This window comes from Streptomyces sp. NPDC050534 (assembly GCF_044457745.1).
Classification (GTDB): domain Bacteria; phylum Actinomycetota; class Actinomycetes; order Streptomycetales; family Streptomycetaceae; genus Streptomyces.
Genome location: NZ_JBITHF010000014.1, coordinates 1 through 112,542, shown reverse-complemented (window position 1 = coordinate 112,542; position 112,542 = coordinate 1). Strand labels below are relative to the sequence as shown.

General features: G+C 69.7%; 106 protein-coding genes and 5 pseudogenes (1 of these 111 only partly in view). 57 read left to right on the top strand and 54 right to left on the bottom strand.

The annotated features are described in order from the left end of the window. Positions 1-74, top strand: the end of a protein-coding gene (locus ACIBN2_RS37140) for an alpha/beta fold hydrolase (RefSeq protein ID WP_399141226.1). Its footprint begins 703 nt before the window's first position; the window shows 74 of its 777 coding nt (coding positions 704-777); the start codon falls outside the window, past its left edge; it ends in the stop codon at positions 72-74. 205 nt (positions 75-279) lie between these two features. Beyond that, complete coding sequence (locus ACIBN2_RS37135) at positions 280-1,041, top strand: PIG-L deacetylase family protein (RefSeq protein ID WP_399141224.1); 762 nt, start codon at positions 280-282, stop codon at positions 1,039-1,041. Positions 1,042-1,376: 335 nt separating this feature from the next. Here the strand turns inward: ACIBN2_RS37135 and ACIBN2_RS37130 are convergent, their stop codons facing one another. From ACIBN2_RS37130 to ACIBN2_RS37120, 3 genes are read right to left on the bottom strand one after another with little or no spacing between them, the layout of a single operon-like run. Next, positions 1,377-2,045 (bottom strand): NAD-dependent epimerase/dehydratase family protein, encoded by a 669-nt coding sequence (locus ACIBN2_RS37130; RefSeq protein ID WP_399141222.1) that lies wholly within the window; start codon positions 2,043-2,045, stop codon positions 1,377-1,379. After that, positions 2,045-2,461: an NAD-dependent epimerase/dehydratase family protein gene (locus ACIBN2_RS37125; protein WP_399141220.1), complete on the bottom strand. Its 417-nt coding sequence runs from the start codon at positions 2,459-2,461 to the stop codon at positions 2,045-2,047. Before ACIBN2_RS37125 ends, ACIBN2_RS37130 begins: the two co-directional genes overlap by 1 nt. Positions 2,462-2,466: 5 nt before the next feature. Further along, a complete protein-coding gene (locus ACIBN2_RS37120) occupies positions 2,467-2,928 on the bottom strand; it encodes a MerR family transcriptional regulator (RefSeq protein ID WP_399141218.1) in 462 nt (153 codons plus the stop codon). A 155-nt stretch (positions 2,929-3,083) separates the two neighbouring features. Here ACIBN2_RS37120 and ACIBN2_RS37115 point away from each other — a divergent pair, with 155 nt between their 5' ends. After that, positions 3,084-4,196 (top strand): Gfo/Idh/MocA family protein, encoded by a 1,113-nt coding sequence (locus ACIBN2_RS37115; RefSeq protein ID WP_399141216.1) that lies wholly within the window; start codon positions 3,084-3,086, stop codon positions 4,194-4,196. A 128-nt stretch (positions 4,197-4,324) separates the two neighbouring features. Here the strand turns inward: ACIBN2_RS37115 and ACIBN2_RS37110 are convergent, their stop codons facing one another. After that, the gene (locus tag ACIBN2_RS37110; protein ID WP_399141214.1) at positions 4,325-7,984 is read right to left on the bottom strand and encodes a LamG-like jellyroll fold domain-containing protein; all 3,660 of its coding nucleotides are present in this window, start codon (positions 7,982-7,984) and stop codon (positions 4,325-4,327) included. Positions 7,985-8,402: 418 nt separating this feature from the next. Between ACIBN2_RS37110 and ACIBN2_RS37105 the strand changes: the two genes are divergently transcribed. The 5 genes from ACIBN2_RS37105 to ACIBN2_RS37085 all read left to right on the top strand — a co-directional run bounded on the left by ACIBN2_RS37105 (position 8,403) and on the right by ACIBN2_RS37085 (position 14,582). Next, entirely contained in the window at positions 8,403-9,425 is a 1,023-nt protein-coding gene (locus ACIBN2_RS37105) for a LacI family DNA-binding transcriptional regulator (RefSeq protein ID WP_399141213.1), read from the top strand. Between the two features lie 227 nt (positions 9,426-9,652). After that, positions 9,653-10,900, top strand: a complete 1,248-nt coding sequence (locus ACIBN2_RS37100) for an extracellular solute-binding protein (protein WP_399141211.1) — start codon at positions 9,653-9,655, stop codon at positions 10,898-10,900. 10 nt (positions 10,901-10,910) lie between these two features. After that, entirely contained in the window at positions 10,911-11,894 is a 984-nt protein-coding gene (locus ACIBN2_RS37095) for a carbohydrate ABC transporter permease (RefSeq protein WP_399141209.1), read from the top strand. A 113-nt stretch (positions 11,895-12,007) separates the two neighbouring features. Beyond that, complete coding sequence (locus ACIBN2_RS37090) at positions 12,008-12,769, top strand: carbohydrate ABC transporter permease (RefSeq protein WP_399141208.1); 762 nt, start codon at positions 12,008-12,010, stop codon at positions 12,767-12,769. A gap of 76 nt (positions 12,770-12,845) precedes the next feature. Continuing rightward, positions 12,846-14,582 (top strand): amylo-alpha-1,6-glucosidase, encoded by a 1,737-nt coding sequence (locus ACIBN2_RS37085; RefSeq protein ID WP_399141206.1) that lies wholly within the window; start codon positions 12,846-12,848, stop codon positions 14,580-14,582. A gap of 72 nt (positions 14,583-14,654) precedes the next feature. Here the strand turns inward: ACIBN2_RS37085 and ACIBN2_RS37080 are convergent, their stop codons facing one another. The 4 genes from ACIBN2_RS37080 to ACIBN2_RS37065 are packed head-to-tail and all read right to left on the bottom strand — an operon-like array spanning position 14,655 to position 18,799. Beyond that, positions 14,655-15,476, bottom strand: a complete 822-nt coding sequence (locus tag ACIBN2_RS37080; RefSeq protein ID WP_399141205.1) for a carbohydrate ABC transporter permease — start codon at positions 15,474-15,476, stop codon at positions 14,655-14,657. Further along, positions 15,473-16,420 carry a carbohydrate ABC transporter permease gene (locus ACIBN2_RS37075; RefSeq protein ID WP_399141203.1) on the bottom strand — a complete coding sequence of 316 codons (948 nt, stop codon included), beginning with the start codon at positions 16,418-16,420 and terminating at the stop codon, positions 15,473-15,475. Before ACIBN2_RS37075 ends, ACIBN2_RS37080 begins: the two co-directional genes overlap by 4 nt. Before the next feature lie 8 nt (positions 16,421-16,428). Continuing rightward, positions 16,429-17,814, bottom strand: coding sequence for an extracellular solute-binding protein (locus ACIBN2_RS37070; protein WP_399141201.1), 1,386 nt, complete (start codon positions 17,812-17,814; stop codon positions 16,429-16,431). A gap of 37 nt (positions 17,815-17,851) precedes the next feature. Further along, positions 17,852-18,799 (bottom strand): carbohydrate kinase family protein, encoded by a 948-nt coding sequence (locus tag ACIBN2_RS37065; RefSeq protein WP_399141200.1) that lies wholly within the window; start codon positions 18,797-18,799, stop codon positions 17,852-17,854. A 144-nt stretch (positions 18,800-18,943) separates the two neighbouring features. Between ACIBN2_RS37065 and ACIBN2_RS37060 the strand changes: the two genes are divergently transcribed. From ACIBN2_RS37060 to ACIBN2_RS37050, 3 genes are all read left to right on the top strand, one after another. Continuing rightward, positions 18,944-19,729 carry a DeoR/GlpR family DNA-binding transcription regulator gene (locus ACIBN2_RS37060; RefSeq protein ID WP_399141198.1) on the top strand — a complete coding sequence of 262 codons (786 nt, stop codon included), beginning with the start codon at positions 18,944-18,946 and terminating at the stop codon, positions 19,727-19,729. Next, on the top strand, positions 19,726-21,084 hold the full coding sequence (locus ACIBN2_RS37055) for a 6-phospho-beta-glucosidase (protein WP_399141196.1): 1,359 nt from the start codon (positions 19,726-19,728) through the stop codon (positions 21,082-21,084). Before ACIBN2_RS37060 ends, ACIBN2_RS37055 begins: the two co-directional genes overlap by 4 nt. Positions 21,085-21,666: 582 nt before the next feature. Then, positions 21,667-22,584, top strand: coding sequence for an SCO1860 family LAETG-anchored protein (locus ACIBN2_RS37050; protein ID WP_399141194.1), 918 nt, complete (start codon positions 21,667-21,669; stop codon positions 22,582-22,584). Positions 22,585-23,520: 936 nt separating this feature from the next. On the opposite strand, the gene ACIBN2_RS37045 is transcribed toward ACIBN2_RS37050, so the two are convergent. From ACIBN2_RS37045 to ACIBN2_RS37030, 4 genes are all read right to left on the bottom strand, one after another. After that, on the bottom strand, positions 23,521-24,186 hold the full coding sequence (locus ACIBN2_RS37045) for a dihydrofolate reductase family protein (RefSeq protein ID WP_399141192.1): 666 nt from the start codon (positions 24,184-24,186) through the stop codon (positions 23,521-23,523). Beyond that, positions 24,186-24,722, bottom strand: a complete 537-nt coding sequence (locus ACIBN2_RS37040) for an SRPBCC family protein (protein ID WP_399141190.1) — start codon at positions 24,720-24,722, stop codon at positions 24,186-24,188. Before ACIBN2_RS37040 ends, ACIBN2_RS37045 begins: the two co-directional genes overlap by 1 nt. Then, positions 24,706-25,068: an ArsR/SmtB family transcription factor gene (locus ACIBN2_RS37035; RefSeq protein WP_399141188.1), complete on the bottom strand. Its 363-nt coding sequence runs from the start codon at positions 25,066-25,068 to the stop codon at positions 24,706-24,708. Before ACIBN2_RS37035 ends, ACIBN2_RS37040 begins: the two co-directional genes overlap by 17 nt. Positions 25,069-25,397: 329 nt before the next feature. Continuing rightward, a complete protein-coding gene (locus ACIBN2_RS37030; RefSeq protein WP_399141186.1) occupies positions 25,398-25,796 on the bottom strand; it encodes a hypothetical protein in 399 nt (132 codons plus the stop codon). 499 nt (positions 25,797-26,295) lie between these two features. Between ACIBN2_RS37030 and ACIBN2_RS37025 the strand changes: the two genes are divergently transcribed. Then, a complete protein-coding gene (locus ACIBN2_RS37025; protein ID WP_399141184.1) occupies positions 26,296-27,129 on the top strand; it encodes a PIG-L family deacetylase in 834 nt (277 codons plus the stop codon). Between the two features lie 311 nt (positions 27,130-27,440). Here ACIBN2_RS37025 and ACIBN2_RS37020 read toward each other — a convergent pair whose 3' ends face one another. The 4 genes from ACIBN2_RS37020 to ACIBN2_RS37005 form a co-directional block, all read right to left on the bottom strand. After that, positions 27,441-27,956: a VOC family protein gene (locus tag ACIBN2_RS37020; protein ID WP_399141182.1), complete on the bottom strand. Its 516-nt coding sequence runs from the start codon at positions 27,954-27,956 to the stop codon at positions 27,441-27,443. A gap of 224 nt (positions 27,957-28,180) precedes the next feature. Beyond that, a complete protein-coding gene (locus ACIBN2_RS37015; RefSeq protein WP_399141180.1) occupies positions 28,181-28,567 on the bottom strand; it encodes a fic family toxin-antitoxin system, toxin component in 387 nt (128 codons plus the stop codon). Then, the gene (locus ACIBN2_RS37010; RefSeq protein ID WP_399141178.1) at positions 28,564-28,860 is read right to left on the bottom strand and encodes a hypothetical protein; all 297 of its coding nucleotides are present in this window, start codon (positions 28,858-28,860) and stop codon (positions 28,564-28,566) included. Before ACIBN2_RS37010 ends, ACIBN2_RS37015 begins: the two co-directional genes overlap by 4 nt. 165 nt (positions 28,861-29,025) lie before the next feature. Then, a complete protein-coding gene (locus ACIBN2_RS37005; RefSeq protein ID WP_399141176.1) occupies positions 29,026-29,754 on the bottom strand; it encodes a FadR/GntR family transcriptional regulator in 729 nt (242 codons plus the stop codon). Positions 29,755-29,848: 94 nt separating this feature from the next. On the opposite strand from ACIBN2_RS37005, the gene ACIBN2_RS37000 reads away from it, so the two are divergent. Further along, positions 29,849-31,213 (top strand): MFS transporter, encoded by a 1,365-nt coding sequence (locus ACIBN2_RS37000; RefSeq protein ID WP_399141174.1) that lies wholly within the window; start codon positions 29,849-29,851, stop codon positions 31,211-31,213. A 242-nt stretch (positions 31,214-31,455) separates the two neighbouring features. Here ACIBN2_RS37000 and ACIBN2_RS36995 read toward each other — a convergent pair whose 3' ends face one another. From ACIBN2_RS36995 to ACIBN2_RS36985, 3 genes are all read right to left on the bottom strand, one after another. Next, positions 31,456-31,989, bottom strand: coding sequence for an HIT family protein (locus tag ACIBN2_RS36995; RefSeq protein WP_399141172.1), 534 nt, complete (start codon positions 31,987-31,989; stop codon positions 31,456-31,458). 258 nt (positions 31,990-32,247) lie between these two features. Then, positions 32,248-33,663 carry a C4-dicarboxylate transporter DctA gene (dctA, locus tag ACIBN2_RS36990; RefSeq protein WP_399141170.1) on the bottom strand — a complete coding sequence of 472 codons (1,416 nt, stop codon included), beginning with the start codon at positions 33,661-33,663 and terminating at the stop codon, positions 32,248-32,250. Beyond that, positions 33,660-34,778, bottom strand: a complete 1,119-nt coding sequence (locus tag ACIBN2_RS36985) for a PrpF domain-containing protein (RefSeq protein WP_399141168.1) — start codon at positions 34,776-34,778, stop codon at positions 33,660-33,662. Before ACIBN2_RS36985 ends, dctA begins: the two co-directional genes overlap by 4 nt. Positions 34,779-34,923: 145 nt before the next feature. Between ACIBN2_RS36985 and ACIBN2_RS36980 the strand changes: the two genes are divergently transcribed. Beyond that, a complete protein-coding gene (locus ACIBN2_RS36980) occupies positions 34,924-35,829 on the top strand; it encodes a LysR family transcriptional regulator (RefSeq protein WP_399141450.1) in 906 nt (301 codons plus the stop codon). A 57-nt stretch (positions 35,830-35,886) separates the two neighbouring features. On the opposite strand, the pseudogene ACIBN2_RS36975 reads toward ACIBN2_RS36980, so the two are convergent. Continuing rightward, positions 35,887-37,065: pseudogene (locus tag ACIBN2_RS36975) on the bottom strand (PP2C family protein-serine/threonine phosphatase). 1,175 nt (positions 37,066-38,240) lie between these two features. Between ACIBN2_RS36975 and ACIBN2_RS36970 the strand changes: the two are divergent. The 5 genes from ACIBN2_RS36970 (at position 38,241) to ACIBN2_RS36950 (ending at position 43,156) form a co-directional block, all read left to right on the top strand. Next, complete coding sequence (locus ACIBN2_RS36970; RefSeq protein ID WP_399141166.1) at positions 38,241-38,738, top strand: inorganic diphosphatase; 498 nt, start codon at positions 38,241-38,243, stop codon at positions 38,736-38,738. Continuing rightward, positions 38,735-39,505 (top strand): 2,3-diphosphoglycerate-dependent phosphoglycerate mutase, encoded by a 771-nt coding sequence (locus ACIBN2_RS36965; RefSeq protein WP_399141165.1) that lies wholly within the window; start codon positions 38,735-38,737, stop codon positions 39,503-39,505. The genes ACIBN2_RS36970 and ACIBN2_RS36965 overlap by 4 nt, the downstream gene beginning before the upstream one ends. Positions 39,506-39,526: 21 nt before the next feature. Further along, positions 39,527-40,798, top strand: a complete 1,272-nt coding sequence (gene eno / locus ACIBN2_RS36960) for a phosphopyruvate hydratase (RefSeq protein ID WP_399141163.1) — start codon at positions 39,527-39,529, stop codon at positions 40,796-40,798. Positions 40,799-40,919: 121 nt separating this feature from the next. Beyond that, positions 40,920-42,173, top strand: coding sequence for an AI-2E family transporter (locus ACIBN2_RS36955; RefSeq protein ID WP_399141162.1), 1,254 nt, complete (start codon positions 40,920-40,922; stop codon positions 42,171-42,173). A gap of 617 nt (positions 42,174-42,790) precedes the next feature. Then, positions 42,791-43,156 carry a DUF3459 domain-containing protein gene (locus ACIBN2_RS36950; RefSeq protein ID WP_399141160.1) on the top strand — a complete coding sequence of 122 codons (366 nt, stop codon included), beginning with the start codon at positions 42,791-42,793 and terminating at the stop codon, positions 43,154-43,156. Here the strand turns inward: ACIBN2_RS36950 and ACIBN2_RS36945 are convergent. Next, positions 43,131-43,838 carry a TetR family transcriptional regulator gene (locus tag ACIBN2_RS36945; RefSeq protein ID WP_399141158.1) on the bottom strand — a complete coding sequence of 236 codons (708 nt, stop codon included), beginning with the start codon at positions 43,836-43,838 and terminating at the stop codon, positions 43,131-43,133. The genes ACIBN2_RS36950 and ACIBN2_RS36945 overlap by 26 nt on opposite strands. 95 nt (positions 43,839-43,933) lie before the next feature. Between ACIBN2_RS36945 and ACIBN2_RS36940 the strand changes: the two genes are divergently transcribed. The 14 genes and pseudogenes from ACIBN2_RS36940 to ACIBN2_RS36875 all read left to right on the top strand — a co-directional run bounded on the left by ACIBN2_RS36940 (position 43,934) and on the right by ACIBN2_RS36875 (position 56,434). Beyond that, the gene (locus ACIBN2_RS36940; RefSeq protein WP_399141156.1) at positions 43,934-44,413 is read left to right on the top strand and encodes an SRPBCC domain-containing protein; all 480 of its coding nucleotides are present in this window, start codon (positions 43,934-43,936) and stop codon (positions 44,411-44,413) included. Between the two features lie 134 nt (positions 44,414-44,547). Next, positions 44,548-44,863 (top strand): annotated as a pseudogene (locus ACIBN2_RS36935) (transposase); the annotation flags it as partial. A gap of 199 nt (positions 44,864-45,062) precedes the next feature. Then, on the top strand, positions 45,063-45,401 hold the full coding sequence (locus tag ACIBN2_RS36930; protein ID WP_399141154.1) for an ArsR/SmtB family transcription factor: 339 nt from the start codon (positions 45,063-45,065) through the stop codon (positions 45,399-45,401). Further along, positions 45,401-47,125 carry a SulP family inorganic anion transporter gene (locus ACIBN2_RS36925; RefSeq protein WP_399141153.1) on the top strand — a complete coding sequence of 575 codons (1,725 nt, stop codon included), beginning with the start codon at positions 45,401-45,403 and terminating at the stop codon, positions 47,123-47,125. Before ACIBN2_RS36930 ends, ACIBN2_RS36925 begins: the two co-directional genes overlap by 1 nt. Beyond that, positions 47,122-47,316, top strand: coding sequence for a hypothetical protein (locus tag ACIBN2_RS36920; RefSeq protein WP_399141151.1), 195 nt, complete (start codon positions 47,122-47,124; stop codon positions 47,314-47,316). Before ACIBN2_RS36925 ends, ACIBN2_RS36920 begins: the two co-directional genes overlap by 4 nt. Before the next feature lie 2 nt (positions 47,317-47,318). Next, positions 47,319-47,744: an ATP-binding protein gene (locus ACIBN2_RS36915; RefSeq protein WP_399141149.1), complete on the top strand. Its 426-nt coding sequence runs from the start codon at positions 47,319-47,321 to the stop codon at positions 47,742-47,744. A 50-nt stretch (positions 47,745-47,794) separates the two neighbouring features. Further along, positions 47,795-48,208 carry an STAS domain-containing protein gene (locus ACIBN2_RS36910; RefSeq protein WP_399141147.1) on the top strand — a complete coding sequence of 138 codons (414 nt, stop codon included), beginning with the start codon at positions 47,795-47,797 and terminating at the stop codon, positions 48,206-48,208. Positions 48,209-48,660: 452 nt separating this feature from the next. Beyond that, complete coding sequence (locus ACIBN2_RS36905; RefSeq protein WP_399141146.1) at positions 48,661-49,011, top strand: ArsR/SmtB family transcription factor; 351 nt, start codon at positions 48,661-48,663, stop codon at positions 49,009-49,011. A gap of 189 nt (positions 49,012-49,200) precedes the next feature. After that, entirely contained in the window at positions 49,201-49,683 is a 483-nt protein-coding gene (locus tag ACIBN2_RS36900; RefSeq protein ID WP_399141144.1) for an NADH-quinone oxidoreductase subunit B family protein, read from the top strand. Then, positions 49,680-51,713: a proton-conducting transporter membrane subunit gene (locus ACIBN2_RS36895; RefSeq protein WP_399141142.1), complete on the top strand. Its 2,034-nt coding sequence runs from the start codon at positions 49,680-49,682 to the stop codon at positions 51,711-51,713. The genes ACIBN2_RS36900 and ACIBN2_RS36895 overlap by 4 nt, the downstream gene beginning before the upstream one ends. A 10-nt stretch (positions 51,714-51,723) precedes the next feature. Continuing rightward, complete coding sequence (locus ACIBN2_RS36890; RefSeq protein WP_399141140.1) at positions 51,724-52,680, top strand: respiratory chain complex I subunit 1 family protein; 957 nt, start codon at positions 51,724-51,726, stop codon at positions 52,678-52,680. Further along, complete coding sequence (locus ACIBN2_RS36885) at positions 52,677-53,357, top strand: hypothetical protein (RefSeq protein WP_399141138.1); 681 nt, start codon at positions 52,677-52,679, stop codon at positions 53,355-53,357. Before ACIBN2_RS36890 ends, ACIBN2_RS36885 begins: the two co-directional genes overlap by 4 nt. After that, positions 53,357-54,949 (top strand): proton-conducting transporter membrane subunit, encoded by a 1,593-nt coding sequence (locus ACIBN2_RS36880; RefSeq protein ID WP_399141137.1) that lies wholly within the window; start codon positions 53,357-53,359, stop codon positions 54,947-54,949. The genes ACIBN2_RS36885 and ACIBN2_RS36880 overlap by 1 nt, the downstream gene beginning before the upstream one ends. A gap of 3 nt (positions 54,950-54,952) precedes the next feature. Beyond that, on the top strand, positions 54,953-56,434 hold the full coding sequence (locus ACIBN2_RS36875; RefSeq protein WP_399141135.1) for an NADH-quinone oxidoreductase subunit C: 1,482 nt from the start codon (positions 54,953-54,955) through the stop codon (positions 56,432-56,434). A 216-nt stretch (positions 56,435-56,650) separates the two neighbouring features. On the opposite strand, the gene ACIBN2_RS36870 is transcribed toward ACIBN2_RS36875, so the two are convergent. The 5 genes from ACIBN2_RS36870 to ACIBN2_RS36850 form a co-directional block, all read right to left on the bottom strand. Beyond that, positions 56,651-57,082, bottom strand: coding sequence for a pyridoxamine 5'-phosphate oxidase family protein (locus tag ACIBN2_RS36870; protein ID WP_399141133.1), 432 nt, complete (start codon positions 57,080-57,082; stop codon positions 56,651-56,653). Then, positions 57,079-57,576 (bottom strand): hypothetical protein, encoded by a 498-nt coding sequence (locus tag ACIBN2_RS36865; RefSeq protein ID WP_399141131.1) that lies wholly within the window; start codon positions 57,574-57,576, stop codon positions 57,079-57,081. The genes ACIBN2_RS36870 and ACIBN2_RS36865 overlap by 4 nt, the downstream gene beginning before the upstream one ends. Positions 57,577-57,627: 51 nt before the next feature. Continuing rightward, entirely contained in the window at positions 57,628-57,753 is a 126-nt protein-coding gene (locus tag ACIBN2_RS36860) for a DUF6126 family protein (protein ID WP_399141448.1), read from the bottom strand. Between the two features lie 340 nt (positions 57,754-58,093). Further along, complete coding sequence (locus tag ACIBN2_RS36855) at positions 58,094-58,432, bottom strand: ArsR/SmtB family transcription factor (RefSeq protein ID WP_399141130.1); 339 nt, start codon at positions 58,430-58,432, stop codon at positions 58,094-58,096. Between the two features lie 5 nt (positions 58,433-58,437). Then, positions 58,438-58,620, bottom strand: a complete 183-nt coding sequence (locus ACIBN2_RS36850) for a hypothetical protein (protein ID WP_399141128.1) — start codon at positions 58,618-58,620, stop codon at positions 58,438-58,440. 190 nt (positions 58,621-58,810) lie between these two features. Between ACIBN2_RS36850 and ACIBN2_RS36845 the strand changes: the two genes are divergently transcribed. Then, the gene (locus tag ACIBN2_RS36845; RefSeq protein ID WP_399141126.1) at positions 58,811-61,603 is read left to right on the top strand and encodes an AAA family ATPase; all 2,793 of its coding nucleotides are present in this window, start codon (positions 58,811-58,813) and stop codon (positions 61,601-61,603) included. On the opposite strand, the gene ACIBN2_RS36840 is transcribed toward ACIBN2_RS36845, so the two are convergent. Next, positions 61,593-62,312, bottom strand: coding sequence for an SDR family oxidoreductase (locus ACIBN2_RS36840; RefSeq protein WP_399141125.1), 720 nt, complete (start codon positions 62,310-62,312; stop codon positions 61,593-61,595). The two genes, ACIBN2_RS36845 and ACIBN2_RS36840, sit on opposite strands and share 11 nt — an antisense overlap. Before the next feature lie 296 nt (positions 62,313-62,608). Here ACIBN2_RS36840 and ACIBN2_RS36835 point away from each other — a divergent pair, with 296 nt between their 5' ends. The 3 genes from ACIBN2_RS36835 (at position 62,609) to ACIBN2_RS36825 (ending at position 65,524) form a co-directional block, all read left to right on the top strand. Next, entirely contained in the window at positions 62,609-63,589 is a 981-nt protein-coding gene (locus ACIBN2_RS36835) for a DUF4331 family protein (RefSeq protein WP_399141124.1), read from the top strand. 21 nt (positions 63,590-63,610) lie between these two features. Next, positions 63,611-64,321: an SDR family NAD(P)-dependent oxidoreductase gene (locus tag ACIBN2_RS36830; RefSeq protein ID WP_399141122.1), complete on the top strand. Its 711-nt coding sequence runs from the start codon at positions 63,611-63,613 to the stop codon at positions 64,319-64,321. A 183-nt stretch (positions 64,322-64,504) separates the two neighbouring features. Beyond that, the gene (locus tag ACIBN2_RS36825) at positions 64,505-65,524 is read left to right on the top strand and encodes a GlxA family transcriptional regulator (protein ID WP_399141121.1); all 1,020 of its coding nucleotides are present in this window, start codon (positions 64,505-64,507) and stop codon (positions 65,522-65,524) included. Positions 65,525-65,650: 126 nt separating this feature from the next. Here ACIBN2_RS36825 and ACIBN2_RS36820 read toward each other — a convergent pair whose 3' ends face one another. Continuing rightward, positions 65,651-66,754: a TDT family transporter gene (locus ACIBN2_RS36820; RefSeq protein ID WP_399141119.1), complete on the bottom strand. Its 1,104-nt coding sequence runs from the start codon at positions 66,752-66,754 to the stop codon at positions 65,651-65,653. A gap of 217 nt (positions 66,755-66,971) precedes the next feature. On the opposite strand from ACIBN2_RS36820, the gene ACIBN2_RS36815 reads away from it, so the two are divergent. The 5 genes from ACIBN2_RS36815 to ACIBN2_RS36795 all read left to right on the top strand — a co-directional run bounded on the left by ACIBN2_RS36815 (position 66,972) and on the right by ACIBN2_RS36795 (position 71,233). Further along, a complete protein-coding gene (locus ACIBN2_RS36815; protein WP_399141118.1) occupies positions 66,972-67,667 on the top strand; it encodes a type 1 glutamine amidotransferase domain-containing protein in 696 nt (231 codons plus the stop codon). Positions 67,668-67,761: 94 nt separating this feature from the next. After that, positions 67,762-68,379 carry a VOC family protein gene (locus ACIBN2_RS36810; protein ID WP_399141117.1) on the top strand — a complete coding sequence of 206 codons (618 nt, stop codon included), beginning with the start codon at positions 67,762-67,764 and terminating at the stop codon, positions 68,377-68,379. Beyond that, positions 68,376-69,152, top strand: coding sequence for an SDR family NAD(P)-dependent oxidoreductase (locus ACIBN2_RS36805; protein ID WP_399141115.1), 777 nt, complete (start codon positions 68,376-68,378; stop codon positions 69,150-69,152). The genes ACIBN2_RS36810 and ACIBN2_RS36805 overlap by 4 nt, the downstream gene beginning before the upstream one ends. A gap of 67 nt (positions 69,153-69,219) precedes the next feature. Further along, positions 69,220-70,581, top strand: coding sequence for a dihydrolipoyl dehydrogenase family protein (locus ACIBN2_RS36800; protein ID WP_399141113.1), 1,362 nt, complete (start codon positions 69,220-69,222; stop codon positions 70,579-70,581). A gap of 61 nt (positions 70,582-70,642) precedes the next feature. After that, positions 70,643-71,233: a peroxiredoxin family protein gene (locus ACIBN2_RS36795; RefSeq protein ID WP_399141112.1), complete on the top strand. Its 591-nt coding sequence runs from the start codon at positions 70,643-70,645 to the stop codon at positions 71,231-71,233. Between the two features lie 6 nt (positions 71,234-71,239). Here the strand turns inward: ACIBN2_RS36795 and ACIBN2_RS36790 are convergent, their stop codons facing one another. Together ACIBN2_RS36790 and ACIBN2_RS36785 are read right to left on the bottom strand one after the other, a co-directional pair. Further along, positions 71,240-72,769, bottom strand: a complete 1,530-nt coding sequence (locus ACIBN2_RS36790) for a DUF488 family protein (protein ID WP_399141111.1) — start codon at positions 72,767-72,769, stop codon at positions 71,240-71,242. 105 nt (positions 72,770-72,874) lie between these two features. Beyond that, positions 72,875-75,640 carry a multifunctional oxoglutarate decarboxylase/oxoglutarate dehydrogenase thiamine pyrophosphate-binding subunit/dihydrolipoyllysine-residue succinyltransferase subunit gene (locus tag ACIBN2_RS36785; RefSeq protein ID WP_399141109.1) on the bottom strand — a complete coding sequence of 922 codons (2,766 nt, stop codon included), beginning with the start codon at positions 75,638-75,640 and terminating at the stop codon, positions 72,875-72,877. Positions 75,641-75,920: 280 nt separating this feature from the next. Between ACIBN2_RS36785 and ACIBN2_RS36780 the strand changes: the two genes are divergently transcribed. After that, on the top strand, positions 75,921-76,301 hold the full coding sequence (locus ACIBN2_RS36780; RefSeq protein WP_399141107.1) for a MarR family winged helix-turn-helix transcriptional regulator: 381 nt from the start codon (positions 75,921-75,923) through the stop codon (positions 76,299-76,301). Here the strand turns inward: ACIBN2_RS36780 and mug are convergent. Next, complete coding sequence (gene mug, locus ACIBN2_RS36775; protein ID WP_399141105.1) at positions 76,286-77,005, bottom strand: G/U mismatch-specific DNA glycosylase; 720 nt, start codon at positions 77,003-77,005, stop codon at positions 76,286-76,288. The genes ACIBN2_RS36780 and mug overlap by 16 nt on opposite strands. Continuing rightward, a complete protein-coding gene (locus ACIBN2_RS36770) occupies positions 76,909-79,617 on the bottom strand; it encodes a multifunctional oxoglutarate decarboxylase/oxoglutarate dehydrogenase thiamine pyrophosphate-binding subunit/dihydrolipoyllysine-residue succinyltransferase subunit (RefSeq protein WP_399141103.1) in 2,709 nt (902 codons plus the stop codon). Before ACIBN2_RS36770 ends, mug begins: the two co-directional genes overlap by 97 nt. Before the next feature lie 574 nt (positions 79,618-80,191). Here ACIBN2_RS36770 and ACIBN2_RS36765 point away from each other — a divergent pair. Then, complete coding sequence (locus ACIBN2_RS36765) at positions 80,192-81,220, top strand: helix-turn-helix domain-containing protein (RefSeq protein WP_399141101.1); 1,029 nt, start codon at positions 80,192-80,194, stop codon at positions 81,218-81,220. Between the two features lie 61 nt (positions 81,221-81,281). Here the strand turns inward: ACIBN2_RS36765 and ACIBN2_RS36760 are convergent, their stop codons facing one another. The 4 genes from ACIBN2_RS36760 to ACIBN2_RS36745 are packed head-to-tail and all read right to left on the bottom strand — an operon-like array spanning position 81,282 to position 84,288. Continuing rightward, entirely contained in the window at positions 81,282-82,031 is a 750-nt protein-coding gene (locus ACIBN2_RS36760; RefSeq protein ID WP_399141100.1) for a D-Ala-D-Ala carboxypeptidase family metallohydrolase, read from the bottom strand. A 32-nt stretch (positions 82,032-82,063) separates the two neighbouring features. Next, entirely contained in the window at positions 82,064-82,480 is a 417-nt protein-coding gene (locus ACIBN2_RS36755; protein ID WP_399141099.1) for a hypothetical protein, read from the bottom strand. A 40-nt stretch (positions 82,481-82,520) separates the two neighbouring features. Next, on the bottom strand, positions 82,521-82,916 hold the full coding sequence (locus ACIBN2_RS36750; RefSeq protein WP_399141097.1) for a hypothetical protein: 396 nt from the start codon (positions 82,914-82,916) through the stop codon (positions 82,521-82,523). Between the two features lie 25 nt (positions 82,917-82,941). Next, positions 82,942-84,288, bottom strand: a complete 1,347-nt coding sequence (locus tag ACIBN2_RS36745; RefSeq protein ID WP_399141095.1) for a GH25 family lysozyme — start codon at positions 84,286-84,288, stop codon at positions 82,942-82,944. Positions 84,289-84,547: 259 nt separating this feature from the next. Between ACIBN2_RS36745 and ACIBN2_RS36740 the strand changes: the two genes are divergently transcribed. Continuing rightward, positions 84,548-85,396, top strand: a complete 849-nt coding sequence (locus ACIBN2_RS36740) for an alpha/beta hydrolase (protein ID WP_399141093.1) — start codon at positions 84,548-84,550, stop codon at positions 85,394-85,396. A gap of 94 nt (positions 85,397-85,490) precedes the next feature. Here the strand turns inward: ACIBN2_RS36740 and ACIBN2_RS36735 are convergent, their stop codons facing one another. After that, positions 85,491-86,489 carry an ArsR/SmtB family transcription factor gene (locus ACIBN2_RS36735; RefSeq protein WP_399141091.1) on the bottom strand — a complete coding sequence of 333 codons (999 nt, stop codon included), beginning with the start codon at positions 86,487-86,489 and terminating at the stop codon, positions 85,491-85,493. A 134-nt stretch (positions 86,490-86,623) separates the two neighbouring features. Between ACIBN2_RS36735 and ACIBN2_RS36730 the strand changes: the two genes are divergently transcribed. Together ACIBN2_RS36730 and ACIBN2_RS36725 are read left to right on the top strand one after the other, a co-directional pair. Then, a complete protein-coding gene (locus ACIBN2_RS36730) occupies positions 86,624-87,571 on the top strand; it encodes a hypothetical protein (RefSeq protein WP_399141089.1) in 948 nt (315 codons plus the stop codon). Between the two features lie 346 nt (positions 87,572-87,917). Continuing rightward, positions 87,918-89,327, top strand: a complete 1,410-nt coding sequence (locus ACIBN2_RS36725) for an alpha/beta hydrolase (RefSeq protein ID WP_399141088.1) — start codon at positions 87,918-87,920, stop codon at positions 89,325-89,327. A gap of 134 nt (positions 89,328-89,461) precedes the next feature. Here the strand turns inward: ACIBN2_RS36725 and ACIBN2_RS36720 are convergent, their stop codons facing one another. Next, positions 89,462-90,142, bottom strand: a complete 681-nt coding sequence (locus ACIBN2_RS36720) for a class I SAM-dependent methyltransferase (protein WP_399141086.1) — start codon at positions 90,140-90,142, stop codon at positions 89,462-89,464. A 143-nt stretch (positions 90,143-90,285) separates the two neighbouring features. Between ACIBN2_RS36720 and ACIBN2_RS36715 the strand changes: the two genes are divergently transcribed. Further along, positions 90,286-91,050, top strand: a complete 765-nt coding sequence (locus ACIBN2_RS36715) for a class I SAM-dependent methyltransferase (RefSeq protein WP_399141085.1) — start codon at positions 90,286-90,288, stop codon at positions 91,048-91,050. 21 nt (positions 91,051-91,071) lie between these two features. Here the strand turns inward: ACIBN2_RS36715 and ACIBN2_RS36710 are convergent. Beyond that, positions 91,072-91,146 (bottom strand): annotated as a pseudogene (locus ACIBN2_RS36710) (LysR family transcriptional regulator); the annotation flags it as partial. A gap of 187 nt (positions 91,147-91,333) precedes the next feature. On the opposite strand from ACIBN2_RS36710, the gene ACIBN2_RS36705 reads away from it, so the two are divergent. Both ACIBN2_RS36705 and ACIBN2_RS36700 read left to right on the top strand, forming a co-directional pair. Beyond that, positions 91,334-91,894, top strand: a complete 561-nt coding sequence (locus tag ACIBN2_RS36705) for a DUF6817 domain-containing protein (protein WP_399141446.1) — start codon at positions 91,334-91,336, stop codon at positions 91,892-91,894. A gap of 244 nt (positions 91,895-92,138) precedes the next feature. Next, complete coding sequence (locus ACIBN2_RS36700; RefSeq protein ID WP_399141084.1) at positions 92,139-92,534, top strand: hypothetical protein; 396 nt, start codon at positions 92,139-92,141, stop codon at positions 92,532-92,534. A 332-nt stretch (positions 92,535-92,866) separates the two neighbouring features. On the opposite strand, the gene ACIBN2_RS36695 is transcribed toward ACIBN2_RS36700, so the two are convergent. Then, positions 92,867-94,108, bottom strand: a complete 1,242-nt coding sequence (locus tag ACIBN2_RS36695; protein WP_399141083.1) for an RNA-guided endonuclease InsQ/TnpB family protein — start codon at positions 94,106-94,108, stop codon at positions 92,867-92,869. A 104-nt stretch (positions 94,109-94,212) separates the two neighbouring features. Between ACIBN2_RS36695 and tnpA the strand changes: the two genes are divergently transcribed. Further along, positions 94,213-94,644, top strand: coding sequence for an IS200/IS605 family transposase (gene tnpA, locus ACIBN2_RS36690; protein ID WP_399141082.1), 432 nt, complete (start codon positions 94,213-94,215; stop codon positions 94,642-94,644). Positions 94,645-94,958: 314 nt separating this feature from the next. Then, the gene (locus ACIBN2_RS36685) at positions 94,959-95,189 is read left to right on the top strand and encodes a hypothetical protein (RefSeq protein ID WP_399141080.1); all 231 of its coding nucleotides are present in this window, start codon (positions 94,959-94,961) and stop codon (positions 95,187-95,189) included. Positions 95,190-95,710: 521 nt separating this feature from the next. On the opposite strand, the gene ACIBN2_RS36680 is transcribed toward ACIBN2_RS36685, so the two are convergent. Then, entirely contained in the window at positions 95,711-96,391 is a 681-nt protein-coding gene (locus ACIBN2_RS36680; protein ID WP_399141078.1) for a TetR/AcrR family transcriptional regulator, read from the bottom strand. 159 nt (positions 96,392-96,550) lie between these two features. Between ACIBN2_RS36680 and ACIBN2_RS36675 the strand changes: the two genes are divergently transcribed. After that, the gene (locus ACIBN2_RS36675; protein WP_399141076.1) at positions 96,551-97,903 is read left to right on the top strand and encodes a serine hydrolase domain-containing protein; all 1,353 of its coding nucleotides are present in this window, start codon (positions 96,551-96,553) and stop codon (positions 97,901-97,903) included. A 342-nt stretch (positions 97,904-98,245) separates the two neighbouring features. Beyond that, positions 98,246-98,401: a DUF6131 family protein gene (locus ACIBN2_RS36670; RefSeq protein ID WP_399141074.1), complete on the top strand. Its 156-nt coding sequence runs from the start codon at positions 98,246-98,248 to the stop codon at positions 98,399-98,401. Positions 98,402-98,602: 201 nt separating this feature from the next. Here the strand turns inward: ACIBN2_RS36670 and ACIBN2_RS36665 are convergent, their stop codons facing one another. The 9 genes from ACIBN2_RS36665 to ACIBN2_RS36625 form a co-directional block, all read right to left on the bottom strand. Next, positions 98,603-98,959: a carboxymuconolactone decarboxylase gene (locus ACIBN2_RS36665; RefSeq protein WP_399141073.1), complete on the bottom strand. Its 357-nt coding sequence runs from the start codon at positions 98,957-98,959 to the stop codon at positions 98,603-98,605. A 70-nt stretch (positions 98,960-99,029) separates the two neighbouring features. Continuing rightward, a complete protein-coding gene (locus ACIBN2_RS36660; RefSeq protein WP_399141071.1) occupies positions 99,030-99,377 on the bottom strand; it encodes a hypothetical protein in 348 nt (115 codons plus the stop codon). 127 nt (positions 99,378-99,504) lie between these two features. After that, positions 99,505-99,933: an SHOCT domain-containing protein gene (locus ACIBN2_RS36655; protein ID WP_399141069.1), complete on the bottom strand. Its 429-nt coding sequence runs from the start codon at positions 99,931-99,933 to the stop codon at positions 99,505-99,507. Positions 99,934-100,063: 130 nt separating this feature from the next. Continuing rightward, a complete protein-coding gene (locus ACIBN2_RS36650; RefSeq protein WP_399141067.1) occupies positions 100,064-100,765 on the bottom strand; it encodes an RBBP9/YdeN family alpha/beta hydrolase in 702 nt (233 codons plus the stop codon). After that, positions 100,762-102,045, bottom strand: coding sequence for an MFS transporter (locus ACIBN2_RS36645; protein WP_399141066.1), 1,284 nt, complete (start codon positions 102,043-102,045; stop codon positions 100,762-100,764). Before ACIBN2_RS36645 ends, ACIBN2_RS36650 begins: the two co-directional genes overlap by 4 nt. A 91-nt stretch (positions 102,046-102,136) precedes the next feature. Next, on the bottom strand, positions 102,137-103,042 hold the full coding sequence (locus tag ACIBN2_RS36640) for a TauD/TfdA dioxygenase family protein (RefSeq protein WP_399141064.1): 906 nt from the start codon (positions 103,040-103,042) through the stop codon (positions 102,137-102,139). 38 nt (positions 103,043-103,080) lie between these two features. Further along, positions 103,081-104,055 (bottom strand): quinone oxidoreductase family protein, encoded by a 975-nt coding sequence (locus tag ACIBN2_RS36635; RefSeq protein WP_399141062.1) that lies wholly within the window; start codon positions 104,053-104,055, stop codon positions 103,081-103,083. A 71-nt stretch (positions 104,056-104,126) separates the two neighbouring features. Continuing rightward, entirely contained in the window at positions 104,127-105,185 is a 1,059-nt protein-coding gene (locus ACIBN2_RS36630) for a 3-keto-5-aminohexanoate cleavage protein (protein ID WP_399141060.1), read from the bottom strand. Between the two features lie 309 nt (positions 105,186-105,494). Beyond that, positions 105,495-106,517 carry an AraC family transcriptional regulator gene (locus ACIBN2_RS36625; protein WP_399141059.1) on the bottom strand — a complete coding sequence of 341 codons (1,023 nt, stop codon included), beginning with the start codon at positions 106,515-106,517 and terminating at the stop codon, positions 105,495-105,497. A gap of 190 nt (positions 106,518-106,707) precedes the next feature. On the opposite strand from ACIBN2_RS36625, the gene ACIBN2_RS36620 reads away from it, so the two are divergent. Together ACIBN2_RS36620 and ACIBN2_RS36615 are read left to right on the top strand one after the other, a co-directional pair. Then, a complete protein-coding gene (locus ACIBN2_RS36620; protein ID WP_399141057.1) occupies positions 106,708-107,829 on the top strand; it encodes a TauD/TfdA family dioxygenase in 1,122 nt (373 codons plus the stop codon). After that, positions 107,826-109,337 (top strand): long-chain fatty acid--CoA ligase, encoded by a 1,512-nt coding sequence (locus ACIBN2_RS36615; RefSeq protein WP_399141055.1) that lies wholly within the window; start codon positions 107,826-107,828, stop codon positions 109,335-109,337. Before ACIBN2_RS36620 ends, ACIBN2_RS36615 begins: the two co-directional genes overlap by 4 nt. Here the strand turns inward: ACIBN2_RS36615 and ACIBN2_RS36610 are convergent. The 3 genes and pseudogenes from ACIBN2_RS36610 to ACIBN2_RS36600 all read right to left on the bottom strand — a co-directional run. Beyond that, positions 109,300-109,597, bottom strand: a pseudogene (locus tag ACIBN2_RS36610) (DoxX family protein); the annotation flags it as partial. The gene ACIBN2_RS36615 and the pseudogene ACIBN2_RS36610 sit on opposite strands and share 38 nt — an antisense overlap. A gap of 156 nt (positions 109,598-109,753) precedes the next feature. Continuing rightward, positions 109,754-110,398 carry a GAP family protein gene (locus tag ACIBN2_RS36605; RefSeq protein WP_399141054.1) on the bottom strand — a complete coding sequence of 215 codons (645 nt, stop codon included), beginning with the start codon at positions 110,396-110,398 and terminating at the stop codon, positions 109,754-109,756. A 122-nt stretch (positions 110,399-110,520) separates the two neighbouring features. Then, positions 110,521-111,114 (bottom strand): annotated as a pseudogene (locus tag ACIBN2_RS36600) (hypothetical protein); the annotation flags it as partial. A gap of 275 nt (positions 111,115-111,389) precedes the next feature. Here ACIBN2_RS36600 and ACIBN2_RS36595 point away from each other — a divergent pair. Then, complete coding sequence (locus ACIBN2_RS36595) at positions 111,390-111,656, top strand: hypothetical protein (RefSeq protein ID WP_399141052.1); 267 nt, start codon at positions 111,390-111,392, stop codon at positions 111,654-111,656. Positions 111,657-112,402: 746 nt separating this feature from the next. Here ACIBN2_RS36595 and ACIBN2_RS36590 read toward each other — a convergent pair. After that, positions 112,403-112,513: a hypothetical protein gene (locus tag ACIBN2_RS36590; protein ID WP_399141444.1), complete on the bottom strand. Its 111-nt coding sequence runs from the start codon at positions 112,511-112,513 to the stop codon at positions 112,403-112,405. Positions 112,514-112,542: the final 29 nt, after the last annotated feature.

Genomic DNA, 112,542 nt, shown 5'->3' with positions numbered 1-112,542 from the left:
CCGGTCACCTGATCCCGCTGGAAGCTCCGGCCGCCCTCGCCGACGCCATCACGGCCTTCGCACCAGCAGGCTGACCACAGGCACGACCTGAAGGACGGACCCTCCCCCGGATCAGCCGCCGACCGCCCTACTCCATGACAGCGGCAGGCCGAGGACCGGCCTCGGTAAACGGCCCGCACTTTCATCCGCTGTGTCCGGTAAGGCCTCTTGCGGCGGCCGGGGCTCATCGGCACCTGTGAAGGGCGGACGGCGGGCTCCGAACGCGGAAGGATGGTCGGCATGACATTGCCTGCGCTCCCCGAGGAGACCTTCCAGCGTGTGCTCTGCGTCGTCGCGCACCCCGACGACATGGAGTACGGCGCGTCCGCGGCCGTCGCTCGCTGGACCGCGCGCGGGATCGAGGTCGGTTATCTGCTGCTCACCCGCGGCGAGGCCGGCATGCCGAACCCTCCCGAGGAGACGGCACGCCTGCGCGTCGCCGAGCAGCAGGCCGCCTGCACCATCGTCGGCGTCAAGCACCTGACCGTCCTGGAACATCCGGACGGCGTGCTCGTCTACGGCCTCGACCTGCGCCGGGACATCTGCCGCGAGATCCGCCGGTTCAAGCCCGACGTCGTACTCGGCACCGGCTACGAGGTCGAAACGCCCTTCGGCTTCGACCAGGCCGACCACCGCGCGGCCGGGCTCGCGACACTCGACGCGGTGCGCGACGCGGGCAACCGATGGGTCTTCCCGGAGCAGGTCGACGACGAGGGCCTTCAACCGCACTCCGCGCGTTGGCTCATCGTCCCCGGACTCGCCGGCTCCGGCGCGACCCACGGCGTCGAGGTCACGGGTGAGCCGCTGCGCCGCGGCGTCGCCTCGTTGAAGGCGCACGCCGCGTATCTGGCCGCGCTCCCGGACCACCCCGCCCCCGAGGACTTCATTCCGAAGTTCGCCGCGATGAGCGGCAAGGCCATGGGCGTCGAGCACGCCGTCCTGTTCCGCGCCCACGACCTGCAGGCACCACCGGAGTTCGTCACCGAAGCCGAGAACGACTGACCCGCTGCCACCCGGTCGGACGTGCTCACGTTCGTACGTACTCACGTTCGGGCATGCTCACGTTCGGCCGGAGACGCGACCCGGGCGCGAGCGGTGAACCGACGGCCGCCGAGCTGCACCCGACGCTCGGACCGCCTGGATTCCCTGACGTGGCGTAGGTCAGGTAGGTGTGGCGCGGAACGCCGGTCCTGTGTCCGGTCTAGTCAGGGGTCGATCAGATCCTTCGGACGGGAGGCGGGGCCCAGCGGCCGTCCAGCGCTTCGAGTCGGGGTGCGTGCAGGCGCATCGTGATTCCCGGTGCTTGCCTTCCGGAGTCGCCGAGCGGTCCCCGCCACTCAGCCGCCGTAGGGCAGGGTGAGTCCCAGCCGGATCTCGGCGTCCGCGGTGGCCACGATCGTCTCGGCGACGTTCCGGGGCTCCCAGCTCAGGACCGAACGGGCCTTTTCATTGCTGATGACGGGAATCCTGCCCTGAAGGACCGCGGCGTCCCGCAGGGCGGGCTCGGTCTTCGCGGCCTCGCGTACCTGCTCGATCGTCAGTTCCGTGGAAGGGAGCAGCGCGGCCGCGGCGGGGAAGTGCTCGCGCAGGATCTCTGCCATGCCGAAGAGGCTGATCGACGGTCCGCCGACGGCGATGAACCGTTCGCCGGCCGCTTTCGGATGGAACATGGCGCGCAGATGGAGGTCCACGACGTCTCGCACGTCGACGACGCCGAAATACATGACCGGCACCACCGGCATCTTCCCCGTCAGCATGCCTTCGACCAGGCCGACCGAGGCGGACGGCCGGTTGCCCAGTCGGGGGCCGAAGATGCCGGTCGGGTTGATGACCGTCAGTTCGATGTCCTCGTGAGTGCGGGCGTAGTCCCAAGCGGCACGTTCGGCAAGGACCTTCGACTTGTGGTAGGCGGGCAGGCCCTCGGTGTCCGGGTCGGTCCAGTCCGCCTCCGAGTAGTGGTTGTCGGGCTTGGCGGTGTATCCGACCGCGGCGTAGGAGGACGTCATCACGACCCGGCGGATTCCCGCCGTGCGCGCGGCGGAAGGACGCGCAGCGCACCCTCGCGGGCGGGGACGATGACGTCTTCCTCCTTCTCGGGCGGAGTGAGCGGGAAGGGCGAGGCGTGGTGCAGTACGTGGCTGACACCGTCCATGGCGTCGAGCCAGCCGTGGTCGGCGCCGAGGTCGGCCACCACGAACTCCAGCCGCTCGGCGGCTGGATCGATCTCGGCGGGACCGATCTCGGCCTGTCGGAGCGCGGCCCGTACCTCCGCCTCCTGCCCGGGCTCCCGGACCGTCACGCGGATCCGGTATCCCTCGCGGACGAGCCGGGCGAGTGAGTGAGTGCCGACGAACCCCGTACCGCCTGTGACGAGCACCGTCCCGCGGTCCGAAGGGCTGGCGGTGAGATTTTCTGTGCTCAACTTGGTCAGTCCTTCAGGGTGAATTGGTCCATGACGCGCATGACGTCTTCGACCGCCTGCTTCTCGGCCTCGGTGTCACCACGGACCCGGGCGTCCCACAGATCGGCCTTGCGTCGCAGGTAGGTCAGGCGCAGGCGCAGTTGCTGGATGTCGGCGGCGAGCTTGTCTGCCTGGGCGGCGAACAGCTCCCGCTGTTCGGCCGCCGCGGCATCGCCCTCGGCGAGCAGGTCCAGGTAGCGACGCATCCCGCCGACCGTCATGCCCGACGAGCGCAGGCAGGCCAATGCCTCCACGCGGTCCACGGTCGCGGGCCCGTAGCGGCGATGACCGCTGGACTCGTCCCGGGCGACCTCTCCCAGCAGGCCGATCTTCTCGTAGTAGCGCAGGGTGGGTTCGCTGAAGCCCGATCGATGCGCCATCTGCTGGATGGTCAGATCCCCGGTCTGTTCTCTGGTCGCTCCTGCCATGCAGACAGCCTCCGATACTTCAAGCGCTTGAAGTCAAGCTGACTCGTCCGTGACTGGGCCGCCACCCAGGTGCCAACCCGCTGGAAGGCAACGGTGCGCTGTCACGACGGCGTGGCGGAGGTCCAGGGCTAAACTCGCGGCGCGGTTGGGGAAGGGTGGGGACAGTGAGCACAGCACCCATACGATTCGGCATCGTGGGAAGTGGCTGGCGGGCGGAGTTCTTCGTTCGGCTGGCGAGGACACTGCCCGAGCGCCTGGCGGTGGCCGGGGTGGTTACTCGCTCCGGCGAGCGCATGGCCCGAATAGCGGCGGAGTGGGGTGTGCCCGCCTTCCGAACGGTCGGCGAACTGTGCGCAACCAGGCCGGAGTTCGTGATCCCGTCGGTTCCGTGGGACGTCACGCCGCTGGTCGTACGGGAACTCGTCGAGCATGAGGTGCCGGTCCTTGCCGAGACGCCGCCGGCGCCCGACGTGCCGGGGCTTCGGGAGTTGTGGGCCGCCGTGGGGGCGGCGAGGCGTGCCGGGGGCGGCGCATTGGTGCAGGTGGCGGAGCAGTACACCCTGATGCCCGGCCACGCCGCTCGCCTTGCTCTCGTGAGAGAAGGGGTGATCGGCGACGTCACATCCGTGCAGATGTCCTCGACGCACATGTATCACGCGATGTCGCTGATCCGGCACACACTGGGTGTCGGTTGCGGGCCGGCGACGGCAACTGCTCGTGCCTTCACCGCCCCACTCGCCGATCCGCTGTCTCCGGAGGGCTGGTCGGACGACCTGACGCCCAAGGACGCCGTCACCACCCTCGCCCTCTTGGACTTCGGCGGGGTTCGCACGGCCCTTTACGACTTCACGGACAACCAGTGGTGGAATCCGCTGCGGGCCCGCAGGATCGTGGTGCGTGGATCCCTCGGCGAGATCGTGGACGACACAGTGGTGCGGATGGCCGATCCGCGCACGCCCGTGGAGTCCACGCTGATGCGTCGCCGCACCGGCACAGACCTCAACCTCGAAGGGGCCGAGGTGCACCACATTTCCTTCGACGGACGGGTGGTGTGGCGCAACGACCATCTGGGCGCGAGCCTGTCCGAGGACGACCTGGCCGTCGTGGATCTGCTGTGCCGTACGGGCGCCTGGGTGCGGGACGCCGGCCCGGAACCGTATCCACTGGCCGAGGGCTGCCAGGACCATCTGCTGGCCCTGGCCTGTGAGGAATCGGCGCGTACGGGGGCGCCGGTGACGACCGCGGTGGAGGCCTGGGCGGGCCGCTGAGCCGCCCGGCCCGCACGGCCGCGCTCGGTGTCGACCGGGCGCGGACGGCCGTACTGCCATGCCGGTCCGCCGAGTGCGCCCGGCAGCGATGGCGGCTGTTCGCGTCGCTGCCGGGCGGGATCACGCTCTCAGCGGAGCACCCGGGCGTACGGTGCGACGGTGATCCGGTCGATCAGCGGCGCGTAGCGGGAGCGGAGCAGCACTCCGGGGAAGGTGTCCGAGGCGTAGGTCGTGCCGTCGAAGTTCGGCAGCTCCTCGGAGCGGAAGGCGATCGTGTTGTGTCCCTTCTCGAGGTGGACGGGGACGGTCAGCTCCCAGAAGTTGTCCTGATGGAAGCTGTGCGGGAAGCCGACGCGCTGTGTCTGGCCGCCGTTGACGGTGATGTCGGCGTGACGGGCGAGCGGGTCCGGGTTGTAGTGAGTGGCCTCGGACTGCTCCGGGTTGGCGTAGCGGACGCGCAGCGCGTACAGGCCGGCCGTGTCGGCGGCCACCGTGAACGTCGCGGTGTTGCCGTTGCCCGGGGCACCGCCGATGCCGGTGATCGCCGTACCGTCGGTCGCCAGGGGCAGCGGGGTCAGCGTGGCCGATCCGGCGAGCTTGGCGTTCTGCGCCTCGTACGTACGCGCCTTGAGGGCGCCGTCGGTGGGCGTGACCGTCAGTCTGTCGACGAGGGTGGCGCCCGAACTGCCCGTTACCGTCACCTTGTTGATGCCGCCCGAGAGGGAGACGGCCACCTTGTGCCTGCCGTTGGTCACGTGCAGTACGGCGTGACCGTTGACGGAGAGACGCGCGTCCGTGCCTGTGAGGGTGTCGACCCCGAGGGTGGCTTCGCGGTCGGTGGGGGAGTAGACCCAGAACGTGGCCGTCTGGTTCTTGGCGAGCCGGACCGCGCCCGAGCCGGTGGCGGGGGTCCTGGCGTGCTTCGGCATGTCGTAGACGGGCCGCGCTCCGCCGCCGGTCCAGGCCAGCTCGCCCTCGTAGACCTCGGTGGCCGCCGACGCCTCCGGCAACGACAGAGTGAGGCGGTCGACGATGGCGTCGCCCTTGGTGGCGCGCTTGCCGTCGAGGCTCTGCGCGGCGAGCGTGAGTGTGTGCTTGCCCTTGGTGAGGTGCACGCGGGTGTCGGTGTGGTCCCACACCACCCACTTGTAGCCGAGCGGCAGGTACAACTCCTGCTCGCTGTCCGGTTTTCCGTCCACGCGCAGGAAGACGTTGGTGGGGCCCTGTTCCTTCACCTCGTCGTAGGTGTTGAGGGAGTTGGCGAAGACGCTGAGGTCGTAGGTGCCGTCCTTGGGCACGTCCACGCTGAAGTCGAGGGTGACGTCCGAGCCGGTGCGCAGGCCGCCTACGTCGTAGCCGCCGGAGGTGTAGAACTTCGACACGTCGCTGGTCGAGCCCTCGGGGCCGTTCCTGGAGTAGCCGGATCCGGTGTGGGCGGCGTCCTCCGCCTCGTACGACTCCTGCCAGCGTACGGGCGCGGCCTGGGTGCCCTTCGCGTTCCCGGCCGGGCTGAGGACGATCTCGTAGGCCGAGGACTCCTTCAGCCTCGGCAGCGCGCCGTCGCCGAAGTCGACGACGACCGTGCCGTCGTCACCGACCTTCAGGTTCTGCTCGGTGAGCAGCTTCGGGCCGGAGTTGTCGCCGACCTGCCCGCTCCAGTCGATCTCGCGCACCCAGGCGTGGACGCGGTCCCCGAAGATCTTCTTGGGGACTCCCGCGAAGGCGATGTGCCCCTGGCCGTCGGACCCGCCGAAGATCAGCCGGGCCTGCTGCTTCTGGTCGTCGAGTGTGGCGACGCCCTGCATGGTGTAGTTCTCGCCGGGGAACGGCGGGGTCACCTTCACGGTGTGCCCGCTCATCGCGGCGTACGAATGCAGCAGCCACCACTGGCCGTTGCCGCGGTTGGACTGCACGGCGGAGTCGGAGAGGTTGCCGTCGATGTTCCAGTAGGCGATGTCGGCGTCCACCTTGGACTCCTCGATCGCGGACACCCACTGGATCATCTGGCCGGGGACGGAGGTGTGGTAGTTGAAGGCGTACTCGTTGATGTTGACGGGGAGTTGGGTGCCCTCGCGGCGGGTGCCCTTGAACAGCTCCTTCTCCCATGCCCGGTACTTGGCGACGCTCTGGCGCACCGCCTCGGGGTGGCTCAGCTCGTGCCAGGTGATGACGTCGGGGAGGGTGCCGGCGGCCAGCGTGTGGGTGAGGAAGCCCTTCACCTGGTCGTACAGGATGCTGGTGTTGGGGCCGGCGATGCGGGCGCCGGGCATCTCGCCCTTGATGAGCCGGTAGACCTCGTCCCATGCGGCGAAGTAGTCCTTGGGGTCGCTCAGCCAGCTGACCTTGTTGTAGCTCCATGGGCCGGTGCCGAACATGTTGCCCTCGGGCTCGTTGAACGGCACGAAGACGATGTTGTCCTGGTACTGCTTCGGCAGCCGCAGCACCTGGTCGACCTGCTTGGTGATCTTCTCCTCGTAGAGCTTGAGTTTCTCGGCGGGGGTGTCGCCGGGCCACTCGTACGGGAAGCCGCGGTGGATGTCGGTCATGTAGATGTAGACGTCGCCGTCGGTGGAGTCGGCCAGCGGTTTGACCACGTCCAGCGCGTCTGCGCCCGGATGCTGTGGTCCGTCCTGTGCCTTGGTGGAGACCGTGCGCAGGCCCATGCCCTCAATGAGGTTGTTGGTGGGGACGTCCGGTCCGTACACGCCGTACAGGGTGCCGGAGGCGCCGCCGTGGAAGGCGCCGGTGTCCGAGCCGAGGTCGACGGTCAGTGCTCCCTCGCGGACCACGGTGACGGTCGCGTTCACCGCACGCCCGGCCGCGGTTCCGGCCACGGTGAACGTCCCCGGCCGGGCGTACTTCTCGGCAGGTACGGCGGCCCAGGTGATCGGTGTGTCGCGGTCGTAGCCGTCGGAGAAGGAGGAGCGAACCGCAAAGGGGAGGGAGGGGGCGGTTCCGCTCGTCGTACGGACCTCGAAGGCCGTCTGCGAGAGCTGCTGGAGTGAGGGAACGTCCGCGACCGTGCCGGCGACCTGCTCAGGGGTGAGCGCGGCGTGCCAGACCGTGAAGTCGTCGATCGCGCCCTTGAGCAACGGGTCCGGGTAGAAGGACTTGCCGATGTAGCCGGCGGCCGTGGCCGAACTGCCCAGCAGATCCCTGGCCTTGACCGTCGTGGTGGCCGACGACACGGCGACGCCGTCGAGGTAGGTGGTGACCCGGTGAGCAGCGGTGTCGAGTGTGACGGTGACGGTCCGCCAGGCGTCGGCGGGGAGCGGTGCGTAGCCCGAGACCTGTGCCTCCGCGCCTCCTCCGCCGGTGGTCACGGCGGTGCGCAGCACGCTGCCGTTGTACGGCGTCGTGAACAGGTACTTGGTGGTGTCGGTGCCCAGGTCGAAGATCCGTTGCCAGGACGACTTGTCATCGCTCCACTTCACGCGGGCCGAGACGGTCAGGTCGCTTGCTTCGCCGAGCACTTCGCGGGGCAGGCGGACGTAGGCGCCGTCGGAGGTGGATGCTCCGCCGGGCAGGGACAGTGCCTTGCCGCCGTCCGCGCCGGCGACGGACTGGGCGGTGGAGCCGTTGACCAGGGTCGCGGTCAGGCCGTTGCCGGAGCTGTCGGTGATGTCGCCGGAGGCGAGGTCGTCCTGGTCGAAGGTGTAGTGGGCGGTGGGTTGGGGCGTATCGGCCGCCTGGGCGGGGACTGCCGGTGCGGCGAGGAGGCCCGCGCCGAGGGCCAGCGCCATGGCGGCCGGGGCCCGGCGCCGGGCCGATCTGTCAGCGGATGGCATGGATTGCGTCCTCAATCCTTGAACGTCGGCGTATCGAACCGTATCGAACCGGTTCGATCACATGCGGCATGGAGACGGGGGAGGTCTTCCGGGCGCCGGTACAACGGCCCCGGGTTTTCCGGAAGATTGTGGGCGGGGTGTCCACGGCCTCGGAGGGATCAATTCATCGAACCGGTTCGGGGAAGCTAGCACCGCGAATCCTGGGCAGCAATCCCCCCGACCCCAATAAAATCGGGCCTTCTGATGGGCGTGAATGTGCGGTCGAAGGTGTTGACAGGCCCCCCGGGGTGTTCCTACCTTCACATCACGCGAACCGGTTCGACGACCGGCTCTCGCCCGGAGTCAGACCCCACCCCCTCAAGGCCGGCGAGTACTCTCTCAACCGAGGAGTCGAACCGGTTCGAGCAAGGAGCCACTCGTGAACATCGGTGAGATCGCCCGGCGGTCCGGTGTCTCGCGGAGCACCGTGTCCTATGCGCTGAGCGGCAAGCGGCCGGTCTCGGACGACACCCGCCGGAAGATCCAGCAGGTCATCGATGAGCTGGGCTACCGCCCCAACGCCAGTGCCCGCGCCCTGGCCAACGGCCGGACCAACACGATCGGCCTGGCGTTCCCGCCCGCCGGCAACCACTACACCGGCATGCAGCTCGACTTCATCGGCAGCGTGGTGGAAGCCGCCGCGGCCTGCGACTACGACGTACTGCTGTCGCCCAGCGGTGTGGACAGCGACCGTTCGTTCCAGCGGCTGCTGGGGGAGCGGCGGGTCGACGGCGTGATCCTGATGGAGATCAAGCTTGAGGACGACCGGGTCGATCACCTGGCCGCGCTGGACTTCCCCTCCGTCGCCATCGGCCGCACCGCCCACCCCGAACGTGGCTGGTGGGTCGGCCTGGACCACACCGCGCTGGCGGCGGCGTGCGTCCACCACCTGGCGGACCTCGGTCACCGCCGGGTCGCCTTCGTCAACCGCCCCGAGCAACTGCTGCGGGCGGGGTACGAATCCGCGCACCGCGGCCTGGACGGCTTCACCAAGGCCGCGGCCGAGCGCGGGCTGACCGTGCGCGCCTACTGCTGCGGGGACGACGCGGCGTCTGGCCAGGCATGCCTGGAACAGATCCTGTACGACGACCCGGCCACCACCGCCCTGGTCACGCTGAACGAGGCCGCTCTGGGCGGCCTGTTCCGAGGCCTCGCCCAGGCGGGCCGCCATGTGCCGCGCGACTTCTCCGTCACCGGAGTCGTGGCCGGCCGCTGGGCGGAGGCGGTGACTCCGCAGCTCACCGCGGCCGACGTACCGGCGGAGGAGATGGGGCAGCGCGCCGTCGACCTGCTGGTGGAGCGGCTCGACCATCCAGACGCACCGCCCCGGCACCATCTCCTCGCCCCGCCGATCTCCCTGCGGGCCAGCACCGGGCCGGCCGGAGCCAGAACGGCACTCTGAGCACTGTTCCGCACCCCTCCGCACGCCCCGCGCAGGATTTTCGTCCCACCCGACGCCTGAACCGCCCGACAGCGGCGTTCGCGCTGCCCTTCGTGCCCTCACGACCCGTGCCCTCACGACCCGTGTCCTCACGACCCGTGTCCTCACGACCCCGTGTCCTCACGACCCCGTGTCCTCACGACCCCGTGCCCTCGGCACCCGCATGGCCAAAGCAAAGGACCCTCGCGATGAACAGCACCCCCAGACAGCGCCGTCTGACCACCGCGGCCGTGACCGCCCTCACCGTGGCCGTCACCGTCACCGCCTGTTCCTCCGGCTCCGGCAGCGCCGACACCAAGGGCGCCGGCAGCGGCACGTACACCCTCTGGGACCCGTACCCGCAGTTCGAGAAGGGCTCGCCCTGGGCGAAGCTGCTGGACCGGTGCGCCGCCAAGGCCGGAGTGAAGATCAAGCGGACCGCCTTCGACACGAGCGACCTGGGCAACAAGACGCTGCTGGCGGCGCAGCAGGGCAACTCGCCGGACGTCCTCATCGTCGACAACCCGGTGGTGTCGACCCTGGCCGACGCGGGGGTGCTCACCACGACCGACGACAACAAGCTGGACACCTCGAAGGTGGACCCCAACCTGCTCGCTGCCGGCCAGTCGGGCGGCAAGACCTACGGCACACCGATCGGCGCCAACACCCTGGCCCTGTACTACAACAAGGAGGTGCTGAAGAACGCCGGCGTCGACATCGCCTCGGTCACGGACTGGACGTCGCTGACGGCGGCGCTGGCAAAGGTCAAGAAGGCCGGAAAGAAGGGAATCACCTTCTCTGCGATCGGCACGGAGGAGGGCAGTTTCCAGTTCCTGCCGTGGTTCTGGGGCTCGGGCGCCAAGCTGACCGAACTGGACTCCTCCCAGGCCGTGTCGGCGCTGACCTTGTGGAAGGACTGGCTGAATCAGGGCTACGCCCCGAACTCGGTCCTCAACAACACCCAGACGACCAGCTGGCAGGAGTTCGCCAGCGGAGACTACGGGTTCAGTGAGAACGGCACCTGGCAGCTCGCAGGCGCCAAGAAGGCCGGCTTCGACTACGGGGTGCTTCCCATCCCGGCCGCCGCGGGCGGCAAAGCGGCGGCGCCGACCGGCGGCGAGTTCGTCACCCTCCCGGTCCAGAAGGACACCGGCCGCTACGCCACCTCCCAGAAGCTGGCGACCTGTCTGACCAGCACCGGCAACCTCTACGACACCGACACCACCCTGTCCTACGTTGCCCCCACCAGCGAGGTCCAGGGCAAGCAGGTGGCTGCGAACGCCGAGTTGAAGCCGTGGGTCGACGCGGTCAAGGCGGCCAGGGGCCGCACCAGTGACGATCTCGGCACCAAGTACCCCAAGATCTCCGAGCAGATGTGGAAGGCCGTCCAGTCAGCCCTCAGCGGGTCCAAGTCGCCCAAGGACGCGCTCAGTTCGGCGCAGGCCGCGGCCAAGTGACGTGAGCCCTATGAAGCAGACCACCCATCCACCGGACCACAGGACCGCGGATGTGCGGAACGGGGCGGCACCCGCCGTCTCACCCCCGGACCGCGGCGGGAAACTCCGCCGGCCCCCCTCCACGCGGTGGGCCGCCTGGGCCTTCCTCGCCCCGGTGACCGTCTACCTGGCCCTCTTCTATGCCTACCCGCTGTACCGCAACATCGATCTGAGCCTGCGCAACTACACCGTCCGTTCCTTCGTCCAGGGTGACGCCCCGTTCACGGGCCTGGCGAACTACCGCAAAGTCTTCGACGATCCGCTCTTCGCCCCGGCCCTCCTGCACACCGCCGTGTTCACCGCCGTGTGCCTGGTCTTCCAGTACGCCATCGGGCTCGCCCTCGCGGTCTTCTTCCACCAGAACTTCCGGCTGTCGGCCACCCTCCGCGCGCTGTTCCTGGTGCCCTGGTTGCTGCCGCTGATCGTGTCGGCCTCCACCTGGTCGTGGATGCTCAACAGTGAGTCGGGAGTCGTCAACGCCGCTCTGCACGCCCTCGGTATCGGCCCGGTGAACTGGCTGACCTCGCCGTCCTGGTCGCTGACATCAGTGATCATCGCGAACATCTGGATCGGCGTCCCGTTCAACCTGGTCGTGCTCCACAGCGGCCTGCAGTCCATCCCCGCGAGCCTCTACGAGGCCGCCGCCATCGACGGGGCGAACACCTGGCAGCGGTTCTGGCGCGTCACCTTCCCGCTGCTGCGCCCGGTCTCCGCCATCACCCTGCTCCTGGGGCTGATCTACACCCTCAAGGTCTTCGACATCATCTGGATCATGACCAAGGGTGGTCCCGCAGACTCTTCCACCACGTTCGCCACTTGGTCGTACCAGCTCGGCTTCGGCAACCTCCTGCCGGCCTTCGGCCCCGGCGCGGCCGTCGGCAACCTGCTCGTGGTCGCCGCACTGGTCTTCGGCCTTGTCTACGTCCGGGTGCAGAGAAAGCAGGCGCTGTCATGAGCCGAAGCCGAAGCCGAAGCCGAAGCCGAAGCCGAAGCCGAAGCCGAAGCCGAAGCGGAATCCGTGGGCGGACCTGGGCGAAGACCGCGATCGGTGTCGTACTGACGGGGATCATGCTTTTCCCGGCCTACTGGATGCTCAACGTCTCCCTCACCCGCGACCAGGACATGCGCAAGAGTCCGCCGGACCTGCTGCCGATGCACGGCACCCTGGCCGGCTACCGCACCGTTCTCGACGAGCAGTTGCCCTACCTCGGCACCAGCCTCGTCATCGGCCTGGGCACCGTGGTCCTGACCGTCGCCCTGTCCGCACCCGCCGGCTACGCCCTGGCCAAACTGCGCCCGCGTGGCGGCGGCATCCTCAACTTCGTTCTGCTGGCAGCCCAGATGATCCCCGGCATCATCATGGCGATGGGCTTCTACGCCATCTACCTCCAACTCGGCCTGCTCCAGTCCGTCCCCGGGCTGATCGTCGCCGACTCCACCCTGGCCGTCCCCTTCGGCGTCCTCATCTTCACCGCATTCATGTCCGGCATCCCCGGCGAACTCCTCCAGGCCGCGACCACCGACGGCGCCGGACCGCTGCGCACCTTCTGGTCCATCGTCCTGCCCGTCAGCCGCAACGCCGTCGTCACGGTGTCCCTTTTCGCCTTCCTGTGGTCCTGGTCCGACTTCATCTTCGCCAGCACCCTCGTCAACGGCGGCGCCCAGGAGCCGATCACCCTCGGCATCTACCACTACATCGGCAACAACAACCAGCAGTGGAACGCCATCATGGCCACCGCCGTCGTGGCCTCCCTGCCGGCCACGGTGATCCTCGTCCTCGCCCAGCGGTACGTCGCCGCCGGCGTGACCGCCGGAGCCGTCAAGGACTGAGACCCCCAACACGCCACGACGACCGCTCAGTTGACGGTCGGCCGCTGCCCCTGCCCCAGAAACGAGTCACGCCATCATGACCGCCGCCCCGTCCGGCCCGGCCTTCTCCGTCCACGACATCCCCTTCAGCACGTACGGATCCTGGCTCGACATCTCGCCCGTGGTGGCGGAGCAGACGTACGCCGACGACCTGCACCTCGTCTCGCACCAGAACGGCATACACGGCGTCCTGCGCCTGGTCCCCCGCGACCTCGCGACGGGTGCCCGCGCCGGGACCCGGATCGAGGCGAGACCCGGCATGCTCAGCTGGATCGGCGAGGGCGGGCACATCGACCTCGCCTACGAGGGGCCGGACACCGTACGCGTGAGGGGAAGCGGTCTGGGATTCGGCGTCTTCGCCGCCGCGCAGAGCCTGACCCCCTTCAGCGGAACGTACTTCTTCCACGACCCGGCGGCGGACGCACACGTATTCACCTCGTACGAGACCGGACGCCGCTACCGCGTCACCATGCTTTCCGGCACCATCGCCGACGCGGCCGGAATCCAGGCCCTGGGCAGCGGCGACCGTGGTGTCACGGTGCACGCGCAGGAGGACGGAGCCTGGGAGATCGCGATCGAGGAACTCGAGACCGCCCGCCCGCCCTACCGTGGCCGCGTGGCCTTCGGCGAGGTCGTGGAGGCCACCCAACGTAGGTTCGCCGCCTTCGTCGATGCGGTCGCCTCGTGGCGCTCGTCGGTGACACCGGCGGCCGAACTCGCCGCCTATGTCGTCTGGTCGGCGACCGTCCGGCCGGCGGGTTTCGTCACCCGGCCCGCCGTACTGATGTCCAAGCACTGGATGGACAAGGTCTGGAGCTGGGACCACTGCTTCAACGCCCTTACGCTGGCGCCCGGTTGTCCAGAGCTGGCATGGGATCAGTTCGCGCTGCCCTTCGACCACCAGGACGCAGGCGGCGCCCTGCCGGACTCGGTCACGCACTCCGAGGTCCTGCACAACTTCGTCAAGCCGCCCATCCACGGCTGGGCCTTCGGCCGCCTGCGCCGCCGGCTGCCGACGCGCCCAGACCGGGCGCAACTGGCGGAGGCGTACGAGCGACTGGAGCGCTGGACCGACTTCTGGCTCAAGGCACGGCGTGCCCCTGGGGCCCGACTGCCCTACTACCAGCACGGCAACGACAGCGGCTGGGACAACGCCACCACCTTCGACCCCGAGCGGGTGGCCGTCACCGCCGACCTGGCCGCCTTCCTCGTCCTCCAGATGCGTGAACTCGCAGATCTGGCAACGGAGCTGGGCAGGACCGACGCGGCGCGCCGATGGACGTCCGCAGCCGAAGAGACGCAGTCGGCGCTGCTCGACGAACTCTGGACCGGCGACCGGTTCGTCACCCGGGGAGTCGCCACCGGCGACACCTGGAGCAGCGCCGGTCTCCTCGACCTGATGCCCATCGTGCTGGGCGAACACCTGCCCGACGAGATCGGCAGCACGCTTGCCGACCGCATCAAGGCCCATCTGACGCCGTACGGCCTGTCCACAGAGCTGACCAGCTCGCCGCACTATCTCGCCGACGGTTACTGGCGCGGACCGATCTGGGCCCCCGCCACCGTCCTTGTCGAGGACGGCCTGCGCCGCGCCGGCCACCACCGGCTCGCCGACGACATCAGCGCCCGCTTCCGCGTCCTGTGCGAAACCCACGGTTTCGCCGAGAACTTCGACGCTCTCACCGGAACCGGCCTGCGCGACCGTGCCTACACGTGGACCGCCGCCAGCTACCTCCTCCTCGCCGAAGAACACGTACACCGAGACGGCCACTGACGTCGTACGCACAGGAGAAGAGGGGAACGCTACAACATTACCGGCGCCTCGGGTGAGAGTGGTCTGTCCCGCTCATCCCTTGACGGCGCCGGAGAGCATGCCGGAGATGAAGTGGCGCTGGAGGAATACGTACAGGGCGACGACCGGCAGGGCGACGATGATGGAGGCGGCTGCCAGCAGGGAGTATTGCGTGGTGTGCTCGCTCTGGAAGAACGCCAGGCCCAGGGGTGCGGTGCGCTTGTTCTCGTCGGTGATCATGACGAGCGGAAGGAGGAACTCGTTCCAGGTCCACATGAACACCAGCATCGCCATCGTCAGCAGCGCGGGGCGGCTGGTGGGCACCAGGATCCGCCACAGCAACCGCCAGTCCGATGCCCCGTCCAGTCGCGCCGCCTCGATGATGCTGACCGGCACCGAGCGGAAGAAGTTGCGCATCCAGAAGACGCTGAAAGCGAGCGACTGGGCGGTCTGCGGCAGGATCAACGCCCAGTAGGAGTCGCTGAGTCCGGCGCCCCGCAGGTTGAAGTAGAGCGGGATGACGAAGGCCTCGGGCGGCACCATCAGCCCGACGAGGGTGACATAGAAGAGGAACGAGCGGCCCGGGTAGTCGAAGTGGGCGAAGGAGAAGCCGGCCAGGATCGACAGGACGGCGGTGAGCAGGACGACGGACACTGCGACCAGCACGCTGGAGCCCAGGTAGGTGGCGAAATGGCCCTGGTGCCAGGCGATGGTGAAGTTGCCGAGGTCGATGCCGTGCGGCCAGGTGAAGGACGGGGACGCTTGCGCAGCGGGGGTGAGCGCGGATGCCACCACGCCGAGCAGGGGCACCAGCGCCAGCGCGGCGAAGGCGGTCAGGATCGCGTAGTTGAGCGCGCGTTCGCGACGGGAGATCATGTCCCGTCCTCCTCGGTCTGGAGCTTGGTGATCAGGAAGGTGAGGAGCAGGATCACCGCGGTCAGTACGACGGCGATGGCGCAGGCCGAGCCGACCTGGCCCGTGCCGAAGGCGCGGTTGTAGACCTCGAAGGAGGGCAGGCTGGTGGCGTTGCCGGGGCCGCCGTGCGTGGCTACGTAGACCAGGTCGAAGGTTTTCAGGGCGGCGATCACGGTGAGTGTGAGGGCGACGGTGATCTGGCCGCGCAGTCCGGGCAGGGTGACGGCGAAGAACTCCCGGACCACGCCCGCACCGTCGAGCTTGGCCGACTCGTACAGCTCTGCCGGGATCTGGCCGATGCCCGCGATGAACAGCACCAGACACAGGCCGATCTCCAGCCAGGTGCCGATGAGTCCCACCGAGGGCAGGGCGGTGGAGAAGTCGCCGAGCCAGGGGCGGGTGACCGCTTCGAGGCCGATCGCGCGCAGTGCGGTGTTGAGGACACCGTCGGGGGCGTAGATCGCCGTCCAGGCGGTGGCGGTGACCACCATGGCGATCACCTGCGGCAGGAAGATCAGCGCACGGAAGACCGAGACGCCGCGGAGTCTGGAGGCGCGGGTGGTGACGGCGGCCAGCAGCAGGGCGAGCACGATGGGGACGACCGCGAAGAAGAGGATGAGGACGAAGGAGTGCACGAAGCCGGCGCGCAGCTGCGGATCGCGGGCGATCTCGGTGTAGTTGGTGAGACCGGCCCATGTGGAGGCGGACACACCGTCCCAGTGGTAGAGGGAGATCTGGACCAGCTGGCCCAGCGGTATCAGCAGGAAGGCCGTGAGGACGGCCAGGGCGGGAAGGGCGTAGAGGTAGCCCTTCCACTGGACTCGGCTGCGGGGCCGGGCCGTTCGCCCGCTGGGGGCGTCGGACCGGCGCTTGCGAGCCGTCGGACGGGATGCGGTGACAGCCATGGAGCGGCCTACCTGCTGCGCTGGAACGAGGAGTAGTCGGACTGGAGTTGGTCACCGAAGGCCTTGGGGGAGAGCTGGCCTGCCGTCAACTCCTGCACGGCGGCGGTGAGTGTGTCGTAGAACGTCGGCGTCGTGTAATCGAGGTAGGGCAGCAGGCCGTCCTTCTCGCTGACCGCCTTCCACTGGTCGAGGATGCCGGCGTCGAGGGTGCCCGGGGCGGGCTTGTAGTCGGCGGGCGGCAGGGCGGGCAGGTTGCCGTGGTCGGCGGAGGCCTTCATGCCGTTGTTGTCGACGAGGAAGTTGATGTACGCGGCGGCCACGTCCGGGTGCTTGGACTTGGAGGTCACGGCCCAGGCGAGTCCCTCGCCTCCCTGGGTGAGCGGGGGCTGCCCGGCGGCGGGGCTGAGCGCGGTGAAGCCGACGCCGGTCTTCATCTTCGGTTCGAGTACGGCCGCCTGCCAGGTGCCGTCGACCAGGAAGAGCGACTTGCCCGCGGCGAACGCGGCGACGGCCTGGTCCTTGCTCTCGCCGTTGAAGCCGGAGCCGAGGTAGCCCTTGTCGGCCCAACTGCGCAGCGTGGTAGCGGCCTTGAGGCTGCCGGGGTCGGTCCACTTCGCGCCGCCCTCGTTGAAGACGAGCTTGCGGACCCCCTCTTTGCCGGCGGTGGCGGCCTGGACGACGCCGAAGAGGTGGATGCCGGGGCTCTTGTCGGCGTCGCCGTACGAAATGGGCTGCACGCCCGAGGACTTGGCCTTGGCGAGTGCCGTCTCGAAGGCGGCGAGGGTGGTGGGGGCGGACAGGCCGAGGGACTTGAGCTTGGCCTTGTTGTAGTAGATGCCGACGATCTCGCCGGTCTGGGAGACGCCGTACAGGTTGCCGGTCTTCCAGGTCTTGCCGTCGGAGGTGAAGCGGTTGAGGTCGAGCAGCTGGGAGGGGAAGGCGGTGTCCCAGCCGTAGGCCTTGGCGTAGCTGTCCACCGGCTGGAGGAGACGGGCCTTCACGAAGGCACCCATGTCCGGGTAGCCCTGGTTGGCCTGGACGACGTCGGGCGGGTTGGACGAGGACAGGGCCAGCTTCAGGGTGGTCTTGAGATCGGAGAAGGACCGGGAGACCCGCTTGATGGTGACGTTCGGGTACTTCTTCATGAACGCCTTGTTCAGCTCCTCGCTGGAGGCGTTGGTGCCCGGGTCGGTGTTCTGGTCCCACTCGGTGAGAGTGACCTTGCCCGCGTTGGCGGGGTCGGTGGAGACCGGGCCCGCGCTCTTGGTGCTGTCGGCGGACGAGCCGTTGCTCGGGCCGGGGGCGCAGGCGGCGATGCCGGTCAGGACGCCGGTGGTGAGCGCGGCGGCGGCGATCAGGCGCCGGGGCGAACGCCGTGCGGTTCTCTCGGTCATGGGGTCGTCCTCCTGGAGCTGGTGGAGCGGGGAGCGGCTAGGGCATGACGGTGCGGACGCGGGCCAGGTCCTCGTTCGGCGTGCCGGGGATACGTGACATGAAGTCGGCGACGGCGTCCCAGCGCGGTGCGCTGCTCGCGCCGCCCAGACTCCGAACCGACAGGGCGGCGCACGTCCCGGCGACGCGGAGCCGGGTGCCGAGCGGCCAGTCGTGCGCGAGGCCCGTGATCAGGGAGGCCGTGAACACGTCGCCGGCCCCGGTGGGGTCGATGGCCGGCACCCGGGGCACGGGGGCACGGACCAGTTCGCCGGTGGCGCCGTCGACGCCGACCGCGCCGCGCGGGCCGTCGGTCACGACGACGTCGGGCACCAGGTCGGCGAGCACCTTGACGGCCTCCTCGACCGTGTCGGTACGGGTGTAGCTCGTCGCCTCCACCGCGTTGCAGACGAACACGTCGATCTCGCCGAGGCGGTCGAGCACGTCGGGTGACCAGCGCCCGGTGGGATCCCAGGCGACGCCACCCACGACCCGGCTGCCGCGGGCCCGGAACTCGGCCGCCCATTCGGGCAGCGGTCCGGCGATGCCGAGTTGCAGGAAGCGCGCGTCGGGCTGCTCGTCCTCCCAGGTCTCGGGCCGGCGGGCGCCCTCCTCCTCGTAGGTGAGGAAGGACCGTTCGTGCTCGTGGGTCACCGCGACCGTCAGAGGGGTGTGCACGGCGGGGTCGCGGCGTAGCCAGGTGAGGTCCAGGTTCTCCTCCGTGCCGAGCCGGCCGGCGAGGTGTTCGCCGAACATGTCGGTGCCGATCACGCCGAACAGGCCGGTGTTCAGTCCCAGCCGAGCGGCGGCGACGGCGCGGGTGGCGGTCCCCCCGGCCGCGACGGCGAAGCGGTCCGCGTAGACCTCTCCGCCGGGCGTGGGCAGGTGGGGGATACCGCCGAAGACCAGGTCGCAGAAGACCTGTCCGGCGAAGAGCACATCGAGCACGGGGGTCCGCCTCCGTCCGGTGCGACCGTTGACCAAGTGCTCAACTATGAGCACCACACAAGTGGAATGACAAGAGTCAGTCAGTTACGACGAAGTTTCCCCTTCGCATGACTGACTTCGGTCATCCGGTGCTATCTTCGATGCGTGACTTCGAGCAAGAGACACGCGAAGATCGTGGAGTCGCTCCGTACCACCGGGGTGGCATCGGTACGTGAGCTCGCCGAACGCCTGCAGGTCAGCGAGTCCACGATCCGCCGGGACCTGACCCTGCTGGACCGCAACGGCGAGCTGGTCCGCACCTACGGCGGTGCGGCATTGTCGCTGCGCGGGGCCGCGGAGCCCGCCGCCGAGCAGGCCGCGGACGAGATCCCCTTCGACGTGGTCGCCACCCGCGACGCGGCACTCAAAGAGGCGATGGCCGAGGAGGCCGCCAAGCTCGTCGAGGACCACAGCGTGATCGTGCTCGACATCGGCACCACGCCCCGGGCGATCGCCCGCCGACTGCGCGGCCGCCCGATCACCGTGATCACCAGCAGCCTCGCGGTCCTCGACGAGCTGCGCGACGACGACGCCGTACGGCTCGTGATGCTCGGCGGCGTCCTGCGCCGCAACTACCAGTCCCTGGTCGGCTCGCTCACCGAGCAGGCACTGCGGCAGGTCAGCGCCGACCTGCTGTTCCTCAGCTGCACCGGGGTACGGCCCAACGGCCACGTGGTGGACAACATGGCGGTCGAGGCACCGCTGAAGCAGGCCATGATCGAGACGTCCGGCAAGGTCGTCCTGGTCGCCGCCGAGACCAAATTCCCCGGCACGGGCTCGCTGCGCGTGTGCTCGCTCTCGGACATCGACGTCCTGATCACCACCGGCGGCGCCGACCCCGACACGCTCCAGCTCTGCCGCGAGGCGGACGGAAAGGTGATACTCGCATGAAGTTGACCGTCCTCGGCGGCGGCGGATTCCGCGTGCCGTACGTCTACCAGGCCCTGCTGCGCGACCAGGGCTCTCCCCGCATCGACGACGTCTGGCTGTACGACACCGACCCGGCCCGCCTCAAGGCGATGGCGGAGGTGCTCGCCCGGTTCGCGGACGGCCACGCCGACGCGCCCCGGGTGACGGTCTCCACCTCTCTCGACGACGCGTTGGAGGGCACCGACTTCGTGTTCGCGGCCATCCGCGTCGGCGGGCTCGCAGGCCGGATGTGCGACGAGCGGGTCGCTCTCGACCTGGACGTCCTCGGGCAGGAGACCACCGGGCCCGGCGGTCTCGCCTACGGCCTGCGCACGATCCCGGTCATGCTCGACATCGCGCACCGCGTGCGCAGGCTTGCGCCGAACGCGTACGTCATCAACTTCACCAACCCCGCCGGCATGATCACCGAGGCGATGCAGAGCGTTCTCGGCGACCGGGTCCTCGGCATCTGCGACACGCCGTCCGGCCTGGGCCGCCGTATCGCCACCACCCTTGGCCTCGATCCGTCCCGGGCGCAGTTCGACTACGTCGGCCTCAACCACCTGGGGTGGATGCGCCGGGTCCTGCACGACGGAGAGGACGTGCTGCCCCGCCTGCTCGCGGACGAGCGGCGACTTCGTGGTCTGGAGGAGGGGGTCGTCTTCGGTACGCAGTGGCTGCGCGACCTCGGGCTGATCCCCAACGAGTACCTGTACTACTACTACTTCAACCGGGACGCCGTACGCTCCATCCTCGACGCCCCGCAGACCCGAGGCGAGTTCCTGGCCCGGCAGCAACAGGAGTTCTACCGGCGGGTGACGGAGGCCGCCGAAGGCTCGACGGTGCAGTTGTGGCGGGAGACGGTCGCCAACCGCAGCGCCAACTACATGGCCGAGGCCAAGGGAGCCGTGCAGGGCGAGGCCGAGGCCGACGAGGACTTCCGGCCGGATCCGGCGCATCAGGGCTACGCGGGCGTCGCGCTCGCGGTGATGGCCGCCATCAGCCGCAACGAGCGCGCAACGATGATCCTCAACGTGCGCAACGGCACGACGGTCTCCGCGCTCCCTCAGGACGCGGTCGTCGAGGTGCCGGTCACCGTCGACGCCAACGGCGTGCACCCGCTGACCATCACCCAGCCCGATCTGCATCAGGCGGGCCTGATGCAGCAGGTCAAGGCGGTCGAGCGGCTCACCATCGCCGCGGCCACCACCGGGTCGCGCGCCGACGCCGTCAAGGCGTTCTCGCTGCACCCGCTGGTCGACTCGGTGTCCGTGGGCCGCAGGCTGTTGGACGGTTACGTCGCCCGCATCCCGGAAGTGGCGGCCGTCTTCGGCTGAGTGACCTCGCTGCGACGGCCGGCGCAGGCGACCGTCGCAGCGAGGAACACGGCCGGGCGGGACGGGTGCTTCCCCAAACCCAGGCGAGCAGTCGGCGTCGGACTGGTCGGTGGCCCCCGGCCAGTCAGCCAGTCAGCCAGTCAGTCGGCCGGCCCCCAGGGCCGAGAGGCGTCGCCGTCCAACTTCCGCGCCGGCGCCGCCGATGCCCCTGCTGCCTACGCGTTCTGCTGGGTGGTGATCGGCCCGCTCCGCCGGCCCCCCTGCCGGGGTGGACCACGACGCGGTCGGTCATCCACCCCGTTGACCAGGCCTTGCGACGACCCGGCGGACGGCGAGGCAGGGGCCTGGCTGCACCGGCGGGTTGTTCGGATGAACGTGCCGCCCGGTCGAACTTGATGTGAGAAACCAACTCTTTGTGGCGAATGGGCATTTCGTGCACGTCTCGGCGCTATCGGTGTCGACAGGATGAGGCTGGGCAGGTGCCGTCGCGTCGGATGTCGACGAGCGGTGTCGTCTCTCATCGTTCGGCAGTTTTCAAGCAGGGGAATCGTCACCTTGAACAGCTTTGTCTCGCTCCCGTCCGTGTCCGCTCGCGGATGGGCCGCCTTGCTCGTTGTCGGCGCCTTCGCCGCCGCGCCGGTCGCAGTGGGGACTGCGGCGTCCGCGCACACCGGCGACATGAAGAAGGGCAGCGCCAGCGCGGCCGTCCTGCGTACCAGCCTGGATGTCTCACGCCTCGGCGGGCTCGCGCCGCTGCCGTTGCACACCTCGCTCAACGAGGTCCACGCTCCCGCGACCGCCGAGAAGAAGGCTCTCGACGTCAGGCTCGACGCAGTCGAGGGCGGTCAGCCCGTCAGCGTGCTGCGGGCGGATGTCGCCACGGCCAGGGCCGAGGTCACGCACCGCACGGCCCAGGCAACCACCCATCTCGTCCACGCGCGGGTTCATGTTCCCGGGGTGCCGCTGCTTTCCTTGGTGGAGGTCGAGGAGGTGACCGCCACCGCGGTCTGCAAGGCCGGAGAGCAGCCCGTTGCCACATCGGCGATCCCCGGCCCGGTCACCGTCCTGGGCAAGCGGATCCCGCTGACGGTTCGCGGCACCAGGACGGTGGAGGTTCCCGACGTCGGCACGGTGCAGCTCGCCTTGTCCCGCACGGAGACGACCAGCCGCGCCGCTGCCGCCACGGCGCTTCAACTGCACGTCTCCATCGACCCGTTGAAGCTCAACGTCGCCCGAGTGGAGGGAACGGTCACGCTGGCCGAGGCGAACTGCACGTCTGCGGCAGCGGGAACATCTCCCGCTGCGGAGCCGTCAGCCGCTGCGGGGCCCGGTCGCTCCGACACCCGGCCTCAGTCCGTCGGCGAGCACGGCGGGACCAATCTCGCGGAGACCGGCAGCACTCCGCTCACGCCCTACCTCGCGGGAGCGGCCGCCGTCTTCATCGTCGCCGGAGGAGGCAGCCTGGTACTGGCCCGCGCCCGCAGCCACAGGCGGCGTTGAGCTGCAGCTTGACCGGCTCAGGCCACAGCCGGGTGACAGTAGACGTGCCGACTGGGCAGCGTCAGCGGTTCACCTCCGCTCGCGCGGAGACCACGGACAAGCCGTTCGTGGTCGAGCGGGTTCACACTGCCGGTAGCGCATCGTGACCGCACACCGGCGGCGACGGTCACTCAACAACCGTCAAAAGTGGTTGAGTTGACCGGCGTCGGCGGGGGAGAGCCGCTGTGGTTCGTCACAAGCGCATCGCGTACCCGATGCCTCGGCGTCGGCCAGTTCTGCAGCGGCTCTGCGCTCGCGCGCCCTCCGCTGCACCGACTCGCCCTGGCGCCGCGCGCGGCCTGTGCGTGGACCTCTTGTCAGAGAGCCCGGCACTACGTGTTCACGCAGGCCACGGCACGTCCGTCCTGCCGGGCCGGCTCACAGACGCGCGCACGTTTGGCCAGTGCCTCGACCTGGGCGGCCTGTTCCGGATCCGCGATCATTCGATGGCACTTGGCGGTGCACGCAGATGAAAGCCCCGACTGGACGGGGGAGGCCAGTCGGGGCCGTGAGGTGGTGGCTGGCGGAGGGCGGTCGCCTCTCGGCGGAAGGCTCCATGGGGCTTCAGCCGGACGATCGTCCCCATGGGCAATAGGTGAGGCCCGGGGACACTGTCCCCTCCGCAGCCACGTATGGATGAACGGTGAACAGTCCGTGTCTGTTCCCCTGCCGGCGCCTGCGGGCGTGTGAACTGCGGCACGTTGCTGGGCGCTTGGCGCAGTGGCAGAACGGGGAGTCGCTGCTCGGTCGGGTTTCCACCCTGCGCAACTCCCGCGACGCGAGCGGTCCCGTGCTGCTGTGAATTCAACTATCGTGCGTGACTGACGAGTTGACCTGTCCGACCGGCCACCTCGCCCTGTGGGGACACGCCGGCACCGCACACTGCGGGAACGCGGGCTACCGCTTCCCGACGGTGTAGGTCAGGTGGGTCACCCGGGATGATGCGTCCGCGCGGGCCTGGTCCAGCGCGAGGCGGTCGGCGTCCACGCGGTCGAACAGGCGGATGCCGGTGCCGAACAGCACGGGCGCGAGGGTGATCGAGAACTCGTCGATCAGGCCGCTGTCGAGGTACTCCTGGATCGTCTCGGCGCCGCCTGCGATGCGCACGTCGCGGTCACCGGCGGCCTCGCGGGCCTGGAGCAGCGCACTCTCGATGCCGTCGTTGACGAAATGGAAGGTGGTGCCGCCCGGCCGCTCCCACGGCTCGCGCCTGGTGTGGGTGACGACGAACACCGGTGTGTGGAACGGCGCCTCCTCCGGCCATGCCAGCTCGCCGCCGTCGAACATGCGCTTGCCCATGATGCTCGCGCCGGTGCGCTCGTACGTCGCCCGTGCGATGTCGTTGTCGAGTCCTTCCTCGCCGCCCTCGCCGAGCTTGAGGTTCTCCCTGAACCATCGCTGCGGGAACACCCACGCCTGCAGCTCCGACCACTTCGTGAGCCAGCGCCGGACCCTCGGGTCGTTCTGACCTTCGGGCGAGAAGACGTCCTCGACGGACACGGCGTCGGGCGCCATGAAGCCGTCGAGCGACATCGTCACGCTGAAGAACACCTTCCCGGCCATCAGCCCTCCGCTCCCTTCGGTGTGGTCTCGATCCCGGCGGTCTCGTTCCCGGTGAGTTCGGCGACGTAGGCCGCCAGGTTGCGCAGCGTCTGCTCGCCGCCCTCGATCGCGTGGTACTTCTCCACCGCCTCGTCGCGGAGTTCCCTGGTGGGGAATACCGCGCGCATCACGATCCGGGTCTGCTCCCCGGCGGGCTCGAAGGTCATGACCGACTCGAAGGCGTTGGGGTCGTCGCGGGACTCGCCGTGCAGCAGCGCGATCCGCTCCGGCGGGACGATCTCCCGCCAGGTGATCCACTCCTGGTAGTCGGTCCCGTCCGGCCCGTGCATCACGAAGTCCCACACCCCGCCGACCCGAAAGTCGAAGGACCGCGTCGTGGTCGTGAACCCTTCCGGACCCCACCACCGCGACAGGTGCCGGACCCGCGTGAACGCCTCGAACACCAGAGCCCGCGGGGCGCCGATCACCCGGGAGATCACGATCTCGCGGTCCGCGTTCGCGTGTACAGGCTCGCCGCCGCTACTGGTCGTCGCCATCGTGTGGTCCCTTCTGCCTTGCCTGCTTCAACTCCTGCACGTACTCGTCCAGCCGGTCGAAGCTCTCGCTCCAGAACCGTTCGAAGCCGCCCACCCACTCGTGGATCGGCTGCAGTCCGCGGGCGTCCAGGCCGTACAGCCGCTGCTTGCCCGCCCCGCGGACCCGCACCAGCCCGACCTCCCGGAGGACCCGCAGGTGCTTGGACGCCTGCGGCTGGGTCATCCCCAGGTTCCGCGCCAGGTCAGTCACCGGCTGCTCGCCGCCCCGCAGCAGCACCAGGATTTCCCGCCGCTGCGGTTCGGCGATCGCGTTGAACGCGTCCGAGGTCGTAGCCGCTCGTGCCATGGCGCCATCATATGCCTATATCGGAATGCGTCAACGCTCCGTCGCCCATCCTGTGCGAGCCGGACGGAGCGGCGTTTCCCATCAACCCGGCCTTCCGCAGGACAGAGACGGCGGCCCGCGCCGGCCCAGACCGAAGCCGGTCGATGAAGGAACCTCCATCCGTCAGGGTCCGACTCGATCACGCCGAAGACGCTGGCCACCGCCGCCGTCGACCGGTTCTTTGCCCTCGCGCACATTGCCCGACGGAAGGCTCCTCGCTACGGCTGGCTCAGGGCACCACCGGTCAGGGCGCCGTCCCGCTGAACCAGCCGGGCTGACTCCGGCCCCCATCAGACGGGCTCCGGAAGATGACCGAGGTGCTTGATGACCCGCTCACGCAGAAGGAGGTACTCCTCCCAGCGGCGCGGCAGGGGGCCCGGCGGGCGCTCGACGACACGGGCAGCAGTAACGGTCTGGCCGAGCTGGAACTGCTCGTGCGTCAGGTCGAGTTCAACACCGTTGGGCAGGCGGTTCCACCAGTGGAAACCGTGCTGGGCCCCGTCGAGGTGCACCTCACCCACTATGAGATCACCGCCGAAGACGTCGTTGACGATCAAGGCCGTGATGTCACAGTGCCCCCAGGCCGGGTTGCCGCTCTGCCAGTCGGCCCGGTCATCGGGCGAACAGGTGTCGGCGGCCCAACTGGCACGCAGGGCTCCGTCGAGATCGAGCAGGCTCCAAGGGATCATGCCGCCAGCATCACAGCCACCACTGACATCGCAGATGGCGCAGGGAGTCGCGAGCCCGGCAGGAACGAACTCGCACGGGCCGCCGCACCGGCGAGCGGGCGCGTAGTGAAGATCGACCCATGTCAGATGCTGTCTAAGCGCGAAAGCCAGCTCGGCGAGGTGGAGGACTGGCACGTCAGCCTCGCCGGCGCCCAGGAGGAGCTCGAGCGTCTCGATGCAGAGGCAGCTCGCCGATCAATGCGGTCAGCCTCTGCTTCGGACGCGGCGCTGAGACGTGCAGGTCGCGTCCGTAGCGCGTTTGAGTTGCGGACAGCCAAGCGGCTGCCCCGGGAACAGCTGGTCCGGCCGGCACTGTTGCACCGACCGTAGGACGGGTGCTGCACGGGCGGGGAACACGGAGATGGCAATGTCATCCGTCCGGCAGAATCCGGGCCCAGGGGGCGCGGTACGACCGCCGTGCATCCTGACCAAGACGTATTTCTATTGGAGGACCGTTTTCATGACTGACCGACCGTTGACGCTCATGGCAGTGCACGCCCATCCCGACGACGAGGCCACCGGAACCGGAGGGGTCCTCGCGCGGTATGCAGCCGAGGGCATCCGCACGGTTCTCGTGACGTGTACCGACGGTGGTTGCGGTGACGGACCGGGGGGTGTCAAGCCGGGCGATCCCGGGCACGATTCGTCGGCCGTCGCCCTGATGCGTCGTCAAGAACTCGAGGAGAGCTGTGATGTGCTGAAGGTCAGCGATCTGGAGATGCTGGACTATGCCGACTCCGGAATGATGGGCTGGGCGAGCAACGACGCCCCCGGAGCCTTCTGGCAGACCCCCGTGGAGGAAGGCGCCGCCCGCCTCGCGGAACTCATGCGGCACTACCGGCCCGATGTGGTCGTCACCTACGACGAGAACGGCTTCTACGGCCACCCCGACCACATCCAGGCCCACCGCATCACGATGGCGGCGCTGGAAATGACCACGTTGGCACCGAAGGTGTACTGGACCACGATGCCCCGCTCCGGGGTGCAGCGGTTCGGGGAGATCATGCGCGAGTTCGGGGAGGACATGCCGGAGCCGGATCCGGCCGAGGCCGCCGCGCTGGCCGAGATCGGCCTCCCCGACGATGAGATCACCACGTGGGTCGACACCACCGCATTCAGCGGTCAGAAGTTCGACGCGCTCGCCGCGCACGCCAGCCAGGGCGAGAACATCTTCTTCCTCAAGATGGGCAAGGAGAGGTTCGGCGAGTTGATGGGCATGGAGACCTTCGTACGTGTCCAGGACGCCACCGGCGCGGCCGTACCCGAGAACGACCTCTTCGCCGGGCTACGCTGATCCGCCTGCTCGACCCTGACCCGGACCCGGACCTGGCCTTCGGAAATCTCATCGGCCGCACGGTGCGATCGAGCACGTCACGCAGCTGAAGGCTTGTCCAGGAGGGGTTCGCTCCCGCGGGCTCTCGTCGACGGCGTCGGCGAGGGCCCGCACCGCGGACCCGACACCGTGCCGTGCTCGGAAGGTGCGCAACAGCTCAGATCACAAGCCCGGCGGCTGCTCAAAAGATCGGCGCCTCGCAGATCGGCAGCGCGCCGGGTGGCATTGCGCAGGTCGACGCGTGCGGTCGAGGGCGGTGACCGGCTCGGACGTCACAGCACCTTGTGACCGTACATCTCGCCGAGTGGGTCGGCGATCAGCTCGATGCGGGCGCCGTCGGGGTCGCGGAAGTACACCGACACGTCGCTGTGGATGACGTAGTCGATGCCGGCGTCGTCGAAGCGGCGCACGATCTCGGTCCAGTGGTCGGGCTCCATGGAGATCGCGATGTGGTGGAGCCCGCCGAGCACCTCCGCGTACGGGCCGACGTCGAGGCCGGGGAAGTCGAAGAATGCCAGCAGGTTGCCGTGGCCGATGTCGAAGAAGAAGTGTGAGGAGCCGGGGTAGTCCCGGTTCTCGATCAGCTCGGTGAGAGGGAAGCCCAGGAGGTCCTGGTAGAAGTTGATGGTCCGCTCGACGTCGCTGCTGATCAGCGCGGTGTGGTGCAGCCCTCTGGCGGTGGAGGCGGGCCGCTGTCCGGCCGGCCGCAGGTGCGTCTCTCGGAGGCGTCGCCGTGCGGCCTCGATGGCGGGCAGGTCGGCTCCGCTGCGGGTGGGTGTGTCGGCCATGGGTTCCTCGTCTCAGGGGTCGCAGATCGAGTAACGCCTACGCGTCGCGCAGCAGGTCCGCGACGACGATTACCACCGGCGGCAACCGCAACGCCGTCACCCAGCTGATCCCTCTATTCCAGTAATCCAGGCTATCCTGCCGATTCGCGGCAGGTGCGGACAACTGGGGCATTGTGCGCGGCCTCAGGGATCCCCGCTGCTGCACACCGCCCAGCTGATGCGGATCAGGTGCCGGACCAGTCGCGCAGCTGGCGTGCGATCCGGGGGATGCCGAGCGTTCCGGAGGCCGTGTCGCGCACGAGCGCCACGGCCGCCTTGGGCGGGTAGTCGAGTTCGCGCCCGTTGAGGATCAGATAGGCCTCGGTCGCGTGCCAGGCGAAAGCTTCGTTCGAGTGCTCCAGGCACGGCAGTCTTGTCAGGGTCTGCAGCAGTGCTGCGGCCTTGAGATGCAGGGAGCCGTAGATGGCCCGCTCCATCGCCCTGGCATTGACCCGGGCGACAGCGGCGTACAGCGGTCCGTAGTCGTCGACCTGCGGATCGCCGTCGAGCAGCTCGGCGGCGTGGAGGAGGAAGGTGACGTCGAGCGGGTGGAGCGGTTCCGGCTGGGTCACGCGGCGTGGCCCCGCTTCTTGTGCCCGAGCTCCCGCTGCGCTTCCTGCTCGGCTGCCCGCTGCTCGGGGCTGGGGTCCACGCTGCTGGGCTCGGCAGCGAAGGCCGCGCCGCTACGGTCCATGGACGCCTTGAAGCCGTCCAGGAACCGTCGCTCCACCGCGGTCGCACGGTCGTAGGCGGCAGAGAGGATGTACTCCTGCAGGCTGACTCCCGCTTCCTTGGCCGCGGCCGCGATGGCGGCCCGCTGTGCGGGGTCGGGAAAGCGCAGGCTCATCGCTTTGGGTTCGGACATGGTATCCACGGTACCAGCGGTATCGCGTGTGCGCCTCAAGATGGATGCGGTCCGCGCCGGCCCCGGCCCTGGGACCGGCTTCGTGGCCGTCGGGCACCTCGTGTGCGCCCGTCCCCGCCGTGCGTACACCGGTCTCGGCGCAGGGGTGTTATGTGTGCTCGCCTGTTACGAGCGGTCGCCGTCCAGCCCGGCGTCGTCGTCCGGGTGCCAGGAGAGCAGGCGGACGTCGCTCACGGTGCGGACGTGGCGGCGTGCGGCTGCTGCGGCCTGTCGCATGTTCCCGGCGCGGATCGCGTCGGCTATCCGCTGGTGCTGCGCAAGAGAACGCGGCGGCCTGCCCGGCTGGCGAAGGGACTCGGCGCGGGTCTCGGCGATGCGCGGGGCCAACTGCCGGTAGAACTCGATGAGAACGGGGTTGTGCGACGCGGCGGCGACGGCCGCATGGAAGTCCCGGTCCGCCTCGCAACCGAGATCTCCGGCCTTGATGGCACGCCGCATCGCGTCCAGTGCCGCGTCCATCGCGGCGAGATCGTCCTCCGTACGCCGGGCCGCGGCGAGTTCGGCCATCTTCGTCTCGATCGCCTCCCGGGCGTCTAGGACGTCGGGCAGACGCTGTCGCCGGTCGAGCAGCGCGGCGACGGGCTCGGCCGGAAAATTTCTGCGGCGCAGATAGGTTCCGCCGCCGTGGCGGATCTCGACGATGCCTTGGACTTCCAGCACAACGGTGGCCTGTTTGACGGAGTTGCGGCTGACGCCCAGCCGCTCGGCCAGCTCACGTTCGGCGGGCAGTCGATCGCCCGGCTGGAGTGCGGCCTCCTCGATATAGGCGTGGAGACGCTCGACGAGCTGCTCGTACAGCCGCGGACGACCGACCGGTCGTAGAGATTCACTCATCCCCGCGCCCCCTCTTGACACCCCTTCAGAAGGCTAGCACTCTCTCCGAAACTCGTTCAGTGGGTCAGTGGTTCAACCACTTTTGGGAGTCGTCATGGCCACCAGACATACCCCCGCAGCCGTCCCCGAAGCGACACTCGGACATCGCCGCCGCGCAGTGATCGCCAGCACGGTGGGCACCGCGATCGAGTGGTACGACTTCTTCCTCTACGGAACCGCGGCCGCCCTGGTCTTCCCTCACGTCTTCTTTCCTGGCCATGCCACGTACACGGGCGTACTCGCGTCGTTCGGCACGCAGTTCGTGGGCTTCGCGGCCCGGCCGCTCGGGGCCGCGATCTTCGGGCACATCGGTGACCGGGTCGGCCGCAAGTCCACCCTGGTGACCACCCTCCTCCTAATGGGCGTGAGCACTTTCCTCATCGGCCTCCTGCCGGGCTACGCCTCTCTCGGGCTCGCCGCTCCGGTGCTTCTGGTCCTGCTGCGCATCGTGCAGGGCATCGGCGTGGGCGGGGAGTGGGGCGGCTCGGTCCTGTTGTCCATGGAGTGGGGCTCCCGGAACCGGCGCGGGTTGATGGCGAGCTGGCCGCAACTCGGCGTGCCGTTGGGGCTCCTCGCCTCGACCGGCATGGTCAAGCTGATGAACTCGGTCGCGGGCGGAGGGTTCGACAGCTGGGGCTGGCGCGTGCCCTTCCTCGCCAGCGCGGTGCTGATCGGCATCGGCCTGTACGTGCGGTTGCGGGTCCTGGAGAGTCCGGCCTTCACCGAGGTGAAGCAGGAGCGCGTGGTGGTCAGTCAGCCCGTCTGGAGCGTGCTGCGCCATCAGCCCCGCGCCGTGCTGACCTCCGCTTTCGTACGCATGTCGGAGCAGGCGCCCTTCTACCTCTTCATCACGTTTGTGCTCACGTACGGCACCGAGAAAGTCGGGCTCCCCAAAGGCGAGTTGCTGAACGACACGCTCATCGCAGCGGCCGTCGGTCTGATCAGCGTCCCACTGTTCGGCCACCTCTCCGACCGTTTCGGACGGCGCCTCGTCTACGGGATCGGTATCTGCTGCGTCGGCCTGTTCGCCTTCCCCTACTTCACGATGCTCGACACGGGAAGTTCGGGCCTTGTCCTGCTCGCCATCGTGCTCTCCCTCGTTTTCCACGACATCCAGTACGGGCCCCAGGCCGCGCTGATCGCCGAAGGGTTCGGGACGAACGTGCGCTACAGCGGTGCGGGGCTCGGATATCAGCTCGCCTCGGTCATCGCGGGCGGACCGGCGCCGCTCATCGCCGCGGCGATCCTCCAGCACACCGGATCCAGCACCTACATCAGCTGGTACATCATCGGCTGCGCACTCGTCGCCATGGCCGCACTGCTGCTCATGCCACGCCAGGTCCCCGAGGTCACCGTCCCGCAAGCGGTCCTTGCGACCCATGACTCAGCCCGGGAAGGCCATGTCGTTTCGGGCGATTGAGGGAGGTCACCGAGCGTCTGCCGTCCCGGTGCGGTGCGAACTCGAAGCAGATCGGGCTTTCCGGCGATCGGGTCTACGCCGTGTTCGACGCGACGCGACGCGACGGGGCGGTGGGCGGACCCAAGTATCAGCGCAAGTGCGGGAGTTGCTGCGCCGCCGTAGCCGACTGGACGACACCGGCATGGTCCGGGTCGCCCTGCCGGACGGCTACGCCTTGAGCGTGGAAGCCCCAACCAGCGTGGTCACATGTCGCAGGGATCCTCCGGCATGCGAAGAATGCCCAGGGCGGCACCGGCCGCGCGGAGGCGTGCGGCCATGTCGGAGGCCTCTTCCGGTGGCAGGGGCAGCACTCCGCTCTCGGTCATCAAGGCATGGAACTGCTGCTGCTCGTAAGGGACTCCGGCCGGCAAGGCGGCGACGTGCCAGTGGAGGTGAGCGTTGCCTTGCTGACTGCCGAGGGAGTACAGGTACGTTCGCTCGGATCCGCAGACACTTTCGACGGCCAGCGCGACTTCGCGAACCACCTGCATGAGCCGGAGATAGGCCGCTTCGTCCAGCTCGCGGACGACGTGCTCGATGTGTGCCTTGGGTGCGACGAGCACCTTCCCAGGAACGGTGGGCCACTTGTCGAGGAACGCCACATGGTCCTGGTCCTCGAAGACCGTCTCGTGCCGGTAGTCCGGATGACCGGCCAGGAACGCGCAGACGAAGCATGGCCCGCTTCGTGCGCGGGCCGAGTATGCCTCAAGATCTGTGGACTGCCGGTCAGCCGACACCTGCGTTCCTTTCATCGGGGTGCCGCAGTCTGCTGTGCCGCGAAGCCGACGGCACCGGACGGCAAACCGGAAGACGTGTCCCCAGGCAAATGATGACCCGCGAAGCCTCGTCGGCAGCACCCACGAGCTCGAATCACGATCTGCGGCCGGAAGCATGAGGCGTTCGACGTATCAGCCCGGGCGGCGAGTAGGCGTCGTATTGCAACGTGGGCGGGCCGGCCCGGAGCGTCTGCTCCGGGCCGGCCCGCCCACGCAATGTCAGCTTGCGGCGGGGACCGGGTCGCGGGTTGGTTCGGGCATCGTTTCGGGTGCGGGCGGCTGCTGCGGAGCGGGCTCGGCCGGCACCCCAGAAGGAGCGGGGGCGGGGGCGTAGGGAATCTCGCCGCGCAGGACGGCCCTGGCGCGGTCCTCGTCCAGCTCGCCCTCCCACCGGGCGACAGCCAGGGTGGCGACGCCGTTGCCGACCAGGCTGGTCAGGGCGCGGGCTTCGGACATGAACCGGTCGACGCCGAAGATCAGCGCGAGGGCGGTTACCGGGACGTGCGGGACAGCGCCGAGTGTGGCGGCCAGGGCGATGAAGCCGGAGCCGGTGACGCCTGCGGCGCCCTTGGAGGTGAGCAGCATGACGGCGAGCATGGCCAGCTGCTGGGTGAGGCTGAGGTCGATGCCGAGGGCCTGGGCGAGGAAGACCGAGCCCATGGTCAAGTAGATGGCAGTGCCGTCGAGGTTGAAGGAGTACCCGGCGGGCAGCGTGATGCCGACGACCGGTTTCGAGGCGCCCACGTGCTGAAGCTTGGCCATCATGCGCGGCAGGACGGGCTCGGTGGAGGAGGTGCCCAGGACGATCAGCAGCTCTTCCTTGATGTAGCGCAGGAAGGGCAGCAGCCGCAGTCCGTTCAGGCGCATCACGGTCCCGAGGACGACCAGGACGAAGAAGAGGGCGGTCAGCCAGAACGAGCCGACCAGCAAGGCCAGATGGCGCAGGGTGCCCAGCCCGTAGTTGCCGATGGTGAAGGCCATCGAGCCGAACGCGCCGATGGGGGCCAGCCGCATGATCCAGCGGATGAGCGTGAACAGGACCGTGGAGAACTTCTCGACGCCCCGGGCGATGCTCAGGCCGGCCTCTCCGCTGGCGTGCAGGCCGAAGCCGAACAGCACCGACACCAGCAGCACCGGCAGGATCTCGTTGCCGGTCAGGGCGCTGACCAGGGTCGCCGGGATGGTGGCGAGGAGGAAGGCGGCGAAGCCCTCGTGGGCCGTGGTCGCCTCCGGTGGCAGGCCCTTGGTGGACAGGCTCGAGAGGTCGATGTGCAGACCGCTGCCCGGCTTGACGACGTTGACGACGAGCAGGCCGATCGCCATGGCCACGGTGGTCAGCACCTCGAAGTAGACCAGGGCCTTCAGGCTCACGCGGCCGACGGCGCGGGCGTTGCCCATGGAGGCGATGCCGTGGACGACGGTGCAGAAGATGATCGGCGCGATGAACATCTTCACCAGCGCGATGAAGCCGTCGCCGAGCGGCTTGAGGTCAGCGCCGACCGACGGCCACAGGCCGCCCACGGCGGCGCCGAGGAGGACGCCGATCAGGCACTGGATGTAGAGGTGGGACAGCATCCGGCGGATGCGGCCCGGTGGTGCGGTGACGGTACCCGGGGCGGCGTCGTTGCGGCTCATGCGGGGCGTCCTTCCAGGACGGGAACGAGGAGTTCGGCTCGGGCGATACGCCGGGCGGCGCGGTGCAGCAGCACCGTGGGGGACGCGCTGTCCGGTGCGGGAACGGCTTGGGTGGTGACCACGCCGGCGGGGGTGCCCAGGCGCAGCGTGCCGTCGGCGGTCTGCCGGGCGACGCGGTGGGCGAGGGTGCCGGGGATGGCGGCGGCCGTGGCCAGGGCCACGGCGGAGGTCAGGCCGATCGCCGGGTGCGGGGCGTGCATGGAGACCATGCGCACGGCCAGGTCGTACTCGTCCTGGTTGACGAGTGTGCCCTGAGTGGTGCGATAGGGAGCGGGGCGGGCCACGATGCCCACCTTCGGCACCGCGTGGCTGATCGGACCGTCCTCGCGGGCCAGGCCCATGGCCAGCGCTGCCTGGCGGCGCAGCAGCGTCAGTGCGGGCACTGCGGCGGCGAACGCGGTGAGGGATTCCGTGCCGTCGAGACCGAACGCCTTGGCCTCGAACAGCGCGGCCGGCGCACCCGCGTCCACCAGGGATGCCTCGACGGGACCGTCCGGGCCGGTCAACTCGTCCAATGCCCGGCCGGTCGGCAGAGCGCGGCCGGTCGTCGAGCCTGCCGGGTCCTGGAACCCGAGCAGGACCGGCACTCCCGGCGCCGAGGTGCCCGGCACCACGGCGGTGCCCTCCTCCGGGGGCACGCCCGCGGGGGTGGGGATCGTGCCGGTGAGGCGGGCCCCGGTGTTGACGTTGAGCATGCGGACGGTGGTGGTGTCCGACGCGATGGGCACGAGACCGTGGTGGACGGCGTACAGGGCCACGGCGGTGGCGCAGTTGCCGCAGTTGCTGGCCCACTCCACGCGCTCGTCGCCGATACCGACCTGCGCGAAGGCGTACTCGACATCCACATCGGGCTGGGCCGACGCCTGTACGACGGCGGCCTTGGAGGTGGTGGAGGACGCGCCGCCCACGCCGTCGATCTGGCGGGGGTCGGCGGCATTGAAGGCGGCGAGCAGCAGGGCATCGACGTCCACGCCCGTGGCGGCCACGTCGCGATGTTCGAAGATCCAGCACTTGCTGGTTCCTCCGCGGATCATCTCGCCCTGCAGACGCAGCACAACTGACTCCTCACAACATGGAAAGGGAAGCCCACCGACGGACTTGCCGTGCGTGGTGCCCTCCACGGTGGGTTACGGCAGCGTGAAGTACAATCTCGGAAATCTGCATAGCTATTAAGCTCAAGTGAACGCTGAAGGTGGCGGCATGCTCGACGTCCGGCGCATCCTGCTGTTCACCGAGGTCGCCCGGCGCGGCTCGGTGACCGCGACGGCCCGCGCTCTCAGCTACACCCCGTCAGCGGTATCGCAGCAGATCAGCCGTCTGGAAACGGAGGCAGGCCAGCCCCTGCTGGAACGTCACGCCCGGGGCGTCACCCTCACCGACGCCGGACGGGCGCTGGCCGAACGAGGGCAGCGGATCGCACGCGAACTGCAGGCCGCGGAGAACGAACTCGCCGACTACGCCGGCCTGCGCGCGGGCACCCTGCGCATCGGCACGTTCCCCACCGTCGGTGCCTCGCTCCTCCCGCAGGCCGTGATCGCCTTCCGGGACGCCCATCCCGACGTACGGCTGACCGTCCGCAGCGCCCGCATCGCCGGGCTCTGGACGATGCTGGAGAACCGGGAGGTCGAGATGTCTCTGATGTGGGACTACGACTGGAGCCGAATCGACCGGGAGGACATCGTCATCACCCCCCTCCTCGATGACCCGCCGGCCCTTCTCGTCAGCGACCACCATCCACTCGCCGGCCGCAGCGCCGCCTCACTCGCCGACTTCGCACACGACCCCTGGATCACCCGCGCCGAACAGCACCCGGTGGCCGAAGCCCTCGTCCGCGGCTGCCGCGCCGTCGGCTTCGAGCCCCACATCGCCTACGAGGCCCACGACTACCAGGAAGCCCAGGCCATGGTCGCCGCCGGCATCGGCGTCGCCCTCGCCCCCACCCTGGCCCTGGAGGGCATCCGACCCGGTGTCAACGTCCTGCCGCTCCAGCCGCCGGCCCCCGTCCGCCGCATCCTCCTGGTTCGCATGGCCGACCACTCGCTCACCCCCGCCGCCCTGACGTTCGCCGGACTCCTGCGCGACGCCGCCGCGGCCCGGACACCCTGACGCCGACGGCGAACCACGCCCGCCGGTCGGGGAACCGTAGTGCTCAGCACCGCCAATTCAGGCCCCGCACTTCGGTGTTGGACGTGAGCAACGGGCGGCGGCAAGCAACGCCGGCCATACGTTGCATTCGGCGGCGTGATCCGGAGTGAGCACGGGATCCGAGGTGATCGTGGCCTGCCTGGTCAGCGGATCCGGGGCAGCGCGTCCCGGTGCGCGGGCACCGGTGTTCGCGCGGCGGCTTCCGCCGTCGGGCCGTAACTGGGGGCCGCGCCAGTCCAGGCACAGGACGGTGGTGTCGTCTTTTGGCTGCCCGCCCTCGTAAGCGTCGGCGACGGCGGCGACCATCGTGCGCACCACCTCGCGGGGGATGTTCGGCAGCCGTGTCGTGGATGAGGCCGGGCAGGTCGACGGCCTGCGCTTGGCGGTCCTGCATGCCGTCGGTGTAGAGGACGAGGCGGTCGCCGGGGCGCAGATCCAGGTCCTGCACCCGGTAGGGGCCGTGGTCGACGACACCGTAGGGCAGGTTCACGGCCAGACGCAGCTCCTCGACCGTGCCGTCACGCAGCCTCAGCGGTCAGAGGTGGCCGGCGTTGACGAGTTGGGCGCAGCTTCGGTCCAGGGCGATGCGTACCAACTGGCCGGTGGCGGAGGTCCGCCAACCATGGTCGAGGAGGGCTTGGTGGACCTGCCGGGCCTGCTCGGCGAGGTCTGCTCCCGCGCGGCGGGCGCCGCGGGAGGCGTTGACCAGGAGGGTGGCCATCAGTGAGGCGTCCGCGCTGGTCCCGGCCTCCGACATCGCCGGCGACACCTACGACTACTCCCTCGACCACGACACCCATACGACGAGGTGCCGCGCACGCAGAAGCTGGTGCGGACTGCGGACTGCGGACTGCGGACTGCGGACTGCGGACTGCGGACTGCGGACTGCGGAGCGTAGGCAGCGACAGCGGGTGCTCGCCCCGGTCACGAACCGGGGCGACACCATCGGTGTCCTGGAACTGTTCCTCAGGCGCTGCTGCCGGCGAGGGGAACCTGTTCGGCGTTGTGCTCCTGCTGCGAGGCCGCGTTGTCGCTGACCCGCAGCAAACGCCTGCCGACGACGTCGACGAACAGGAACGACACATACCGCGCGCCGAACCGGTCACGCAGATTTTGGGGGATGTGCTGGCGGCGGCGGAGGACGCCGCACCAGTGCGCGCTCTTGATGTCGTGGCGCGCGACCACGTGGTGGCCCATGGCGTCGGTGACGGACAGGTGCAGCCCGATCCGATCACGCACCACAAGCCTCCGAACTGCGAACGCCACTTCCACCGGCACGACAGACATCGCCGCTGCGACCCCGCCACGTCACATGTGCGCCTGCCGCGAGGCCGATCACATTTCCTTACCCCGGCCGCGAGCCCGCAGCCATGTTCCCCACCGGTCTGCGCCCCGACCTGCCGTGACACGACCGTGGGTCGCACACCGGGCTGGTGGCCTCGCTGTCGCATGTCTCGGCTTCTTTCGGGGCACGGGACGGGCTACGGATCCCTATTTCCACGAGCCGCTGTGGCTGCAAGCGGAGACACGGCATAGCTGGCTGTGTGCCTAGTTGGGCCGCAAGATGACGGTCGTCGCCCGGCTTCCGGCATGGATCAAGCGGGCGAGAAGGCCCGCACCGAGGCCCTGCGTGCGATTGAACGCATGCGGGCCTCACAGGCGGTCTGAATCAGCGTGTTCTCAACCACCGTCCCGGGGCCGCTCTTTGAGCGTCTCGGTGCGTCTCACAGTTTTGCCTGCGTTGTAACAGGTAGCCGAGTCCCGGACTTTGAGCCGAGAGACATGCCGGGACCGGCCGTGCTCGTTTCCCGGGCTCCACTGGGAAGAAGATCAGCCGCCCCACTCCCTGCTCGGTGCTGATCGTGCGCTGACCGTCCCGGTGGTCTACCCCGTCCGGCCCATGCCCAACAACGGCGCACCGGCCTGCAATGGAGCAAGGCGCACACTGGAAGAGCACGCAGCGTTGTTCGCGGCCGTGCCGGTGATGGGGCTCACCGCAACCGCGGAGGCGTCCGCTGACGGTCCCTGGTCCAGCCGTGCTGACCAGGAGGAGACATGCCCGTAGCCCGCGCGCCGGCCCCGCCCCACCCCTGCTCCTGCCCGACGGAGGCTCGTGGCGCCGCGCCCTCGGCCAGGTCGCCCGCCGCGGCCGCCAGGGCCGCCGGCCGATGCTCACCCGCCGGGCACGCCCGGTCGGATTTCCACCGGCTGCGCGGCCGGCTGCCGCTGACCGGCACGCCGCCCTCCGGCCAGGGATTGTCCCCTCGACGTCCCGCTGGGGTACGAGCTCGAGCAGGCTCGGCACATGGGTACCCCGGCGGCAGCCGTACCCCCGCCGCACTGAACCGAACCGATGAGGCAAGGAGGCCGCTGTGGAGTTCGATGTGATCGTGGAGATCCCGCAGGGTTCCCGCAACAAGTACGAGATGGACCATTCCCTGCACCGCATCCGCCTGGACCGGATGCTGTTCACCTCCACCCAGTACCCGGCCGACTACGGCTACATCGACCACACCCTGGGCCGCGACGGCGACCCGCTCGACGCTCTGGTGCTGACCGGCGACCCCACCTTCCCCGGCTGCACCATCGAGTGCCGGGCCGTGGGCATGTTCGTCATGAAGGACGAAAAGGGGCCCGACGAGAAGGTGTTGTGCGTGCCTGCGCACGACCCGCGCTATGCCGGCGTGCAGGACATCACGGACATCCCCGAGTTCGATCGCCTGGAGATCAGCCACTTCTTCGAGGTCTACAAGGACCTCGAACCCGGCAAGTCCGTCGAAGGATCCCATTGGGAGGGCCGCGAGCAGACGTACGCGGAGATCGATGCCTCCCGCGAACGTGCCGCGCAGCCCACGAACGAGCACGCGTGAAACGGCCGGCGGGACCGTCGGGTTCCGGAACGCTGATCCTGCTGCGACACGGGCAGAGCGAGGCCAACGCCGCCGGCGTCTTCGGCGGCTGGGCGGATTACCGGCTCAGCCCGTACGGCGAGGAACAGGCCGCCGACGCGGCCCGGCTCATCGCCGGCACCGGGCTCCTGCCGGACGTCGTGCACACCTCGCTCCTGCACCGCTCCATCCGCACCGCGCAGATCGTCACCGACCGCCTCGACCGCGCCTGGATACCCGTACACCGCACCTGGCGACTCAACGAACGGCAGTACGGCGCCCTGACCAGCCAGAGCAAACGGCGGATCCGCCAAGACGCCGGAGCGCAGCAGTACCAGCACTGGCGGCGCTCCCTGCACGCCGTCCCGCCGCCGCTCCCCGGGGACCGGCTGGCCCTGCTGCGGGCCGACCCGCGGTACGCCTGCCTGCCGGGCGAGGCGATCCCGTCCGTGGAGAGCTTCGCCGACCTGCTCACCCGGGTGAAGCCGTACTGGAGCGACGTGCCGGCGCCCGCACTCGCCGGCGGCGCCACCCTGCTGGTCGCCCACGGCAACTCCCTGCGCGCCCTCGTCACCCTCCTGGACCGGCTCGGCGAGCGCGCCCTGCGCGCGCTGAACATCCCGACAGCGGAACCGCTCGTCTACCACCTCGCCCCCGATCTGCAGCCGCTCCCGCCCGGAGGCTCCTATCTCGCCCCGGACCGGGCCCGGGGCGCCGCGGTGGCGGTTGCCGCCGAGGGTCACGTCTGACAACGACCGGAAGGACACCCGATGCTGCGCATCGCCCGCCTGCACGCCACCGAGATCCTCGACTCTCGCGCCCGTCCCACCCTCGCCGTCACGCTGGACACCGCCGACGGACTCCATGTCCGTGCGGGGGTTCCCTCCGGGGCGTCCACCGGAACCCGCGAGGCCGTCGAACTGCGCGACGGCGATGCCGCCCGCTATGGCGGACAAGGCGTCACCAAGGCCGTCGCCCACGTCAACGGCGAGATCGCCGACGCGCTGACCGGCCGCTCCTACGCCGGCTTCGGCGACGTGGACGCCGCGCTCGTCGAGCTGGACGGCACCGACACCAAGTCACGCCTCGGCGCCAACGCCATCATCGGCGTCTCCCTCGCCGCCGCCCGCGCCCAGGCACTGACGACCCGGCAGGAGCTGTGGCGCTACCTCGCCGAGGCGGCCGACACCAGGCCCCAGCTGCCCGTCCCGCACTTCAACGTCGTCAACGGCGGCGCTCATGCCGCCAACGACCTCGACTTCCAGGAGTTCATGCTCGCCCCCATCGGCGCCCCCAGCCTGCCCGAGGCAGTGCGTGCCGGGGCAGAGGTGTACGCGAAGCTCAAGGCCCGCCTGGCCAGGGCGGGCCACCCCACCGGCCTGGGCGACGAGGGCGGATTCGCCCCCGACATCGCCCGCCCCGAAGACGTCCTCGCCGAACTGGTCGAGGCGATCACCGACGCCGGGTACACGCCCGGCCGCGACGGCATCGCCATCGCCCTGGACCCGGCCGCCAGCGAGTTCCGCGACGCGGGTGACGGCCGCTACCGGGTCGCGGGCGAGTCCCTGACCAGCGACCAACTCATCGACCGCTACGAGGAGATGGTCGACCGCTTCCCGATCTGGTCCATCGAGGACGGGCTCGGCGAGGACGACTGGGACGGCTGGGTCCGCCTGACCGAACGTCTGGGCGGCCGCATCCAGTTGGTCGGCGACGACCTGTTCGTCACCAACCCTGCGATCATCGCCGAGGCGATCGAGAAGAAGGCCGCCAACGCCTCCCTCATCAAGGTCAACCAGATCGGGACCGTCACCGAGACCCTGGAGGCCATCCGCGTCAGCCGCGAGGCCGGGTACGCCCAGATGGTCTCTCATCGCTCCGGCGAGACCGAGGACGCCTTCATCGCCGACCTGGTCGTCGGCGCCGGCTGCGGGCAGATCAAGTCGGGCGCCCCGGCGCGCGGCGAGCGTGTGGCAAAGTACAACCGGCTCATCGAGATCGCCGCCGCCGAGCCGTCCCTGCCGTACTGGCTGCACCGCTGACGGCACGCGAACGCCGCAGATCCATTTGGTCCTGCCGGGGCCGTGGGACCACCGGCGATTTTAGAAGACGGCCCCTTGGGGGACACGTAGCTGCGTGGTCCCGACGACGTGAGGCGGTGACGTGCAGGTGAGCGACGCTTCGCGTCGACCGGACCGAGAGCCGGGTGCGGGCTCCGGCGGCCGTCGTGGCACCGGCCGCGGGCAGCGGCGGATGCGGTACGTCGTGCTGGGTAGCCGGCCGGCCCGCGGAGTGGGGGCGGTGGCCCGCGCCCGCAGGGCGTCGGCAGCGGCCCGGCGAACCGAGGACGGTGCGGCCGTGCACCACGGGCTGACAGTGGGTGCCGCCTACGCGTGGCGGCTGCTGGTGCTCGGAGCGGCCGTCTACGCGGGTTTCGCGATTCTGGGCCGTCTGCAGCTGGTCGCAGTGGCGCTGTTCCTCGCGCTGGTCGTTACCTCGGTGCTGCGTCCCCTCGCCGATCTGCTGACGCGGTGGCTGCCGAGAACTTTTGCGGTGGTGCTGAGTGTCGTAGGAAGCCTGCTGGTGGTCCTGGGTCTGCTGGCGCTGGTCGGCGAGCTGGTGGCGAGCGAATGGGACAAGCTGGGGCGGGAGTTCAGCGGGGGCATCGGGCGCATCGAACGGTGGCTGCAGGGCCCTCCCTTCCATGTGAGCCCCACGGTGACGTCCAACCTTCAGGACAAGGTGAACACCTTCGTCTCCGAGCACCGCTCCGTACTGATCAGCAACGCGGTGAGTGGTGCCGGACGGCTGGTGGAGGTGCTGACCGCCGGTGTGCTCGCGCTGTTCTGCTCACTGTTCTTCATCCATTCGGGTGACCGGTTCTGGCACCGTTTCCAGGAGTGGCTGCCCCAGCGGGCGCGGGATCCGTGGGGCCGCGCGGGCCGGGCGGCGTGGCGGACCTTCGCCGGGTACACGCGGGGCATCGTCATCGTGGCGGCCACCAACGCGGTGCTGGTGGGCATCGCGCTGTTCGTGCTGCGAGTGCCGCTGGCCCTGCCGCTGACACTTCTGGAGTTCTTCGCCGCGTTCGTTCCGCTGGTGGGTTCACCCATCGCGCTGGGCGTGGCCACGGTGGTCGCCCTGGCCTCACGCGGGCCGGTCATCGCGCTCGTGGTGCTCGCACTGATCGTCGTCGTCGGCCAGATCGAAGGCCACGTACTGCATCCGCTGGTGATGAGCTGGGCGGTCCGGCTGCACCCGGTAGTTGTGGCCGTCTCGGTCATCGCCGGCAGCATCCTGGCCGGGGTGATCGGCGCGGTCGTGGCGGTGCCGATGGTGTCGGTGGCCTGGGCGGTGCAGGGCGAACTGCGCGCCCCGCCTGATCCAGGCCGACGCGGGCCGTCGCCGCCGGGCTGAGGCACCGGCTCGATGAGCCTTCCCGTCCCGGCGCCGTCTGCTGCTGGTGCGTCAGTTCCTCGTCGCGGCCCGAAGCTGGAACTGTTGCTGCTGTCTGATGACGAGCGGGCGGCGTCGTCTGCTGTTCCGTTCTGGCCGACGGTTCCAGTAAGCGTGGGGGAGCGGAGTGAGGTGGTCTCCGCGCGGATGCGGGTCGGAAGCCGTACGTCACGTGAACGTCAGGGCCTGAGGTCAGGCGCGGACGTCGATCGGTGCTGCGTACTGGGCGCACTGTCGTCCGGGCGATGGCCGCGGAGGCCGACACGCTGTCCGGGCCGGGCCAAGCACTGTCCGCTGCGGAGGGTGCGGTTCGGCGTGGCGGAGATGCCGGGGACGGGGGCCGGGCGCGGTGCCGGTGCTGTCGGTCGCGGCAGCCGCGCATCTCCCGGCCCGCCTTACGTGTCCATGCCCCTGGGCGACCGGCGGTGGGAGGATGCCGGCGTGCCGTGGTGTGGCGTTCTGGCCACCATGCCGGCGGCCTGGGCGTAGGGGCTTCTACTTCCGCACGCCAGGACCCGGTGTGGGAACCGCTCCGGACACACGATCCGCGGACCGGACGGCTGCCGCGTACCCCTGCCGTGGACGGTGGGCGCAACCGCCTTCGGCTTCGTGAGAACCGGGACACCTGGCTGCGCCAGGTGTCGACCTACGGCACCTATGCCGCTCGGGGATACGAAGGCGACCCCGACCTCACCCTGCAGCTCTTCCGCCGACTGCTCACCCTGCGGCGGTGCCACCGGTTAGGAGCTGGGGAGCTCCACTGGTGCGACTCGCCGGACGACGTGCTGCACATCGCCAACGGAGCCGTCGAGGTGATGGCCAACCTCAGCCCTCACCCTGTCACGTTGCCCGCGGGCGCCCGGATCCTGACGGCGTCGGCACCGACGGCAGAGAAGCTGTCCCCGGAGGCTGAGCGCGTCAGCGGGTCGGGGCGGCATCTTTGAACGCGGTCAGGCCGGTGTCGATGAGCGTGGCTGCGCGGCGGACGTCGGCGGTCACTGCCTCGTGGATCTGTGTCGGCGTGCGGGAGCCGTCGAGATGTTTCCCAAGGCTTTGGAACTGGATTGACCACAGTCCGAGCAGGGCGGTTGCCGCGATCTGCGGTTCCGGGTCGTTCGGGCTGCTGTGGGTGCGCTGGGCCAGCACCTCGGCCGCGACGGTGACGAGCCGGTCGGTCATGTCCCGGTGGTAGGCCCTCAGTGAGGGTGAGGACCTGGTCAGCGCGCCGAAGCGCCTGATCATGGCGGCGGCCTGAATGGGGTCGTCCTGCGCGGAGATCCAGGAGGTCATGGCGCGCAGCTCGTCGGAGAGGATCCGCAGCGCCGCCTCGACCGGAGAGTGGTCCGTGTCGGCCAGGCCGGCGCGCAGGGCGGCCATCGTGGTCTCGCCTTGGTCCAGGATGAGCGATTCCTTGGTGGGGAAGTAGTTGAAGACCGTCTTCTCCGACACTCCGCATGCCTGGGCGATCTCCGAGACGCGGACGGCGTCGAAGCCGCGCTCCAGGAACATCTCGGTTGCGGTGTCGGTCAGCCGTTGCCGCAGCAGGCGCTTCTTCTGCTCCCGCAACCCTGCCGCCTCGGGCTCCGCGGCCTGCGGGCGCCATGCCGTCCAGTCCACCGTGCTCATGGCGACAGGGTAGTACAGCGGCAGGATATTTACTGCTACTGTAAATTTTCAGTCGCTGTATTTTCTGCCCTTCGTTCGACCGCTTCAGGAGCCCCATGAGCGCCATCCACATCGTCCACGACTATCCGCACGCCCCCGCCAAGGTCTGGCACGCCGTCACGGACCCCGGGCTCATACCGCTGTGGACCGCGACCGGAGCCGGGGCACGCCCGGAAGGATTCGCCACCACCGTGGGCACCCGGTTCCAGTTCATCGCCAAGCCCAAGCCCGGCTGGAGCGGCATCGTCGCCTGTGTCGTACTGGAGGTGGACAGGCCCCGGCTGCTGCGCTACTCGTGGACCGACCATGGCGGCAGCGAGACCACCGAGGTCACCTACCGCATCGAACCTCATGGCACAGGAACGCGTTTCACCTACGACCACACGGGCTTCACGGGTGCAGGCGGACTCCTGATGACTCAGATCCTGGGGCATGTCCGGCGGAAGATGCTGCGTGTCGGCCTGCCCGCTGTGCTGAACGATTTGGGCGAGGACGGCAATCTGCGCCCCGGAAGCACTCTCAAACCCAGGACCTGACGATCTCGTTGGGTCCACCACCAGGTGAAGACGAGGGCCGCACTTTCGTCGAACCCCGTCCGGACGGTATGCGGCACGTGCTCGGCCGGGCCACGTACTCGCGCACGTCATCGCGGACCCGGTCGGCATCCCACCATGCGGTGGTGGACCGTGAGCGGTACATCCCGCGCTCGTGGACGTGCGACCCGGACTGCTGCCGGGCGGCTGGACCGGGTGAGGACGTTGTCTTCGTGACCATGCCGCAGCCGGCCGCCCCCATGATCGGCCGGTTCCTGGCGTCGGGCGCCGCGTGGGCCGGTCGCGGGGGACGAGGTCCACGGCGGCAACCCGAATCTGCGATCCACGCTTGAAGGATGCGGGGTCGGCTACGTGCTCGCCGTCGCCTGCTCCCATGAAGTCACCGCCGATGCCGGGAAGTTTCACACGGATGCCCTGGCCATGACCTGCCCGCACCCGCCGGCGGATCCCGCCGACGCGCGGACGGGCCGTCGACCTGGGGAGGGGCCGTCGACCTGCGCGACCGGCGGCAAGCTGATGCTGAATTGCAAAATTTCGCAATTCATTAGATGCTGCATTGGCTGTGCTCGCAGGTAGTCGCAGCCTTTCGTGCCCGCCTCCAGGGGCGGGCCTGTAGGAGAGCCGAGGGGTCGTGTCCGTTCCGCTGTACCAGGCCAAGGCCGAGTTCTTCCGGATGCTGGGGCATCCCGTGCGGATACGGGTGCTGGAACTGCTGCAGCGCGGGCCGATGCCGGTGCGGGAGCTGCTGGCCGCGATCGAGGTGGAGCCGTCCGGGCTGTCGCAGCAGCTGGCGGTGTTGCGCCGCTCGGGGATCGTCACCTCGGCGCGGGAGGGTTCGACGGTGGTCTACGAGCTGGCCGGCGGGGATGTCGCCGATCTGATGAGGGCCGCGCGACGGATCCTGACCGAGATGCTGGCCGGGCAGGGCGAGCTGCTGGTCGAGCTGCGCAACGCCGAGGTCGCCGCCTGATGAGCACCGCCTTCAGCCAGGTGTGGGCCCGGATCGCGGCACTGCTGCCCGCCCGTGCCGACCTCGCCGGGATGTGCCGCGATCCGCGGCGGGACCTGCTGGCCGGGCTGACCGTGGCGATCGTGGCGCTGCCGCTCGCGCTCGGGTTCGGGGTCTCCTCTGGGCTGGGTGCTGAGGCCGGTCTGGCGACCGCCGTGGTCGCGGGCGCACTCGCCGCCGTCTTCGGGGGGTCCGATCTGCAGGTGTCCGGGCCGACGGGCGCCATGACGGTGGTCCTCGTCCCGATTGTGGCCGAGTACGGGCCGACAGGTGTTCTCACGGTCGGCCTGATGGCCGGCGTTCTGCTCGTCGGCCTCGCCGTACTCAAGGCCGGCCGGTACATGCAGTACGTGCCCGCCCCGGTTGTCGAGGGCTTCACGCTCGGCATTGCCTGCGTGATCGGCCTGCAGCAGATCCCGAACGCGCTCGGTGTGCCCAAGCCCGAGGGCGATCGGGTGCTGGTGGTGGCCTGGCGGGCGGCCGGGGAGTTCGCAGCGGCCCCTGACTGGACGGCGATCGGCTTCGCGGTCGCGGTGGCCGCGGTCATGCTGGTCGGGGCGCGGTGGCGGCCGACCGTGCCGTTCTCGATCGTCGCCGTGATCGCCGCGACGGGCGTGGCGCAGTTGGCCCAGGTGGACGCGGCGAAGCCGATCGGCGACCTGCCGTCCGGGCTGCCCTCGCCGTCACTGTCCTTCCTCGATCTCGGCTCGCTCGGCGGCCTGTTCGCCCCGGCCGTGGCGGTTGCCGCCCTGGCCGCCCTGGAGTCGCTGCTGTCGGCCTCGGTCGCGGACGGCATGACGGTCGGTCAGCGCCACGATCCGGACCGGGAGTTGTTCGGGCAAGGGCTCGCGAACATCGCCGCCCCGCTTTTCGGTGGGATACCGGCGACCGGCGCGATCGCCCGAACCGCGGTCAACGTCCGTACCGGCGCGACCTCCCGCCTCGCCGCCCTCGCCCATGCCGCCGTCCTCGCAGCGATCGTCGTCGCGGCGGCGCCCCTGGTCTCGAAGATCCCGCTCGCCGCGCTCGCCGGCGTCCTGCTGGCCACCGCGATCCGCATGGTGGAGGTCGGCTCGCTGCGGGCCATGGCGAAGGCGACCCGCTCCGACGCGTTGATCCTGGTCCTGACCGCGGTGGCGACCCTGGCCCTGGACCTCGTGTATGCGGTGATCATCGGTTTGGGCGTCGCGGGTGCCCTCGCGCTGCGTGCCGTCGCCAAGGAGGCCCGCCTCGATCAGGTGCCGCTGGATCGGGGCGACCACAGCGTGGAGGAACACGCGCTGCTGGCCGAGCACATCGTGGCGTACCGCATTGACGGCCCGCTGTTCTTCGCCGCCGCGCATCGCTTCCTGCTGGAGCTGGCCGAGGTCGCCGAGGTCCGCGTCGTCATCCTGCGCATGTCCCGCGTGTCCACCATGGATGCCACCGGAGCCCTGGTCCTCAAGGACGCGGTGGAGAAGTTGCAGCGGCGGGGCATCGTTGTCCTGGCTTCCGGAATACGTCCTGGGCAGCGCCGGGTCCTCGCGTCGGTCGGTGCGCTGGAGCTGCTGCGCCACGAGGGCAGGGAGTACGCCACCACGCCCGAGGCGATCCGGGCCGCCCAAGAGCATCTGGAGTGCGCTGGGGTCCTGCCCGCGCTCCCCGCACCACGGCCCCGGATCTTTGACGAGGAGGCCCTGCGATGAGTGCTGTCCCCACCACTCTCCGGATGATCGAGGTTTCCGGCGCTGAGGCCCGGTGGCTGCTGAAGGGCAGTGGTTTGCGGCGGCTGGTGTACGTACAGCGGGAGTTGACGGTGGTACGCCCGGTCCGGCACATGCTGCGTCCGCACCGCGAGACCGTCGCAGGTTTCCGTCCTGCCCGTGTGGAGGCGTAGCGATGTCCACGCAGCTGGAAGCCCTGCCGTACCGGCACGTGCTCACCCTGCCCACCGAACCGTTCGCCGTGCGGATGGCCCGCGAGACCGCCGAGCAGGCACTCGTCGAATGGGGCATCGGGCTGCGCCACCCCACCGTGGGCCCGGCCCTGCTCATCCTCAGTGAACTGGTCACCAACAGCGTGAGGCACGCCGCCGAGCTGTCACCGCAGGCCACGGTGATCTACGCGGCGAGCCCGGACTGCCTGGCTTTCGCCGTCCACGACCGGCACCCTTACCAGCCACCGCTGTACGGGGCGGCCACGGGATCCGGGTCGGGCGGCCTGGCCACCGTCATGGAACTCGTGCTCGGCCTGGGCGGTACGGCGGTGGTCCGTGCGGATGCCGACGGCGCCGGCAAGAGCATCTGGATCACCCTCCCTCTCTGAAGCCCGACAGCAGACCTCAACCGGCAAACCGCGCAAGGAAGTTCAGCCTCATGACCATCGACTGGCGCTACACCGTCGAAGACAACCTCGGCGTCCTGTCCGTCACCGGATACCTGGGCCCGGGCGCCGTCCGCCGCTTCACCGGCGCGATCGGCTGGGCCCTGGCCCGGGGCACGGGCCCGGTCGTACTCGACCTCGCCGAGCTGCGCAGTTGGTCGGCCGAGGGGCAGCTGGCGATTGCCGAGGCCGCCCGTCGCCTCGCGGACGCGGGCCGCAGTCTGGAGCTGGCCGCCATTCCCGCTGACGGCTCCCTCGTGCCTACCAGTAGCTGCCCGCCGATCCCGGTCCACTCCGACCTGCCTGCCGCTCTCGCCGCGCACGGCGCCCAACACGGGGACCCGGTGGAGAGCCGCCACGAATGGCGCACCACTGGATGGTTGGCCGCAGACCAGGCCGCCGAGTGAGCTGCCCCGCATATCCCGTTGTGAACGCGCCGTCGCCGTCCCCGGACGGGGTCGTAAGCCCACCTTCCCGGCGGCGCCTTCCGCGGACAGCGGGCCTGCACGCCGGGAGCACAGCTCGCAGGCGAGGGGACCACGAACGGGGCGTCGCGCAGATGTGGGGGGAGCGACAACGGGGCCTCGGGGCTGACGGGGCAATCGAGCCAGGAGACGCCGGCGCCGCGCAGGGGGATGACTCTCACGCAAACTTCCCTCACAAGACCTCAGTAATTGCTAATGTTGGCAATTACTGAGGTCTTTACATCCGGCCTTGGCGGCCCTCACTCCAGGTGCGGATTCGGCCCGACCGGTGCCGCAGGCGAGGATGGGCCCATGTTCTTGACGAGTGGGTGGACGCGATGCACCAAGGCCCGGCGGCTAGTGCCGTGCTGCTGTACCGGGGAGGGGGCAGCCACGTGAGTACGCCGCTGTACCAACTGAAGGCCGAGTTCTTCAAAACCCTCGGCCATCCAGCCCGGATCCGGGTCCTTGAGCTGCTGAGCGAGCGCGAGCATGCGGTCGCGGAGATGCTGCCCGAGGTGGGCATCGAGGCCGCGCATCTGTCCCAGCAGCTGGCCGTGCTGCGGCGGGCGAACCTGGTCAAGACCCGCAAGGAGGGCTCGACCGTGTACTACTCGCTGATCAGCCCGCAGGTGGCGGAGCTGCTGCGGGTCGCGCGGACGATCCTGACCGGCGTGCTGTCCGGCCAGGCCGAACTACTGGCCGACCTGCAGGCCGTGCAAGGCGAAGCAAAACCGCCGTCGTGACGGCGGCCTCTTGACCGGCGGCCGTCTCCACGGGCTGGACAGCGCTCTGTGGCACCGGGAGACGGCCGCCCTCGCCCCTCCCTCGGCGCGTCCGATTCGTGGCAAAGCACAAGAGAAGTGTCGTAACTGCGGTCGTATGGCGCTCGGTTGGTCAGCGACACATCCGCATCGTCTCTCCGGGAGGAGTTCATGGGCCTGCTGCGCAAGATCCGCGATGTCGGGCGGGTGGCCGAGCCCGCTGTGCCGCGCCCGGACGGTGAAGTCCTGCCACAGGCGCGGGAGTTGGATGGCTCCGTGCAGGTGCGGTGCGTGGATGCGGGCTCCTGCAACGGCTGTGAGATCGAGATCGCCGCGGCCTTCAATCCGGTGTACGACGCCGAGCGGTACGGGGCCCGCGTGGTGGCCTCGCCCCGGCACGCGGACGTGGCTCTGGTGACCGGGCCGGTGACGCGCAACATGGCCGAGCCGCTGCGGCGCACGGTGGCCGCGATGGGCGAGCCGATGCTGGTCGTCGCGGTGGGGGACTGTGCGATCAACTGCGGTGAGTTCGCGGGCGGGTACGGCGTGGAGGGCGCGGTCGCCGATGTCGTGCCGGTGGATCTGGCGGTGCCCGGGTGTCCGCCGGAGCCCGGGGAGATCGTGGCGGCGCTGCGAAGAGTGACCGGACGGTGAGCGTGATTCCGGGCGGCCTCGCGGCGGCGGCCGTACTGGGTGGCGCGGGCGCGCTGGCCGGACTCGGACTGCCGTACCGGCTGCGTGTGCCGGTCGTGGGCGTGCTGACGGCGGGTGTCGGGGCCGGCGGTGTCACGGCGGGCGTGGCCGCACTGGGCGCAAGCCACTGGACAGCCGCGTTCCCCGGGCTGCTGCCGCTGGCCGGGACGCATGTGGCGGTGGATGCGCTGGGTGGCCTGTTCGCCGCGGTGGCGGGGGCCGTTGTCGTCGCGGTCGCCGTGTACGGCATCGGCTACGCGGCCGGACACGGCGAGCACGGCCTCGGCTCGCGGAGTGCGCAGGCGGTGCTGCCGCTGTTCGCGCTCACCCTGGTGCTCGTACCGATCGCCGCGTCGGTGTCCACGTTCCTGCTGCTGTGGGAGCTGATGGCCCTCACCTCGCTGCTGCTGGTGTTCGCCGAACACCGCGAACGCGGCTCCGTGCGGCAGGGGGGCGTCTGGTACGCGGTGATGACGCATCTCGGGCTGGTGCTGCTGCTCACCGCCTTCGCACTGTTCGCCGCACAGGCGCACGGAGAGACCTTTGCCGCCCTGCGCGCGGGCGCGCAGGGCATCTCGCCGACCGTGCGGGGGCTGGTGTTCGTGCTGGCCGGGCTGGCGTTCACGTCGAAGGCAGGCGCGGTGCCGCTGCATGCCTGGCTGCCGCGGGCGCATCCCGAAGCCCCCAGTCCGGTCTCGGCGTTGATGAGCGCTGCCATGATCAATCTCGGCGTCTACGGTCTTGTCCGCGTCGGCCTCGACCTGCTCGGCGGCGGTCCTGCCTGGTGGTGGCTGGGGCTGATGGCGGTCGGCGGCATCAGCGCGGTGTACGGGATCCTGCAGGCGGCGATGGCCTCCGATCTGAAGCGGCTGCTGGCGTACTCGACCAGCGAGAACATGGGCCTGGTCTTCATCGGTGTCGGCGCCTGCGGGCTCTTCTCCTCCTACGGCGACCGGCCGCTCGCCGCGCTCGCATTGGCCGCCGCGCTGCTGCATGTGGTCAATCACGCCGCGTTCAAGGCCCTGTTGTTCTGCGCGGCCGGATCGGTGCTGCGGGCGACCGGCCTGCGTGACCTGGACCGGCTGGGCGGACTGCGGCACCGTATGCCGTACACGGCCGGGTTGTTCGCGCTCGCCGCGCTCGGCGCGGTGGCGCTGCCGCCCGGCAACGGGTTCGTCAGCGAGTGGCTCCTGCTGCAGTCCCTGATCCACGGTCTGCAGGTGCCAGGCGTCGCGGTGGCCGTCGTACTGCCGCTGTCGGTGGCCCTGATCGCCCTGTCCGCGGGCATCGCCGCTGCCGCGTTCGTCAAGGCGCTCGGCGTGGGCTTCTTCGCCCGCCCCCGTAGCGAACCGGCCGCCGCGGCCAAGGAGTCACCCGCCCTCATGCTCGCCGGGATGGGTCTGCTCGCCGTCGCGTGCGCGGCACTGGCGCTGGTGCCCGGTCTGCTGGGCGACGGCCTGGACCGGGCGGTGGCCGCGACCGGGCTGCCGGGCAGCGGCGCCCTGGCAGGGGGCGGGGTGCAGGTCCGGCTTGCGGACATCTCCGCGTCGCTGTCGCCGCTGTGGGTGGTCGCCGCCCTGACCGGTGCCCTGCTCGTCGCTACCGCCCTGCCCCGCCTGTACGGACGCCGGCGGCGCCGCAGGAACGCCCGGCTGTGGGACTGCGGCGGCGGGGCACCGACGCCGCGCATGGCCTACACGGCGACCTCGTTCGCCGAACCGCTGCAACGCGTCTTCGACGACGTCCTCGCACCCGAGCAGGACGTGAACGTCACCCCGGTGCGCGAGTCGGCGTATCTGGTGGAGCGGGTGCGCTTTGAGCGGCGGGTGCCCGACCGGATCGAACACCGCCTGTACCAGCCGGTGCTGGGGGCGCTGGCCGGCACGGGCCGGGCTGCCCGGCGGCTGGCGGGCGGCAGCGTGCACCTGTATCTCGGCTACGGCTTCGCCGGCCTGGTCGTGCTGCTGCTGGTGTTGACGGTGGGCTGGTGAGAGCGAAGAAATGAGTGCTGTCGGATATGCGGCCGTGGCCGGCCAGGTCGTCGTGGTCGGCGCCGGGGCACCGCTGCTGACCGGGTGGATGCGGCAGATCCGTGCCCGCCTGGAGGGCAGGGCCGGGCCCGGGGTGCTTCAGCCCTGGCGGGACGCCCGCAAACTGCTGCGCAAGGAACCGATCAGCCCCGTGGGGACCGGGCCCGCCTTTCGCACTGCGCCGGCGCTGCTGGTCGCCACCACGGTGGTCGCGGCCGGGCTGATCCCGCTGTTGTCAACCGACACCCCGGTGAGCGGACATGCGGATTTGATCGTGGTGGTGGCGCTGATCGCGCTGGGCACCCTGGCGCTCGCTCTGGCCGGCCTGGACACGGGCACCGCGTTCGGCGGGATGGGCGCCTCCCGGGAGATGACGGTGGCGGCTCTGGTGGAGCCGACCATCCTGCTGTCGGTGTTCGCGCTGTCGATACCGGCGGGCACGACCAATATCCCGGCCATGGTCGCCGGCGCCCTCGACGAGCCGGCCCGCCTCGCCTCCCCGGCCGGCCTGCTGTCCACGGCCGCGCTCGCGGTCGCGGTGCTGGCGGAGACCGGACGGATCCCGGTGGACAACCCCTCCACCCACCTCGAACTCACCATGATCCACGAGGCGATGGTGCTCGAGTACGCGGGCCCCGACCTGGCCCTGATCGAACTCGGTGCCCAGATGCGGCTCATCCTGCTGCTAGGGCTGCTGTCCTCGCTGTTCGTGCCGTGGGGCATCGCCACCAGTACGTCGTGGGCGGCGCTCGTGGTGGCCCTGGTCCTGTTCGCGGCGAAGCTCACCCTGCTCGGTGCGGTGCTGGCGGCGGCCGAGGTCTTCTGGGCCAAGATCAGGCTCTTCCGGGTGCCCGAACTGCTCGCCGGGTCCTTCCTGCTGGCCCTGCTCGCGGTGACCGTTTCCTACTTCCTGAGCGGAGTGTCATGAGCGGCGGCCTGCACACCCAGCTCCTCGACCTGGCCTGCGGGGCCTTCCTGCTGGCCGCGGTGCTCGTGCTGTGGCGGCGCGAACTGGCCGCCATCGTCCGCGTCTTCGCCCTGCAGGGCGTCGCCCTCGCCGCCCTCGCCGTGCTCCTGGGCGCGCACGACGCGCGGTGGGACCTCATCGGCGTCGGCGTCGGCATCGGCGTGCTGCGGGCGGGCGTCGCGCCGCATCTGATGCGCCGCGCCCTGACCGTGCTCACCGCCGACCGTGCGCACCGCGAAGAGGCGCGCGAGACACAGCCGCTGGTGAACGTCGCCGCCTCGCTGCTGACCGCGGCGCTGTTGACGCTGCTGGCCTACGCGGTGGCCCGCCCACTGACCGCGCTGAACCCGACGCCGGCCACCCAGGCCCTTCCGGTCGGCCTCGCGGTCGTACTGATCGGCTTCTTCGTCCTGGTCACCCGCAGGCGGGCGGTGGCCCAGGTGGTCGGCTTCCTTCTGCTGGACAACGGCATCACCGCCACTGCCCTGCTGGCCACCTCCGGGGTGCCGCTCATCGTCGAACTCGGCGTCTCCTTCGACGTGTTGCTGGCGGTCCTGGTGCTGCAGATCCTCACCACCCGCATGCGGGAGGCGTTCGGTACCACTGACCTCGACGACCTGCGGGAGCTGCACGACTGATGAGGCCGACCGCTTCCGCGCTGCTCCTGACCGCGCCCGCCGCCGCACCGCTCGCGGTGGCCGGCCTCTACGCCCTGGCCGGGTGGCGCAGGCGCCCGCCCGCCGCCGTCTTCGCGACGGCCCTCACCCAGGCCCGGCAGCAGGCCTCGGACCGGGGCAACGTCCTCGTCGCGGAGATGCCCGGGCCGGCGCAGACCCCGATGACGACGCGGCGGGATTGGGCCGGGCTCCTCTCACCGTGCGTGATCCTCACCTGCGGGAGCCTGCTCGCGGCAGACGTCGTCGACGACCGCCCCAGGACCGCCTGCTCCGGCCTGCTGCGCGCGGACGCGCTGACCGCCTGGCTGCTGCTGGTCGTCGGCGCGGTCGCACTGATCGCCTGCGCCTCGACCCCCGCGTACCTGGAAGGGGAGCGGGCGGCCGGGCGCGCGAACGAGCAGACCGTGTGGCGCTACCACGTCCTGGTCCAGGCGTTCCTGGCCGCCATGTCCCTGGCCGTGGTGACCGCGAACCTCGGTGTGCTGTGGGTGGCCATCGAGGCCACCACCATCGTCACCGCCTTCCTGGTCGGCCACCGCCGCACCCGTACCTCGGTGGAGGCCGCCTGGAAGTACGTGGTGATCTGCTCGGCCGGGATCGCGCTGGCCTTCCTCGGCACCGTGCTGATCTACTACGCGGCCCGGCAGGCCGGCATCGCCGAGGCCTGGGCGCTGGACTGGCCCACCCTCACCGCCCGCGCCGGCCGCCTCGACCCGGCGGTCACCCGGCTCGGCATCGGCCTCGTGGTCCTCGGCTTCGGCGCCAAGGCCGGCCTGATCCCGCTGCACGCCTGGCTGCCCGACGCCCACAGCCAAGCCCCGGCGCCGGTGTCCGCGCTGATGTCCGGAGTGCTGCTGTCGGTCGCCTTCACCGCCATCCTGCGCTACAAGGTCATCGCCGACGCCGCCCTCGGCACCGGCTTCACCCGCGTCCTGCTGGCCGCCATCGCCCTGCTCAGCCTCGCCCTCGCGGCCGGCCTGCTGCTCGCCCAGCGTGACTACAAACGCATGCTCGCGTACTCCTCCATGGAACACATGAGCCTGATCGCCCTGGCCGCAGCGGTCGGCAGCCCGCTCGCCCTGTCCGCCGCGCTGCTGCACATCGCCGGGCACGGGCTGGCCAAGTCGGTCGCCTTCTGCGCCTCCGGACGCATCCTCCAGCTCACCGGCACCACGCGGATCGGCCGGGTACGAGGCATGCTGGCCAGAGCGCCCGCGACGGCCGGGGTGTTCGGGCTGGCGGTGGCGGCGCTGATGGGGTTCCCGCCCTTCAGCCTCTTCGCCTCCGAACTGGGTATCGCCCGCGCCGGCTTCGCGGCCGGCACCGGTCTCACCTGGGCCACGGCCGCGGCCCTGCTGCTCGTCCTGGTGGCCTTCGCCGCACTCGCCGCCCGCACGGCCCGGATGCTGCTCGGAGCGGGATCACCGGGCGAGGAGAGCCCCTCCGCCCTGTGGCCCCTGCTGTTGGGCCTGGCAGCAAGTGCGGCCCTGGGCGTCGCCCTCGGACCGCTCACCGGCCTGCTGCACGCCGCCGCCCGGGCGATCGGAGGCTGAGTTATGCGCAAGTCCTACCAGAGCAGCACCGTCACCCTGCCCCAGCACGCCGAGAACCTGCTCGCCCAGGGGTATCGGCTCGCCCTGGTCGCCGCGCACATCGACGAGGCCGGACCGCGCGTGGTGTACCTGTTCACCTCCGGCCCGCCCGACAGCAGGGTGGAGCTGAACATCCGCCTGGACCCTGACCGGCCGGAAGTGCCGACGCTGGCCCATCTCTCCTTCACTGCGGGCCGGTTCGAGCGGGAAATGCGCGACCTGTTCGGCATCGTCCCCCAGGGCCACCCCCTCCCGCGCCGTCTGGTGCGCCACTTCCACTGGCCGCGCGGCTGGTATCCGATGCGCCCCGACGCCGGACCCCCGCCCGCCTTCGGTGAGCAGGAAGGCCCCTACCCCTTCCTGGAGGTCGAGGGCGCCGGCGTCTACGAGATCCCGGTCGGCCCGGTCCACGCCGGCCTGATCGAGCCGGGGCACTTCCGCTTCTCCGTCGTCGGCGAGACCATCCTCAAGCTCAAGGCCCGCCTCTGGTTCGTGCACAAAGGCATCGAGGAGCTCTTCCAGGGCCGTACGGTTGCGGCCGGCCTGCCGCTGGCCGAGCGCATCAGCGGCGACACCGCCGTCGGCCACACCCTCGCCTACTGCCTGGCCGTCGAGGAGGCCACCGGCACCGAGGTCCCGCCCGAGGCGCAACGCGCCCGAGCGATGCTCCTGGAACTGGAACGCATCCACAATCACGTCGCCGACCTCGGCATGCTCTGCAACGACGTCGGTCACTCCATCCTCAACGCCCATGCCCAACGGGTACGCGAGCAACTCCTGCGTCTCAACAAGGAGATCACCGGACACCGGCTGCTGCGCGGCGGCGTCGTGCTCGGCGGCGCGGCCCTGCGCGCGCTGCCCGATCCGGACCGCCTGAAGGCGATCGGCGCGGACATCCGCGAGATCACTGATCTCGCCCTTGGACACTCCACCGTTCACGACCGGTTCACCGGCACGGCGATCCTGTCGACCGACGCCGCCCGCACCATCGGCTGCCTCGGCTACGTCGCCCGCGCCAGCGGCATCTCCGACGATGCCCGCGCCACCCACCCCTTCACCGCATACGATGCCCGGCTGTACGTTCCCGTCCACGACAGCGGCGACGTCCTGGCCCGCTTCCTCATCCGCGCCGAAGAGATCGATACCTCCCTCGCCCTGATCGAGCACTTCACCGTCGGACTGGCCGCCCCACGGGCGATGCTCGCCGCCCAGCCATCAGCCGGCGCGGGTCCGGGCACCGGCGTCGGTCTGGTCGAGGGCTGGCGCGGCACCATCGCCACCCGCGTCGAACTCGCACCCGACGGCACACTGACCCGGGTCAAGCCGGTCGATCCATCTTTCTTCAACTGGCCCGCCCTGCCGGTGGCGTTGGCGGACACGATCGTCCCGGACTTCCCCCTGACCAACAAGAGCTTCAACCTCTCCTACGCCGGCAACGATCTGTGACGCCGTGTCCGCCAGCAGGACCCTGATCCGCACGTGGAGGTCGTCCCGGGCCGCGCGCAGACATGGATTGAGATCAGAGCGAGGCCGGGCCGGACAATGGGGCGGCAGCACGTCCCCACTGAGCAGTGGGCCGATCACCCCCGTTCCCACGGGCTCGCCCAGCGCTTGGCCGGCAGCTGGGCGGGTCCCGGCCACAGGGCGGCCCCACCGGTCTCATCAGGAGCGCGTGGCCGCCACCAGGCGGTAGCCGCTGACGATCTCCGGCTGAATCCGCACCACCTGCCCCACCTCCGGGTCGATCCACGGCATGAGCAGACGTTGGTAGCGGGCGAGCGCCCCGGGATCTGTGATGCGGGGCGCCGTGCCGGTGACCACGACGCTCCACCCGGTCCGGGTCGCCGAGTCGATCTCGTCGGCTTCGTATGCCACCACCTCGGATCGCAGCGCACGGCCCAGGAGGGCGGAGCCGCCGTGCGTGCGCACGATGACATCGCCTGCGTCCACGAGATGCTTGGCGGGGCGGATCGATGGCAATGCCTGATCGGTAAAGGTCACGCGCCCCAACTGCACGCTGCCCAGCAGTTCCAGAGCCTCGTCGCGGCCCAGCTCGACCATGCGCGCACCGGGCTCGGAGGGGACCGGCGTCATGACATCACCTCGTCCGATGCCATGCGGCCGGCGCCGTCGGGCCACAGTACCTGGACCTCTACGCCACAACCGCGGGCGAAGGTCACGAGATGGGCGGTGGCGTCCCGGCCGCTGGACGCGGAGCCGTCCCACACCGCCAGCAGACGTCTGCACGAGCGCAGCAGATCCTCGTCCGCCTCCACACAGGCGCCGTGATCGCAGGGGTCGTACTCCAGCAGCCGCGCCTGCTGCGAGAGCAGCAGCAGTTCCCCGGCTGCCCTGCGATCGGGCTGCTCCAGCACCTCGGGCATGCCGTTCCTGGACGGCAGGACGGTCACCAGGGCCAGCCCCGCGGCGCGCGCGGCCCTGCCGAAAGCGACCGGCAGTCCCCGCCCGGCGCGCACCAGCCCGGCCCTGCCCGCCTCCGCGAACTCCGCCAGCCGCCAATACAGTTCCTCCTCCAGCATCGCCAGGGTGGGTGCGGTGAGGTCGGGGTGTCCCACGACAGCGATCACCTCAGGCAGTCCTTTCGTCGCGCCGCGCCCCCCACGGCATGGTCTCGCCGGTCACTTATGTGCGTGCTCGCCCAGGTAGAACAGCAGCCATACGAACCCGGCGAACAGATGGGTGCCGAAGATGTAGAAACCGGCCCGGATGGCGACGCCGCGCTCGATGCGCGACTCCCTGTCCATGGTCTTCGTTTTCGGCTTGCCGCCCGCGGACTGGCCGGATGCCTGGTCGTTCACCGCGTGTCTCCTTGCCTCGCTGTGATGTCCACTGATGTGCGCCGCCCCTTGGGACGGCGTGCTGGATCGCACAAGGACGACCTTGCCGTCGTGGTCGACGGCGGGCTCCACGCTGACGTCGCCACGTCCATCGCCGGCGTCCGAGGGGACGACTCCCGGGCCCGCCGCACCGCCTCGGGCCCCAACCTGAGCCAGGCGATGTGCCGTTGCGTCGGCGGCAGTGTGTGTTTGATGGCCACGGCGGGTCTGCCGTGCTGCCACGGCCGGTGGACGCGGCCCCGGCGGCTCAACTCGCAGGCCCCGCGGCGCGCAGTTCGTCCAGCAGGTCCTGCCGGCCGGTCAGCAGGGTGGACAGGATCCGCCGGGCGGCGGCGAGCAGCTCGGCCACGTCGCCTCCGGCGAGCTCGTAGGTCACCGTCGAGCCGGTGCGCGTCGCGGTCACGATGCCCGAGCGGCGCAGCACGGCGAGCTGCTGGGACAGGTTCGACGGCTCGACCTCGATCTCGGCCAGCAGGTCGCGCACCGGCTTCGGCCCGTCCTGCAGCAGCTCCAGCACCCGGATGCGCACCGGGTGCCCCAGCATCCGGAAGAACTCGGCCTTCGCCTCGTACAACGGAACTGGCATCCTCATCACCCCTCGTCCGTCCCCGTCACCTTGAACTTCAGCCCGTGCCTCTGCGCGATCCGCACCGCGTCATCGAGCTCGTCCTCGGCCACCGCGACTTCGTACGGATCCCCGGCGCTCGCCGCGGCCGCCAGATCTGCCCGCGCTGCGTGTACCCGCGCCAGCAGCGCCTCGGCGACTTCGTTCACGGAGACCTCCGGCTGACCATGTAGAGATAGCGGCAACTTGCGAATTGAAGAACTCTTCAATTGTAAGGGTGAGGCAGGACCCCGAAGAAGGGGGCGACTCCGGCGTGCGGAGCTTCGGACGGGTCCATCCCAGCGTCGCCCCGGTAACGTGCAAAAATCAGGGGACCAACCGCAACGAAAGCGGGCAACCGTGGTGGATCCGGAGCGTGGCCCGGGACGCGGGGACAAGGTCGGCCTCCTCGGGCGCCAGATCGAGTGTGCAGTTCTCGACAGGCTCGTCGCCGCCGTCCGCACGGGACGAAGCCGCGCACTCGTGGTCCACGGACCACCTGGCATCGGCAAGTCGGCGCTGCTGGGACACCTCACGGACTCACCGGGCGACCTGCGCGTGCTGCGCGCCGTCGGCATCGAGTCCGAGATGGAGCTCCCGTTCGCGACGCTGCACCAGCTGTGCGTGCCGCTGGTCGATCGGCTGAAGAGCCTGCCCGCCCCGCAGCGGACAGCGCTCGAGACCGTCTTCGGGATACGCGCGGGACCGCCTCCCGATCGCTTCCTGGTGGGTATGGCGGTGCTCAGTCTGCTGTCCGACGCCTCGCAGCGGCGCCCGCTGCTGTGTCTGGTGGATGACGCCCACTGGATGGACCGCGCATCGGCGCAGGTTCTGGGCTTCGTCGCCCGCCGCCTCCTGGCGGAGTCGATCGCTCTCGTCTTCGGCGCCCGCGAGCGGTCCCCGGACCTGCTCGGGCTGCCGGACCTGGAAGTCACCGGACTGCGGGACGCCGCCGCGCACACCCTGCTCGAATCCGCCACGCACGCCCGCCTCGACCACGACATACGCAGCCGGTTCGTCGCGGAGACCCAAGGCAATCCCCTCGCGCTCCTCGAACTGCCCCGCGCCCTGTCCGTGACCCAGCTGGCAGGCGGCTTCGGTCTTCTGAACACCGACGCTCTGCCGGGCCTGATCGAGCAGAGCTTCCTGCGCCGGATCGAGGGCCTTCCCGAGCAGACCCGGCTGCTCCTGCTGATAGCCGCTGCCGACCCCGTCGGCGATCCCGCGCTCGTGTGGCGGGCTGCCGATCGGCTCGGCATGACACCCGAGGAAGCGCTCGCCGACGGCACGGACGGGCTGCTGTCGTTCGATGTGCGCGTGACGTTCCGGCACCCGCTGGTGCGGTCGGCCGTGTACCGGTCGGCCACGGAGAGCGAGCGCCGGTCGGCACACCTGGCGCTGGCGCAGGCGACAGACCCGCACCTCGACCCCGACCGCCGCGCCTGGCACCTCGCATCCGCGACCGCCGGCCCGGACGAAGCCGTCGCCGCCGAGCTCGAACAGTCCGCCGGACGCGCACAGGCACGGGGCGGGCTCGCAGCCGCGGCCGCGTTCCTCCAGCGGTCCGTCGTCCTGACCGTGGACGCCTCGCGACGCGCCGAGCGGGCTGTCGCTGCCGCGGACGCCAGCCTCCAGGCCGGCGATCTCGATGCCGCCCGCCGCTTCGTCGACGTAGCCGACCAGAACGCTCAGAACGAGTTCCAGCGCGCGCGGGCACACCTGGTACGCAGCCAGGTCACGTTCGCGGCCGGCCTCAACCGAGAGGCTCCGCCGCTGCTGCTCACGGCCGCGAAACGGCTCGAGCGGTTCGACACGAACCTCGCCCGCGAGACCTACCTCCTCGCGTGGGGCACCTCCGCGCTGGTCGCCGCCGACGGCGACAGCCTCGCGGCGATCTCCCAGGCCATGAGGATGCTTCCGCCGTCGACGGAGGCGCCCCGCGCCATCGATCTCGTGATCGAGGGCTATGCCCTGCTCGTCACCGACGGCCGGGCCACCGCCGTACCCGCCCTGCAGCGCGCGGCCGCAGCGCTGGAGGATCTGCCCGGACGCGATCTGCTGAAGTGGGGCTGGGTGGCCAACGGCGTCAGCGCGGTCGTCTGGGACGATCGGGCGATGCGCGTCATGTACCGCCGGGCCGTCGACGTGGCGCGCGCGGCGGGCGCCCTCACGGAGCTCTCGTTCTGCCTCGCGTCGCTGGGAATGGCGACCACCTGGACCGGAGACTTCACCGGCGCCGCGGCGATCGTCGACGAGGCGGACATCGTCGCCGCGGCGACCGGCGTGCCCATCGCCGCGCACGTCAAGCTCCGCCTCGGCGCGCTCAGAGGCCACAGCGCCGACGTCGAGCCCCTCATCGCGGCCACCGTCGAGGAGGCCGGCGCGAGTGGCCAGCTGATGGGCGTCACCGTGGCCCAGTGGTCGGCCGCCGTGCTCTACAACGGCCTCGCCCGCTACGAGCAGGCACTGGCCGCGGCGCAGACCAGTGCCCGCATCCCCGAGCTGTGGGTCTCGGTGTGGGTCCTGCCCGAGCTCGTGGAGGCGGCTGTGCGCGTCGGCGACGCGGAGCTCGCCGGCGGGGCACTGGAACGGCTCGCGGACGCGGCAGAGCCGTGCGACACCGACTGGGCGCAGGGAATCCTGGCACGCTGCCGGGCCCTGCTGAGCGAAGGGACGTCTGCGGACCGCCACTACCGCAGGGCGATCGAACGGCTGGCCCGGACCCAGCTGCGGCCCGAGCTCGCCCGGGCCCATCTGGTGTACGGCGAGTGGCTGCGCCGGGAGCGTCAGCGCGTCGAGGCGCGAGGCCATCTGCGGACCGCGCACAAGATGTTCGCCTCGATGGGGATGGAGGCGTTCGCCGAGCGAGCCCGCCGTGAACTGCTCGCCAGTGGCGAGTCGATCCGCAAGCACAAGCTGGAGACGTCCCTGGGGGATGAGCTGACGCCGCAGGAGAAGCAGATCGCGCTGCTCGTGCGGGACGGCTTCTCCAACCCGGAGGTGGGGTCCCGGCTGTTCCTGAGCCCGCGGACGGTCGAATGGCACCTGCGGAAGATCTTCACCAAGCTGTCGATCACCTCCCGCAGACAGCTCCGGGACGCCCTGCCCCGCAGCGCGTACGAGCCCGCACCGGAGCAGGGGCTCAGGGGATGAGCTGCTGGCCGCCGTCGACGTCGTAGGTCGCCCCGGTGAGTGCCGTGTTGGCCATCAGATGCAGGGCGAGCCTGGCCACATCCGACGGGCCCACGACCCGCCGTATCGGCAGTGTGGCGCGCAGTTGCCGCCGCCGCTCTTCGAGCGCGTCGCCCAGCAGCCGTGCCGACAGCGGGGTGTCGACGAAGCCCGCGGCGATCGCGTTGACCCGGACCGGGGCGATCTCCAGAGCGGCGTTCGCCGTGATGGCCGGGAGTGCGGCGGCCGCGATGGCGGCGACGCTCAGACCCACGCCGGGGCGGCGGGCATGCGTACCGGTGATGAAGGTGAGTGATCCGCCGGGACCGACACACGTCGCACACTCCCGTGCGATGCGCAACGACCCCAGGAGGTGTTCGTCCAGCACGCTTCGCACCTGCTCGAAGTCCATCTGGGCGATCGTCGCGTACGTCGGTCCGCCGCCCGCGACGAGCACGTGATCGACCGGCGCGGGCAGCTCGCTGAAGAAGCGGCCCAGTCCCGGAGCATCGCCCAGCTCGAGCATGGCGGCCGATGCTCCGAGTTCTTCACGCGCGGCATGGAGGCGCTCCTCGTCACGACCGGTGATGATGATTTTCGCGTCGGCCGCCCGTGCCTGGCGTGCCGTTTCCAGGCCGATGCCCGAACTGCCACCGATGACGACGACCGTGCTTCCCGAGAGATCGTTCACTGGTCCTCCCAACGGGCCCACCTCCTCTTGACCAGCATCGGACGGCTCAGTGGTTGCTCGCGCCCGTGGTCCTCACTGGCCGAGGGCCGCCCAGGGAGACTGACGCGGACGCGGACGCGCTCGCGGGTTCCCGTGATCCCCGACGCCCGGGCCGCCGCCGATCAGCGATCCGCCCCGGCTCTCCGCCGCCCGCCGTGCGATGAACCAGTGACTTCCACGGGCGCGACGTGCTCGGCACGGCGTGAGGGTGGAGGGAGGCCGCGCGGGACCTCTCGCGGCAGTGGAAGGGAGACGGCATGTCCAATCACTTCAGTGCGGCCTACCTCAAGTTCCCCGGCGATGACGCGCGCCTGGACCTGACCGACCTCTACGCCTTCCCGACGCCGGGCGCCGCGGGAAAGACGACGTTGATCATCGACGTGAACCCCTTCACCACAGGGCTCAGCGCCACCCCGCCGTTCCTGATGAGCCCGGGATTCCACCCGGAAGCGGTGTACCGCATCAACATCGACAACGACGGGGACGATCAGGCCGACATCGCCTTCTCCGCCGTGTTCACCGAGGCGCAGGAAGGCCGGCAGATGGGCACGGTCTCCTACGCCACCGGCGACGACGCCCGTCACATGGAGCCGGCCGGCGAGGTGATCGCCTCGGCGGTGCCGGTCGGCTTCGATGCGGCGGCGCACCCCGTCCAGGCGGGTGCCTGCGACCTGTTCGTGGGCGTACGCAGCGATCCCTTCTTCGCCGATGCCGAAGGCGCGCTGCACGGCTTCGACTGGACGGGCGAGGACTCCTTCGCGGGCAAGGACGTGCAGTGCATCGCACTCCAGGTGCCCGACGACATGCTCGGACCCGCGCCATCGATCTCCGTGTGGGCGACCGTGTGCGTGCGCCACGACGACACGCTGGTCCAGGTGGACCGCGGCGGGAATCCGACGATCAACCCGTTCATCAATCCCGACTACGCCAAGGACGAGTACAACGCCGGGCATCCCGCGGACGATGTCGCGACGTACCTGGTGCCGTGGTCGAAGCTCCTGCAGGAGAACGGCTATCCGGCTGCGGAGGCGACCGAGGCGGCCGCCACCGTGCTGCCGGACGTCCTGCACTACGACCGTGGCCGGCCGGCCGTCTACCCCAACGGGCGAAGCCTCACCGACGACGTGTTCAGTGCGCGCATGGCCTTCCTGACCCACGGAAAGGTCACCTCGGACGGACTTTCGCCGCACGACGACATGCTGGCCGAGTTCCCCTATCTCGGACCGCCCCACAGGTGATCCGGACCAAGGCAGCCGATCATGAACATCCCTGGCAAGAAGGTCGCCGTCATCACCGGTGCGTCACAGGGCATCGGCGCGGGCCTGGTCGACGCCTACCGCAAGCTCGGTTACCGGGTTGTGGCGACGTCCCGCACCATCCGTCCCTCCGACGATCCGGACGTTCTGACCGTCCGTGGCGACATCGCCGATCCCGCCGCGGCCGACCGCCTTGCCGCCACCGCGACCGAGCGGTTCGGACGCATCGACACCCTGATCAACAACGCCGGCCTCTTCATCGGCAAGCCGTTCACGGAGTACTCCCAGCAGGACTACGAAGCAGTCATCGGCGTCAACCTGACCGGCTTCTTCCGCATCACCCAGCTCGCCGTCGAGCAGATGCTCCGCCAGGGCGGCGGGCACCTCGTCCAGATCTCCACCAGCCTGGCTGACTACGCCAGTTCCACCGAACCCTCGGTGCTCGCCTCCCTGACCAAGGGCGGCCTCCAGTCCGCCACCAAGTCCCTCGCCATCGAGTACGCGGCCCGCGGCATCCGCAGCAACGCGGTCGCGCTGGGCATCATCAGAACCCCGATGCACCCCGGCTACGACGAGGAACTCGCGAGGAAGCATCCGCTAGGGCGGATGGGCGAAGTGGGGGATGTCGTCGAGGCGGTCCTCTACCTCGAGACCGCGTCCTTCGTGACGGGCGCGACGCTGCACGTCGACGGAGGGCGGAGCGCCGGTCACTGAGCAGCGCTGGGAGGCTGTGTCTTCCAGCAGTGAGCAAACAAGTCGTGGCGCTCGTCCCGGTCGGGGACGAATGATGGCCGCAGCGAGGCGCTGGGCACGTCGGGCCTGCCGGTGACCGTGACCGGTGGGCCCGTCCCGCCGGACATTCCGGGGTGCCCGTCACGCACGGTCCGGAGGCACGCGATGAACGGCAACCGTCCTGGAACGAACACGCTGACCGTCACGGTGTTCGTCTTCCCCGGCGTACGACTGCTCGATGTCACCGGCCCTGTCGAGGTGTTCGCCTCGGCCAACGAGTTCGGGGGCCACTACCGCGTGCAGATCGTGTCCGAGGACGGGGCGGACGTGATCACCTCGGCCGGGACCCGCATCAGTGCCGACCGTTCCGTCGACGAGGTTCACGAGCCGTCCGCCGTGCTGATGATTCCGGGCGGTCCGGAGTGGGAGACGCTGATCAAGGACGACGCGCTGCTGGATGTCGTCCGGCGGCTGAACGGGACAGCGGGCTGTACGGCCTCCGTGTGTTCGGGAGCGTTCCTGTTGGCCGCGGCGGGGCTTCTGGACGGTCGTCGTGCCACGACGCATTGGCGCTTCACGCGCCAACTGGCCCTGCGTTTCCCGTCCGTGCGGGTCGAACCGGACGCCATCTTCGTGCGGGACGGCAAGATGATGACATCGGCAGGCGTGAGCTCCGGTATCGATCTCTCCTTGGCACTGGTGGAGGAGCACTACGGTGCGGAGGTCGCTCGGGCGGTGGCCAAGGACATGGTCGTCTTCATGCAACGACCGGGGGGCCAGTCCCAGTTCAGTGTCCGCTCTCAAATCCCGTACTCGCGGCAGGAGTTGCTCCGCCGGATCCTGGACGCGGTGGTGGAGGACCCGGGAGCCAACCACAGCCTGCCGGCGATGGCGCGACGGGCGGGAGTCAGCGTCCGCCACCTGACCCGGCTCTTCCACGAGGAGGCGGGTACGACGCCGGGCAGGTATGTGGAGGAAGTAAGGGTGGAGGCCGCCCAGGTACTGCTGGAGACGGGCGACGACTCCATGGCGGTGGTGGCGCGACGCACAGGTCTCGGTTCTCCCGAGTCGCTGCGAAGGGCGTTCGTACGACATCTGGGTGTCACGCCTGGCGCCTTCCGCGCCAGATTCCGCACGACCGGCATGAGCCCCACGGACGCGGAATCGGCGGGGGCTGCGGGGTAGCCGGATGACGCGGACTCGCCTGCCGCGCAGCGGGGCGACAAGAAGGTCACCCCGCCCGCGTACGTGGCGGACCCCACGCCTTCCCCCGGACTGCCGACCAAGACGCCGGCCGGCACTGCCCGGCGCTCAGTCGAGGATCTGACGGGCAGAGCAGCGCAGGTGCTGGGCGGCGTGGAGCAGGGACCGCCCCGTCACCACCAACCAGGCGAGGACAAGAGCCGTATACAGCCCGGCAGTTGTCCACCCGAGCGGTACGGACCCGGTGCGGGTGGCGAGGGTGCCGGTGGCCGTGACGCAGGCACCCACCGGGAAGATGAACGACCACCACGTCGGTGCGAACGGCAGACCGGCCCGGATCGTCCGTACCGTCAGCCCTGTGGCGAGGGCCATCCACAGCATGGCGAAGCCCCACACCACGATGCCGCCCAGCAGCGCGAGCACCGCGGTGCCCCGGGCGTAGGGCGCGGGCAGCGCACTCGGTGCCACCGAGGCCAGGGCGCCGAGGGCCGTCACCGACTGCCCCAGCGCGCCCAGACCGATCCAGACGGTGGGTACCGTGGTCCCGGTGGGCACCTCGTGGTGCACCAGTCGGCCGTAGACCATGGCCAGTACCAGCAACGTCGCGACCAGGCCGAGGCCGAGCATCGCGTAGCAGCCCAGCAGGAGGGTGAGCCGCAGCTGTCCGGCCGGTGCGTGGGGGACCAGCAGCGCGCCCGTCGCGGCGGAGACCATCGGCGGCACCACCGGCATCAGCCAGCCGCCGAATGCCGCGTCCGGGGCGAAGCGGTGCCGCGTGACCATGAGGTACGGCACCGTGCAGGCTGTGACCAGGCCCAGTGCGGTCCCGGTCAGCCACAGGACCCAGTCCGCATCCACCGCCGCGTCGAGCCCGATCACGTCCTTGCCCAGCAGCAGCGCGCCGGCGCCCACGGTGAGCAGCGCCATCGGCGGCGCTCCGAAGAACTGGGCCATCACCGGGTCGGCGGCGTGGGAACGGATCGCCCTCTGCCGGAGGTAGCGCGTGGCCAGCAGGACCAGCAGGACAGCGGCGCCCACCCAGATGACCGTGGCGGCCGTCCGCAGCCCGGGAAAGGTCCGCGGCAGGACCGCCGCAGCGTTGGCGACGATGCCGGTACCCATCACCGCCGCGAACCAGGTGGGGCCGAGGGGCGGACGTGTCGTCCTGTTCACGGTGCGCGGTGCGGGACGGGTCGACAGGGAGAGATCCATGATCGGCACCCTAAGTTCACACAGGGGCAGGGCTGTTGATCATGTCCTGATGTGAGGGGCCGCTGGCACGTATCGAGCACCGGCACGCTCTGCGGGCCGGTGAGGACCAGTGTGTCCTACCGGTGCGACCGACCGTCTTCGCACGGGACCGTGGCGGGGTTCAGTGGTTCCGCGCGGACGGCGCGGGGCCGGATCCCGGACGGCAGGAGTGGTCGTGATGGCGAAGGTACTTTTCGTGGTGTCCGGAGCGACGTACTGGGTTCTCAAGGACGGCACCAGGTACGCGACCGGTTACTGGGCGGAGGAGTTCGCGGCCCCGTACAAGGCGATCACCGAGGCAGGGCACGACATCGTGGTCGCCACGCCCAACGGCGTGACGCCGAACGTCGACATGATGAGCCTGCGCCCCTCCATGGCGGGCGGGGAGCAAGGGGCCCTCGAACTGGAGAGGATCATCCGTTCCGCCGAAGAGATGCGGCGGCCGCTGCAACTCTCCGACGTCCGGCTCGAGGACTACGACGCGGTGTACCTGCCCGGCGGTCACGGCCCGATGTCGGACCTGTGGCTGGACGCCGACGTGGGCCGGATCCTGACGGCGCAGCTCGCCTCGGGCAAGCCCCTTGCGATCGTCTGCCACGGTCCCGCCTCGATCCTGGCCACCAGGATCCGCGGCAAGTCACCCTTCACCGGCTACCGGATCACCTGCTTCACCGACGACGAGGAGGAAGGCGTCGGCCTGGCCTCCAGGGCGCCCTGGCTGCTGGAGACGGAGCTCAAGGAGAAGATCGGCGTCGACTTCAGCCGCGTCGAGATGTGGAAGCCGTACATGGTGGAGGATCGCAACCTCATCACCGGACAGAACCCGGCATCGGCCGCGGTCCTGGCCGAGCGGCTGCTGGTGCTGCTGAAGTAGCGGCGCGACCAGTGAGAATCCCTGGCGCGAAGCACCAGCCCCGGCGAGGACCCTCGTGGTGTCGGCTTTTCGTCCCAGTGCGGAGGCGTGAACCATGGACATGAAGCTCGAGGTCGTCGTGGTGCCGGTGGCGGACGTGGACCGGGCCAAGGACTTCTACACGGCATTGGGCTGGCGGCTCGACGCCGACGTCGCCACCGACGAGAACTTCCGGGTGGTGCAGATGACCCCGCCGGGTTCGCCGGCGTCGGTCATCTTCGGCACCTCGGTCTCTTCACAGACACCGGGTTCGGCCCAGGGCCTGCACCTGATCGTCGACGACATCGGCGCCGCCCACGACGAGCTCAAGCGGCGCGGCGCCGCCCCCGGTGACGTGTTCCACGACGCCGGGGGTGTCTTCCACCACGCCGGGACCGACGCCCGCGTGCCGGGACCGGACCCGGGGCGCAGCAGCTACGGCTCGTTCCTGTCGTTCGAGGATCCGGACGGCAACGGCTGGGTGCTGCAGGAGATCACCGCCAGGCTTCCGGGCCGCCTGGACCCCGCGACGACGGCCTTCGCCTCGGCCTCCGACCTCGCGAGCGCGCTGCGCCGTGCGGCGGCCGCACACGGCGAGCACGAGGCGCGCACCGGTGAAGAGGACCCGGACTGGCCGGACTGGTACGCGCGGTACATGGTGAGCGAGCAGGCCGGCACCGAGCTGCCGACGTGAGCTCCTTGTCGGGCAAACCGCTGGGCGGAGCCGTCGCGCTCGTCACCGGCGCCAGCAGCGGTATCGGTGCCGCGACCGCGTGCCTGCTGGCCGATGAGGGCGCGGCGGTGGCGCTCGTCGCCCGCCGCCGGGAACGCCTGCACCAGCTGGCGGAGGACATCTCACGGCAGGGCGGCCGGGCGCGGGTGGTGGAGGCCGACATCACCGAACCCGAGCAGGCGTACCAGGCGGTCCAGGACACGCGCGAGGGGCTCGGGCGCCTCGACATCCTGGTCAACAACGCCGGGGTCATGCTGCTCGGCACTGCCCTGCACACCACGATCGAGGAGTGGGACCGGATGGTCTCACTGAACGTGTCCGGGCTGCTGCACGTCACGCACGCCGCGGTTCCGCACCTGATCGACGCCGCCGCCACGTCCCCGCGGCAGGTGGCCGACATCGTGAACGTCAGCTCCACGGCCGGACGGGTCGCCCGGCCGTCGAGCAGTGTCTACAACCTGACCAAGTTCGGTCTGAACGGTTTCGCGGAGTCACTGCGCCAGGAACTGCTCGTCGAGCGCGTCCGGGTCAGCGTGATCGAGCCCGGCACCGTACAGACGGAGCTGGCGCAGCACCTCGGCGAGGCCACCCGCGACGCGACCCTCAGGCAGGTGAGCGGGATAGAGCCACTGCAGGCCGCAGACGTCGCGGACGCGATCGGCTACATCGTCACGCGGGAACGGCGCGTGGCCGTCAACGAGATGCTGGTTCGCGCGGGTGACCAGACGTGGTGACCAGACGTGGTGACCAGGCGTGGTGACCGGACCTGATGACCGGGCACGGGCGACGGGAGAGTGACGGATGAAGCACGACTACGACGTCATCGTCATCGGCGGCGGCTCACCCGGCGAGCACTGCGCGGGCGCCCTCGCGGACGGCGGTCTGCAAGTGGCGCTCGTGGAACGGGAGTTGGTCGGCGGGGAGTGCTCGTACTTCGCGTGCATCCCGTCCAAGACCCTGCTGCGCCCGGGCGAGGCCGTCCAGGGCGCACGCGAGGCCGCGGCCACCGCCGAGGTGGACGTCGAACAGGCCCTGGCATGGCGGGACTTCATGGTGTCGGACTATTCCGACGCCGGACAGGAGCGCTGGCTGGCCGCCAACGGCATAGACCTGCTGCGGGGTTCGGGCCGGCTCGCGGGACCCGGTGCCGTGGAGGTCGCCGGTAACCGCTACACCGCCGACCACGTCGTACTGGCCACCGGGGCCGCACCGATCGTGCCTCCCGTGCCCGGCCTGCGCGAACTGGCGGGCATCTGGACCAACCGCGAGGTGACCGGCATGAAGGCGGTCCCGCGACGGCTGCTCGTCCTGGGAGCCGGACCCGTCGGTGTCGAGATGGCACAGGCGGTACGGCGCCTTGGCGGCGAGGTGGTGCTCACCGGCCACGACGACCACGTGCTGCCGCGCGAGCCCGAGCCCCTGGGCCGGGCGCTCGGCGAGGCACTGCGGCGGGACGGCATCGAACTCGTGCTGGGCCGCAGCGCCGTCGCCGCCCGGCACGACGCCGAGGACTACGTCCTGACCCTCGACGACGGGCAGGAACTGCGCGGCGACAAGCTGCTCGTGGCCACCGGACGCCGCCCGCGCGTCCACGACCTGGGCCTGGAAACGGTCGGCATGAGCGGCAGCGACAGAGGCATCCCGGTCGACCGCCGTCTGCGCGCCGCCGAACGACTCTGGGTCGTCGGTGACGCGACCGGCCTCTGGATGCTCACCCATGTCGGCAAGTACCAGGGAGAGGTCGTCGCGGACAACATCCTCGGCCATCCCCGCGACGCCGACTACACGGCCGTACCGCGCGTGGTCTACACGGACCCGCAGGCGGCGGCCGTGGGCGCCGGCGAGGCACGGCTCAGCGCCACTGTCCCGATCTCCGAGGTCGCCAAGACGGCCGCCTACACCCGCGCCTACGCCGACGCCGTGGGGTTCCTGGCCCTTCTCAGCGACGGCCGAACGGTCACCGGCGCGTACGCGCTGGGCCCGGAGGCGGGGGAGTGGCTGCAGCAGGCGACTTTGGCCGTCCGCGCTCGGATCCCGCTGGAGGTACTGCGGGACACCATCCAGCCGTTCCCGACCTTCTCGGAGATCTACGTCGCCGCGCTCAGCGACCTGCACCACCAGGTCGCACGGGGCGGCGCGGTCGAGGGACGGGTCCCCGCATGACGCGCCCCGTCCTTCCTCCGCGCGGATGACCATGCACCGACGAAGAAGGGTGGCTGACACCATGCGTTCCGACATCGTTCCGGGCGGAATCTTCCCGGACTTCGCACTGCCCGACCACACGGACACGGTCCGCACGCTCAGCGAACTGCAGGGCCGCGACCCGTTGGTCCTCACTCTGGCGCGCGGACACTACTGCCCGAAGGAGCACCAGCAGCACCGGGAGATGGCCGAGGTGCTCCAGCCGAAGGCAGCGGTGGCCTATACGCAGATGGCGACCATCTCCACCGACGAGCACCACACGCTGCAGGAGTTCCGCCTCTCGGTCGGAGCGCAGTGGACCTTCCTGTCCGACCCGGGCCGGATCGTCCAACGGGAGCTGGACATCCAGGAGTACACCGACCCCGAGCACGACCCGATGATCCCGCACACACTGGTCCTGAAGCCGGGGCTGGTCGTGCACAGCGTCTACAACGGCTACTGGTTCTGGGGGCGTCCCTCGGCCTACGACCTGTGGCGTGACCTGCGCGAGGCGACCCGGGAGATCCGGCCGGACTGGGACCTCGACAGCCCGGGCCTGCGCGAAGCCTGGGACTCCGGCGACCGCTCCTCCTTCCACGGGTGGGACAGGCGAGCTGCCGAATTGCAGGCGTAGGTGCGCCTACGGCAGTGTCCGAGCGGCCGATGCGCCCACTCGAGCCGTCCCTGCCCTACTCGTGCCGGTTCCCTGCCCACCCGTCGCACGGGGGCGGACTGGGGCGGACACCATCGCGGCGAACACGACGACCCAGACGACTGCGGCCACCCAAACCTCCCAGCGGCCCGTGCTCGTCATCCACGAGGATCCGGTCGCGCGCCCCAACTCGTGCGTGGTGACCGCGTACATACCGATCGGGAAGACGAGGTTCCACCAGCCGAGGTCGTAGCGCAGCGGAATGCGGCACAGGGCGTGCCGCCAGACGCCCAAGGCCAGCAGGAGCGGGATCAGCCAGCTGGAGAAGGCCCACAGGACGACGGCCACCCCGACGAGCAGCGGCCGCGACAGCAGTGTGTCGCCCGGTGGAAGAGCTGTCAGACGTACGGCCGCGAGCACGGCGATCGCCGCCGCTCCCATGAAGATCCAGAGGGATGTCATGAGGCTTTCCGGCTTGATGGGAAGGGCGAGCAGCCTGGTCAGTACGATCGCGGCGGTCAGCAGGTACTGGATCAGGCCGATGGCCCAGCACACCACGGCCAGTACGGCCAGTGCGTGGCTCGGGGCGGCCCGGGCCAGCGAGGCTGCTGCGACTGCCACCGATTCCGAGCCCACCGACCACAGGAACCAGGTGCCGTTGACCTGGTCGAGCGAAGGGTTGCGCCTCAAGGTGGTGATGAGGGCGAGCAGTATGGCGTAGTCCAACACCAGCCATCCCAGCGCCCCGAACGCCAGGAACGCCCCGGCCACCGCGGTGTGCCCGTCCGGTACCAGACGCGCCGCCAGTACGTTGGAAGAGACGGCGAGGGTGAGGAACACGAAGGACCGTGGCCCGAGGAAGGCCGCCATGAAGCGCCGGCGCCGGCGCAGCATCCACCAGCCGTAGGCGGGCACCAGCACCGCGAAGCCTGCCAGAGCCACCCACAGCAGTACTGCGGAGGCCGTGCCGGCGCCGTTGACGTACAGGGCCGTGGAGACGATTCCGGTGCCCATGACGAACGAGAGCGACGCGGGGTTGAGGTTGGTCACCGCGGCGGAGAGGGCCGCGCGGTATCCGGACGGCGGGGGAGTGGGGTCGGCGGGTCCCGGCGTGGAAGGTGGGGACTCCGCGCGCCGTGCAGGGTCCTGGCCGTTACCGGTGAGCCATTCGGCGAGGACGGCGGCGTGACTGTGGTCCATGTCCCGGGTGGCGGTCAGCAGCGTGAGGCTGCCGTGCTCGGCCAAGTCCCGCAGCCGGGCAGCCGCCTCCCGGTGTGGCTGGTCGGCCAGTTCAGTGAGATAGCGGCGGCGGAACTCGTCGAACAGGGGCGGATGTTGGCCGTACCAGTCCTGCAGCTCACTGGACGGCGCGATGTTCGACAACCATTCGTCGAGCAGCGCGTCACTTCGGCGAACGCCCTCCGGCCAGACTCGGTCGACGAGCACACGACCGCCCGTTTCGCCGTCCTGGGCGGAGGTCCGCTCACTGATGCTGCGGCATGTGATCCGGTTAGCCATGACAGGTCCTCCGGCCGCTTTCGCCGTACCAGCATTTTACGGTGATGTGCATGTCGTCGGCTTCCTGGCGGGGGATCTCGACGCCGCCGGTGCCCCGGCCGGTGCTCACCGGAACGCCGAGGCCACGACGGCCTGCTGTTCCAGGCCGTGCCGGCGGCTGGAGCCGACCGCGGGTGCGGGTGCCGCAGGCCGGCTGACGCAGTCCACGGGGCGTTCCGCCGAGCGGTACAGGCGCGGCGCGAGGAAGGGCCACGGTCCCTGGTTCTCCGGTTCCTCCTGCACCCACCTCACATCCGCCGCCGCGGGGAAGCGGGCGAGTTCCGCCGCGAGTTCCTCCTCGGGGAACGGGTAGAGGCGTTCCAGGCGGACGATCGCCGTGTCCGCCGAGTCCGACGCGTTGCGGTGGGCGTCGAGGTCGTAGAAGACCTTGCCGGAGCACAGCAGTACGCGCGTGACCTTGCCGGGATTCACGGTGTCGTCCGGCAGGATCGGGCGGAAGCCGCCCTCGGTGAACTCGGTCAGGGCGGAGGTGGCCGCCCTGGACCGCAGCATCGACTTCGGGGTGAACACCACCAGCGGCCGCTTGCGGCTGTCCAGCGCCTGCTGCCTGAGCAGGTGGAAGTAGTTGCCCGGCAGGGACGGCATGGCCACCGTCATGTTGTCCTGCGCGCACAGCTGCAGGAACCGTTCGACGCGGGCCGAGGAGTGGTCCGGTCCCTGGCCCTCCAGACCGTGGGGCAGCAGCAGTGTCACCGCGGAGCGCCGGCCCCACTTCTGCTCGGACGACGCGATGTACTCGTCGACGACCGTCTGCGCGCCGTTGACGAAGTCCCCGAACTGGGCTTCCCACAGCACCAGCGCCTCGGGGCGGGCCAGTGCATAGCCGTACTCGAAGGCGAGAGCGGCCAGTTCGGACAGCATGGAGTCGTACGGTGCGAAGGTCGCCGCCCGCGGCCCGAGGGAGCTCAGCGGCGTGTGTTCGGCGCCGGTGCGCCGGTCCGTCAGTACGGCGTGGCGCTGGCCGAAGGTGCCGCGCCGCGAGTCCTGCCCGGCCAGGCGCACGGGCACGCCCTGCAGCAGCAGCGAACCGATCGCCAGTGTCTCCGCGGTGGCCCAGTCGACGGCGCCGGAGTCGAGGCTCGCCGTACGGCGGTTCAGCTGCGGCAGGACGCGCGGATGGACGGTGAAGCCTTCCGGCAGCTCGGTCTGCGAGGCGATGACCCGCCGGGCCGTCGTCTCGTCTATCGCGGTCACCGGCCGGTGGGACGCGGGCTGAGCCGTCGGCTGCCCGGTGCCGGTGGCCGCAATGTCTTCGCCGGGGGCCGGAGCAGGCAGCGCCCGGGTCTCGGCGAACGCCTGCTCCAGGTGTTCCCGGTAGTCGCGCCGGGCGCCTTCGGCCTGCTGTTCCCCGATGACCTCCCGGGCCACCAGGGACTCGGCGTACAGGGTCCGCGCCGACGCCTTGGTGTCGATGCGGTCGTACATCATCGGCTGGGTGATGGATGGGTCGTCGACCTCGCTGTGGCCGTGGCGCCGGTAGCAGACGAGGTCGATGACGACGTCCTTGTGGAAGGTCTGGCGGTAGTCGAAGGCCAGTCGTGCGACGCGGTCGACGGCCTCCGGGTCGTCGCCGTTGACGTGGAAGATCGGGGCCTCGACCATGCGTGCCACGTTGGTGGCGTAGGTGCTCGACCGGCCGTTGCCGGGCAGGGTGGTGAAGCCGACCTGGTTGTTGACGATCAGATGGACGGTCCCGCCCGTGCCGTAGCCGGGCAGCTGCGACATGTTCAAGGTCTCGGCGACGACGCCCTGTCCCGCGAAGGCCGCGTCACCGTGCACGACGACCGGCAGGACGGCCCGGGACCTGCCGTTCTCGGCCAGGTCCTGCTTGGCGCGCACCACTCCCTGCGCGACCGGTCCCACGATTTCCAGGTGCGAGGGGTTCGCCACGACCGAGACGGCGATCGAACCTCCGCGCAGCGCACGGTAGTTGCCCTCCGCGCCGAGGTGGTACTTCACATCCCCCGACCCCTGAACGGAGCCGATGTCCACGGCGTCCTCGAACTCGCCGAATATCTGCGCGTACGACTTGCCGATGATGTTGGCCAGGACGTTGAGCCGGCCGCGGTGGGCCATGCCGATGACGGTTTCCGCCAGGCCGTCCTCGATGGCACGGAGCAGCAGGGCGTCCAGCAGCACGATGGCCGCCTCCCCGCCTTCCAGCGAGTAGCGCTTGTGGCCCACGTACTTGGTCTGCAGGAACGTCTCGAAGGCCTCTGCGGCTCCCAACCGGTAGAGGATCTCCAGCTGTCGGGCACGGTCCGGCCGGCGCTGCGGGCTCTCCACGCGCTGCTGGATCCAGCGACGTTCGCGGAAGTCCTGGATGTGCATGTACTCGAAGCCGGCAGTGCCGCAGTAGAACTCCCGGACGGCGCCCAGGACTTCATCGAGTGTCATGGTGGCGTGTCCCGCGAACCCGTCCACGACGAATTTCTTCCTCCGGTCGGCATCGTGCAGTCCGAACGCGGCGACGTCCAGTTCCGGGTGTGCGGCGGCAGGCTGCGACCCGAGCGGATTGGTGGCGGCCATCAGGTGTCCGCGCACACGGTACGCATGGATGAGCGCGGCCACCCGGACCGCGTCGCGTGCTGCCGCGTCGCCGTCCTCGCCTTCGGCGCTCAGGGCACCGGGGCCTGAGCGGTGTGTGGGAGTGCCAGGGGTGGCCGGGGAGGCGAAGAAGTTCCTCCAGGTCTCGTCCACCGAGCCGGGGTCGTGCAGATAGCGCTGCCGCTGCTCGTCCACCACCCATTCGTTGAGTCCGAAGTCCAGCCCGTGAATCACCGTTCGCGTGGTATCCGATTGCGACGCCATGGCGTAGAACGCCTTCTTCCTTGTGCGATGCCGTACGATCCCGGCGCGGTCAGACCGACCTGTGTGACCACGTCGCGCCGACGAGACTAGGACGCACAGAGGGCCGTGGTGGATGGCCGCTGATGCCACATGTGCCTCACATCAGGACATGGGCCGGGCGGGGGCGTCCTTCTTACGGCGGCAGGTGTCCGCGGGGCGGGCGACTGCGTGTCCTGATCCGAGGCCGTCGTGTCCGCCCGGCCCGCCATCGGCGTCGTACCTGCCATGGTTGCAAGCAGTCATGAGCGACCTGGGTTCGACGGACACGACGCGACAGTCTCCGTCCGTGCTGCGGAGCATCGGGCTCCTGCATGGAGAGTTGCGGATGCTGCACGGATTGTCGCTCCTCGACTATCTCGTTCTCGGCGCCATCGCAGAAGCCGAAGGACGGGTTGTGCCCGTGGCGGAGCTGACGGCGTCCCTGAAAGAATCGGGGAGCCGGATGACCTTCGTCCTCAGGGGTCTGCAGGCGGCCGGACTGATCGAACGCGATCGCCGTGCAGGAGACCGCAGGACGGTCGAGGTCACCCTGACCGACACGGGACGTGCCCAGCTCGCCGAGGCGGAGAGAACCGCGCGCACGTGGCTGCGCCGGCATGCCGCCCTTCAGCAGACCTGTTGACCGAACGGGCCGTTGCCGAGCAGGCCCGAACGATCGGGCAGAGCGGTGGCGACCCGGAGTCTGGCGAACTCCACGGCGAGTGCCGGCGGCGGGTAGTGCGCGTTGAGACCGCTCGGGTTCGGCAGGACCCATACACGTGCTCCGCCGATGGTCGCCGACTGTCGGCCCACGGCCGCGTCGACGTCCCCGAACGCCGCGCGGTATCCGGTGACGCCCAGGAAGGCGAGCCATGCCGGGCTCAGGGCTTCCATGCGTCGGACGAGGTCTTCACCTCCCTGCAGATATTCGCCGGGCGTGAGTTCCGCTGCCCGAGCCGTGGGCCTTCGGACGATGCTGGTGATACCCAGGCCCAGGCCGAGCAGGTCGCGTTCCTGCTCGGGCCGGAACTGGTGCGGCGTGAATCCCGAGCGGTGGAGGGCCGGCCACATCCTGTTGCCCGGTGTCGAGAAGCTGTGGCCCCGAACCGCCGACGCCAAGCCTGGATTGATCCCCACGAAGATGACGTGCAGGTGTTCGGCGACGACATCGTCCAGGGTCGGGTACGTATCGCTGTTGATGGTTGCTCCACAGAGCGTCGGAACAGAAGTCGCGTCCGGCAGGCGGCAGTTCAGCGGAAGGCGGTTGCCACCAGGCCTCTCTGCTCGTCGGCGTGCCGCTGGGCGGAGCCCACGGCCGGGGCCGATGCGGGTGGCCGGCTGACACATGCGACGGGCCGGCCCGACAGGCGCTGCAGGTACGGGCCCACGAACAGCCAGGACCCCTGGTTCTCCGCCTCCTCCTGCACCCACCGCACTGCGGCGTCGGCGGGGAAACGGGCGAGCTCCTTGCCGAGTTCGCGCTCCGGGAAGGGGTAGAGGCGCTCCACGCGGACGATGACCGTGTCGGTCGCGTCCTGGCCGCGCCGGTAGGCGTCGAGGTCGTAGAAGATCTTGCCCGAGCACACCAGGATGCGCCTGATCCGGCCGGTATCGGCCGTCTCCTGCGGCAGGATCGCGCGGAAGCCGTGCGTCGTGAGGTCTGCCAGCGTGGACGTGGCCGTCTTCAGGCGCAGCATCGACTTCGGGGTGAAGACGACCAGGGGCCTTCTGTTCTCCCGTGCACCGAGTGCCTGCTGCCTGAGCAGGTGGAAGTAGTTGGCGGGCTGAGAGGGCATGGCGACGCTCATGTTCCCCTGCGCGCAGAGCTGGAGGAACCGTTCGATCCTGGCCGAGGAGTGGTCCGGGCCCTGCCCCTCCAGACCGTGCGGCAGCAGCAGCGTCACCCCGCAGCGCTGCCCCCATTTCTGCTCCGACGATGCGATGTACTCGTCGATGACGGTCTGGGCTTCGTCGGCGAAGTCGCCGAACTGCGCCTCCCACAGCACCAGTGCGTCGGGCCGTGCGAGGGAGTAGCCGTACTCGAAGCCGAGTGCCGCCAGTTCGGACAGGGAGGAGTCGTAGGGCGTGAAGTGCGCCTGCGTGCCGAGGGAGTTCAGCGGTGTGTGCTCCATCCCGGTGTGCCGGTCGGTGAGCACGGCGTGCCGTTGCCCGAATGCGCCGCGGCGGGAGTCCTGTCCTGCCAGCCGGACCGGCACGCCGTCCTGGAGCAGGGAGCCGATGGCGAGGGTCTCCGCGGCGGCCCAGTCGATGGTGCCGCCGTCGAGCGCCATGGCGCGTCTGTTCAGCTGCGGCAGCACACGGGGGTGCACGGAGAAGCCGGGTGGCAGCTCGGTCTGGGAGGCCATGACGCGGCGGGCCGCCGCCTCCGGGATCGCGGTGGCGACTTCGGAGGCGCCTGCGTCATCGGCGTGATCGACCGGCCGCGCGGCGGATCGGCCGGACGGCGTGTGGGTCTCGGCGAAGGCACGGTCGAGGCGTCCGCGGAAGTCCTGCAGGGCGCCTTCCACCTGCCGTGCGTTCACGTCTCCCCGGTGGAGCAGCGCATCCGCGTACAGCGCGCGCACGGACGGTATGGCATCGATACGGTCGTACATCGCAGGCTGGGTGATGGACGGGTCGTCCACCTCGCTGTGCCCATGGCGCCGGTAGCAGATGAGGTCGATGACGACGTCCTTGTGGAACGTCTGGCGGTAGTCGAACGCCAGCCGTGCGGCGCGGACGACGGCCTCGGGGTCGTCCCCGTTCACGTGGAGGATCGGCGCCTCGATGCTTCGCGCCACATCGGTGGCGTAGACGCTGGAACGGCCGTGGGCGGGGGTGGTCGTGAAACCGAGCTGGTTGTTGATGACGATGTGGACCGTTCCGCCGGTGTGGTAGCCGGGAAGCAGCGACATGTTGAGTGTCTCGCACACGACGCCCTGACCGGCGAACGCCGCGTCGCCATGGACCAGGACGGGCAGCACCGTGGAGATGCCGTCACCGTCGGCGACCACCTCCTGTTTGGCGCGGACCACGCCCTGGGTCACAGGTCCGACGACCTCCAGATGGGAGGGGTTCGCCACGACGGAGACGGCGATGGTGCTGCCGTTCAGGGCCCGGTAGGTTCCTTCGGCGCCCAGGTGGTACTTCACGTCGCCGGAGCCCTGGACCGACTGGACGTCCACCGTGTCCTCGAACTCGTGGAAGATCTCGGCGTACGACTTGCCGACGATGTTGGCCAGGACGTTGAGCCGGCCGCGGTGGGCCATGCCGATGACGGCTTCTCGCATCCCGTGGCGGATGCAGCGGTGCAGCAGGACGTCCAGCAGGACGATCGCCGATTCGCCGCCCTCGAGCGAATAGCGTTTCTGGCCCACGTACTTGGTGTGCAGGAATCTCTCGAATGCCTCTGCGGCGCCCAGCCTGTACAGGATCTGCAACTGTTCGGCGCGGTCCGGCCGCGGGAGCGGGGCTTCGATCCGTTCCTGGATCCAGCACCGTTCGTCGGAGCTCTGGATGTGCATGTACTGGATGCCGATGGTCCGGCAGTAGGACTCTCGCAGGACGTGCAGGATCTCGTCGAGGGGCATGGTGACGTGCCCGGCGAAATCGTCGACGACGAACGTCCGGGGCAGGTCCTGCTCGCTGAGCCTGAATGCGGCGATGTCGAGTTCTGGCGGCGTGACCTGCTGCTCCGCCGCCAGAGGGTCCGTGTCGGCCATCAGGTGTCCGCGCACGCGATAGGCGTGGATGAGCGCCGCGACGCGGACCGCCTTGAGCGCAGCCTGCTCGGCGTCGTCACTCGTGGTGGCCGCGCCGTCACGGGACGCCTCGGCCGCTCCGGACGCGGGGGAGAAGAGGTTCCGCCACGCCGGGTCGACGGAGTTCGGATCCTGCAGATAGCGCTCGTGCTGTTCGTCCACGACCCATTCGTTGGGGCCGAACTCCAATTCGTTCATCACCGGTTGTCCGGCGTGGGATCGCGATGCCACGGTGTGGATCGCCTTCTTTCCTCATCGCAGGCCAAGGGCCGACGCGGCCGGCGGGGCCGGGCGCCGCGTCACTCCACCCACGGTATGCCAGTGTTCTCGATGAGGCAGCGCGCGGATGTGCCAGGTCGGCGGCACATTCGGACGTGCGGGCTCTTCCCTCGCGGGAGCGCGGTGAGACCGCTCGGCCCTATGCCGGCGCGGCTTGCCGAGCCGGGCGGGTGGAGGGGACCGGCGGACGGCGCGCGATGAGGTGCAGTTCGGGATCCTCGGCCGCGATCACTTGACCTGACGGAATGCCGGCATGCCGGGTCGCCCGAGGGACGCGACTGCGCCGGCACCGCCCGGCACTCCGTCTCCCCGTCCTTGAGCGGGCTGCACATGGGCTGCCGGCACCCCGGTGAAGCACCCCGGTGAAGCACCCCGGTGAAAGGGCACACCGGTGCGTATTCGCGGTGTAGCTTCTACCCGTCAGTAGGGGCTGAACAAGGGGGGACCTGTGGCTGCCTCTGCGCGAACCGAGAAATTCGCCGCCTACCTTCGCATGCTGAAGGACCGCAGTGGCCGGGGTTACGACCGCCTCGGCAAGGAGGCAGGCGTCAGCGGTTCCAGTCTGCATCGGTACTGCTCGGGCCTCGGCGTTCCGGGGGACTACCGGGTGGTGCACGCCTTCGCCAGGGTGTGCGGCGCCAGCGCGGACGAGCTTCGCGAACTGAATCTGCTGTGGGCGCTGGCGGACGGCGAGAGGAACGCACCGGCCGCGTCCGCCGAGGAGACGCCGCAGCCGCGACCGGAGCGTGACGTACCCGCAGCGCCCGCGCCGCCGAGTCCCGGACCCAACGACGTGATCCCGCCGGACTCGCCCCCCGGCCAGGGCGAGGCGCCGCGACGGTCCCGGCTGCTGCCCGGGAAGGTCTCCTCGCGGTGGGCGACACTGGCAGCCGTGGTCGCGGTGATGCTGGTGGCCGGCTTCGTGTGGCTGCCCTCCGACCATCCCGCGGATGCCTCTGCGGCGGCCGGCGACAAGGTGCTGTCCTCCCCGGCGTGCGCAACGGTGAGCATGGGACAGCATGACGAGTGTGTGCGTGAGGTGCAGAGCCTGCTGGTGCGAGCGAAGGGCAAGCTCGCCGTGGACGGGGACTTCGGGCCGGAGACGCTGCGCAGAGTGACCGCGTTCCAGGTGCTGGCGGGTGTGACGGCCAGAGGCGTGGTCGACGAGGCCACCAAGAAGGCGCTCTCCGCGCAGAAGGTGAGCATGGTGACCTGGTCGCCGGCCAAGGTGGCCCAGCGGATCCGCGAGGTGTTCGTCGAGGACCCCGGCACCGCCGTGGCGATCGCCCGCTGCGCGTCGTTCCTCGACCCACTGTGGGTGTTGCCCAACACCAACGGCAGCCGCAACTGGGGCGTGTTCCAGATTTCCGACGCCCGCCTGCGGGATCTCGACGGCACACCGCTGCGGGCGTTCGATCCCGAGTGGAACATCCAGGCGGCGCACCGGCTGTGGAGCGTCCGGCACGACTTCCATGACTGGCCCTCGTGCGAGGCGGCACTGAAGAGCACACCGAAGAGCTGAAGGCGGGCAGCCTCGGGTACCGCCACGACGGCACCCGAGGCCAGGGATGGCCCGGACGGCGTCAGACCGTGCCGTTCTCCCACCACCAGTCACGGCCGAGGTCGGCCCTGCTGTCGACGTGCTGGTGGTCGGTGTTGTACGTCTCCAGCCCGGAGAAGCCGCAGGTCTCCGCCTTCTGGTAGACGGTCTTGTTGGACACGCCGGGCACGTCGAGGTCCGCGGCGGTGCCGTACAGGTGCATGCTGTCGCTGGCGCCGCCGATGTCGGCGTTGTGCGCGATGCTGCGGAAGCCGGAATTGACCGTGATCGGCTTGTCGCCGAGCTTCTTGCGCAGCGCCTCCAGCTTGTACATGCAGCGGCGGGCGTTCTCCTTCACCTGCGACGCGCTCAGCTTGCCGCCGTTGAAGTCACCGCTCACCCGGTCCTCGAACTCGCTCCAGTTGAAGTGCACCGTGGAGCCGTCCGACTGCTCCAGAGCGTTGAGCTTGGCCTGGGTGTTGGGTCCGACGCTGGCGTCCGCGGTGAGGCCGTACGCCGCCTGGAACCGGCGTACGGCCGCCACCGTGCCGGGGCCGAAGTCCCCGTCGATGCTGACCCGGCTGTGGCCGGCGCTGTCCGCCGCCCAGCCCGCGACTCTGATCTGCAGCTCGGTCACGTCGGCGCCGCTGTCGCCCTGGTTCAGGGTGCGCGACCACGCGTAGGCCTGCGCGGTGCCCGAGAACAGCAGTTGGCCGAATGCGACGCCGGCGCCGGCGGCCAGCGTGCCTCGCAGCATGGCGCGCCGGTTGAGGGGACGGAACGAGGAAGCCATGGTGGTCCTTTCGGAACGGTGGTGGGGGAAGGTCAGTAGGCGATCTGGAAGGCGACGTTCTGCGCGTCGGTGTCATAGGCGTGCACGCGCAGCACGAAGTGGGTGCCGTCCTTGACGTCGGTGGCGACGGTGCCCCACTCCGTGCCGTGCGTGGTGTACGCGTCGCCGTTGTTGCACTTGGTGGTGTGGTCGACGAACACCACACAGGCGTCCAGGTACACCCCCGGTTCGTCCGTGATGAGCCGTATGTTGATGTCGTTGCACCGCGAGGTCGTGGTGTAGGTGCCGTACTCCACGGCGGCCGGGTTGTAGTGGTACGTCAGGGGCTTGGCGCCGCCGTAGCAGCTGACGGCGGCGGCCGAGGCGTGTGCGGAGGCGGGCGCGACGCCCGGGCCGAGCAGTGCGGCCGCGGTGAACAGGGCCGCAGCGAACGTTCTTTGGCGGATCATGGGGGTCTCCGTTGATTCTGGTTCCGCGTCGGTGAGGGGGTCAGAAGGCGATCTGCATGACGGCGTCGTCGCCCTCCAGGGGCACGCCGACGGGCACGGTGAACTTGCTGCCGTCCAGGACGTCGGTGGCGATCGTCGTCCAGCTGCGGCCGACCTTGGTCCAGCGGTTGCAGGTGCCGTACTTCGCGAACTTCACGCAGGCGTTGACGTAGTCGGCCGTACCGCCGATGACGCGCAGGTTGATGTCGTCGCAGCGGGCCGTGGCCCAGTAGGGGCCGAACTCGAGTGCGTCCCCGTAGTGCACCGTGACCGCCCCGCCGTAGCAGGAGGTCGCCGCGGAGGCTGTGGCGGCCGAGGCGGAGGCGGGCGTGGGGACGGTCAGGCCCAGGGCGACGAGCAGCGCGACGGGAAACGCGCGTGCGAACCGGGTGGTCATGCGGGTTCTCCTGTTCCGGGCGGGATCAGCGGTTGGCGAGCCGGTCCAGGTCGGCCTGGGTGCCGTTGAACACGTCCGCGGTCGCCGGTGCCTTGATGCCCGGGAACAGTGCGGCGTCGGTGTACTGCCACATCGTCCAGGTGGCCGAGCCGTTCGGCAGCGGTGGCTGGGTGATCGACTGGCGGTAGTCCGCGAGTTGCACCGGATAGCGGGTGAACGCGGTGGTCGAACCCAGGCAGTCGTCGAGGAACGATTTCTGGGTGTAGATGATCGGAGTGCGGCCGAAGGCGGCTTCCACCCGGTCGAGCCATGCTTTGGCGTCGTCCACCGTGCCGTAGGTGGGGCAGCGGCCGCTGCCGTCGTCCATGCGTTCCAGGTCGAAGATCGGCGGCAGGTCGCCGGCGCGCGCGCCGGTGTAGCCGGTTGCCCGTACGGCGGCGATGAACCGGTCGGCCTGCGCGGCACCGGTGTCGGGCGAGCTGCCGGTGTAGAAGTGGTAGGGCGCGACGGCCAGCCCCGCCGCCCTGGCTCCCTGGAGGTCGGTGGTGAGGTACTCGTCGGTGACGTTCGTGCCCCGGGTCGCCTTGACGGTCGCGAACTCGACACCCGAGGCCCGTACGGCCTTCCAGTCGATCGGTGCGCCGCCGGGGTGCTGGTACTTGGCCGTGTCCAGGCCGTCGATCGAGTAGCCGGCGGGCCGCGGCGGCGTGCAGTAGGTGTTACGGCTGGACCAATCCACCAATCTGGCCCAGGTGTTGGGGCCTACGACGCCGTCCGCGCTGAGGCCGGCGCAGTGCTGGAGTTCGATGACCCGCGACTGGGTCCCGCCGCCGAAGTTGCCGTCGATGGCCAGTGGCGGGTAGTGGAACGGCTCCATGGCCAGGTTCAGCCGGCACTGCGCCTCCTTGACCTCGGTGCCTGTCGCCCCCTGACGCAGCGTCGGACGCGTGTCGGTGTGGCCGCACACGCTCGACTGCGCCGTACTCGACGTGCCCTGTGTGGCGCAGGTGTGCGGTTGTGCGGCCCAGGTGTTCAGTGCCGCCCAGGTCTGCGGTCCGAGCACACCGTCCACGTCCAGTCCGGCGCACCGCTGGAACTCCTTCACGCGCGTCTCCGTCCCGGACCCGAAGGAGCCGTCGGCCGCGATGGGCGTGTAACGGCTCGGCTTGGTCGCCAGGTTGAGCTCACACTGTGCCTCGAGCGCGGAGTCCCCCGTGGATCCCCGTTGCAGGGTCGGCTGTGCGCTCGTATGCCCGCAGACCGCGACCGCGGTGGCCGCGGACTCCGCCGCCTGCACCACCGCGGGCCCGCACAGGGGCAGGACCGCTGCCACGGCGAGGGTCAGACCCCGCAGAAGCGTCCTCTGTCCCATCTGGTGTTCCCCTCTTGTGAGTTGGCCGGGAGATCCCGGCGCGGGTCATGCTGGCAGCGGTCGTCCCGGGGTGGACACCCTCGTTCCGGGATTGGGACGGCGGGATGGTCACGTGTCTGTGACCAGCGAGGACGGGGGACCGCTGGGATGGACATGGGACATTGAGCGGTTTCCCACCTCGCACTGAAGCTGCCCGGTGGAGCGCCCGGGCCGAAATCCCTTGCGGTCAGGGGTGGTGATCGCCCTACGGTCGCTTCCCGTGACCATCGAGATGCCCTACCGGCCACTTCCGATCGACCAGTCGGACGTGCGCTACGTCCACGGACCCGATTCCGCTCTGCAGCCGGGCGTGCCCGCCGGCGAGACGCTCGCGTTCGACTGGCGGGACAGCGAGGTCTACCCGGGAACCTTCCGGAAGTTCTGGGTCCACGTGCCTGCCCAGTACGACCCGGCGGAACCGGCGTCCTTGATGGTGTTCCAGGACGGGTGGTGGTACCTGGACCCCGCAGGGGAGGTACGCGGCGCGATCGTCCTGGACAACCTCATTCACCGCGGCGACATACCCGTCACCATCGGCGTGTTCGTCGATCCTGGCGTCTTCCCCAATGCGGAGAACCCCAAGAACCGGAACAACGAGTACGACGCCTTCGACAGCCGGTACGCCACCTTCCTCCTCACCGAGATCATCCCGCAGGTTGCGGAGCGCTGGACCATCGCCCGGTCGCCCGAACAGTGGGGCATCTGCGGCGGGAGCAGCGGCGGCAACTGCGCCTTCACCGCCGCGTGGCTGCGACCGGACACGTTCCGCCGCGTCATCGGATACCTGTCCAGCTTCGCGCAGATGCCGGACGGCAATCCCTACCCGGACCTCATCTCCCGCGCTCCCCGCAAGCCACTGCGCATCTTCATGCAGGGCGGCCACCGCGACCTCCACTGGAATGAGCCACAGGGGAACTGGCTCGCTGAAAACCTGCGCGTGGCAGCCGCTCTCGCCGAAGCGGGCTACGACTTCCGCCTTGTCCTGGGAGACGGCGGACACAGCCCCAACCACGGCGGCGTCCTGCTGCCGGACGCTCTGCGCTGGCTGTGGCGGCCGGACGAAGATTGAGGGCGCCCCGGGCCGCCGACCATTCCCTCGCAACGGCCTCCTTCGGGGCAGTGAGGGATGGCCTCGGCGGCCGCCCGTCGCATCCACGTCCCGCTCAGCGCGTGCCGTCAAGGAGGGCGTGGCCGAGGGGAGTCAGGGTGTGGAGGACGGTGGTGCCGGTGCGTTGGGTGGTGATGAGGCCGGCATGGCGGAGGACGGTGGCGTGTTGGCTGGCGCCGGCCAGGGAGATGTTGGTGCGTTCGGCGAGGGCGGTGGTGGTGGCGGGGCTGCGGAGGCCGGCCAGGACGGCGGCGCGGGTGCGGCCGAGGAGTGATGTCAACGCCTCATCGGGGGCGCTGGCGGATTCGGCGGGGTGGTGCATGGGATACAGCAGGACGGTGGCCTCATCGGGGTGGTAGCGGACGAGGGGAGTGACGGTGAAGTAGGAGGGGAGCAGCAGCAGACCGCGGCCGCACAGGGGGATGTCGGTGTCGCGGGAGGAAGGCAGGTGGAGGGTGGGAGGCTGCCATCGCCAGGTGGGGTTGAGGGTGGTGAGCAGGGCGTCGACTCCGCCGCGCAGCAGCATCTCGGCCCGCAGCGCGCGGTCTGCGGTCGCGGTGGCCGTGATCTGCGGCCATAGGGAGGCGATGGCTGAGGCGTGGTAGCGGTGGAGGTCTGCGGCGAAGGCGTCACGAGCGGGCAGATCACCGTCGGCCAGGGCGCGCAGTCTGGCTGGCGCGGGCGGCGCGATGTGAGGTGGAACGGGCGGCGTGCGTGGCGGTTCGATCAACGGGGCCAGGTCCTGGTGGAGTTGTGCGGCGGGGGTGGACCGGGCGGACTGCACGGAGTCGTCGAAGGTGGGCAGGGCCGGCTGCAACAGGAAGTCGGGAAGGTACGGCGTCTGACGGACCAGGTCGGGAAGGATGCCCGCCAGGTCCGCAGGAGTGCCGTTCATGGCGCGTCGCCACCTGGCCCGTGCGGCACCGCTGCCGGGTTGGCGGTCTGGCGTGCCGAGCAGCAGGCGCACGCTCAGCGCCGTCTCGAACAAGGCCTCGGGGCGCGGTGCGAGCGTGATGCGGCGTAGGTCGGTGGCCGAGAAATGCAGTCGGATCACGGCAACCGATTATCGGTGGGGCCGGGCCTTTCAGCCAGGGCTGAAAGGGCGGGCATTAGCGCGCCCGTTCCGGTCAACCTGGTCCGGCGCGGCCGGAATTGGCCGCGTGCCAGGACTCTTTGGGAGGTCGATCGATGCGCGTCACGACACGTCTGCTCTGTCTGGGGGCCGTTGTGCTGCTGGCGGTGGCCGGCCAGACCGGGCCCGCGGGTGCCCGGGAACTGCCCGACCACTACGTCGTCTCCCGGGACCCGGGCATCTTGCCCGAGGGCATCACCGTGGAACGCGACGGCACGATGTATGTGTCCTCCGATGGCACCGGCCGGCTGTTTCGGGGACACGTCGGCGCGCCCCAGCTGCGGCCGTTCGCCGTACGGGGCATCGACGGCCGCGCGAAGACGCTCGGCGTGCACACTGATGCCCGCGGCCGTGTCTACTCCGTGGGGGGCGCGAACCTGACGGTGCACGACCGCAGCGGGCGGCTGCTGGCCAGCCGGAGCGCCGAGGCCGGCCCTCTCGGGGCCGCGGACCTCAACGACTTGGTGATCACGAAGGACGCGGTGTACGTCACCGACTGGGCCAATCCCGTTGTCCACCGGGCCGAGCTGCACGGCGGTCGGCTGGGCCCGTTGCGGCCCTGGCTGGACATCCGCAGCGCCTTTCCGCAGTTCCCGGCGCAGTACTGGCTGCTCAACGGAATCGTGGCCGATCGGACCGGCCGGACGCTGCTGGTGGCGTCCAACGGCACGGAGGCGGTGTGGAGGGTGGACGTCGGGTCCAGAGCGGTGGAGCAAGTGCGGCTGGGGGACCAGTCGTTCGGCGCTGACGGCATGGTCCTGCACGGTCAAACCTTGTACGCGGTTCTCAACTACGGTGCGCCGGCCGGGGTTTACGTGGCCGAGCTGAGCGAGGATCTGCGAAGTGGGACGGTACGGCATCGGATCACCGGCGAGCGGTTCGACCTGCCGACCACTCTGGCCCGGTACGGCTGCCGGCTGTACGTCGTCAACAGCCAGCTCGACGATCCGCCGGGCCGACCCCCGTACACCGTGTCGGCGGTCCCTGATCCCATGTGCCGCTGACAACAGCATGACGGTGGGCTTCGCGGAGCCCGCATGACGAGCGTGGTGAGATGCCCGACGTCTACGCCCGGCCCCCACGGCCGCTGTTGCCGGGCGCTGCGCCGAACTGCCTACCGCCCCCAACCACCGTCGCTGCCAGCAGGCTTGGGCCACGCCTGCTTCGCCCTGCGCTTGCGCCACCGTCACCTGGCACAGATGGCCCTCGGTGGTCGGACGCCATCGGGGCCTCAAGTTGTGCACAATATTGACGGCCACTCGGATTCGGCACTACATTGCGCATGCCCTTGTTCAGCGCACGGAGTATCTGCCGGTGAGCCCGCCAGAACGCCCTCCAAAGGGAGCTCTCATGACTGCCAGCACTCGCACCCGTACCAGCTCCCGCAGGCGTAGGGCCTTGGCGACCCTGGCCGCGTTGACGTCCGCGATCCTGACCGCCGTCCCCTCGTCGGCCGCCCAGGCGGACACGGCGGCCGCCGGCCACCTCACCGGCACCCTCTCCGACGGCGCCGACTGGGTCGCGGACGTCCCCAGCAACTGGAACGGCACCCTGCTGCTGTTCAGCCACGGCTTCGGACCCACCATTGCCCAGGACGCCCCTACGGACGCCGTACGCACCGAGCTACTTGCCGAGGGCTACGCGATGGCCGGGTCGTCGTACGACCCCCATGCCTCGATGTGGGCCCTGAACAGCGCCGAACGGGACCAGTTCGCCACGCTCGACGCCGTCACCGCGAAGATCGGCAGGCCCCAAGGCATCCTGGCCATCGGCCAGTCCATGGGCGGACTCGTCAACGCCCAGCTGGCCCGGGACGGCGGCCGGCGCATCGACGGCGCGCTCGGGCAGTGCGGTCTGGTCGCGGGCGGCACGGACCTGGACAACTACCAGCTCGACGCCGAGTACACCATCGCCCGGCTGCTCCTGCCCGGGCAGGACCTCAAGCTGGTCCGCTTCGGCTCCGCCGACGATGCGGCGGCCACTGCCAAGAAGCTCACCGACGCCGTCACCGCTGCGCAGTCCACGACACAGGGCCGCGCCCGTATCGCGCTGGCGGCGGCTTTCCTCAACCTGCCGGCCTGGGCACCCGGGCAGGAGCAGCCCGCCGCGACCGACTGGGCGGGTCAGGAGGAGCAGCAGTACGCGTGGTTCGCGCAGGGCATCCTGTCGTTCGTCGAGGGCGGCCGGTCCGCCATCGAGCAGTCCGTCGGCGGCAACAACTCCTGGAACCGGGGCGTGGACTACGCCCGCCTGTTGTCCGGCTCCGAACACGCGCCCCAGGTGCGCGCGCTCTACCAGGCGGCCGGCCTCGACCTGCATGCCGACCTGCGCGAGCTGACCGAGAACGCCACGATCGCCGCCGATCCTGCCGCCGTCCGCACCGCGCAGCGGACGTCCTCGGCCGGCCAGGGCCTGCAGGTGCCGTTGCTGGATATCCACACCACCGCGGACAACCTGGTTCCAGCGCAGCAGGAGAACCGCTTCGCCGCTCGCGTGCGCGCAGCCGGCGACGGCGCGCTGCTGCGGCAGGCGTTCGTCGCGCGGCAGGGCCACTGCGCCTTCACCACCGCCGAGACCGTCGCCGCCCTGCACGCGCTCGAACACCGGGTCGGCACTGGCCAGTGGGACGACGTCGCTACACCGGCTGCACTCCAGCGGTCCGCAACCGGGCTCGGTCTGGACGGGGCGGCCTATGTCACCTACCGCCCGGCCCAGTTGACAGTCGGCCGCGATCGCGTGGCACCCGGCGCCCGCTGGTGACATCACGCATGAGGAGCCGATCGGCCGGGGTCCCACCAGCTACATGGTCCACGGCGATCTGTCCAACTACATGGTCCACGCCGATCTGTCGGACCGGCAGGACGGCCGGCGCGAGTAGTTGTGGACCCGCCGGCTCAGCGCAGCCGGCGCGCGCGCAGCACCAGGTCGTCGGTGTGGTGCGCACCGGCGCCTCCGTCGGGTGCCATGCGTGGCCGTTGCTCGTCGACCTCCACCTCCCAGTCGTCGTCGAGTAGATCGGCGACCATCGAGGGCCAGACGTAGTCGGCCGGGTCGAAGCCGCTGTCGTGTGCCTGCTCGGTGTCCATTCCCGCGTGGTGTACGAGCAGCAGCACGCCGCCGGGTGCGACGGTCGCGAGCAGTGCTCGCTCGGCTGCGGCGTCGGGGGTGCGCAGCAAGGCCGGGTACTGTGCGGAGACCAGGTCGAAGGAGGCTGGCGGGAGCGCCGCCTCGGTAAGTGCGGCGTGGATCCAGTCAGCGGTGAGGCCGGCCTCCCGGGCGTGTCCGGCGGCCCGCTCCAGCGCCACGCCCGAGACCTCGAGCGCGGTCACCTGCCAGCCGCCGCGCGCGAGCCACAGGGCGTCCGCGCCCTCGCCGCAGCCGACGTCGAGCACTCGCCCGGGTGTGAGCCCGTAGACCTCGGCCACCAGCGCACCGTTGGGCCGGCCGCTCCACAACTGGTCTCGGTCGGCATACCGCCTGTCCCACTCCTCTCGCACCGCGGGGTCTCCGACATATCTGTCGGTAGAGGAGGAGAGGTCGAACGCGGGGGAGCCTGCTGCGATGTCGTCGGTCACGAGCCCACCGTCGCTCACGTCATTCCCGGTCTGCCACTTCTGTTGCTGGTCCGGCAAACGGCGTCGAAAGCGACGTACTCCGAAGCGACGTACTCCGAAAAGGCAGTGGCCGCGGGGGCTCCGGACCACATACGTTCGCCTCCATGGTTGACGCAGCTTTCGGACATCCACGCCTCGCCGCCATCTACGACGCACTTGATCCGGACCGCAGCGATCTCGACGCGTATCTCGCGATGGCGGAGGAGTTCGGTGCGCGATCGGTGCTGGACATCGGCTGCGGTACGGGTGTGTTCGCGTTGCTGCTCGCCGAGCGCGGGATGAAGGTCACCGGGATCGATCCCGCGCGGGCGTCCGTCGACGTCGCGCGGGGCAAGCCGGGCGGGGAGCGGGTGCGCTGGCTCGACGGCGACGCGCGGGACCTGCCGCCCTTGCGGGTCGACCTGGTGACGATGACCGGGAACGTCGCCCAGGCGATCGCCGGTCCGCGGGCGTGGCGTATGACATTGCGCGGCGCGCACGAGGCGCTGCGGCCCGGCGGGCGGCTTGTCTTCGAGACGCGCGATCCGGCGCGGCGCGTCTGGGAGGAGTGGGCGGAGTGGACGCGTGAGACCACGTACCGCGTGACGGACGTCCCGGGCGTTGGCCGCGTCGAGACCTGGGCCGAGCTGACGGACGTGAGCCTGCCGCTGGTGACCTTCCGGGGTACGCATGTGTTCGCTGCGGACGGGGAGGTGCTGACCTCGGAATCGACACTGCGCTTCCGTGAACGTACGGAGATCGAGCGGGACTTGCACGAGCACGGCTTCGTTGTCGAGGACGTAGGTGACGCACCCGACCGACCGGGCAGGGAGTTCGTGTTCGTGGCACGGCGCGATACCGCGAAGCCCGTACCTCCCGCATTGCCCTAGGGAGCGCGTGCATCAGAAGGACAGTTCACGGGCCACGGCGCTGAGGCTTCCCGCCCGGCACATGGCGACGAACACACGTAGATCATCCGGGGACAGTCCCAAGCTCTACCTGGTATGCGTGGAGCAATTCCCAGGATTGACTGGGGTGTTGGGGTCACAGAAGATCGTGGCAGGGCCCAGACGGCAACCCACCCGGTGCCTCGTACGGATCGGGACCGGTGAGGACGCTGTGCGGGTGCCTGCCCGCTATCCCGTTACCCGTTGTCGAAGGGACACGGACATCGTGCCTGCTCTTCCTGCCGCGACCGACCGGGCTGTCACCCTGCTGCGTGAGTTCGGTGCCGAAAGCATCGCCCACCCCGGCGGCACCCTCCTGACCCACCTGGAGCGCGTCCAGGCGCGGCTCGCGCGCTGGAAGTCCCGTCCAGCCCTCCAACTCGCCGGTCTGTGCCACGCGTTCTACGGCACGGACGGCTTTCCCACCGCACTGCTGCCGCTGGAGCGCCGTGGCGACCTTGCAGCGCTGATCGGCGCCGAGGCCGAGGCCATCGTGTACCTGTACGCCTCATGCGACCGCAAAGCCACCTACCCGGCGCTGAATCAGGCGGACGAGTGCTTCCACGACAGGTTCACCGGCCGCTCCTGCGTTCCCGGGCCCCAGTTGCGCCGGGACTTCACCGAATTGTCCGCGGCCAACGAACTCGATCTCGCCATCGTCGATTCCGCCTTCCGCGACCAGTACGGCCCTGACCTGCTCGCCCTGTTCACCAGACTCAAGGATTTGTTGAGCGCTGACGCCTGGCGTGAGTGCCGCACGGTTCTTGCCGCCCCTGCGGGTCGGTGACGACGACAACTCGCGCATCTCAAGGGGGGAAGAGGGACCAGCGCTGAGACGGTCGCCCAGCTGAACAGGTCACACGTGAACTGTTCGTGACCTGTTCGCCCGCAAGGCGTACCAGCACGATTGTTCGTACCAGCACGGCGTGTGGTTCGAGGCAGACTGCCCCGGGCCGCGGAGCCGTGGGGCGCACCGGAATCGACCGCTGGGACGCCTCGTCGCAGCGGCATGACACAGGGGGAGATAACCCATGCCCACCCGTACCTTGAGAAGCGGACTCCTTGCCGTGTTGGCGACGGCCGGGCTACTCGCCGGCGCCTCCCAGGCAGTGGCGACTCAGCCGGATTCCCCGGCGAAGGCCGCACCGCTCCAGTCTGCCGGACTGCGCTACTACAACACGGTGATCGACCAGTGGACGCACTACAGTCCCGACTGGCAGACCTCGACTCACGCGGGCACCTTGTACGCGGGCAGCAACTACTTCTACTGCTACACCTACAGCGTCACTTACACGGGCAACGGCCACACGAGCTCGGTCTGGCTCCTCACAGACGACGACACCGGACACCGCAACGTGTGGGTGAGCGACGTGAACCTCGACACGTACGGATTCCTCAACGATGTCAGGGAGCTGTCTCACTGCTAGCGGAGGGACTGCCGTGAGCCGGTACGGGTCGGCGAGGCACCTCTGCTCACCGACGCCGTCCCGGCGGAGGCTCTCAGGCCGGACGACACCTTCGGCTGTGGCATCGGCCTCGGGCCGCCGGCACAGTGAGGCAGATTCAACCGGTCCCGGTTCGCCGCTGGTTCTGTGGGATGTCGCCCACGGTGGCTATCGAGTGGGCTCTGTCAGTTCCTGGACTGTCGATCACGGCGTTCACGACCTCCGTCACGGGCCTGGATACGGAGACGACGGTCGCACCGCGGCCTTCTTGAAGTGCTCTCCTCCCTTCGCAGGCTCAGGAAGGAGATTCCTGCCTACCTTGCGGTGGCGGGCTTGACGCCACGGGTGCGTCTGACGACTGCCCTCCCGGCAGCCGGGATCGCCACGAGGCCGATCCGGTACAGGTGCAAGATGTTCCGGGCCGCGTTCCAGTCGGCGTTGCCGGACCAGCCGCAGTCGGGGTTCTTGCATACGAACGTGGCCTGGTCTTCCCGGCTGCCGGGCGTGATGAAACCGCACGCGGAGCAGCGCAGGGAGGTGTTCGGGGCGGGGACCTTGACCAGGGTTCCGCCGTGGCGGGCGGTCTTGTACGTCAGCATGGTCACGGTCCGGCCCCACGCCTCCTGGCTGATGGAGCGGTTCAGGCCGGACTTCTGTGCGACGTTCGTCCCCGGGTTCTCGATGGTTCCCCTGGCGGACTTGACCATGTTCGTGATCTGCAACTGCTCCACCACGACCGTGCCGTACTCCTTGGCGATGGCGGTGGTGGTCTTGTGCTGCCAGTCAGTCGCTCGTCGCGTGGCTCTTGCGCGGAGCTGCTTGATCTGGTCGTAGGCGCGGTGCAGCCGGTTCGAGCTGCGCTCCTTCGGCTTGCGGAAGGACTTGCGGTGCGCGGCTTGCCGCTCCAGGCGGAGCAGCTTGGCCTTCTCGTCCGGATTCAGCCACTTGTCCCGGTCGGCGGTGCCGTCCGGGAGCCGGGGCGGCCGGCCGTGGTCCTGGTGGTTGCCGTCGGACAGGGCAAGGGGAAGACTGACCCCGGCGTCGATGCCGGCCTCAGGGCCGATGTGCGGCCCAGGCTTCGACTCCAGAGTCTGGACGCGGAAGGCGATATGCCATCCGAGCCCGTCCTTGACCAGCCGTGCCCCGGTGATCCGGTTCTCCTTGCCGGCGAGCTTGCCGACCGGGAGATCCTTGGTCCACCGGAAGCGGACACGCCCCACCCTGGGAACGTTGGCCATGCCCCACCGTCGGTGCACTCGCTTGATCTGCAAGTCCCGGCCCTGCGGGATGTCCACGGACATGACGGTGCGGAAACGGGCCTTGAAGGTCGGCTCGTCCGCCCGCCCCTTCCAGCAGTTCCGCCAGGCCTGGAAGTACGTTTTCAGCACCGCCTGCGCGGCCTGCGCAGGCAGCATCGCGTACCAGTCGATCTCCTTGCGGGCCTGTCGCAACGCCTGATCCATGCGCGTCAGAGAGCGCTGACACTTCGGCGTCATCTGCCACAGGTCGTGGAGCTGATTCCACATCGCCCGTGCCGCATGGGCCTGCTCATCCATGAGCCGCGCCTGTGCAGGCGTCAGCGCCAGCCGGGCACGATGCCCGAACTGCCGCTTCTCTCACACAAGTTCGCTCATGACGATCACTCTACTACAGTTGGCTTATGTCACCACGGTGGAACCCTAATCCCGATGTTCGCACCGGACGCCACGTCGTCTACAACCTGCATGTCCACTTGGTTTTTGTCACCAAGTACCGACGCAAGGCATTCACCGACGCCATGCTGACGCGCACCGAGGAGATCATGCGCGAGGTCTGCACGGACTTCGAGGCCGACCTCAAGCAGTTCAACGGCGAGCAGGACCATGTACACCTCCTCGTGCACTACCCGCCCAAGGTCCAGCTCTCCAAGCTGGTCAACTCCCTCAAGGGCGTCTCCTCCCGCAGGCTCCGCCAGGAATACGACAGCCACGTACGCCGGTATCTGTGGGGCGGACACTTCTGGTCCGGCTCCTACTTCGCCGGATCCTGCGGCGGGGCACCGCTGACCATCGTCAAGCAGTACATCGAGAACCAGCAGCGCCCCGTGGGCTGAGGACAACACTGCGGACCCGTGCGAACGCTGCGGGTCACAGCAGTTCTGAGATGGCCTTCACCCCGCCGTAAACGGCGGAGCACTGGCCAAGATCAGAGGTAGATCGCTCGCATCCGGGGGTTCCACTCGAGGGCCGCCACGCGTTCTTCGGGATGCTGACCGAACGCGTTGTCGGTGCGGGAGGCGGGCCGTGACGGAGGGTGCCTTCGTCGATCACCAGGCACACGGCGAGGTCGAAGAGCTCGCAGAAGTCTGCCTCGATTGCCGCCGACTCGTATGGCGGAAGTTGGTTCGACGCCTGGGTCATAGAGTTCATGCGGCTGAACTGGCACGGGCTGCTCGCCCATCTGGAGTCGTTGCCGTGGCCCGACCCGTACTCGGTGCAGGTGCTCATCCAGGACGAAGAGGACGACTGCTTCGGTCTGTGGATGCTGTACGAGGGACGTCTTGTGGAAGTGTCACTGCCTCACACCGACCGCCACCTCGTCCCAGGGCACACGATCACTGGCGTCTTCACCCGGACCGACCGGCATCGTCACTCCTAGCTGCTGCCTCGGGCCGCCAGGCCGGGGCGGCGCAGGTTGCCGAGCCTCGCGGCGGGTGCGGACTCGCCAGCCCAACGAGGTCTGTTCGCGTGCTCATCGCGCGCGGCGGTGAAGTCCAAGCCGGTCGAGTCCGCCCAGGAATGCTGGCGCACGATCACCGGCTCCCGCCTCGTCGCCGTCGCCGTCGCCGTCGCCGTCGTTCGCGCGGGAGCGAGGCTTCGAGGACGGCGTTCTGGTCGAGCGCCAGGACCAAGCCGCATGAGCCCCTGCGGCGTCCCGCAGGAAGTGCCGGCCGGGCACCTGCGCCTCGCTGCCTACTTTCGCGAGTCCGTGCAGGTCATCGGCGCTGGGGAGATGGCTCTGGTCAAGAGGATCCTCACCGATCCGATCCGATCCGATCCGATCCAGGCCGGGCCACGGCCCCGGTGCGCCGCGCTGCGGCAACCGGAGTGCAGTGCCACCGTCCTCCGGCTCTGCCCGGCCGTAGGCCGAGCGTGCCTTCCCGGGTCCTCATGTGATGGTCACCGAGTGGGCCCTGGCTGCAGTGCCTGCAGCCCGTCGAGCATGGCCTGGAGGCCGGTCTCGAAGGTGTGGTCGGGCGCCGCGCCGTAGTCGGCGCTGTGGGTGTCCAGGCGGGCGCGCAGCCGGGGGAACTGTGCGGCGATCTCGCGGGCTTCGGCCTGGGCGTTGCCGAGGGCCTGTTCGGCGCTGCTGCCTTCGCGCCGCAGTTTGCGGGTGAGTGAGGCTGTCGCGGCGAGGCCGAGGGCGTTGCCGAGGACAAAGGTGAAGACGGCGGCCGCGGCCTGGTCGGCTGCGGGGCCGGCGAATCCCGCTGCTTCGTAGATGGCGAGGAGGTGGTCGTCGTGGCGGGCCTTGCCGGGGCCGAACATGAGGAGTGAGCCGAAGGCCTGCAGCAGCCACGGATGGCGGGTGAGCATCGCGTACAGGTCGCCGGCCATGATGGTGGCCGCCGCGCGCCAGCCGGCCTCGTCGGGGTCGGGCAGCGCGATTTCGTGCCACAGCTGGTCGCCGGCGAGGGCGATGAGGTTGTCCTTGCTGCCCACGTGCCAGTAGACCGCGGTGGCCGCCGAGCCGAGCCGCTGGCCCAGTGCCCGCATGCTCAGACCCTCCAGTCCTTCGGAGTCCAGCAGGGTGATGGCGGCGGTGATGATCTGTTCGCGAGTCAGCGTGCTGCGGGGCATGGATGCACGATAGCCCTCGACTTGCACGCCGTTCAAGAAGTCCCTTGCACAGTGTTCAAGTAGTTCGCTAGCCTCAACTTGTACACCGTGCAAGTCGCCGCGGCGCCCGCTGGGCGGCCGGCGCCGTGCGCGAACCACACCGTTCGAGGGGGAACCGAGATGTCACATGATTCGCTGGCGGAGTATGCCGAGGCGAGGGCCACGGAGCTCGGCATCCCGGGTGCGGCGGTGGGAGTTTGGGCGGACGGACGGGAGCTGACCGCCTGCCACGGCGTGACGAGCATCGACAACCCGCTGCCCGTCACCCCCGACACGCTGTTCGTGCTGGGCTCGGTCACCAAGACCTACACGGCGACCGCGATCATGCGCCTGGTCGAGCAGGGACGGGTCGAGCTGGACGCGCCGGTGCGCCGCTACGTTCCCGAACTCCGGCTCCCCGATGAGGACGCGGCCGCACAGATCACCATCTTGAACCTGCTCAACCACACCGCCGGGCTGGACACCCGGATGGTCTTCGACAGCGGAGACGGAGACGACGCGCTGGCCCGCGAGGTGACCAACATGGCCAAGGTCGCGCTGATCGGCCCGGTCGGCGGCCGCGCCTCCTACAGCCAGCTCGGCTACAACCTGCTCGGCCGGGTCGTCGAGAACGTCACTGGCGAGAGCTACGAGGCCGCTGTCGCCTCACTCGTCCTGGAACAGGCCGGTCTGACCGACAGCGTCTTCACCGCCGGACAGGCCATCACCCGCCGGTTCGCCGTGGGCCACAACCTCAGCGAAGGCGCGCTCAAGGTCGCCCGGACCTGGAAGGACGCGCGCGGCAACAACCCGGGGGGCGGCCTGGTGTCCTCGGTCTCCGACCAGTTGCGCTGGGCCCGGTTCCACCTCGGCGGCGGTGACCTGGCGCGGCGCATGCGGCAGCCGACGGTGGAGCTGCACGGCTCCACGCTCGGCGATGCAATCGGCCTCGGCTGGTTCCTGCGCGACGTGGACGGAGTGCGCACCGTGGGGCACGGCGGATCGAGCAACGGCCAGTTCGCCAACCTGCTGCTGGTTCCGGAGCGGGACTTCGCGGTCGTGGCGGTGTCCAACGCCGGGCCCGACAACGGGCTGGAGTTCAACCAGGCTGTGCTCCGCTGGGCGCTCGAACACTACCTTGGCGTGGTCGAGCGTGACCCGGAGCCGCTCCCGTACGACCCGCAGCGCGCCCAGGAGATCACCGGGCCCTACGAGAACGAATTCATGACGCTGGTCATCGACACCGACGGCGACACGATGACGCTTGAATGCCGGATCAAGCCGGAGATCCGCGCGGCGGCCGGCAGGGAACTGCCGGCGGACCTGCCGCCGGCCGGGCTCGGCCTGCTCCCTGGGAGCGGCGACGAGTACATCGTCACCGGCGGCGGTCTGATCGGCCAGCGCGGTTTCCTCACCCGCGATGCCTCCGGCGCCATCATCGGGGCCGACCTGGCCGGACGGTTCTTCACCCGGGTCCCGGCACCCTCCGAGTGATACCTGGGATCCTCCGAGAGCACGTCAGGCGGGGCCGGTGACAGCCTCGCCCAGGTCCGCAACATGTGACGATCATTCGGGTTGCCGCGAGCAGCAGGAGCAGGCCGAGCACTCCCCGAACGAGCAACAGCCCGCCTGGCCTCTGGCGGCGGACTGCAGCCCGCTCACGCACACTCTCCGAGGGACGGGAAAGGCGAGGCGGGTGCGCACCGGCCGCGTTCGCTGCGCACCTGATCGGGCCCAACTCCTCCTCCGCGCCTGCTGCTTCAGTTCCGGGGGTAGGGGTGATGTTGCTGTGTGGGGGCACTCGAGCGGCAACATACGCGCGCCAGGAGGTACGTCATGCTCGCTCTCGGCATCATCCTGCTTGTCGTCGGTTTCCTCACCGGCATATCGATCCTGTGGACCCTCGGTATCATTCTGGCCGTGGTCGGCGCCGCCTTCTGGATCCTGGGATCCACGGGCCACGCGGTCGCCGGCCGGCGCCACTACTGGTGACGCGGCAGCGCCCGAACACCCTGCGAGCCACGGCCGGCCAGTCGGCCCGCGAACATGGCGTGCCGTGTTGCGCGGGTCTGCCGGTGATCCGTCGGTGGCTCGGTACGCTTCGAGGCCACCCCGCGCTCCTTCAGCGAACCATCCGAGGGCCACACCGTCAGCGCCCCAGACAAGATCACCAACAGAGTCGCGGCATTGCGACTAGGGCGTGTTGCGGCTCTTCGCTTCGGCCTGGGCGATGCCTTCGGCTTCGCTGTCGGCCAGTGCGATGGCGACGCCGAACGCCTGGGTGATGTGGCCGGCGGCCGACATGACGCGTGCCGTCCCCACGACGGGGGCGATCGCGACGAGAAGGTCCTGCAACTGTTCGACCGTGAAGTCGGCCTTCATCGCGGGGTCGATGTGGGCCAGGTAGGAGATCGCCGGTGCGTCCATCGCGATGAGCGCAGCAATACGGGCAAGGATGAGCGTTCGCCCGTCCATGTGGCAGCGCTCGACGGAATCGATCGTCATAGCGGCGATCGTGTCGAGTACGGGAGTCGCGGATTCAGTAGCCATGGCTGGAGCACCTTTCGATTCTGTGGACCTGAGTCGCCGTCCGCTCGGTGCGGAATTCGGTGGTGGCGATTCAGGCGTGGGCCCGTGAGATGGCACCTTCCTCGATCGTGGATATGTCCGAGGAGGAGAGCAGAAGGGTCACGGCGACATCCGGGGCATCGGGGGTTCCTTCCATCCGCCAGGTCAGCAGACGTGCCTTGGCGAGAGATCGCAGAGCCGCCGTCAGACGGACCGGCTCCACGCCGAGTGCGTGGGCGGCAAGGTCGCGAGGGAAGCACACGGTATTGGCCTCACGCATCCGACTGGTGTCGGCCACGAGATCGACCAGGAAACCGGCGAGCAGCCGGCCCTGAGGAACGTCCCGAGCACTCGTCGCCCAGTGCAGTCCCCAACTCTCGGACGGAAGGGCTGTGTGCATCCCTGTCTCCCTTCTGACTGGGCACCTGGGCAGCAGAGCAGTGTTCGGTGCGCCCGGGGCGGAGGAGCACGATGACTCCGGCTCGCTCGGCGTCATTCGCTGATCAGTGACTGCCGGGCGTGGCGGCCTAGGTGCTACGGCTTGTACGACCGCCGTCGGTGAGAACCAGGCCTTTCGCCCGCTCGAACTCTTCCTGAGTGATGTCGCCTCGGGTACGCAATTCGGAGAGCTTGGCGAGTTCGTCGGCGCTGCTGGGCCGGTTGCCGCCTGCCGTTTCCTTGACATAGGAGTCGAACGCGTGGCGCTGCTGCCTGGTGTGTTCCATCTCGCGGCGGCCCATGCCCTTGCCGCGGGCAAGCAGGTACACGAAGACCCCGAGGAAGGGCAGCACGATCACGAAGACCGTCCAGCCGGCTTTGCCCCAACCGCTCAAAGAGTCGTCACGGAAGATATCGAAGACGATCTTGAATAGCAGGAAGATCCACATGAACCAGAGAAAGAACCACATCATGGTCCAGAAAGCACCCAGCATCGGGTAGTCGTAGGCGATGTACATCCGCGGGGTCCCCTCGTGGCTCATCCGTGTTTCCACCTGGCGCTAACAGTGCACCGTTGCAGTGCCAGCCACCTCACTCGCTACGGGTGAATTTGTGGCCGCGAGGCCAGTGGCTTCGCCGGGCGGGCGGCTACGCGCCGGAAGCGGGCGGATGCGCGTTTCGGCACACAGCATCGGTGGCAGACGAACGTGCTGCGATCTGGGGCGTTCCCGGGAGGGCATTCGCGTCCGGGCCGTGAGAGGCGCCGGAGGACGGCTGACCCTCCAGGATGGCGATGAGTTCTTCAGCCTGGGGCCATTCGCCGAATCCTGATGCCGGGTTGAGGTGGCCGACTGCGCCCAGTTGCACCAGTCGGCTGCCCCAGCCGTGGGCCAGTTCGGCGACGCGTTCGGGTGTTCCCAACGGGTCGTCGGCGCTGGCGGCGAGGATGCTGGGGAAGGGCAGCCGCGTGCGGGGCACGGGGGTCCAGCCGTGCCCCGCCAGTTCGGCAGGGGTGGGGTAGCCGTCCGGCAGCGGTGTCTCGAGGTCCGCCGGTGTGGCGAGCAGCGCGCCGCGTACATCGGCGCGGTGGCGGGCGGCCCAGTGCACCGTGGTGATGGCGCCGGCGCTGTGGGCGACCAGCAGGACCGGCCCGTCCAGGGGCGCCAGCGTTGCTGCCAGGTGGGCGATGTGAGCGTCCAGGCGGAGCCGTTCCCCGGCCAACGGTGCAACGGTACGGACGGCTCGTCCGGCCTCGGCGAGACGTTGGGCCAGCACGGTCTGCCAGTGGTTCGCGATGTGGTCGCGCAGACCGGGGACGATGACCACGGTGGGTTCCACGGTGGCGCTCATGAGGGGACCTGCGAGGGGTGCATGGTCTCCGCCTTCGTGGACAGGTCGGCCAGGCGGTGGAGGTCGCGTTCGTACCAGTGCCGGCCGACCAGGAAGGCCAGTGTGGCAAGGACCGCGACGAGGGGCACGAGGCGCAGGGCGCCCAGCAGGCCGAAGCGGTCCGCGAGTGCGCCCGTGACGGCGGGGCCGGGGGCCAGTCCGAGCAGGCTGTTGGCCAGGGTGAGGGTGGCGAACGCGGTGGCCGCGATGGAGGCGGGGGTCAGGTTCGCCACCATGGCCGCCGCGGGTCCGGCGGAGCCGGCCGACAGCAGGCAGCCGACGGCCAGAGCAAGCAACTGGGCTGGTCCGCTGGGCAGTTGGAAGGCGAGGGTCAGCAGGAGGAGTGCGCCGAGGCTGCAGCCTGCCGCGACGGCCCATTTGCGGATGGGGGCGGTGGAGCTGATGCGGTCGGAGGCCACGCCGCCGAATATCATCCCCAGGCCGATGATCATGGCGAAGGCACCGGCGGCTCCGCCCGCTTTGGCCGGGGCCATGTGGTAGTAGCGGTTGAAGAAGCTGGGCAGCCAGGACAACAGCGCGCCGGCGATGAACAGTTGCAGTCCGCTGCCGACGTAGGCGCTGATGACCGAGACGGACGAGAAGAGGCGGGGCAGGTGAGTGCGCAGCCGCCCGTGTGCTTCCGCGTCGTCGCTGCCGGAGGGGCGTCCGTGGGGCGCCAGTCTGCTCTCCTTGACGACGACCCCGTACACGGCGGCGAGCACCAGGCCGAAGATCCCCATCGCGGCGAACGCCCAGCGCCAGCCGGCCGACTGGGCCACCGCGCCGCCGAGGGCCACGCCCAGCACCGAACCGAAGGCGCCGCCGGCGATGAAGGCGCCGGAGAGGGTGGCCCGCAGGGTGATGGGGAAGATGCTGAGGACCACGGCGATGCCGACGCTGCCGTAGGCGGCCTCGCCGATGCCGACGAAGAGGCGGCCGACGAACATCTCGCCGTAACTCGCCGACACGGCACACCCCAGGGTGGCCAGGCTCCACAGCGTGGCGGCCAGCAGCAGACTGCGGACCCGTCCCCACCGGTCGGCCATGAGGGACATGGGGAAGGTGAGCACGCCGACCGCCAGGGCCACGATGCCGCTGAGCGAGCCCAACGCGGCGTCGGACAGCAGCCATTCGGCCTTCAGCATCGGGAAGACGGCGTTGAGGACTTGACGGGACATGTAGTCGGACAGCAGCAGGCCGAAGCCGAGGGCGAAAACCGTCCAGGCATAGCCTTTGGACACGGGCCACTGTGATGCGGACGATGCCGGGGTCGTGGACTGCGCAGTGGTGTGAAACTTCATTGTCATCACCTCGACTGCTTGAAGGGGAAGGTCAGAACGGCCTGTCGCCGACGATTCCGGCGCGCTCCATCTTGCGGACGGCGGGCCAGTAGTCCTGGACGGCGTAGTGCTGGGTGGAGCGGTTGTCCCAGATGGCCACGCTGTTGGGAGTCCAACGCCAGCGCACCTGGTACTCGGGGATCGCCGCCTGGCTGATCAGATAGGTGAGCAGATGGCTCGCGCCGGGTGCGTAGTCCTGACCGAAACGCACGTTCTCGGGCGTGTGGTAGTTGACGAAGTGCGTCGTGAACGCGTTGACGAAGAGGATCTCCTCGCCCGTCTCGGGGTGGGTCCGCACGACAGGGTGTTCGGCGTCGGGGAACCGCTCCTTCAGCGCGTGCCGCTGCTCTTCAGGCATGACGGCGCCGAAGGTGGCCTCGATGCCGTGCCGGGCACGCAGCCCGCCGATCCGGGTCTTGATGTCCTCGGGGAGCCGGCGGTAGGCCTCGACCATGTTCACCCAGATCGTGTCGCCGCCGACCGGGGGCGATTCGACGCAGCGCAGTACGGCGCCCATCGAGGGGGTCACGCGCCATGTGCCGTCGGTGTGCAAGGCGTTCTCGTAGTGCTCCGGCGGGCTGTCAAGCTCCTTGTAGATCCGGACCAGTCCGGGATGGTCCGGGTCGCTGCCGGCTACGGGATGGTCCTCCAGTGCGCCGAAGCGCGCGGCGAAGGCGACGTGGTCGGCACGTGAGATGTCTTGGTCCCGCAGGAAGAGGACCTTGTGCGTCAGCAGCAGGCTTTTGATCTCGGCGAAGAGGTCGTCGTCACGGGCCGCGTCGGCCAGGCTCACACCGCTGAGCTCGGCTCCGATGGTGCAGGTAAGCGGCTCGGCCTTGACGGTGGTCCGGTGCACGAGCGCCGGGGTCTGCGGCGAGGACGAGAGGGTGTCTGGCATGGGTGCTCACTCCCTGGGTGGAACGAGGTGTGCCCTCTTCACAGGACGAAGACGGAGGATCCGGTGGTCCGGCCGGCTTCCAGGTCGCGGTGCGCCTGCTCCGCGTCCTCGAGGGCGTAGCGCTGATTGATTTCGATCTTGATGCGCCCGGCGGCGACGTGCTGGAACAGCTCGCCGGCGAGCGCGGCGCGCTCGGCGGGGTCTGAGATGTAGTCGGCCAGGGCAGGGCGGGTGACGAACACCGAGCCCTGCAGGGCGAGTTGCATCGCGTCGATCGGCGGGACGGGCCCGGAGGCGGTGCCGAAGCACACCAGGAGCCCGCGGCGGGCCAGTGAGGCCACGGAGCCCGCGAAGGTGTCCTTGCCCACGCTGTCGAACACGACCGGGACACCCACGCCGTCGGTCAGCTCGCGGACCCGGTCGGCCACGTTCTCGCGCCGGTAGCGGATGACGTGCTCGCATCCGTGTGCTCGGGCGATGTCAGCCTTCTCCTCGCTGGACACCGTTCCGATCACACGGATGCCGAGCAGTGCGGCCCACTGGCTCACGATCAGGCCCACCCCGCCCGCCGCGGCGTGCAGCAGCACGGTGTCGCCGGGCTTGAGCGGATGGATCCTGCGCAGCAGATAGGCCGCGGTCAGGCCGCGCATGGTCATCGCGGCCGCCGTCTCGCAGCTGATCTCGGGGGGCAGTCCGATCAGGTGCGAGGCGGGCATGACCCGCTCCGTGCTGTAAGCACCCAGCGGACTTCCGGTGTACGTCACCCGGTCGCCCTCGGCGACGTCGGTGACACCTTCGCCCACCGCCTCCACCACGCCCGCGGCCTCGACGCCGATGCCGTCGGGCAGTCGGACCGGATAGAGGCCGGTGCGGAAGTAGGTGTCGGCGAAATTGAGGCCGACGGCCTGGTGCCGGATACGCACCTCACCGGGGCCGGGATCGCCGACGGTGACCTCCTCCGACTTCAGGACGTCGGGACCACCGGTTTCGTAGAAGCGGACGGCGTGTGCCACAGAGTGCTCCGAAGGATTCGCGCGGGTGGGTGGTGCCTTGCGTGCGGGACGGCCCCGCACGCCGGCGTGGATCAGGCCTTGGCGCCGCGCAGCATGAAACCGCGCTGTCCCGGCCGGCGGTTGGGAACCATGCCGAGCCGGGCGAGAGTCTCCTCGGCGTCGGCGTAGTACTCGCCGATCTTGTAGATCCGCTTGGCGTCGGCGCCGGTGGCGATGTCGCGGCCGAGGGCCTCGGAGATCTTCACCATCTGCTCGACCTGGGCCACGGAGGACATCCGCTCGCCCTTGGCGCGCCAGAGGTTGTCCTCGTTGCCGACGCGCACGTGCTGCCCGAGTGCGATGGCGACGGCGTTCATCGGCGCCACGGCGCGCATGGAGCTCTCGATGGTGAGAACAGCGCCGTCCGGGACGCGGCGGATGAACTCGATCAGGTCGGCGGGGTGCCGGCCGGCGAAGCCGCCACCGATGGCAACGTAGTTGAGGATCAGCGGTCCGGTGTAGATGCCCGCGCGGATCAGTCGCTCCACCGTCTCCAGCTGGGCCAGGTGGGCGAGTTGGAAGTGCGGCTGGATGCCGTTCGCGTGCAGCCGCTCGAGGTGCTCCAGGTAGAAGTCCGGGCCGGCCTCGACGACCATGTCGCGGTAGGCCCGGTAGTAGTCCGGCTTCGCGATGGACGTGCCCTGGAGGTCGTCGTCGTTCATGATCTCGACGATGTTCATCTGGCTGGTGTTGATCGCGATCGTCACCTGGTCCGGCGCCGGGGTGAGTTCGGCGAGCAGGTGGCGGGTGTCGTAGGCGAGCCACTTGGCGTCGCCGCCCTCGCCCTCCGGGGCGAAGGAGATCGAACCGCCGATCTGAAGCACCATGTTGGGCACTGTCTCGCGCAGCCGCCCGAGCAGTTCGTTGAACATGGACATCCGCTTGGAGCCCTTGCCGTCGAGCTCACGGACGTGGATGTGGAGCACCGTCGCCCCGGCGTTGTAGCAGTCGACAGCCGCCTGCACGTGCTGGTCCATGGTCAGGGGCAGGTCGTCCGCGTCCCCGGGAAGCCACTCGGGGCCGTACGGCGCGGCCTGGATCACCAACTTCTCCTGGTTCTCCGGGAAGAGCGAGTCGTCGTGGAAATGCACGGGGCTTCTCCTTGGCGTAGAGGTGATCGCGTCACGGATCAGGCGGCGGACGCGACGACTGGCCTGCGGCGGCGATGGCCACAACCGGCTCAGTTGCGGGCCGCAAGCCGGAAGGAGAGCTCTCAGGGGAGCTGAAGAGCGCTCCTTCCGGAGGCCGACCGCCTGCGCGGTGGTGCCAAGGTAGGGTGGGCGGCACGCCGCTGCTTTGCGTGTGGGGACACGTGACTTGCCGATCGGGGACATGCTGGTGGACATCGCGGACACATGACCGGCCCCGCTCCTGTCACAGCAGGCGTATGCCCTTCCGCTTCAGTTGCCGCGGGGAACTTGCGGGCCGCCCCGCATCTTGCGCCACTCCCGCGGGCCGGTGCCGAAGTGCTCGTTGAACCAGCGGGAGAACGCGCTGAGGGACGAGAATCCCAGCAGCGTGGACACCTCGGTCAGGGAACGGTTGGGGTTGGCGACGAACTGCTCCGCGAGCGCCGTGCGGGTCGATTGGAGCAGTGAGGAGAATGTCTCTCCGGAGCGGGCCAGATGGCGGTGAACGGTGCGCCGGTCCACCTCGAGGCTGCGTGCGATCTGCTCGATGGAGCAGCGCCCGGTCGGCAGCAGCGCCTCGATGAGGTCGCGCACGCGGTCCACCTCGGATGCCGTGCCGGCGGACGCGATGGGCTCGAAGTACTGCCGGGTATAACTGCGCAGTTGGGCGTCGGCCATGGCATTGGGGGCGTCCAGGTCGGCGGCGTAGAAGACGATGCCGTTGAAGTCGCGGTCGAACTCCACGACAGGCCCGAACAGGCGACGGTGGCCTGCGGTGTCCCGCGGCGCCGGGTGGCCGAAGCAGACCGCCGAGGGACGCCAGTGCGGGCCGAGGAATCCGCTCAGCACGCGGTGGAAGGCGCCCACGGCGAGTTCCGTGCCCTGCCGGGCCGGCTGCGGTTCGCCCAGCCGGAGGTCCACCTTGAGGGTGGCCACCCCGTTGCCTTCCGACAGCCGTGCATGCAGGACCTCGTTGTAGGTGTGCTGATGGCGGATCAACAGGGCCAGGGCACTGCGCACATCGGGCTCTTCACGGACCAGCAGACTGATGGGGCCGAGGTTGGAAAAGCGTCGCCGCTCGGTCAGCAGCAGACCGAAGTCCTCCCGCCCGCAGGCGGCGGCCGACGACTCCAGCAGGCGGACCACCGCCGTGCCAGAGATCCACCGGTCCTGCACGGCGAGGTCCGCGGTGTCCAAGCCCACGGCCTTCATCAGGGCACGGGGGTCGAGCCCGAGAGATCGGCTCAGCTCGACATAACCGTTGAGGGCCGCGGTACGGGCAAGGGGCCTCATGGGCACGCTCCGAGGGGAATGAGTCCCCAGAAGTTAAGTTCTTCGTCCCGGTACGTCAAGCACGCCGGGGTCGTGGTCCGTAGCATCCCCGTTCAGCACGGCCCGTGCGGCGGAGCGGCGGCCGTTCCGCCGCCCGGCCCCGCACAGCCGGAAACAACTGCCCGGCTCGCCAGACCTCCCGGAGGAGACCATGGCTGAGACCCCACATGCACCGACGGTGCCGGCCGAACCGTTCACGGGCCTCGCCCTGTGGTACGGACCCGACCTGGCGGGCCGCGACGACTGGATCCTCCAGCTGTCGGCCGAGAACCGTGACGAATTGCGTGCGGCGGCGCACACCGCCCGCACTCGCGCCGCCCCCCTGCTGCGCATGACGATCGCCGACTTCCCGCTGGCCACGCTCGCCACCGAGCTGGAACGCGCTGCGAAAACCCTCTCCGAGGGGCGGGGTTTCCTACTGATCAAGGGCGTCCCGGAAGATCTGCTCGCACAGGCCGAAGCGGCCACCGTCCTACGCGGCATCGGCCAGTACCTCGGCAGGCCCGTCCCGCAGACCGCCGGCGGCCATACCCTCTGCCACATCCGGGACGTCGGCCCGCCGCAACGGGAGGACCCGGCACCGCCGGCGTGCCTGACCCGCGCCGTGGTGCCGTTGCACACCTCCGAGTCCGACCTGCTCGGCCTGCTGTGCCTTCGACCGGCCCGCTCAGGCGGCCGAACACTGCTTGCCAGCGCCGCTGCCGTGCACAACGCCGTGCTCGGCACCCGCCCACATCTCGCCGCGCGCCTGTACGGCACCCACCCCTTCGACCGCCGGCAGGAGCAGGCGCCCGGCGACGGGTCCTTCCTGGCCTCCCCACTCGTCACCCGGCACGGCGACCGGCCCAGCATGCGGTACGACCGTGCCCGCCTCGATGTCGGTGCACGCGCCGCCTGGGACGGCGCCCTGGTCGCCGACACGGAGCTGTACGACGTCATCGACACGACAGCCGCCTCACCCGCCGTCCGGCTCGATCTGGATCTCGAGCCCGGTGATCTGCTGCTGCTCGACAATCACGTGGTGCTGCACGGCCGCTCGGCGTACGAGGACTTCGACGCAGTGGAGCAGAAGCGCCACCTGCTGCGCCTGTGGCTGGCCCGCCCCGGCGAGACCGGCCTGGCCGCCCAGGCAGCCGGAGCACACGTCCGCCCGACGACACGCACTGGAGTCACTCCACGCGATGTCGTCCGCCCCCGGAGCCTGCGCACGTCAGGTTCGGGGTGTGTGTCGCTGCGCGCCCACCGAGACGAATCGAGGACACCACGGTCATGACCAATCTCGCCACCCTCCTGGTGAACTCCGCGGCTGCGCACAACGCGCGCATCGCCGTGCGGCACGACGACACGGCCCTGACGTACGAGCAACTCGACGAGGCAAGTGCCCGGCTCGCCGACGCACTGCGGGACCGGGGCGTCCAACCGGGTGACGCGGTCGCGATGACCATGCCCAATGTGCCGCTCTTCCCGGTCGCGTACTACGGCATCCTCCGGTCCGGCGGCGTGGTCGTGCCGATGAATCCGCTGCTCAAGGCCCGTGAGGCAGCCTTCGTGCTGCGCGACTCGGGAGCCCGGATGGCACTGGCCCACCCGATGTGCGCTGAGGAGATCGCGAAGGCGGCCGCCGAGACCGGAGCCACGTGCCTGGCCACGGATTCCGACACCTTCCACACGCTGCTGCGCGCTGCCCAGCCCCTGGCCGGCGTTGTCGAACGGGCCGACGACGACACCGCTGTCATCTTGTACACCTCAGGTACGACGGGCACGCCCAAGGGGGCTGAACTCACCCACCGCAACCTGCTGACCAACACCGCAGCCACCGCGCAGACCCTGCTTCTGCTCGGTCCGGAGGATGTCCTCTTCGGGGGGCTGCCTCTGTTCCACGCCTTCGGGCAGACCTGTGCCATGAACGCCTCCGTGGCCGTCGGCGCGACGCTCACGTTGCTGCCCCGGTTCAATGCGGAGCAGGCTCTGGATGTGATGCGCAGAGACGGGGTGACCGTCTTTCTCGGCGTGCCGACGATGTACTCCGCGCTTTTGCAGGCCCGCCGGCCCGACGGGCATGACGTCTCCCGGCTGCGGCTCGCCGTCTCGGGCGGTGCCGCCCTGCCGGTCGAGGTGCTGCACGACTTCGAGCGGACCCTCGGGGCGACCGTGCTTGAAGGCTACGGCCTGTCGGAGACCTCTCCGGTGGCCTCCTTCAACCATCCAGACCGTTCGCGCAAAGCCGGCTCGATCGGCACTCCGGTGCGGGGCGTCGAGATGAAACTCGTCGCCGACGACGGGACCCCCGCGGAGCCCGGCGCGGTGGGGGAGATCGCGGTACGCGGCGAGAACGTGATGAAGGGCTACTTCAACAATCCCGATGCCAGCGCCTGCGCTCTCCGGGACGGCTGGTTCTACACCGGCGACCTGGCACGCGTCGACGAGGACGGCTTCTACTACATCGTGGACCGGAAGAAGGACCTGATCATCCGGGGCGGCTACAACGTCTACCCGCGCGAGATCGAGGAGGTCCTCTACGGGCATCCCGCGGTCGCCGAGGCCGCCGTCGTGGGAGTTCCGGAGCCGCTGCACGGCGAGGAAGTCGCTGCGGTCGTCGTGCTGAGGACGGGCGAGGAGGCGACGTCGCAGGAGATCCGGGACTACGTCAAGGAACGTGTCGCGGCCTACAAGTATCCGCGCATCGTCACTCTCGCCACCGAACTGCCCAAAGGCCCCACCGGCAAGATCCTCAAGCGGGAGATCATCGTCCCGCCGGCGCCGGCGCCGGTCCGCTCGTGAACCTCACGCCTGGGCTGGTTGCCAGCCATGCGGTGACGGCCGCGATGAGGATCAGCGTGATGTTGAGGGCGATCCGGTGATCCCCGATGCGCAGGTGGACCGCGGTGGCGCCGATCTGCAGCATCACGAAGGCGGTGGTCGCTGGGGGGCCAGCCAGGGGGCGATGCCAGTCAGCGGCGGGAGGCGCAGCCCGATCGCGCCGAGCACTTCGAGCCGTCCGATGACCCTGACGGCGGTAGGGGAGCGCGGTCGACCCAGGCCGTCACGCCGCCACTCGCCAGGTCATCGGCGAGACCAAATCTGCAGTGCGCAGCCGCTGCCGTAACCCTCATTGCGAAGACGGCCGGCCGAGCGAAGCCCATCCCGGAGGTACGTCGGGACACCCTGGGGGCGTACCGCCGCCAGGACCGTCCCTGTCAGGCGACCAGATCGGCGATGCTCCGGGCCGTCAGCCAGAGACCGAGGAGCAGGGAAAGCGTGACGATCAGCTGTTCCTGGTGCTGCTCCAGCCAGCTCCGCAGGGCGTTCAACCGGGCGTTCGCGACGGCGGGCGCCCGCACCGCGTAGATCTCCATGACGATGAGGCTGAGTGTGGCCAGCAGACAGTAACCGGTCAGTGCGAGCCAGTCGGTGAGGGTGGAGAGGTCCGCGTCGACGGCGGTCGCGGCGCCGGCACCGACCAGTGCCCAGGGCTGCAGCAGCCATGCCAGACCGGCTGCCGCGGCCGGAGAGGCCTTGTCGATCAGGGAGGTCCAGCGTGGCGGACCGTGCGGGCCGGGTGGTCGTCGATGCCGGTATGCGCTGTACAGCACCAGTATCAGGCCGATGGCCAGTTTCACGTCGATCACGGCAGTCGAGGGCACGCTGTGACGCGCCGGGGGCTGACCACCGGTCAGCAGCACCACACAGGCGATCACTGCAATCAGGTTGGCCAGCCACGACAACAGGAACGCCAGGCCCTGGCGAACGCCGCGCCGCGAGGAGAGCAGCAGGATGAAGGCGCTGTTGTGCAAAGGCCCCAGGGTGATGGCCGTAGCGATCACAACCAGGTCGAGGACCATCGGATCAGTCGCTCCTGGATGTCGGGGCCGTCTGCCACCTGTGGAGGGGCGGAACGGTCGGCAAAGTGAGGCGGTGCTGCTGCGGTGCCGTATCCCGACTCTGCAGTCGACGGCCCGGCCGGTCAAGCCGGCCACGCCTGTATGGCCGCACCGGCTGCCCGGAGGGCTCCCGAACGAGGCCGGCCTGGCCTGGCCCGTGCCGGGGGCGATGTGCGGTTCGCCGCTGACGTCGGTGGATGTGGTGACCGACGCACCATGGCGCTGTCGGCACCGCCGTGCGGTGATGCGTGTGACGCGTTCGTCGGGGTGAGGCACAGCTCGACCTTGTTACGTGCCGCCCGCCGGTGGTCGTTGCGCCTTTGTGGGCGGTGAGGTTGCCGAGGATGACGTAGGGGCGCCGTCAGGGCGGGCGGCCCGGATGCTCTTGAGGGCGATGCGGTTGTGGTTGACGCCCTTGTGGCGCCGGTTGACGCCCCAGAGGGTGTCGGTGCCGACGAGTAGCAGCCATGGAGGCAGCGCACGGCTTGGGTGCGGTGGAAGGTGGCCGGGAGCCGGTCGGGCCGTCCGGACCTCGCCGCGCAGGAACCCGCGGTCGGACGGATGCCGAGCGGACCGAACTCATCGAGGGCGAAGGTACGGTCCGGGTGCTCATGGATCACGTACTCGATTCGTTTCAGCTTGGCGTCCTTGTCCGGATCGGTGGACTCTTTCCGGGTTCCCGCCGGCCGAGGCCAGCCCGATCAACTTCTTCTCCATCGGGCCGGTCTGCCCTGGAATGAGAACGGGGCTGCCCGCTCGGAGTTGATCGAGTGGCGAGGCGGCGGAGCGGACGATTGGGGTTCCTGACGTAGGGCCCGCGTGTGGATTCGGCAAGGCAAGAACAACGTCCCCTACGTCGGGGCGTTATGGCCGGGGGCCGGGGACCGGCTGGCCCTAGGGCTGCTTCGCCGGCAGGGGGCAGGGTGAGATGAGTAACCTGCGGGAGGTCGCCATGACGACCATGGACTCCCAGGCCCGTGACCTGGTGCAGATGTTTTTCGCGCAATGTGAGCCGATTGTTGCCGACGCTCGGGCACAGTGGCGCACGACGGGTGAGCTGGACCGGATCACCGTCAGCCAGTTGCGGTTGTGGGCGGTGGACCGCGCGGTGTACGGCGCCCATGCCCCCTATGGGGCGGGTCGGTCCCGTGAAGTGCAGGAGTGGCAGGTCCTCGACCGCTGGCTGGCCGACAACGACCATCGGGATCTCGGGCAGTAGGCGGCCGGCCGGTGGTGGAGCGCGCGGCCCGTTCTGCCCTGAGCCGCGGGCTGCAATCGCGCAATCGCGGACGTACGGCAGGTATCTCCGTCTTGGGCATTGGTGCCGTGAGACGGGAGCCCGTGAGGGGATTGTCTGGCAGCTCCGGTGGTGGTTGCCGGCTCGTGGGAGCCAGCCGGCAGCCGTGCGTCCGTCGCCCACCGCACCTGTGGCGACGGACGTATCAGCGCTTCGGACCGGCCTCCCGCAGGGCTGGTCGTGCTCATTGCCCTGTGCCACCGGCCCTGCCTACCGGACAGGGAAGGGCGCACTGGATCGGCCGGCTGCCGTGGGGCGGCATGTCGATGCAGTGCTGCGGCAATAGGGTTCGCCCTGTGCTCACTTGGAATGCGACGGAGGCGGGTCGCCAGTGCCGAGACGGCGTTCGAGGCGACTGTTCGACGGGGAGGCCCGACCACTTCTCGCGGTCCCTGATCACTCGGTGCGCAGCCTCGGTGGGCTGCTCCTCCGTGTCCTGTGGGTCCTCCCCGTCCCTGTCATTCCACCGTTTCCGCATCGGTTCCACGAGGGCCGTAGGGCCCCGATGTGACTGCCCGAGGCCCTTGACGGGCGCGGCTGCCGCGGACTCGTCCGCCCTCCTGAAGCCTTGCCTTTGCCGTCCGGTACGGGCCACTGCCCAGCCGTGCGCTGCGTTGCTGATCCAGCCGTCGCCCGGTGGGGCGATCCCGTGCCGACAGCGGCATCACTTACTGCAGCGTGATCTCCTGGCCGATTGATCGCTCGCGGGCGGAGGCGAGAACCAGGGCCGTGGCCGCGGCGTCCTGTACTGCCACGCCGACCGACTTGTAGAGGGTGATCTGGTCCGGCGTGGTGCGTCCCGGTTTGC

Coding starts and splice junctions, on each gene's coding strand:
- ACIBN2_RS37135 (WP_399141224.1), top strand. CDS start 280: ATGACATTGCCTGCGCTCCCCGAGGAGACCTTCCAGCGTGTGCTCTGC.
- ACIBN2_RS37130 (WP_399141222.1), bottom strand. CDS start 2,045: ATGACGTCCTCCTACGCCGCGGTCGGATACACCGCCAAGCCCGACAAC.
- ACIBN2_RS37120 (WP_399141218.1), bottom strand. CDS start 2,928: ATGGCAGGAGCGACCAGAGAACAGACCGGGGATCTGACCATCCAGCAG.
- ACIBN2_RS37110 (WP_399141214.1), bottom strand. CDS start 7,984: ATGCCATCCGCTGACAGATCGGCCCGGCGCCGGGCCCCGGCCGCCATG.
- ACIBN2_RS37100 (WP_399141211.1), top strand. CDS start 9,653: ATGAACAGCACCCCCAGACAGCGCCGTCTGACCACCGCGGCCGTGACC.
- ACIBN2_RS37095 (WP_399141209.1), top strand. CDS start 10,911: ATGAAGCAGACCACCCATCCACCGGACCACAGGACCGCGGATGTGCGG.
- ACIBN2_RS37090 (WP_399141208.1), top strand. CDS start 12,008: ATGCTTTTCCCGGCCTACTGGATGCTCAACGTCTCCCTCACCCGCGAC.
- ACIBN2_RS37085 (WP_399141206.1), top strand. CDS start 12,846: ATGACCGCCGCCCCGTCCGGCCCGGCCTTCTCCGTCCACGACATCCCC.
- ACIBN2_RS37080 (WP_399141205.1), bottom strand. CDS start 15,476: ATGATCTCCCGTCGCGAACGCGCGCTCAACTACGCGATCCTGACCGCC.
- ACIBN2_RS37075 (WP_399141203.1), bottom strand. CDS start 16,420: ATGGCTGTCACCGCATCCCGTCCGACGGCTCGCAAGCGCCGGTCCGAC.
- ACIBN2_RS37070 (WP_399141201.1), bottom strand. CDS start 17,814: ATGACCGAGAGAACCGCACGGCGTTCGCCCCGGCGCCTGATCGCCGCC.
- ACIBN2_RS37055 (WP_399141196.1), top strand. CDS start 19,726: ATGAAGTTGACCGTCCTCGGCGGCGGCGGATTCCGCGTGCCGTACGTC.
- ACIBN2_RS37045 (WP_399141192.1), bottom strand. CDS start 24,186: ATGGCCGGGAAGGTGTTCTTCAGCGTGACGATGTCGCTCGACGGCTTC.
- ACIBN2_RS37040 (WP_399141190.1), bottom strand. CDS start 24,722: ATGGCGACGACCAGTAGCGGCGGCGAGCCTGTACACGCGAACGCGGAC.
- ACIBN2_RS37035 (WP_399141188.1), bottom strand. CDS start 25,068: ATGGCACGAGCGGCTACGACCTCGGACGCGTTCAACGCGATCGCCGAA.
- ACIBN2_RS37030 (WP_399141186.1), bottom strand. CDS start 25,796: ATGATCCCTTGGAGCCTGCTCGATCTCGACGGAGCCCTGCGTGCCAGT.
- ACIBN2_RS37025 (WP_399141184.1), top strand. CDS start 26,296: ATGACTGACCGACCGTTGACGCTCATGGCAGTGCACGCCCATCCCGAC.
- ACIBN2_RS37020 (WP_399141182.1), bottom strand. CDS start 27,956: ATGGCCGACACACCCACCCGCAGCGGAGCCGACCTGCCCGCCATCGAG.
- ACIBN2_RS37010 (WP_399141178.1), bottom strand. CDS start 28,860: ATGTCCGAACCCAAAGCGATGAGCCTGCGCTTTCCCGACCCCGCACAG.
- ACIBN2_RS37005 (WP_399141176.1), bottom strand. CDS start 29,754: ATGAGTGAATCTCTACGACCGGTCGGTCGTCCGCGGCTGTACGAGCAG.
- ACIBN2_RS37000 (WP_399141174.1), top strand. CDS start 29,849: ATGGCCACCAGACATACCCCCGCAGCCGTCCCCGAAGCGACACTCGGA.
- dctA (WP_399141170.1), bottom strand. CDS start 33,663: ATGAGCCGCAACGACGCCGCCCCGGGTACCGTCACCGCACCACCGGGC.
- ACIBN2_RS36980 (WP_399141450.1), top strand. CDS start 34,924: ATGCTCGACGTCCGGCGCATCCTGCTGTTCACCGAGGTCGCCCGGCGC.
- eno (WP_399141163.1), top strand. CDS start 39,527: ATGCTGCGCATCGCCCGCCTGCACGCCACCGAGATCCTCGACTCTCGC.
- ACIBN2_RS36945 (WP_399141158.1), bottom strand. CDS start 43,838: ATGAGCACGGTGGACTGGACGGCATGGCGCCCGCAGGCCGCGGAGCCC.
- ACIBN2_RS36940 (WP_399141156.1), top strand. CDS start 43,934: ATGAGCGCCATCCACATCGTCCACGACTATCCGCACGCCCCCGCCAAG.
- ACIBN2_RS36925 (WP_399141153.1), top strand. CDS start 45,401: ATGAGCACCGCCTTCAGCCAGGTGTGGGCCCGGATCGCGGCACTGCTG.
- ACIBN2_RS36920 (WP_399141151.1), top strand. CDS start 47,122: ATGAGTGCTGTCCCCACCACTCTCCGGATGATCGAGGTTTCCGGCGCT.
- ACIBN2_RS36915 (WP_399141149.1), top strand. CDS start 47,319: ATGTCCACGCAGCTGGAAGCCCTGCCGTACCGGCACGTGCTCACCCTG.
- ACIBN2_RS36910 (WP_399141147.1), top strand. CDS start 47,795: ATGACCATCGACTGGCGCTACACCGTCGAAGACAACCTCGGCGTCCTG.
- ACIBN2_RS36900 (WP_399141144.1), top strand. CDS start 49,201: ATGGGCCTGCTGCGCAAGATCCGCGATGTCGGGCGGGTGGCCGAGCCC.
- ACIBN2_RS36890 (WP_399141140.1), top strand. CDS start 51,724: ATGAGTGCTGTCGGATATGCGGCCGTGGCCGGCCAGGTCGTCGTGGTC.
- ACIBN2_RS36885 (WP_399141138.1), top strand. CDS start 52,677: ATGAGCGGCGGCCTGCACACCCAGCTCCTCGACCTGGCCTGCGGGGCC.
- ACIBN2_RS36880 (WP_399141137.1), top strand. CDS start 53,357: ATGAGGCCGACCGCTTCCGCGCTGCTCCTGACCGCGCCCGCCGCCGCA.
- ACIBN2_RS36875 (WP_399141135.1), top strand. CDS start 54,953: ATGCGCAAGTCCTACCAGAGCAGCACCGTCACCCTGCCCCAGCACGCC.
- ACIBN2_RS36870 (WP_399141133.1), bottom strand. CDS start 57,082: ATGACGCCGGTCCCCTCCGAGCCCGGTGCGCGCATGGTCGAGCTGGGC.
- ACIBN2_RS36860 (WP_399141448.1), bottom strand. CDS start 57,753: ATGGACAGGGAGTCGCGCATCGAGCGCGGCGTCGCCATCCGGGCCGGT.
- ACIBN2_RS36855 (WP_399141130.1), bottom strand. CDS start 58,432: ATGCCAGTTCCGTTGTACGAGGCGAAGGCCGAGTTCTTCCGGATGCTG.
- ACIBN2_RS36835 (WP_399141124.1), top strand. CDS start 62,609: ATGTCCAATCACTTCAGTGCGGCCTACCTCAAGTTCCCCGGCGATGAC.
- ACIBN2_RS36830 (WP_399141122.1), top strand. CDS start 63,611: ATGAACATCCCTGGCAAGAAGGTCGCCGTCATCACCGGTGCGTCACAG.
- ACIBN2_RS36825 (WP_399141121.1), top strand. CDS start 64,505: ATGAACGGCAACCGTCCTGGAACGAACACGCTGACCGTCACGGTGTTC.
- ACIBN2_RS36820 (WP_399141119.1), bottom strand. CDS start 66,754: ATGGATCTCTCCCTGTCGACCCGTCCCGCACCGCGCACCGTGAACAGG.
- ACIBN2_RS36815 (WP_399141118.1), top strand. CDS start 66,972: ATGGCGAAGGTACTTTTCGTGGTGTCCGGAGCGACGTACTGGGTTCTC.
- ACIBN2_RS36810 (WP_399141117.1), top strand. CDS start 67,762: ATGGACATGAAGCTCGAGGTCGTCGTGGTGCCGGTGGCGGACGTGGAC.
- ACIBN2_RS36800 (WP_399141113.1), top strand. CDS start 69,220: ATGAAGCACGACTACGACGTCATCGTCATCGGCGGCGGCTCACCCGGC.
- ACIBN2_RS36795 (WP_399141112.1), top strand. CDS start 70,643: ATGCGTTCCGACATCGTTCCGGGCGGAATCTTCCCGGACTTCGCACTG.
- ACIBN2_RS36790 (WP_399141111.1), bottom strand. CDS start 72,769: ATGGCTAACCGGATCACATGCCGCAGCATCAGTGAGCGGACCTCCGCC.
- ACIBN2_RS36785 (WP_399141109.1), bottom strand. CDS start 75,640: ATGGCGTCGCAATCGGATACCACGCGAACGGTGATTCACGGGCTGGAC.
- ACIBN2_RS36780 (WP_399141107.1), top strand. CDS start 75,921: ATGAGCGACCTGGGTTCGACGGACACGACGCGACAGTCTCCGTCCGTG.
- mug (WP_399141105.1), bottom strand. CDS start 77,005: ATGTGTCAGCCGGCCACCCGCATCGGCCCCGGCCGTGGGCTCCGCCCA.
- ACIBN2_RS36770 (WP_399141103.1), bottom strand. CDS start 79,617: ATGAACGAATTGGAGTTCGGCCCCAACGAATGGGTCGTGGACGAACAG.
- ACIBN2_RS36765 (WP_399141101.1), top strand. CDS start 80,192: ATGCTGAAGGACCGCAGTGGCCGGGGTTACGACCGCCTCGGCAAGGAG.
- ACIBN2_RS36760 (WP_399141100.1), bottom strand. CDS start 82,031: ATGGCTTCCTCGTTCCGTCCCCTCAACCGGCGCGCCATGCTGCGAGGC.
- ACIBN2_RS36755 (WP_399141099.1), bottom strand. CDS start 82,480: ATGATCCGCCAAAGAACGTTCGCTGCGGCCCTGTTCACCGCGGCCGCA.
- ACIBN2_RS36750 (WP_399141097.1), bottom strand. CDS start 82,916: ATGACCACCCGGTTCGCACGCGCGTTTCCCGTCGCGCTGCTCGTCGCC.
- ACIBN2_RS36745 (WP_399141095.1), bottom strand. CDS start 84,288: ATGGGACAGAGGACGCTTCTGCGGGGTCTGACCCTCGCCGTGGCAGCG.
- ACIBN2_RS36730 (WP_399141089.1), top strand. CDS start 86,624: ATGCGCGTCACGACACGTCTGCTCTGTCTGGGGGCCGTTGTGCTGCTG.
- ACIBN2_RS36725 (WP_399141088.1), top strand. CDS start 87,918: ATGACTGCCAGCACTCGCACCCGTACCAGCTCCCGCAGGCGTAGGGCC.
- ACIBN2_RS36715 (WP_399141085.1), top strand. CDS start 90,286: ATGGTTGACGCAGCTTTCGGACATCCACGCCTCGCCGCCATCTACGAC.
- ACIBN2_RS36700 (WP_399141084.1), top strand. CDS start 92,139: ATGCCCACCCGTACCTTGAGAAGCGGACTCCTTGCCGTGTTGGCGACG.
- ACIBN2_RS36695 (WP_399141083.1), bottom strand. CDS start 94,108: ATGGATGAGCAGGCCCATGCGGCACGGGCGATGTGGAATCAGCTCCAC.
- tnpA (WP_399141082.1), top strand. CDS start 94,213: ATGTCACCACGGTGGAACCCTAATCCCGATGTTCGCACCGGACGCCAC.
- ACIBN2_RS36685 (WP_399141080.1), top strand. CDS start 94,959: ATGCGGCTGAACTGGCACGGGCTGCTCGCCCATCTGGAGTCGTTGCCG.
- ACIBN2_RS36680 (WP_399141078.1), bottom strand. CDS start 96,391: ATGCCCCGCAGCACGCTGACTCGCGAACAGATCATCACCGCCGCCATC.
- ACIBN2_RS36675 (WP_399141076.1), top strand. CDS start 96,551: ATGTCACATGATTCGCTGGCGGAGTATGCCGAGGCGAGGGCCACGGAG.
- ACIBN2_RS36670 (WP_399141074.1), top strand. CDS start 98,246: ATGCTCGCTCTCGGCATCATCCTGCTTGTCGTCGGTTTCCTCACCGGC.
- ACIBN2_RS36665 (WP_399141073.1), bottom strand. CDS start 98,959: ATGGCTACTGAATCCGCGACTCCCGTACTCGACACGATCGCCGCTATG.
- ACIBN2_RS36660 (WP_399141071.1), bottom strand. CDS start 99,377: ATGCACACAGCCCTTCCGTCCGAGAGTTGGGGACTGCACTGGGCGACG.
- ACIBN2_RS36655 (WP_399141069.1), bottom strand. CDS start 99,933: ATGTACATCGCCTACGACTACCCGATGCTGGGTGCTTTCTGGACCATG.
- ACIBN2_RS36650 (WP_399141067.1), bottom strand. CDS start 100,765: ATGAGCGCCACCGTGGAACCCACCGTGGTCATCGTCCCCGGTCTGCGC.
- ACIBN2_RS36640 (WP_399141064.1), bottom strand. CDS start 103,042: ATGCCAGACACCCTCTCGTCCTCGCCGCAGACCCCGGCGCTCGTGCAC.
- ACIBN2_RS36625 (WP_399141059.1), bottom strand. CDS start 106,517: ATGAGGCCCCTTGCCCGTACCGCGGCCCTCAACGGTTATGTCGAGCTG.
- ACIBN2_RS36620 (WP_399141057.1), top strand. CDS start 106,708: ATGGCTGAGACCCCACATGCACCGACGGTGCCGGCCGAACCGTTCACG.
- ACIBN2_RS36615 (WP_399141055.1), top strand. CDS start 107,826: ATGACCAATCTCGCCACCCTCCTGGTGAACTCCGCGGCTGCGCACAAC.
- ACIBN2_RS36605 (WP_399141054.1), bottom strand. CDS start 110,398: ATGGTCCTCGACCTGGTTGTGATCGCTACGGCCATCACCCTGGGGCCT.
- ACIBN2_RS36595 (WP_399141052.1), top strand. CDS start 111,390: ATGACGACCATGGACTCCCAGGCCCGTGACCTGGTGCAGATGTTTTTC.